This window comes from Salinimicrobium xinjiangense DSM 19287 (assembly GCF_000423585.1).
Taxonomy (GTDB): Bacteria; Bacteroidota; Bacteroidia; order Flavobacteriales; family Flavobacteriaceae; genus Salinimicrobium; species Salinimicrobium xinjiangense.
Genome location: NZ_AUIG01000020.1, coordinates 1 through 113,684 on the forward strand (window position 1 = coordinate 1; position 113,684 = coordinate 113,684).

Annotated in this window: 92 protein-coding genes; 23 read left to right on the top strand and 69 right to left on the bottom strand. The window is 42.7% G+C overall.

Annotation, left to right across the window (positions count from 1 at the left end; translation table 11 throughout):
- Positions 1 to 1,193 (top strand): IS110 family RNA-guided transposase (locus G564_RS18855; protein ID WP_051205360.1); only part of this gene is annotated, 1,193 nt, incomplete at its 5' end.
- Between the two features lie 258 nt (positions 1,194 to 1,451).
- On the opposite strand, the gene gldC is transcribed toward G564_RS18855, so the two are convergent.
- Positions 1,452 to 1,790 carry a gliding motility protein GldC gene (gene gldC / locus G564_RS0107920; RefSeq protein ID WP_029037192.1) on the bottom strand — a complete coding sequence of 113 codons (339 nt, stop codon included), beginning with the start codon at positions 1,788 to 1,790 and terminating at the stop codon, positions 1,452 to 1,454.
- Complete coding sequence (gldB, locus tag G564_RS0107925; RefSeq protein ID WP_029037193.1) at positions 1,790 to 2,752, bottom strand: gliding motility lipoprotein GldB; 963 nt, start codon at positions 2,750 to 2,752, stop codon at positions 1,790 to 1,792. Before gldB ends, gldC begins: the two co-directional genes overlap by 1 nt.
- Positions 2,753 to 2,857: 105 nt before the next feature.
- Between gldB and nadE the strand changes: the two genes are divergently transcribed.
- Both nadE and G564_RS0107935 read left to right on the top strand, forming a co-directional pair.
- Positions 2,858 to 3,646 carry an NAD(+) synthase gene (gene nadE, locus G564_RS0107930; RefSeq protein ID WP_029037194.1) on the top strand — a complete coding sequence of 263 codons (789 nt, stop codon included), beginning with the start codon at positions 2,858 to 2,860 and terminating at the stop codon, positions 3,644 to 3,646.
- Positions 3,647 to 3,786: 140 nt separating this feature from the next.
- On the top strand, positions 3,787 to 4,425 hold the full coding sequence (locus G564_RS0107935) for a response regulator transcription factor (protein WP_029037195.1): 639 nt from the start codon (positions 3,787 to 3,789) through the stop codon (positions 4,423 to 4,425).
- Here the strand turns inward: G564_RS0107935 and dnaG are convergent.
- From dnaG to G564_RS0107955, 4 genes are all read right to left on the bottom strand, one after another.
- The gene (gene dnaG, locus G564_RS0107940; RefSeq protein WP_029037196.1) at positions 4,418 to 6,370 is read right to left on the bottom strand and encodes a DNA primase; all 1,953 of its coding nucleotides are present in this window, start codon (positions 6,368 to 6,370) and stop codon (positions 4,418 to 4,420) included. The two genes, G564_RS0107935 and dnaG, sit on opposite strands and share 8 nt — an antisense overlap.
- Before the next feature lie 98 nt (positions 6,371 to 6,468).
- The gene (locus G564_RS0107945; RefSeq protein ID WP_029037197.1) at positions 6,469 to 7,497 is read right to left on the bottom strand and encodes a porin family protein; all 1,029 of its coding nucleotides are present in this window, start codon (positions 7,495 to 7,497) and stop codon (positions 6,469 to 6,471) included.
- 67 nt (positions 7,498 to 7,564) lie between these two features.
- A complete protein-coding gene (locus tag G564_RS0107950; RefSeq protein ID WP_029037198.1) occupies positions 7,565 to 8,275 on the bottom strand; it encodes a hypothetical protein in 711 nt (236 codons plus the stop codon).
- The gene (locus G564_RS0107955) at positions 8,256 to 8,825 is read right to left on the bottom strand and encodes an RNA polymerase sigma factor (RefSeq protein ID WP_029037199.1); all 570 of its coding nucleotides are present in this window, start codon (positions 8,823 to 8,825) and stop codon (positions 8,256 to 8,258) included. Before G564_RS0107955 ends, G564_RS0107950 begins: the two co-directional genes overlap by 20 nt.
- A gap of 208 nt (positions 8,826 to 9,033) precedes the next feature.
- On the opposite strand from G564_RS0107955, the gene G564_RS0107960 reads away from it, so the two are divergent.
- Genes G564_RS0107960 through G564_RS0107975 form a run of 4 tightly spaced genes read left to right on the top strand, consistent with a single transcriptional unit; the run spans position 9,034 to position 14,797 of the window.
- Complete coding sequence (locus G564_RS0107960; protein ID WP_029037200.1) at positions 9,034 to 9,933, top strand: alpha/beta hydrolase; 900 nt, start codon at positions 9,034 to 9,036, stop codon at positions 9,931 to 9,933.
- Between the two features lie 10 nt (positions 9,934 to 9,943).
- Entirely contained in the window at positions 9,944 to 11,143 is a 1,200-nt protein-coding gene (locus G564_RS0107965) for a CehA/McbA family metallohydrolase domain-containing protein (protein WP_029037201.1), read from the top strand.
- Between the two features lie 4 nt (positions 11,144 to 11,147).
- The gene (locus G564_RS0107970; RefSeq protein ID WP_029037202.1) at positions 11,148 to 13,736 is read left to right on the top strand and encodes a glycoside hydrolase family 2; all 2,589 of its coding nucleotides are present in this window, start codon (positions 11,148 to 11,150) and stop codon (positions 13,734 to 13,736) included.
- Positions 13,736 to 14,797, top strand: coding sequence for a formylglycine-generating enzyme family protein (locus G564_RS0107975; RefSeq protein WP_029037203.1), 1,062 nt, complete (start codon positions 13,736 to 13,738; stop codon positions 14,795 to 14,797). Before G564_RS0107970 ends, G564_RS0107975 begins: the two co-directional genes overlap by 1 nt.
- Positions 14,798 to 15,210: 413 nt before the next feature.
- Here the strand turns inward: G564_RS0107975 and G564_RS0107980 are convergent, their stop codons facing one another.
- From G564_RS0107980 to G564_RS0108110, 26 genes are all read right to left on the bottom strand, one after another.
- Positions 15,211 to 16,911, bottom strand: coding sequence for a sulfatase family protein (locus G564_RS0107980; RefSeq protein ID WP_029037204.1), 1,701 nt, complete (start codon positions 16,909 to 16,911; stop codon positions 15,211 to 15,213).
- 28 nt (positions 16,912 to 16,939) lie between these two features.
- Positions 16,940 to 18,745 carry a family 43 glycosylhydrolase gene (locus G564_RS0107985; RefSeq protein ID WP_029037205.1) on the bottom strand — a complete coding sequence of 602 codons (1,806 nt, stop codon included), beginning with the start codon at positions 18,743 to 18,745 and terminating at the stop codon, positions 16,940 to 16,942.
- A gap of 26 nt (positions 18,746 to 18,771) precedes the next feature.
- Positions 18,772 to 21,042 carry a beta-glucosidase BglX gene (gene bglX / locus G564_RS0107990; protein ID WP_029037206.1) on the bottom strand — a complete coding sequence of 757 codons (2,271 nt, stop codon included), beginning with the start codon at positions 21,040 to 21,042 and terminating at the stop codon, positions 18,772 to 18,774.
- Between the two features lie 41 nt (positions 21,043 to 21,083).
- Positions 21,084 to 22,883 carry a family 43 glycosylhydrolase gene (locus G564_RS0107995; protein WP_029037207.1) on the bottom strand — a complete coding sequence of 600 codons (1,800 nt, stop codon included), beginning with the start codon at positions 22,881 to 22,883 and terminating at the stop codon, positions 21,084 to 21,086.
- A 10-nt stretch (positions 22,884 to 22,893) separates the two neighbouring features.
- A complete protein-coding gene (locus tag G564_RS0108000; RefSeq protein WP_029037208.1) occupies positions 22,894 to 23,676 on the bottom strand; it encodes a carboxylesterase family protein in 783 nt (260 codons plus the stop codon).
- A complete protein-coding gene (locus tag G564_RS0108005; RefSeq protein ID WP_029037209.1) occupies positions 23,666 to 25,042 on the bottom strand; it encodes a glucoamylase family protein in 1,377 nt (458 codons plus the stop codon). Before G564_RS0108005 ends, G564_RS0108000 begins: the two co-directional genes overlap by 11 nt.
- Positions 25,043 to 25,055: 13 nt before the next feature.
- Positions 25,056 to 26,423: a glucoamylase family protein gene (locus G564_RS0108010; protein WP_029037210.1), complete on the bottom strand. Its 1,368-nt coding sequence runs from the start codon at positions 26,421 to 26,423 to the stop codon at positions 25,056 to 25,058.
- A 75-nt stretch (positions 26,424 to 26,498) separates the two neighbouring features.
- Positions 26,499 to 28,205 carry a LamG-like jellyroll fold domain-containing protein gene (locus G564_RS0108020; RefSeq protein ID WP_029037211.1) on the bottom strand — a complete coding sequence of 569 codons (1,707 nt, stop codon included), beginning with the start codon at positions 28,203 to 28,205 and terminating at the stop codon, positions 26,499 to 26,501.
- Positions 28,206 to 28,209: 4 nt separating this feature from the next.
- Positions 28,210 to 29,787 (bottom strand): RagB/SusD family nutrient uptake outer membrane protein, encoded by a 1,578-nt coding sequence (locus G564_RS18860; RefSeq protein WP_051205361.1) that lies wholly within the window; start codon positions 29,785 to 29,787, stop codon positions 28,210 to 28,212.
- A 12-nt stretch (positions 29,788 to 29,799) separates the two neighbouring features.
- On the bottom strand, positions 29,800 to 32,805 hold the full coding sequence (locus tag G564_RS0108030) for a SusC/RagA family TonB-linked outer membrane protein (RefSeq protein WP_029037212.1): 3,006 nt from the start codon (positions 32,803 to 32,805) through the stop codon (positions 29,800 to 29,802).
- 219 nt (positions 32,806 to 33,024) lie between these two features.
- Complete coding sequence (locus tag G564_RS0108035; RefSeq protein WP_029037213.1) at positions 33,025 to 35,769, bottom strand: helix-turn-helix and ligand-binding sensor domain-containing protein; 2,745 nt, start codon at positions 35,767 to 35,769, stop codon at positions 33,025 to 33,027.
- A 377-nt stretch (positions 35,770 to 36,146) separates the two neighbouring features.
- Positions 36,147 to 37,124, bottom strand: coding sequence for a polyprenyl synthetase family protein (locus G564_RS0108040; protein ID WP_029037214.1), 978 nt, complete (start codon positions 37,122 to 37,124; stop codon positions 36,147 to 36,149).
- Between the two features lie 66 nt (positions 37,125 to 37,190).
- Positions 37,191 to 38,246 (bottom strand): 23S rRNA (adenine(2503)-C(2))-methyltransferase RlmN, encoded by a 1,056-nt coding sequence (gene rlmN, locus G564_RS0108045; protein ID WP_029037215.1) that lies wholly within the window; start codon positions 38,244 to 38,246, stop codon positions 37,191 to 37,193.
- Between the two features lie 295 nt (positions 38,247 to 38,541).
- Positions 38,542 to 39,591 (bottom strand): tRNA preQ1(34) S-adenosylmethionine ribosyltransferase-isomerase QueA, encoded by a 1,050-nt coding sequence (gene queA, locus G564_RS0108050; protein WP_029037216.1) that lies wholly within the window; start codon positions 39,589 to 39,591, stop codon positions 38,542 to 38,544.
- 130 nt (positions 39,592 to 39,721) lie between these two features.
- Positions 39,722 to 40,954, bottom strand: coding sequence for a 3-phosphoshikimate 1-carboxyvinyltransferase (gene aroA / locus G564_RS0108055; protein ID WP_029037217.1), 1,233 nt, complete (start codon positions 40,952 to 40,954; stop codon positions 39,722 to 39,724).
- A complete protein-coding gene (locus G564_RS0108060; protein WP_029037218.1) occupies positions 40,944 to 41,216 on the bottom strand; it encodes a hypothetical protein in 273 nt (90 codons plus the stop codon). Before G564_RS0108060 ends, aroA begins: the two co-directional genes overlap by 11 nt.
- Position 41,217: 1 nt before the next feature.
- Positions 41,218 to 41,544, bottom strand: a complete 327-nt coding sequence (locus G564_RS0108065) for a nucleotide pyrophosphohydrolase (RefSeq protein WP_029037219.1) — start codon at positions 41,542 to 41,544, stop codon at positions 41,218 to 41,220.
- A complete protein-coding gene (locus G564_RS0108070; protein WP_084625607.1) occupies positions 41,544 to 43,523 on the bottom strand; it encodes a DUF3857 domain-containing protein in 1,980 nt (659 codons plus the stop codon). Before G564_RS0108070 ends, G564_RS0108065 begins: the two co-directional genes overlap by 1 nt.
- A 10-nt stretch (positions 43,524 to 43,533) precedes the next feature.
- On the bottom strand, positions 43,534 to 45,453 hold the full coding sequence (locus G564_RS18865; protein WP_037373705.1) for a DUF3857 domain-containing protein: 1,920 nt from the start codon (positions 45,451 to 45,453) through the stop codon (positions 43,534 to 43,536).
- A 335-nt stretch (positions 45,454 to 45,788) separates the two neighbouring features.
- A complete protein-coding gene (locus G564_RS18870; protein WP_084625608.1) occupies positions 45,789 to 46,190 on the bottom strand; it encodes a hypothetical protein in 402 nt (133 codons plus the stop codon).
- A 353-nt stretch (positions 46,191 to 46,543) separates the two neighbouring features.
- Positions 46,544 to 46,996 carry a D-aminoacyl-tRNA deacylase gene (dtd, locus tag G564_RS0108085; protein ID WP_029037221.1) on the bottom strand — a complete coding sequence of 151 codons (453 nt, stop codon included), beginning with the start codon at positions 46,994 to 46,996 and terminating at the stop codon, positions 46,544 to 46,546.
- Entirely contained in the window at positions 46,993 to 47,949 is a 957-nt protein-coding gene (gene rsgA / locus G564_RS0108090; protein WP_029037222.1) for a ribosome small subunit-dependent GTPase A, read from the bottom strand. Before rsgA ends, dtd begins: the two co-directional genes overlap by 4 nt.
- A 189-nt stretch (positions 47,950 to 48,138) precedes the next feature.
- Complete coding sequence (locus G564_RS0108095; protein WP_029037223.1) at positions 48,139 to 49,227, bottom strand: bifunctional 3-deoxy-7-phosphoheptulonate synthase/chorismate mutase type II; 1,089 nt, start codon at positions 49,225 to 49,227, stop codon at positions 48,139 to 48,141.
- Positions 49,228 to 49,232: 5 nt separating this feature from the next.
- Positions 49,233 to 50,081: a prephenate dehydrogenase gene (locus G564_RS0108100; protein WP_029037224.1), complete on the bottom strand. Its 849-nt coding sequence runs from the start codon at positions 50,079 to 50,081 to the stop codon at positions 49,233 to 49,235.
- Complete coding sequence (locus G564_RS0108105; protein ID WP_029037225.1) at positions 50,078 to 51,226, bottom strand: pyridoxal phosphate-dependent aminotransferase; 1,149 nt, start codon at positions 51,224 to 51,226, stop codon at positions 50,078 to 50,080. Before G564_RS0108105 ends, G564_RS0108100 begins: the two co-directional genes overlap by 4 nt.
- Positions 51,223 to 52,050 carry a prephenate dehydratase gene (locus tag G564_RS0108110; protein WP_029037226.1) on the bottom strand — a complete coding sequence of 276 codons (828 nt, stop codon included), beginning with the start codon at positions 52,048 to 52,050 and terminating at the stop codon, positions 51,223 to 51,225. The genes G564_RS0108105 and G564_RS0108110 overlap by 4 nt, the downstream gene beginning before the upstream one ends.
- 302 nt (positions 52,051 to 52,352) lie before the next feature.
- On the opposite strand from G564_RS0108110, the gene gldA reads away from it, so the two are divergent.
- The gene (gene gldA / locus G564_RS0108115; protein ID WP_029037227.1) at positions 52,353 to 53,252 is read left to right on the top strand and encodes a gliding motility-associated ABC transporter ATP-binding subunit GldA; all 900 of its coding nucleotides are present in this window, start codon (positions 52,353 to 52,355) and stop codon (positions 53,250 to 53,252) included.
- Between the two features lie 231 nt (positions 53,253 to 53,483).
- On the opposite strand, the gene G564_RS0108125 is transcribed toward gldA, so the two are convergent.
- The 6 genes from G564_RS0108125 to G564_RS0108150 all read right to left on the bottom strand — a co-directional run bounded on the left by G564_RS0108125 (position 53,484) and on the right by G564_RS0108150 (position 59,190).
- The gene (locus tag G564_RS0108125; protein ID WP_156879203.1) at positions 53,484 to 54,254 is read right to left on the bottom strand and encodes a head GIN domain-containing protein; all 771 of its coding nucleotides are present in this window, start codon (positions 54,252 to 54,254) and stop codon (positions 53,484 to 53,486) included.
- Positions 54,251 to 55,213, bottom strand: coding sequence for an acyloxyacyl hydrolase (locus tag G564_RS0108130; RefSeq protein WP_316928850.1), 963 nt, complete (start codon positions 55,211 to 55,213; stop codon positions 54,251 to 54,253). Before G564_RS0108130 ends, G564_RS0108125 begins: the two co-directional genes overlap by 4 nt.
- A 147-nt stretch (positions 55,214 to 55,360) precedes the next feature.
- Positions 55,361 to 55,786 (bottom strand): OsmC family protein, encoded by a 426-nt coding sequence (locus G564_RS0108135; protein WP_029037230.1) that lies wholly within the window; start codon positions 55,784 to 55,786, stop codon positions 55,361 to 55,363.
- The gene (locus G564_RS0108140) at positions 55,786 to 56,859 is read right to left on the bottom strand and encodes a homoserine dehydrogenase family protein (RefSeq protein ID WP_029037231.1); all 1,074 of its coding nucleotides are present in this window, start codon (positions 56,857 to 56,859) and stop codon (positions 55,786 to 55,788) included. The genes G564_RS0108135 and G564_RS0108140 overlap by 1 nt, the downstream gene beginning before the upstream one ends.
- Positions 56,822 to 57,832, bottom strand: a complete 1,011-nt coding sequence (locus tag G564_RS0108145; RefSeq protein WP_029037232.1) for an alpha/beta fold hydrolase — start codon at positions 57,830 to 57,832, stop codon at positions 56,822 to 56,824. Before G564_RS0108145 ends, G564_RS0108140 begins: the two co-directional genes overlap by 38 nt.
- 53 nt (positions 57,833 to 57,885) lie before the next feature.
- On the bottom strand, positions 57,886 to 59,190 hold the full coding sequence (locus G564_RS0108150) for an O-acetylhomoserine aminocarboxypropyltransferase/cysteine synthase family protein (protein ID WP_029037233.1): 1,305 nt from the start codon (positions 59,188 to 59,190) through the stop codon (positions 57,886 to 57,888).
- 1,082 nt (positions 59,191 to 60,272) lie between these two features.
- On the opposite strand from G564_RS0108150, the gene metK reads away from it, so the two are divergent.
- A complete protein-coding gene (gene metK / locus G564_RS0108160; protein ID WP_029037234.1) occupies positions 60,273 to 61,532 on the top strand; it encodes a methionine adenosyltransferase in 1,260 nt (419 codons plus the stop codon).
- Between the two features lie 142 nt (positions 61,533 to 61,674).
- Here metK and G564_RS19880 read toward each other — a convergent pair whose 3' ends face one another.
- Complete coding sequence (locus G564_RS19880) at positions 61,675 to 62,454, bottom strand: SRPBCC family protein (RefSeq protein WP_245583673.1); 780 nt, start codon at positions 62,452 to 62,454, stop codon at positions 61,675 to 61,677.
- A 226-nt stretch (positions 62,455 to 62,680) separates the two neighbouring features.
- Here G564_RS19880 and G564_RS0108170 point away from each other — a divergent pair, with 226 nt between their 5' ends.
- From G564_RS0108170 to G564_RS0108180, 3 genes are all read left to right on the top strand, one after another.
- Positions 62,681 to 64,045: an acyl-CoA dehydrogenase family protein gene (locus G564_RS0108170; protein WP_029037235.1), complete on the top strand. Its 1,365-nt coding sequence runs from the start codon at positions 62,681 to 62,683 to the stop codon at positions 64,043 to 64,045.
- Positions 64,046 to 64,214: 169 nt separating this feature from the next.
- Positions 64,215 to 65,135, top strand: coding sequence for a 2-hydroxyacid dehydrogenase (locus G564_RS0108175; RefSeq protein WP_029037236.1), 921 nt, complete (start codon positions 64,215 to 64,217; stop codon positions 65,133 to 65,135).
- Positions 65,136 to 65,243: 108 nt separating this feature from the next.
- Positions 65,244 to 65,690 carry a universal stress protein gene (locus G564_RS0108180; protein ID WP_029037237.1) on the top strand — a complete coding sequence of 149 codons (447 nt, stop codon included), beginning with the start codon at positions 65,244 to 65,246 and terminating at the stop codon, positions 65,688 to 65,690.
- On the opposite strand, the gene G564_RS18880 is transcribed toward G564_RS0108180, so the two are convergent.
- From G564_RS18880 to G564_RS0108205, 5 genes are all read right to left on the bottom strand, one after another.
- On the bottom strand, positions 65,671 to 66,030 hold the full coding sequence (locus G564_RS18880; protein ID WP_051205363.1) for a transposase: 360 nt from the start codon (positions 66,028 to 66,030) through the stop codon (positions 65,671 to 65,673). The two genes, G564_RS0108180 and G564_RS18880, sit on opposite strands and share 20 nt — an antisense overlap.
- A 157-nt stretch (positions 66,031 to 66,187) precedes the next feature.
- The gene (locus G564_RS0108190; protein ID WP_029037238.1) at positions 66,188 to 67,915 is read right to left on the bottom strand and encodes a tetratricopeptide repeat protein; all 1,728 of its coding nucleotides are present in this window, start codon (positions 67,913 to 67,915) and stop codon (positions 66,188 to 66,190) included.
- 132 nt (positions 67,916 to 68,047) lie between these two features.
- On the bottom strand, positions 68,048 to 68,539 hold the full coding sequence (locus G564_RS0108195; protein WP_211224623.1) for a transposase: 492 nt from the start codon (positions 68,537 to 68,539) through the stop codon (positions 68,048 to 68,050).
- A 140-nt stretch (positions 68,540 to 68,679) separates the two neighbouring features.
- A complete protein-coding gene (locus G564_RS0108200) occupies positions 68,680 to 71,127 on the bottom strand; it encodes a zinc-dependent metalloprotease (RefSeq protein WP_029037240.1) in 2,448 nt (815 codons plus the stop codon).
- A 141-nt stretch (positions 71,128 to 71,268) separates the two neighbouring features.
- Complete coding sequence (locus G564_RS0108205; RefSeq protein ID WP_029037241.1) at positions 71,269 to 71,583, bottom strand: response regulator transcription factor; 315 nt, start codon at positions 71,581 to 71,583, stop codon at positions 71,269 to 71,271.
- 130 nt (positions 71,584 to 71,713) lie between these two features.
- Here G564_RS0108205 and G564_RS0108210 point away from each other — a divergent pair, with 130 nt between their 5' ends.
- From G564_RS0108210 to G564_RS0108225, 4 genes are all read left to right on the top strand, one after another.
- Complete coding sequence (locus G564_RS0108210) at positions 71,714 to 72,790, top strand: sensor histidine kinase (protein ID WP_245583674.1); 1,077 nt, start codon at positions 71,714 to 71,716, stop codon at positions 72,788 to 72,790.
- On the top strand, positions 72,783 to 73,460 hold the full coding sequence (locus G564_RS0108215; protein ID WP_029037243.1) for a response regulator: 678 nt from the start codon (positions 72,783 to 72,785) through the stop codon (positions 73,458 to 73,460). Before G564_RS0108210 ends, G564_RS0108215 begins: the two co-directional genes overlap by 8 nt.
- A gap of 572 nt (positions 73,461 to 74,032) precedes the next feature.
- Positions 74,033 to 75,481: a TrkH family potassium uptake protein gene (locus tag G564_RS0108220; RefSeq protein WP_245583675.1), complete on the top strand. Its 1,449-nt coding sequence runs from the start codon at positions 74,033 to 74,035 to the stop codon at positions 75,479 to 75,481.
- Between the two features lie 4 nt (positions 75,482 to 75,485).
- Positions 75,486 to 76,178, top strand: coding sequence for a potassium channel family protein (locus tag G564_RS0108225; RefSeq protein WP_029037245.1), 693 nt, complete (start codon positions 75,486 to 75,488; stop codon positions 76,176 to 76,178).
- Between the two features lie 264 nt (positions 76,179 to 76,442).
- Here G564_RS0108225 and G564_RS0108230 read toward each other — a convergent pair whose 3' ends face one another.
- Complete coding sequence (locus tag G564_RS0108230) at positions 76,443 to 76,979, bottom strand: hypothetical protein (protein ID WP_029037246.1); 537 nt, start codon at positions 76,977 to 76,979, stop codon at positions 76,443 to 76,445.
- A 183-nt stretch (positions 76,980 to 77,162) separates the two neighbouring features.
- Here G564_RS0108230 and G564_RS0108235 point away from each other — a divergent pair, with 183 nt between their 5' ends.
- Positions 77,163 to 78,101, top strand: a complete 939-nt coding sequence (locus tag G564_RS0108235) for a pyridoxal-phosphate dependent enzyme (protein WP_037373708.1) — start codon at positions 77,163 to 77,165, stop codon at positions 78,099 to 78,101.
- A 311-nt stretch (positions 78,102 to 78,412) separates the two neighbouring features.
- On the opposite strand, the gene G564_RS0108240 is transcribed toward G564_RS0108235, so the two are convergent.
- The 5 genes from G564_RS0108240 to G564_RS18885 all read right to left on the bottom strand — a co-directional run bounded on the left by G564_RS0108240 (position 78,413) and on the right by G564_RS18885 (position 83,004).
- Positions 78,413 to 79,222 (bottom strand): alpha/beta hydrolase, encoded by an 810-nt coding sequence (locus G564_RS0108240; RefSeq protein WP_029037248.1) that lies wholly within the window; start codon positions 79,220 to 79,222, stop codon positions 78,413 to 78,415.
- 670 nt (positions 79,223 to 79,892) lie between these two features.
- Positions 79,893 to 80,600 carry a hypothetical protein gene (locus tag G564_RS0108245; protein ID WP_029037249.1) on the bottom strand — a complete coding sequence of 236 codons (708 nt, stop codon included), beginning with the start codon at positions 80,598 to 80,600 and terminating at the stop codon, positions 79,893 to 79,895.
- A gap of 126 nt (positions 80,601 to 80,726) precedes the next feature.
- Positions 80,727 to 81,701 (bottom strand): hypothetical protein, encoded by a 975-nt coding sequence (locus tag G564_RS0108250; protein WP_037373711.1) that lies wholly within the window; start codon positions 81,699 to 81,701, stop codon positions 80,727 to 80,729.
- Positions 81,702 to 81,802: 101 nt separating this feature from the next.
- Positions 81,803 to 82,042, bottom strand: a complete 240-nt coding sequence (locus G564_RS0108255) for a hypothetical protein (protein WP_029037251.1) — start codon at positions 82,040 to 82,042, stop codon at positions 81,803 to 81,805.
- 41 nt (positions 82,043 to 82,083) lie between these two features.
- Positions 82,084 to 83,004: an SDR family oxidoreductase gene (locus G564_RS18885; protein WP_084625609.1), complete on the bottom strand. Its 921-nt coding sequence runs from the start codon at positions 83,002 to 83,004 to the stop codon at positions 82,084 to 82,086.
- A 370-nt stretch (positions 83,005 to 83,374) separates the two neighbouring features.
- Here G564_RS18885 and G564_RS18890 point away from each other — a divergent pair, with 370 nt between their 5' ends.
- Entirely contained in the window at positions 83,375 to 84,001 is a 627-nt protein-coding gene (locus tag G564_RS18890) for a DUF6448 family protein (RefSeq protein WP_051205364.1), read from the top strand.
- A 142-nt stretch (positions 84,002 to 84,143) separates the two neighbouring features.
- On the opposite strand, the gene G564_RS20585 is transcribed toward G564_RS18890, so the two are convergent.
- From G564_RS20585 to G564_RS0108340, 10 genes are all read right to left on the bottom strand, one after another.
- Positions 84,144 to 84,284, bottom strand: coding sequence for a hypothetical protein (locus G564_RS20585; RefSeq protein WP_156879204.1), 141 nt, complete (start codon positions 84,282 to 84,284; stop codon positions 84,144 to 84,146).
- 448 nt (positions 84,285 to 84,732) lie between these two features.
- Positions 84,733 to 86,700 (bottom strand): OmpA family protein, encoded by a 1,968-nt coding sequence (locus G564_RS0108285; RefSeq protein WP_245583676.1) that lies wholly within the window; start codon positions 86,698 to 86,700, stop codon positions 84,733 to 84,735.
- Between the two features lie 80 nt (positions 86,701 to 86,780).
- Positions 86,781 to 88,910 (bottom strand): InlB B-repeat-containing protein, encoded by a 2,130-nt coding sequence (locus G564_RS19885; RefSeq protein WP_051205365.1) that lies wholly within the window; start codon positions 88,908 to 88,910, stop codon positions 86,781 to 86,783.
- Between the two features lie 233 nt (positions 88,911 to 89,143).
- On the bottom strand, positions 89,144 to 89,710 hold the full coding sequence (locus G564_RS0108295) for a helix-turn-helix domain-containing protein (RefSeq protein ID WP_029037254.1): 567 nt from the start codon (positions 89,708 to 89,710) through the stop codon (positions 89,144 to 89,146).
- 837 nt (positions 89,711 to 90,547) lie between these two features.
- Positions 90,548 to 91,501 (bottom strand): leucine-rich repeat domain-containing protein, encoded by a 954-nt coding sequence (locus G564_RS0108310; RefSeq protein ID WP_029037255.1) that lies wholly within the window; start codon positions 91,499 to 91,501, stop codon positions 90,548 to 90,550.
- 206 nt (positions 91,502 to 91,707) lie between these two features.
- On the bottom strand, positions 91,708 to 92,664 hold the full coding sequence (locus tag G564_RS0108315) for a leucine-rich repeat domain-containing protein (protein ID WP_037373713.1): 957 nt from the start codon (positions 92,662 to 92,664) through the stop codon (positions 91,708 to 91,710).
- A 280-nt stretch (positions 92,665 to 92,944) separates the two neighbouring features.
- The gene (locus G564_RS0108325; protein ID WP_029037257.1) at positions 92,945 to 93,739 is read right to left on the bottom strand and encodes an MBL fold metallo-hydrolase; all 795 of its coding nucleotides are present in this window, start codon (positions 93,737 to 93,739) and stop codon (positions 92,945 to 92,947) included.
- 82 nt (positions 93,740 to 93,821) lie between these two features.
- Positions 93,822 to 94,271 carry a nuclear transport factor 2 family protein gene (locus tag G564_RS0108330; RefSeq protein ID WP_051205366.1) on the bottom strand — a complete coding sequence of 150 codons (450 nt, stop codon included), beginning with the start codon at positions 94,269 to 94,271 and terminating at the stop codon, positions 93,822 to 93,824.
- A gap of 200 nt (positions 94,272 to 94,471) precedes the next feature.
- Positions 94,472 to 94,756, bottom strand: coding sequence for a hypothetical protein (locus tag G564_RS19890; RefSeq protein ID WP_029037259.1), 285 nt, complete (start codon positions 94,754 to 94,756; stop codon positions 94,472 to 94,474).
- Between the two features lie 10 nt (positions 94,757 to 94,766).
- The gene (locus tag G564_RS0108340) at positions 94,767 to 95,720 is read right to left on the bottom strand and encodes a hypothetical protein (protein WP_029037260.1); all 954 of its coding nucleotides are present in this window, start codon (positions 95,718 to 95,720) and stop codon (positions 94,767 to 94,769) included.
- 331 nt (positions 95,721 to 96,051) lie between these two features.
- On the opposite strand from G564_RS0108340, the gene G564_RS0108350 reads away from it, so the two are divergent.
- Complete coding sequence (locus tag G564_RS0108350) at positions 96,052 to 97,170, top strand: sensor histidine kinase (RefSeq protein WP_245583677.1); 1,119 nt, start codon at positions 96,052 to 96,054, stop codon at positions 97,168 to 97,170.
- A gap of 33 nt (positions 97,171 to 97,203) precedes the next feature.
- Here the strand turns inward: G564_RS0108350 and G564_RS0108355 are convergent, their stop codons facing one another.
- The 6 genes from G564_RS0108355 to G564_RS0108380 form a co-directional block, all read right to left on the bottom strand.
- Positions 97,204 to 97,659, bottom strand: a complete 456-nt coding sequence (locus tag G564_RS0108355; protein WP_037373715.1) for a COG2426 family protein — start codon at positions 97,657 to 97,659, stop codon at positions 97,204 to 97,206.
- Between the two features lie 117 nt (positions 97,660 to 97,776).
- Positions 97,777 to 98,337, bottom strand: a complete 561-nt coding sequence (locus G564_RS0108360) for a hypothetical protein (protein WP_029037263.1) — start codon at positions 98,335 to 98,337, stop codon at positions 97,777 to 97,779.
- Positions 98,338 to 98,506: 169 nt separating this feature from the next.
- Positions 98,507 to 99,061 (bottom strand): outer membrane beta-barrel protein, encoded by a 555-nt coding sequence (locus G564_RS0108365; protein ID WP_029037264.1) that lies wholly within the window; start codon positions 99,059 to 99,061, stop codon positions 98,507 to 98,509.
- A gap of 12 nt (positions 99,062 to 99,073) precedes the next feature.
- Positions 99,074 to 99,511, bottom strand: coding sequence for a hypothetical protein (locus G564_RS0108370; protein ID WP_156879205.1), 438 nt, complete (start codon positions 99,509 to 99,511; stop codon positions 99,074 to 99,076).
- Between the two features lie 43 nt (positions 99,512 to 99,554).
- Positions 99,555 to 99,995 carry a hypothetical protein gene (locus G564_RS0108375; RefSeq protein ID WP_029037266.1) on the bottom strand — a complete coding sequence of 147 codons (441 nt, stop codon included), beginning with the start codon at positions 99,993 to 99,995 and terminating at the stop codon, positions 99,555 to 99,557.
- A 273-nt stretch (positions 99,996 to 100,268) separates the two neighbouring features.
- Positions 100,269 to 101,192 carry a hypothetical protein gene (locus G564_RS0108380; RefSeq protein WP_029037267.1) on the bottom strand — a complete coding sequence of 308 codons (924 nt, stop codon included), beginning with the start codon at positions 101,190 to 101,192 and terminating at the stop codon, positions 100,269 to 100,271.
- 268 nt (positions 101,193 to 101,460) lie between these two features.
- Here G564_RS0108380 and G564_RS0108390 point away from each other — a divergent pair, with 268 nt between their 5' ends.
- The 4 genes from G564_RS0108390 to G564_RS0108405 all read left to right on the top strand — a co-directional run bounded on the left by G564_RS0108390 (position 101,461) and on the right by G564_RS0108405 (position 107,502).
- Positions 101,461 to 104,736 (top strand): amidohydrolase family protein, encoded by a 3,276-nt coding sequence (locus G564_RS0108390; RefSeq protein WP_029037268.1) that lies wholly within the window; start codon positions 101,461 to 101,463, stop codon positions 104,734 to 104,736.
- A gap of 306 nt (positions 104,737 to 105,042) precedes the next feature.
- The gene (locus G564_RS0108395; RefSeq protein WP_029037269.1) at positions 105,043 to 105,411 is read left to right on the top strand and encodes a DUF6122 family protein; all 369 of its coding nucleotides are present in this window, start codon (positions 105,043 to 105,045) and stop codon (positions 105,409 to 105,411) included.
- 278 nt (positions 105,412 to 105,689) lie between these two features.
- Positions 105,690 to 106,307: a deoxynucleoside kinase gene (locus G564_RS0108400; RefSeq protein ID WP_029037270.1), complete on the top strand. Its 618-nt coding sequence runs from the start codon at positions 105,690 to 105,692 to the stop codon at positions 106,305 to 106,307.
- Between the two features lie 496 nt (positions 106,308 to 106,803).
- Entirely contained in the window at positions 106,804 to 107,502 is a 699-nt protein-coding gene (locus G564_RS0108405) for a protein-L-isoaspartate(D-aspartate) O-methyltransferase (protein WP_029037271.1), read from the top strand.
- A gap of 582 nt (positions 107,503 to 108,084) precedes the next feature.
- Here the strand turns inward: G564_RS0108405 and G564_RS0108410 are convergent.
- The 3 genes from G564_RS0108410 to ltrA all read right to left on the bottom strand — a co-directional run bounded on the left by G564_RS0108410 (position 108,085) and on the right by ltrA (position 113,261).
- Positions 108,085 to 109,119, bottom strand: coding sequence for an App1 family protein (locus G564_RS0108410; RefSeq protein ID WP_037373716.1), 1,035 nt, complete (start codon positions 109,117 to 109,119; stop codon positions 108,085 to 108,087).
- Between the two features lie 112 nt (positions 109,120 to 109,231).
- A complete protein-coding gene (locus G564_RS18910) occupies positions 109,232 to 111,598 on the bottom strand; it encodes a sodium-translocating pyrophosphatase (RefSeq protein ID WP_051205367.1) in 2,367 nt (788 codons plus the stop codon).
- Positions 111,599 to 111,875: 277 nt separating this feature from the next.
- A complete protein-coding gene (gene ltrA, locus G564_RS0108420; protein ID WP_211224624.1) occupies positions 111,876 to 113,261 on the bottom strand; it encodes a group II intron reverse transcriptase/maturase in 1,386 nt (461 codons plus the stop codon).
- Positions 113,262 to 113,684 lie beyond the last annotated feature (423 nt).

Here is a 113,684-nt window from a genome sequence, read left to right on the forward strand (position 1 = left end):
GGAAACAGGCCATGTTGTTTGTATTCCGTATAAACACGAGGAAAGATAAAAGAAGATATTCCTTAAACTTTAAACATATTATGAGTAAACTAATTATTGGTATTGACATTTCGATGAATGACTTCTATGCCTGTATTAAAGTAAGAACAGAAGATAACAGTATTAAGATAAAAGGAACTCGTTCCTTTGAAAATACAGATCAGGGATTTGAAAATTTCTTATCCTGGTCTTTAAAACAAAAAAAAGATGATGAGTGGTCGGTAAGATTTGTAATGGAAGCAACAGGAGTATATTACGAAAACCTTGCTTACTATCTTCATTCTCAGAACCAGAAGGTGTCAGTGGTGTTAGCTAATAAAATAAAAAACTACATTAAAAGTCTGAATGTGAAAACCAAAACAGATAAGGTAGATGCAAAGACCATTGCCAGTTTTGGAATAGAAAGAGAATTGGAGAACTGGGAGCCTATGTCTCCAATGTATAAAACTTTGAGAGATTTGTGTAGAGAACTGCTAAGCCTAAAGAAAGAAAAACAGAGAGCTCAATCCCAATTACATGCTCTTGAAAAGGCTCACCAAAAATTGCACACTGTAATAAAGCTTAAGAGAGAACAAATAGCCTTTTTGGAGAAAGCTATTGATGTTATAAGAAAGGATATTAAAGCTACTGTAAAGAAGGATCCAATACTTGAGAATAGAATTAAAAAGCTTGAAACTATTCCTGGCCTTGGGTATGAAACAGTGGTTATTTTAGTATGCGAGACAAATGGTTTTACTTTATTCAAGAATATCCGACAGGTAGTAAGCTACGCAGGAATAGACATTACTCACAATGAATCTGGTATGTTTAAAGGTAAAACAAGAATATCTAAACGCGGAAACTCGAGAATAAGACAAGCTTTATATATGCCTTCACTGAGTGCTTGTAGGGCAAATGAACCTATTAAAGAACTATATGAACGAATCCATGATCGTAATCCGGACACAAAAAGAAAAGGGATTGTTGCAGGTATGCGTAAACTTTTAACCTTAAGTTATGTACTCTGGAAAAAAGACGAAGAATACAATAGTCACTACCAGTGGTCCAACTCCGCAACCCACAATTTATCCCAAAGAAAAGCGGAGCCCGAAAGCTCCGCACTAGATAGACATAAACCGATAAATCGATTTATACCTTCTTTAGTACAAAGTTAAAAAATCAAGAGGAAAAAATGAGGAACATTAGGATTTAATCATAGTATCTCTGGGGCTGGCAAAAGCAGAAAATTAAAATTTGTACTTCCAATGTCTAACTTCGTGAAAAGTCAAATTGCACGGTATTCTCGCTATTCAGCGGGGGAGATACTGACCACTGAACACTGAACACTTTTTCCCCTTGGAATTTGGTGCTTGGTGCTTGCTACTCGGAATTTTAAACTTCGTACTTCTAAAATCTACATTCTAACTTCCTGATCACTCTTTTTTCAATTCCATTTTTTCCGCAAAGAACTCACAGAAATCCTTCATGGTATCACGCATTTTTTCATCCTGGGTAGCACGATAGAAGGTATCACTCATGGTAACCAGCGTCTGGTGAAAAAACATTTTCATGTCATCAAGCGGCATATCCTTGGTCCACAAGTCGATCTTAAGCGTTTCTTTTTGAGCGGCATCCCACATGGAAAGCATCATTGCTTTTGCTTCCTGGTTTTCCACTCCCCCATCTTCGGCGCTCCAGTGCAATTCTTCGGGCACCCTGTTTTCATCCAGTGAAACTTTAATGTTAATGTTAGATTTTTTTGCTATTGCCATTACTTCTTCGGTTTATATTTTGATTTTTTAAAAATCGTTTCTGCATCTTCATTTATCATTTCTTCTACAGAAACATTGTTCTTTTCCATGTATTGTCTAACGATCTGCCAGCCAATATACTGCCCCAGTCTCGGCGGAGCCTCAGCATCAAGTTCAAGAAAGAATTTTGAAAAAGGTGCGGGATACAGAAATCGCGTTTGCAGCTGGGAATCGGAGGAGTACAAAAGCTCCCGCTCCACAAAATACCGCCATATCTGCTCTTCGTTAGCATTCGCCCATTCCAGTTCTTCCGGCAGGTATGTCATCTTTTCAGCATCACTCTTAAAAGGAATAAGCAGGTCTTTGAGATAAAGGATCTTTCCGTAGTAGATCATATGAGCGAGAAAGCTTCGGGAAGCAGGACCGGAAACAAATGTCCGGGCAAAAGCCTCACTAACGTCAACTACGATCTGTTCCTTGCGCATTTCCTTCTTAATATAATCCTGAACTCCCATATACAAGGGATGATCCATCCCCAGGTAAGTATCGAGTGCGACTAACAGCAGCGAATCGGCCCACACCACCTGGTTGCGATAATCAACATCTGATGTCAGCGTAACAACCTTCGGAATGGTTTCCTCGGGGAAGTAATATTTTATATGCTGAAAAAGCCTTTCCAGCTCCTCCTCAGTTTCCTCCAGATCTGGAAATTGGGAAGCGACAGCCTCATTCAATTCAAGCTGAATGCTGTCATTCATTTTCTCTACCCAAAGTATGTCGGGATACTGTCTTGGAAACAGAAATGAAAATTCTCTTTTTAGAGCCGGCAGACTGTCGGCCGTCGCATTTGCAAATCTCTGATCAAACCTTTCTACCTGCAAATCAATTCCAATCCTGGAGATCTCTTCCTCTCTTCTGTCATTATCTGCACAGGATAGAAGAAGAAGAAAAACAAAACAGCAGGCAAAGAGATACTTAAGCATATGTGAATTAAGAAGGGTTTAACGCGGGCTATTTTCTAAAAATTAGCTGAAGGATTATATTTGTTAACAAAGATATTATTTCCGACTCAAACTGACCAATATTATATGCAAACTAAAGAAGTTATTGATCACATCGTAAACTGGTTGAAAGATTATGCGGCGAATGCAAAAATGAATGGGTTTGTAGTTGGTATAAGCGGAGGAGTTGACTCTGCTGTAGTTTCCAGTCTTTGTGCAAAGACAGGATTGAGAACCTTGTGTGTGGAGCTTCCAATACACCAGTCTCAGGACCAGGTCACGAGAGCTCAGGAGCATATTAAAGGATTAAAGAAAAAATTTGCGAACGTCACCGATGTAGAGGTTGATCTTACCAAAACCTTTGACACTTTTATAAAAAGCGTACCAGACACAGAGGAAAGTCCCAAGGTCCATCTTTCCAGAGCCAACGTGAGAGCAAGACTGAGAATGACCACGCTCTATTATTTCGCCGGACTACATAACTACCTGGTGGCAGGAACCGGAAACAAAGTTGAAGACTTTGGAGTAGGTTTCTTTACCAAGTATGGTGATGGAGGAGTTGACCTTAGTCCTATTGCCGATCTCATGAAAAGTGAGGTCTATGAGATCGCAAAAGAACTTGATATAATCAACAGTATTGTAACTGCCGCTCCTACAGATGGGTTGTTTGGGGACAGCCGAAGTGATGAAGAGCAGATTGGAGCAAGTTACGACGAACTCGAACAGGCCATGAAACAGGCCGAAGAAGGAAAAAATGAAGAAGATCTTACAGGAAGAGAAAAACAGGTGTTCAGGATATATCAAAACCGCCACAGGGCCAATAAGCACAAAATGGTGCCAATTCCGGTTTGTGAGATCCCTGTTCATCTGAAATAAATGCTTTTAATCGAAAAAATTATTTTGCGAATAAATAAGGCATTATCTTTCATTCTCCCCCTGTATACACTATTAAAAACTAACAATCAGAATTTTACAAGGCCCTCACAAATGAAATTCTTTGTGCTAAAATTCAAACAATGACAAAAATTCTAATTGCAGACCATCATCCCATCACAAGAATGGGAATTTCTTCTCTCCTGGAGAAGGAAGGAGTGTATGAAGTAGTAGGAAAAGTGACAAATGGAAAAGACCTTTTCAGGTCCCTGAAAAGTAAGAATCCCGATGTGGTCATCCTGGAGATCGACCTTCCGGATATTAATGGAATCACTGCCCTTAGAACTATTAAAGCTGAAAATCCCGGCACCAAGATCTTAATCCTTAGCTGTCATCCCGAAGAGATGTATGCGTTGAATGCAATAAAGGCCGGTGCCGTAGCTTATCTTTCCAAAACTGCTTCTACTGAAATTCTTAGTGAAGCTGTGAAACAGGTAGCACGGGGAGGGATCTATCTCAACAAAGAGATCAGCGAAAAAATTAATACGGGTACTACAAGATCCAATAATCTGGTTTCCCGCTACAAGAAGCTCTCAACCAGAGAGATCGAAGTGTTGAATCTTCTTTCCACAGGAAAGAGAAACAAAGACATCGCCGAAGCTCTGGATATTAATGAAAAGACGGTAAGTACCTATAAGACCAGGTTACTTAAAAAATTACGTGTAGATAATCTGGCCGATTTGATCAACCAGTCAAGACTGCTGCAGATACGATCTACATAACCCGGTTTAGCTTATTGGAAAGCGTCTTTTTTAAAGAAATATAATCCATAATATCCTGAAGGATCACAGGAGATTCTTCGGGTGGAACTTCTTTTATTTCCCGGTTAAGTTCATGGATCTTCTGGTTCACAAGATATCTTCGTAAGGAAAGGATAGTTTCATTAACCAATCGCCCCACTCCTTCCTGTTTTCCTTTTACAAAGATCTCCATCCTTTCCCAGTCATGTAGCACATACTGCTCCTCATCCATTAAAATACCGGTAACTTCATTAGCATTTTCGGGAGGCAATTCATTGACAAAGGTCTCTAAGGAGAAATCATCTTCCTCGTTAAATTTATTAATCACCTGTTGATAGATGCGCTGAAAATGCTCATTGGTAAAGGCCACCTCATCTTCCTGCAAATCCAGAAAAATTTTTTCGTAAACTTTTGCCCGCACAATCTCCGGCTCCATTGTGATCTCTCCTTTCTCGTTCACCTTTACCACCAGGTCTTCAAAATCTTCCTCAACCATGCCGTAATGCAGGAGCAAACTAATAATAGTACGCTCAAGAATATAAAGCTCATCAACCTTCACCCTTGGGGCCGGTTCATTCCTTACCACCTCAAACTGCTGCGTCTTTTTGGGAGCGGTCTTTCCGCTTTGCTTTCCACTCAGCTGCGCCAGGGTAGTGAAGAGCACTTCTTCAGATATATCCATGATTCGGGAAGTCTCCTGCACATAAACTTCCTGCTGAATATGGTCCGGTATCTTGGAGATACTACTCACCATATCTCTAATGAGAGCAGCTTTTTTCACCGGATCGTTCTTGGCCTCCTCCATCAACAGAGAAGCTTTGTAGTTGATGAAATCCTTAGAATTTTCCTGCAGATAAAGCCCTATATCTTCTTCTGTATTTTTCTTGGCAAAACTATCAGGGTCCTCCCCTTCCGGAAAAGCACAAACCTTCACATTCATCCCCTGCTCGAGAATGAGATCGATTCCACGGATGGAAGCCCGCTCCCCTGCAGCATCACTATCGAAGAGAACGGTGATGTTTTTAGTTAACCTGTTGATCAGTCTTATCTGCTCGGGTGTTAAAGCAGTTCCCGAAGAGGAAACCACATTCTCTATCCCTGCTTGATTGAACTGGATCACATCTGTATATCCTTCAACCAGGTAACAGTTATCTTCTTTAGCTATAGCCTGTTTGGCGTGGTAAATCCCATAGAGGACTTTGCTCTTATGATAGATTTCGCTCTCAGGACTGTTAAGATATTTGGCTGCTTTTTTGTCATTAGTAAGTATCCTTCCGCCAAATCCAAGTACCCGGCCACTCATCGAATGAATAGGAAACATCACCCGACCTTTGAACCTGTCAAACTGCTTGTCTTCCTTAACTATGCTAAGACCGGTTTTTTCAAGATATTCCCGTTTATAGCCCTTTTTCAGAGCTTCATTAGTAAAAGCATTCCACTCATCAAGACAATATCCTAAACTGAATTTCTTTATCGTCTCATCTGTGAAACCGCGCTCTTTGAAATAGCTTAGCCCTATGGCTTTACCAAGATCTGTTTTGAGAAGAATATTCTGAAAATACTTCGCAGCAAACTCCGACACCAGAAACATACTTTCCCGTTCATCAGCCTGTTCCTTCTGCTCCTGACTCTGTTCTGTCTCCTCTACTTCAATGTTATATTTTTTTGCCAGATATTTTATGGCCTCAGGATAAGTGAAATGTTCGTGCTCCATTAAAAATGCCACTACATTCCCGCCTTTTCCACTGGAGAAATCCTTCCATATCTGTTTTACCGGAGAAACCATAAAACTCGGTGTACGCTCATCACTAAAAGGACTCAGCCCTTTAAAATTACTCCCCGATTTCTTTAAGGTTACAAAATCGCCAAGCACCTCCTCTACCCGGGAAGCTTCAAACACACGATCTATGGTATTTTTTGAGATCAAGATTTACTGCAGAAAATTTTTCAAATGTACGTTTTATAAAAAAGAGAGAGGATCCAAAAATTGGAATCCTCTCAAAAATATTAAAATAAAGGCTAATTCTAATTCGCATCAAATCTTAGTCCCACAGAAATATTATGCAGCGCAGGATTAGGATCTTTAAAGATCGGGTTCAGGTCATATTTGGCATAAAGAGAAGTACCTCCCCAGCCAATGTAGCCACTAAGACCGTAAATAAATTCATTGGTGTTGTAATCTCCCTTTAATTTCTGCTTTACACCCTCACCGTCTTCTTCGAACTTTAATTTTTGACGCTCCCCGAGGTTTACACCCGCGTACCCGCCGAGTCCGATCTTCAGCTTGTTATGTGTAGAAAACCAAACACTGCGGGGTGTTTCCACCTTTTTGGATGGACCGAATTCAAAATGTACCGGAAAAACCAGATTGTCCATTCTAAACTTTGATTTGTCCAAATCTATGGGAAATTCTTCAAGAGTAGTCAGATCCCCATCTCCTACAAAATACCTGTTATCTGTTGGTTTCAATCCGTTGAATTGAAATGAAAATCCATATCTAAATCTCATGAAGTTGGAGCGCTCAAACACTCTGGTCCTCCATGCAATTCCCAGTTCAAAGAACCGGCTGCCACCCACTTTGAAATCCGAGTCATTGATAGATTGACCTTCGGTGAGCGCATTATTAAATCCAACTGCCACCACCAGATGGGTAGAGGTCCTGCTGTAATGACTTTTACTAAACCAGTTGTCATTATCATGTTGTTCTTCTTCCTCCTCGTTCCAGGACCAGTCATCATTTGTATCTTCCTCCCGTAACAGCAAAGCTATTTGATTATCTATAATTGCCACCCGGTTCTGGATATTCATGGCATGTTTTTTAGCAGCCTCGCTCTTTAGCTTTTCCGCTTCTTCCCAATCAATTTCCTTTGCCTGTGCCCTCCTGTTAATTGACTCTACCTCTTTTTTAAGCGCCTCTTTTTCTTCGGCAATGATCTGCTCCTTTTGTTTTTCAAGTTGTTCAATCTTTTCACGATTGGTCTGTTCCTGAGCTGTTACAGGCTCGACCGATAATGAAGTAATGATAAGAAGCATTAGAAATGTAACTTTTTTCATGGTTTTCATGTTTTTTATTGGCTTCAAAAAGAAGTCCGTTAATTGATTGATTGATGATTGTTTGTGATTAAAAATCCCGGTTCGCCACCGCAGTTTTAGCTTTTGAAAAGCCTTCTTTCACCACCTCAAAAACTTTCTGCCGGAAAGACTGGTCCAGCTCATATTCCACCTGGTGCAGTAAATCCCCGGAATTGACGGTAAAATTCGAGTCAGGTTTTAACTCGGCAGTTGCCAGTAGCAAAAGAGCTTCTACTTCAAGATCGCTGTTATAGGCGCTATCCTGAGAGGCAAATTCCGGCTGATGTTCTGCTAAATGCAGGTTCTCCTCCGGCTCTTTGACAGCGGGTGCTTCGGAAAGAATTTGAGCAGCAATTTGTTCTTCTGCTTCTGAAGCTTCCGGAACAGGAGTCTCAAAAATGGCATTTTTGACACTTCTTTCTGCGGAAGGTTTTTTCTCTTCTTTCAGCTCCTCTTTCTCTTCGGAAGCAGCTATTTGAATAACTTCAGGCTCTGCATTTTTCTCCTCTAAAACAGGTTGTGCCGGCTCTTGTTCAACCAATTGTGGTTCTTCTGAAGCTATTGGAGCATCAAAGAAAGTTCCCAGCACAAAGAAAATTGCTGCAATGGCCGCAGCTGAAGCTATCCATGCGAAATACGGCCGCTTTTCCCTCTTCTTCTCAAGGCGCTGCTCCAGTTTGTTCCAGCCCGCGGCAGATGGCTGGATCTCCCTCTCCCGAAGTACCTTTTTTACGTTATTTTCAAATTTTTCCGGTTCCATATTCTGTCTTGTTTTCCTGTTCCAGCTTCTCCTGAAGCATTTTTCGGGCCTTAAAAAGCTGCGATTTAGAAGTTCCTTCTGTAATGTTTAGCATTTTTGCTATTTCCTGATGTTTGTAACCTTCAACGGCATACATTAAAAACACCATCCTGTAACCTTCGGGCAAACTGTCGATCAACTCCTGAATGTGCGCCGCATTAAAGTCGGATGTAAAGGAGTACGAAAAATTCTCATTTTCGGGCACCTCCTCTTCAGCAAACATAGAGCGTTTATCGGTTCGTAAGAAGGAGATCGCTTCCCTTATCATGATCCGCCGCACCCACCCTTCAAAGCTGCCTTCATCTCTAAAATCTTCCAGGTGAGTAAAAACTTTAAAGAATCCGTCGAGCATCACTTCTTCGGCATGTTGCAGGTCCTTCACGTACTGCCGGCAAACGCTGAGCATCTTTCCCGAATGTTTCTCATAGATCTTTCGCTGCGCCTGCCGGTTACCCGCGGCTGCACGTTTGATCAAAAGAGAATCATTTTTAAAGAGTTGAATTACTTTCACCTGCTTAGCTTTTCAAAGGCCTTCTATTAACATAGACGAAGGAAAGTTACAAAAGGTTGCCTGAGAGGGAGATTTTTTTTTCGAAATATCATTTCCTCCCAATTAATTGCCACTCAAAATTGGCAGTTTTACGACGGATTTACCCTGGCTAAAGGGGATGAAAATAGAGAAAAAACTTATCTTACAGCTTCTAAAATTCAGTAATAAAATGCGCTACTTTTTAAGCTTTGGCTTTCTCTTCCTTTCCTTTTTATCTCCCGCACAGGAACGTTTTATTAATGACATTTTTGAAGCAGAAGCGGCGGAGACTCAAACCTATGCAGTAAAAGACGGGCAAGAGCTTAAGCTGGATATTTACCGGCCAAAGAATGACACAGCCCGCTCCAGACCCCTGATCGTCTTTATGCATGGTGGCGGATTTTCAGGTGGCACCCGTACTAATGAAGGCGAAGTAAAATTTGCTCAGGCAGCGGCAAGAAAAGGTTATGTTGCGGCACAGATCTCTTACCGCCTTACCAGAAAAGGACAATCTTTCGGCTGCGATTATGAAGCCGAAGGAAAAATGGAGACTTTTCAACTGGCAGCGGAAGATTTTATGGATGCGGTAGATTTTATGCTGCGCTACAAAAAGAAATACGGCATTGATCCTTCAAAGGTCATAGTAGGCGGCAGCAGCGCAGGCGCAGAAGCAGTTTTAAATGCTGCTTACAACCGCGCGCTGATGTTTGAGAAACCTGCCAAATATAAGGATCTGCAATTCTCAGGTGTATTTTCCCTGGCCGGTGCAATAGTTGATGCCCGTTATATCACAGCAGAAAATGCCGTTCCCGGAATCTTCTTCCACGGCACAGAAGATAATTCAGTTCCCTATGCCTCCGCCCCGCATCATTTTTGCGACCCTGCAGAACCCGGTTATATCATGCTCGATGGTTCAAGAACAATTGCCAGCAAGCTAAGAGATCTGAACGCTTCCTATATGCTCTACAGCTTTGAAGGTGGCAGACACGAACATTCGGGAATGCCGTTTCAGTACTTTGAGGAAGTTTTCGGCTTTTTCAACAGCGTTTTTCTTAATAATGAAAAGCTCCAAATTGAAGTTTTAAAGTAATTCTATTCCCATGAAAACCTCCAGATCTTTATTTTTACTAATACTACTCCTCTTTTTCTATACTTCCGGGTTCGGCCAGGATAAATACTACAAAGGTAACCTCCACACCCATTCCTACTGGAGTGATGGGGATGAATTTCCGGAAATGATCATGGAGTGGTATAAGAATAAAGGCTATGACTTTGTAGCACTTTCAGACCACAATATTATTCCTGAAGGTGTAAAATGGAAGACCATTCCCAAAGATTCGTTGTATCAAAATGCTTTTCGGGATTACCTCAAGAAGTACGGGGAAGACTGGGTAGAATACAGGAAAGATTCCGCGGGAACTCATGTGCGGCTAAAGACTTTGGAAGAATTCCGGCCCTTATTGGAAGAAAATGAAAAGTTCATGATCTTCAAAGCAGAAGAAATTACTGCCTATCTCGACAAAAAAGCTGTGCACATGGGTGCGGTCAATGTTCAGGAGTTAATTCAGCCGCGGGAAGGAAATACCATTGTGGAGCTTATTCAGAATAATATTGATGCAATAAGAGAACAGAGTGAGCGCACGGGAGAACCTATCCTGCAGCACCTCAACCATCCTAATTTCACTTACGCGATCACTGCCGAAGATATCATCCAGGTTGACGGCGAGCGTTTTTTTGAAGTGTTCAACGGGCATCCTTATGTCAACAATTATGGAGATAGCATCCACAGCAGCACCGAAGAAATGTGGGATGAAGTTAACATGGCTTACATCCAGGCGGGCAAACCACTACTCTACGGATTGGCCACAGATGACAGTCATCACTATCATAAATTCGGAAGCAGGTACAGCAACGCCGGCCGCGGTTGGGTGATGGTAAATTCGGAAAAACTCGATCCGCGTTCCCTTATTAAGAGTATGGAAGCCGGAGATTTTTATGCTACCACCGGCGTTGAACTCGAAGCTATTTCTTTTGATAATAATGCCCTTTCTATTACTGTTAAACCTGAAACCGGAGTAGATTACGAGATACGTTTCATAGGTGCGCACCGCGATAGAATGGAATCTGAAATATTAAAAACTATGAAGGGTACAGCAGCCAAATATAAGCTTTCGGCCGATTATCTTTTCGTGCGGGCAAAGATCATTTCCAGCAAACTCAAAGAAAACCCTTATCAAGAAGGCGATGTGGAAGTAGCCTGGGTGCAACCGGTTATTCCAAATTCTTCAGCTAAAAACTAGTCCTATGAAAGCGTCAAAATTTCTTTTTATATCCTTACTTTTTCTCACCAGTCTCGTCCATTCTCAGCGACAAGTACAAAGCCTCAACTCTGCCTGGAAATTCTCTTCTGAAGTACATCCGCAACGAATTGTAAACATCCCTCATACCTGGAATGCCGAAGATCCTTTCAGGGATGGGAAGGAATATTTCCGCGGGAAAGGCACCTATACCAGAACATTATATGCTCCTCAAAAATGGCAAAATAAGCAGGTCTTTTTGAAGTTTGAAGGTAGCAATCAAATCACCACGCTGTATGTCAATGATCAGCTGATTGGCGAACATCGCGGCGGCTACACGGGATTTGTCTTTGATATCACCGAAGCTTTAAAACCCGAAGCAGAAAACGACATTAGGATCGTGGTTGATAACAGTCATAATGTAGATATTCCTCCTCTCGATGCGGACTTCAATTTCTACGGCGGAATCTATCGTGATCTGTGGCTGATAACCACTCCAAAATTGCATTTTGAGATAGCAAATGAAGCTGCCGGTAATTTCCTCATAAGAACTCCTGAAGTTTCTGCGGAAAAAGGTTCTCTTGAAATCGAAGCCCTGCTGGTGAATAAATCCGGTAAAAGAAGATCGGTTAGCGTCGAATCAGAAATTTTCGATCCGCAGGGGAAATCCATAAAAACTTTGAGAAACAAGATCAGGATCAATGCCGGAGAAACTGCAAAAGTTGATTTTGCAGAAAATATATTGAATCCACAGTTGTGGTCTCCTTCCTCCCCGAACCTTTACAAAGCCGAAATCAGGCTGGTTGCAGACGGCGAACTACAGGATGTATTGAGCTCCAACTTTGGCTTTCGCTGGTTTGAAGTTGATCCCGAAAAAGGCTTTTTCCTAAATGGGGAGCCCCTAAAGTTAATTGGCGCCAACCGGCACCAGGATTTTGAAGGTCTGGGAAATGCGTTGCCAGATGAACTGCACCGGCGGGATTATGAAATGATAAAGGAAATGGGTGCCAATTTCATCCGGACCGCTCACTACCCGCAGGATCCTAAAGTGTACAGGATCTGCGACGAACTTGGTCTCCTGGTGTGGAGTGAAGTGCCGGTGATCAATGATGTCACAGATTCTGAAGCTTACCACGACGTTTCCCTGAAAATGCAGCGGGAGCAAATTCTGCAATTTTTCAACCATCCTTCGGTGATCATGTGGGGACATATGAACGAGATCTTCATTCGGCTTGTATTCAATAACAAAATAACCGAACCCGAAAAGGAGGCAAAGATCAAAACCTCTGTAGCCTTGGCCGAAAAGCTTGAAAAGGAAACGAAAAGACTGGATCCCGACCGACTCACTGTAATGGCGTTACACGAGAATGAGTTGTACAATGAATCGGGCATAGCCGATATCGCAGATGTTACCGGCTGGAACCTTTATTTTGGCTGGTATTCTCCGGGTCTGGAAAATTTCGGGAGATTCATGGATGAGCAGCATGAGCGATATCCGAACCGGTCATTGTTTATTTCCGAATATGGTCCGGGCGCAGATGTAAGAATTCAAACAAATGATCCCCAACCCTGGGACTACAGTGAAGCTTATCAGTTAAAATTACACCGGAGTTACTTGAACCAGGTATTGGATCGAGATTATATCTTCGGAATGGCCGCCTGGAATTTTGCCGATTTTGGATCCTCCTTTCGGCAGGATGCAATGCCATACATCAATCAGAAAGGCCTGATCAATTTTGACCGCAGCAAAAAGGACATCTATTATTATTACCAGGCGAGGTTATTGGAGGAACCGATGATCTATGTTGCCGGCAAGAATTTCAAGGAGCGTTATGTGCAAAATGGAGACGACCCGGTACGGATTACCGTATTTTCAAATGCTCCGGAAGTTTCCCTCACTGCAGGCGACAAGAATTTGTCTTCAAAAACTGAAGACGGAATTGCCATTTTTAAGATCCCATTGCCCGAAGGTAAGAACAAGGTAACAGGTACTACCGGGGAGGTTTCTCATTCCCGGGAATTTGATGTGCATTACCGGGAAAAACTGGTTAAAAGAATCGACAAAAATGATATTACAGTAAATGTCGGTGCTCATGTGCAGTATAAAGATCCGGTAACCGGGGAGGTTTGGATCGCCGATCAGGAATATACTCCGGGCAGCTTCGGGTATGTTGGTGGAGAAGTTTTTCAAAGGGACAAAAATAAGATCCAGGGGACGGCTTCAGATATACAGGGAACGGAAAATGATCCGCTGTTCCAGACCATGAGAGAAGGAATAGAAGCTTATAAGTTTGATGTTGAAAAAGGTACTTATGTAGTCACGATCATGCTTGCTGAACCACAATTCAATGCTTCGGAAGCTCTTATCTACAACCTCTCCTCTTCCGAAGAAAAAGTTGAAGAAACGGTCCGCAGTTTTGACGTCAAAATTAACGACAAACTTGTTCAGCAAGATTTGAATCCGGCCAGGGATTACGGGAAAATCAGGGCGATCACGATCAGTTATGAAGTAAAATCGGAAGGCGGAATTACTGTACATTTTATAGAGAATTCCGGAAAAGCAATACTTTCAGCCATAAAATTAGAGAAGCTGTAATGAAATATTTATGGTGTTTTTCCCTGTTTGCCCTAATCATCTTTGGCTGCAAAGAACAAGAAGCTGAACCCTCGATCCTGGTAGAACAACCTGAAGGTATTATCACTCCCGAAGGAATGGTGTGGATCCCCGGCGGCAAGTTCATGCAGGGAGCTGTCAAAAATGATCCTATGGCTCTTGATCATGAAAAACCCGCCCATCCAGTTATTGTAGATGGTTTTTTCATGGATATTACTGAAGTCACCAATCGGCAATTTCAAAAATTCGTTAAGGAAACCGGATACGTGACTGTAGCAGAACGTGAACTGGACTGGGAGGAGCTAAAAAAACAACTTCCCCGGGGAACTCCGAAGCCTCACGATTCACTTCTGCAGCCGGGATCCCTTGTCTTTAAAAAACCCGGGCAAAAGCTGCCAAATCTATATGACTTCTCACAATGGTGGGAATGGAAAATCGGAGCTAACTGGAAACATCCCGGCGGACCCGGAACTTCTATTGAAGGAAAAGAAAATTATCCCGTGGTACATATTGCATTCGAAGATGCAGCAGCTTACGCCTCTTGGGCCGGACGAAGATTACCCACCGAAGCCGAATGGGAATATGCCGCCAAAGGAGGTGCCAAAAATGCTATTTTTGGATGGGGTGATGACGCTGAAGTTTTAGAAGAAAAAGCCAACACCTGGACCGGAGAATTTCCCACAGAAAATACTCTGGCAGACGGTTTCGAAAGACTGGCTCCCATAAAGAGTTTTCCCCCAAATACCTTCGGCCTTTATGAAATGGCCGGGAATGTATGGGAATATACTTCAGATTGGTATAACACCAATTATTACAAAGAGGCTGCGGAAAAAGGAATGCAGAAAAATCCGGAAGGAGCAAAAAATGCCTTTAATCCGCACAATCCACAGGTGCCCGAAAAAGTTATAAAAGGTGGCTCGTTTTTGTGTCACGTTTCCTATTGCGCCAGCTTCCGACCTTCTGCACGAATGCAGAATTCTCTGGATTCTTCGCATGAGCACCTTGGGTTCAGGACGGTGGCTACACCGGAAATGCTGAAATAGTGATCAGTGGTCAGTGGTCAGAAAAGTCATGTCATTCAGAACGAGCGGTAGCGAAGTGAAGAATCTTTTTGAAGTACGATATTAGAAGGACGAAGTTCAATTTCCAGTCATTCAGAACGAGCACTAGCGAAGTGAAGAATCTTTAACTACACAGATTTCTCGTCGCCTCTTCTTTCTATCAAAGAAAAGGCTCTGTAGAAATGACAAATTCCCCTTATTTATTGTTCAAATACTTATTTAACTTCCAGATCTCTTCGTGCTCTTCTTTTAATCTCTGAGTGCTTTGTGTGAAATTTTTCATTTTTCAAATCATCAAATTTTCAAATCTTCAAATCTTTTTGGAATTTGGAATTTGGTGCTTCAAATCCTTCAGTCTTGATTCTTGGCTCTTGGCTCTAGCAGCAAGGCGATCTCTATTTGACATTCTCCGGCACCTTCCCCGAACCATATTTCCTCACATATCCTTCGTAATTCCGAACATCATCGTCTGCGAGTCGGGCGAAATTGCGGTAGGCGCGTTCTACCCTTTCCGGCGGAGTTTGCTCAAACTCAGCGTCAGTCACCTGATACTGTTTTTGAAGTGATTTGAGATTTTCATGAAGCTCTTTTTGTACTTCAGCATAAGCGGGATCATCATAAATATTTCGCAATTCCCGTGGATCTTCCTGCAAGTCATACATCTCCCATTGATCAATATCATCATAGAAATACATGAGCTTATATCTATCGGTCCTAATTCCGTAGTGTCTTTTCACCATATGAAAAGCAGGGAAATCGTAATAATGATAATAAATAGCGTCTCTAAAATCTTTTCCGCTTTCACCGCTGGATAACAAACCTCTCATTGATTTTCCCTGCATTTCCTGAGGGATCTCTGCCTGTGCAAAGTCCAGGAAAGTAGGTGCAAAATCCAGATTCTGAGTAAGAGCATCTATCTCTATTCCTGCCGGAATTTCCTTTGGATATTGCATCAGCAAAGGCATGGCAAGAGATTCTTCATACATGAAACGCTTGTCAAAAAAGCCTTTTTCGCCAAGGTAAAAACCCTGATCTGTGGTGTAGACGATAATAGTATTTTCCATGAGACCATTCTGCTCGAGATAGTCAAGAATCTTCCCCACACCCTCATCCACAGAGGCTACTGTTGCGAGATAATCTCTCAAATAGCGCTGACCTTTCCATTCGGCCAGCTCTTTTCCTTTTAAATTCGCTTCGTGAAAAGCATCATTTTTTGGGCGGTAAGCCTGATCCCAAATTCTTCTTTGCTCTGCAGTCATTCGGGTGAAATCACTGGTCCATGGGTTGTGGGCCAGGGAATCGCTGCCTTTTGCCACGGTCATTTTTAAGTCATGACCTTCATACATGTCTTCGTAAATGGTTTGCAATTGTTCCTGTGAAGCAATGGAGCCCTCATGTTCTATAAAGTAGGTTTCGGGCAGCGGGAACTGTACGCTGTCGTACATGGTGAGGTGTCGCAGTGCAGGCATCCAGTTTCGGTGCGGAGCTTTGTGCTGTACCATCAACAGGAAAGGCTCCTCGCTACCGGAGTTCTTCTTAAGCCATTCCAATCCCATATCGGTGACAATGTCTGTTGCGTAACCTTCAATGCGGGTAGTATCTCCTTCTTTTATGAAATCGGGATTATAATAATTTCCCTGGTCCACCAGGATATTCCAGTCATCAAAACCCTCGGGCAAGCCGTGGAGATGCCATTTTCCGAACAGCGCGGTGCGATACCCTGCTTCTTTTAAGTACTTCGGAAGCGTGGGCTGGGAACCATCGAAGACATTTCCGTTCATCCTGAAGCCATTCACATGGCTATGCTTTCCGGTAAGGATCACTGCGCGGCTGGGGCCGCAGATGGAGTTGGTACAGAAATTTGTGTTGAACCTGGCCCCATTCTTTGCAATCCGGTCAATGTTAGGAGTCGGCGCCAGCTGACTCACAGGATGACCGTAGGCGCTGATTGCCTGGGTGGCATGATCATCGGTCATAATGAACACGATATTTGGCCTTTTTGGCTCCTCTTGCTTTTCTTTTTCCCGCCCTTCATTGCAGGAGACGGTTAAAATGACTAAAAAAATCAGCAGCTTTGATCGCAAATAAAACTTCATATTTTTCCTTTTTTTGGCACCTGTTAAGTTAATCTCTTTTAATGATATTACTTCTTTCTGAAATGCCATTCTCATTAAAAGCTTCTATCTGGAAATAATACTCCTGATCTGTATTTAAAGCCCTTAGTTCATAAGTGTCTTTACCATAGACCATGACAGAGTGATTCAGTTTATCTTCTTCTATTCCCCAGTAGATCACATGACCTGTGGAATTCTTGTCGCCTTTCCAGCTGATGCTGGCATTCCGCCAGTCTTCCTGTCTACTGACTTCAAAGTTTCGGGGTTTCCCCGGCGCTTTTCCATATCCCTTCCCAAAAATGCGAAATTCTGATATAGCTAAATATTCATTGGGAGTATCAATGTTTTTATACCGGATATGCCTGGTATCCGTCGGAGTTTCGAGTTCAACATAAGCATGTGGCTGATCCAGCAGGTTTTCAGAATAATCCACCAGAGTATTCCAGTTCTTTCCGTCGGGAGAATGTTCTATGATGAACTGATGTTTCAGTCCCGGCTTTCTTCCGAAGATATCTGCATTGAATTCCTGGAAATTCACCTGCAGCGCATGCACCTTCATTCTTTTCCCGAGATCAATGCTCACCTCCAAGCCTTCTTCATTGCCGTTGGCTACCCAATAAGTACTGATGTCCTCATCGACCATTTTTGATGCATCGTATTGGATATCACTGCCTCTTTTTACCCGTTTCATATCTGCACCAATCACTTCCTGCTGAATTCCCTCGTCTACCAGAGAATTTGCAGTGATCTTCTTGTTGTAGGATAAAAGCATCCAGCCGGTAAAGCGGTTCTTATGTTCTTCTACCTCAATATCGGGCAGAAAATGCGGATAATCTCCGTATGCGGTATTCACATACATTTGTCCGTCCTTTTCAAAGCCTGCAGGAAAAAGTCCGATGCGACGTTCAAATTTATAATTCACTGCAATTGGCATGGTGGCAAAATGCCAGTAATTTCGGTTGTTGTCCTCTACCGTACTTCCGTGACCGGCACCGGTAACAAATCCGCCCGGCTTGTATGAGATTGGGCTGTAGGGAGCGTACTCAAACGGCCCAAGCGGATTCTTACTGGTGTAGACGCCATCGGCATATACGTTAAATTCTGTTCCGGGGGCACCATATTGTAAATAGTAAGTGCCATTGTGTTTGGTCATCCAGGGACCTTCAAGGTAAGGCGCCATGTCTGAGGAATGATCCTGCCCAAAGCGTTCCCAACCATGTTTTTCGGGATGTAAACTGATGAGAGCCTGTTCTTCGCCAACAGGCAGATAGTTATTTTCAGGATCCAGTTCCACTCCGTATAAAGGATGCACATTCGAAGATTCTTCAAACAGGTAAACTTTTCCATCATCATCTACAAACAAAGCCGGATCCTGAATTGCAATAGGAAGAACGCTGTAATTGGTTTTCCAGTCACCAACTTCGGGTGTTTCAGTCTCAATAATAGCCATTCTACCCGACGGATCTCCGGCGACAATTACCTTATCCCCATGTACTGCGGCTGCAGGAGCATTGCTGCCATTAAAATACCAGTTCTGCGGTGTGATGAATTGCCAGTTGCTCATATCATCTGAAACCCAATATCCATAAGACCGGGTAACAAACATGTAATATTTCCCATTAAAGTTGATCACCGCAGGATCTGCTCCGGCACGATAGGAGACTCCTGTATAGGAATTGTGCGCCACATAGGTATAATCTATATCTATAGGATTGCAATAGGTCTTAAAATCCCTTTTTTGGAATCCATTCTGTGCCGGGCTCCATTGAGAGATAAGAAGTGAAAGACCTAAGAATATAATGCGGCTTTGTAACATATCAGAGTGTAATGCAGTTTGATTTTTTATTCAACAAGATTAAAGGTCCCCTGCATCTCACAGTCTGAAGTACCACCAACAAAGAATTCAAATTCTCCGGGTTCGGCGACATACTCGAGGTCAGTGTTATAAAATTTCAGGTCTTCTACAGTCACAGGAAACTCAATAGTTTTTGATTCACCCGGCTTCAGATCAATTTTTTCAAAAGCAATAAGTTGTTTTTTGGGCGGAGTAATGCTTCTCACCTTGTCATGAATGTAAAGCTGTACGACCTCTTTCCCTGCACGGTCACCAACGTTGGTGACAGTTACGCTGATATTAACCGTACTTCCGGGACGTAGCGTTTCACTAGTTGCTTTTATTTTAGAATATTCAAAAAGCGTATAGCTTAGTCCGTGACCAAACGGCAGGAGTGGAGAATTTTGAACGTCAAGATAATTTGATTTGAACTTTTGAAATTCTTCTGTGGCCTGTGGTCTTCCTGTAGTTCTTTCCCCATAATACACAGGGATCTGCCCCACATTTCTCGGCCAGCTCATAGTGAGCTTTCCTGAAGGATTCACATCACCAAATACCACATCGGCAACTGCGTTTCCGGCTTCAATTCCGGGATGCCAGGCTTGTAATATACTTACCGGCATGTCCATTTCTTCGGAAATGTCCAGCGGTCGGCCACTCATTAACACAAGTACCACCGGCTTTTTAGTAGCCACAAGTTCCCTGATCAATCTTTTCTGACTTTCAGGAATCTGAATGCTGGTACGGTTTGCAGATTCCCCGCTCATTTCACTGGCTTCTCCCACCACGGCTACAACAACATCTGAAGCTTGGGCAACTTTTAATGCCTCCTCCAGCAATTGATCGGGAGATTCATCTGAAATCTCAATCCTTGGTCCGAAAACATTTACTTTTTTAGCAAATGCTGTGTCATTGCTAATATTAGCTCCCTTTGCGTAGGTGATCTGAGCATTAGGCGCTACATTCCTGAAGCCTTCCAGCACCGGGATGGACAGATTTCGGTCCCCGGTTGGAGCCCAGGTTCCCAACATATTAAATTTGTCGTTTGCAAGAGGTCCGATAAGTGCGATTTTTGCTGTCTTACTGACCGGAAGATTATTATCGTTTCTTTTTAATAAAACAAAGGATTGGGTAGCCGCGTGTCGGGCGAGCTGCCTGTTCTCTTTTGTAAGAATATCCTTTTCGGGCCTGCTGGCATCAGAATATCGATAAGGATCATCAAGAAGCCCAAGCTTGTGTTTTGCCTCCAGAATCCTACGGGCTGCGGTGGTAATTTCTTCTTCGGTCACCTTTCCTTCTTCCACAGATTTCTTAAGCGTGGTGAGGAAACCTTCCCCTACCATGTCCATATCAAGACCTGCTTTTAAAGCCATGGCTGATACCGCCTGAAGGTCACCCATACCATGATCAACCATTTCATTAACCGAAGTGTAATCTGAAACTACAAATCCGTCAAAGCCCCAACGCTCCCGAAGTATATCGGTAAGCAACCATTTGTTTCCTGTAGCGGGAATTCCGTCAACATCATTAAAGGAGGTCATTACACTGCCTACTCCTGCGTCTACGGCAGCCTTATAGGGTGGGAAATATTCGTTAAACATCATATTGCGGCTCATATCCACGCGATTATAATCCCGGCCACCTTCAGCAGCACCGTATAATGCGAAATGTTTAACAGTCGCCATCATGGTATTTGGAGCCCTAAGGTCATCCTGTTGATAACCTTCCACCATGGCTATGGCCACCTGTGAGCCCAGATAGGCATCTTCCCCTGCGCCCTCTGCTACCCTTCCCCAGCGTGGATCTCTGGAAATATCGACCATGGGAGAGAAATTCCAGTTAATCCCATCGGCTGTGGCCTCTTTAGCCGCTACTTTAGCTGTCTCTTTTATGAGCTCCATATCCCAGCTGGACGAAAGCCCTAAAGGAATGGGTACAGTTGATTTGTATCCATGAATGACATCAGATCCTATTAGCAAGGGAATACCAAGCCTGGAATTTTTGACCGCCAATTCCTGGGCCTGTCTTACCCTGTCCGGACTGGAAACTCCGAAGATTCCTCCCACATCACCGGCTTTTATCTTCGCTTCCACATCTTCACTCACCACAGATCCTGTAGCTACTCCGCCACCGGGGGTGAGTAAGTTAAGCTGACCTATTTTTTCCTCTAAAGTCATTTTCTCCAGCAGGGCTTCTACCTGCGGAATCCGTTCCTGTGCCTGAAGACTTGAAAGTCCTATAAATAACAGCATTGCGACTGACAGATTAAAATTTTTCATTTTTATATTCTTTAAAAATTGATAATTGGCTTTTCTTTATTTCACTTCCTGAACCTTGTTCTTTCTGAAATTCCATTTTCATTAAATGCTTCAATACTGAAGTAATATTTGGTACCACGGTCGAGATTTCTCATGAAATGCTCGTTTTCACCATAGATCAACCATGATTGGTATAACTTGTCTGGTGCGATCCCCCATCGGATATTATAACCCTGGGCACTTTTCACCGGTTCCCATTTAAAGGCAGCATCTCTTGGGTCTTTCTGACGGGTTACGGTGAATCCTTTCACCTTTGCAGGTTTTTTACCCAGGCCTTTACCAAATACCCTTATCTCTGATAATGCAAGGTTATTCCCAGGAACTTCCACATTGTTGTAGCGTACATATTTTGCTCTCACAGGTTCATTTAGGGGGGTATAGGCATTAGGTGTATCTTCAAAACTATTGCTTCTATCTACCACCGTTTTCCACTGTTTGCCATCCTCAGAAACTTCCACAGAAAATCTATGACGCAGGCCTTCGACACGGGTATAAATTTCCGAATCCTGATCATGAAAATTAAGTTGAAAAGCATAGATATCTCCGGGGGCCAGCATTTCAATCTCTACCCATTGTTCATCGTCATTGGCTTCAGCAACCCAAAATGATTTAGGACTTTCATCGGTCAGCAACTTTGTAAGAATTTCTCCGTCGCTGTTTTTTTCCAGAGGCATTTCAGTAATATCAAATTCTCCATCGGTAGAGGTACTCTTTCTCACCTGCATTTGTGAGGAAGAAACAGTTGTAATTCCTTTATAGGAAAGCAACATCCAGCCGGTGTGCAGACCCGCCTTAGTGGGATGATCGGGACCGAACAAGGGGTAATCTCCATAGCTGGTAATGGTATACATCAAACCATCCTTATCAAAATAAGTCGGAAACATAGCCAGCCGACGTTCCCAGTGAGAATTGGAAGCAAGAGCCACAGTGGCAAAATGCCAGTACTGCCCATTCGTTTGTTGCACTGTAATACCATGACCGGCACCGGTGGCAAAACCACCCGGCTTAAAACTATAGGGATTGTTCTTCATGTACTCAAAAGGACCAAGGGGCGTTTCCCCTATGTAAGCCCCATCTGCATATACATTGAACTGGGTTCCAGGTGCTGCATACTGGAGATAGTATTTACCATTGTGCTTGGTCATCGAGGCACCTTCCATATATCCTTCCTTTAAGGTTGGATGGTAATTATTTTCCCCGAAACGTTCCCAACCGTGCTCTTCTTCAACCAGATTAAATAGTTCTTCTTGTACCCCCGTTTCAATAAACCGGTCATCTTTATCCAGCATCTTAACACGAAGGGGATGAACATTAGAGGAGCCCCAGTAGAGATAGGTTTTACCGTCATCATCAATAAATAATTCCGAATCCTGGATATTATTTGATATTGAAGCCGTTGGTGTCCATTCCCCTTTTTTGGGATCATCGGTGTATAAAATACTTCCGTAACCGGCGGGATCTCCGGCAAAGTACACCAGGGAATCCTTGTAATTAAAAGCGGTTGGGGCGTTGGAACCCTCAAAAAACCATTGTTTAGGTTTTATAAATTCCCAGTTGATAAGATCTTTAGAATGCCAGTATCCAAAGGAACGGGTAACAAACATGTAATACTCACCCCGATACTCGATTACGGCCGGATCTGCACCGGAACGGTAGGAAATATTTTTGGCTGAATTATAAACCATGTAGGCATAATCAATATCCAGTGGATTGGCATAGGTTTCCGGTACCACTTCCTGTGAATAAACAAGGAAGCTCAATAGTAAAGCCGTTGCTGTGGATATGTAATTAAAAGCTTTCATTAGTGTCTTTTCATTTTTTATTTGAGAATAACCATGGTAACAGATATGGCTCAGAAAAAGCTGAATCCCAGCTGTTATGATTGTCATTTGGATAAAGTGATAATTTGGCATTTCCACCATGAGTGTTGATCTCTCTGGCCATGGTTTTTGAAAATTCCGGTGGTACTACATCGTCCTTTTCTCCATGGAAGATCCAGATTGGAAATTCTTTTGGGTATTTTTGAGCTATGGCAGGATCTGCACCTCCGCAGATGGCAAAGGCAGCGGCAAAGAATTCCGGTTTTCTGTAAATGATCTCATAAGTCCCCATACCTCCCATGGATAATCCGCCCACGTAGATCCTGTCCTGATCTGTGTATCTTTCAGCAGCTAAAGCATCAGATAATTCCATTAAAAGCCGCATTGCTTTAGTAGGTTCTCCTGTATTTTTAAAATGGAACTGCAGCGGAAAAGTATCTCTTTCCACCTCTACCTGCGCCCAATAATCTTCAGCCTCGACCTGCGGAAAAACAACAATTGCCGGAAAGTTCTTCCGAATAATATCATTTAAAAAAAGACTGCTGCCATGCACCAATTGTGCTTCATTGTCATTGCCGCGCTCTCCGGCTCCGTGCAGAACAAAAATGAGGGGATACTGTTTAGTTTCGGTAAAGGCTTCAGGATAAAGAATGCGGTAACGTAGCGTATCTACTTCAGAAATAAATTCCCAACGCTCAAACAGCTCTTGGTCCTGAGCTTCCGCAGAAAACTGGAGTGTCAAAAAGGCCAATATGAACAGCAATTTATTTTTCATAGGTGAAGTCAAGTTTCTTTAATGCCTTATCAACTTCGGGAGCCTGCATGAAGAGATCCCAAATTAGTCCTGTTCGATGGTTTTCGATCATCACTACAATTGGCCCCTGATCTATAGCCAAATATTGATCTGCAACCCATGGCTCTCCTTCGAGACTAAATGCGTCATAGAAACCTGCCGGGCCCCATAAAAGATCATGTTGATCTTCAAAAAAATAGCGAATCGCTCTCATGGATTCTTCGGGAGTATAGGGTAGGGAACTCACGGCAGCTGTGGGAGATACTACTCCCCGATCGTTATCGGGTGCGTGTGCTGTGTACCCAATGCTTCCATCTTCACGACGGGTATAACTTGCCGTTAAACCCCAGGATTCTTTGCTGTAGGTTTCATAATTTTTAGGGTTTTCCACACAATACAGATAATTGATCATTGAATGATTCCTGTTGAGGTCCCAGTAATTGGCATATCGATCTTCAAGCCCCCGGGGGTCAAGACCCAGATAAGAATAGTGCGCCCAGAACAATGGGCCTCCTTTGTCTCCTCTTGTATTGTGTTTTAGGATAAGCGGGATATCATAAGATTCCACATCTGTAGTGATGTTTCCGCTCCTTGCCCAACCTTCATGGTAAACTTCCGGGTCGATCGAATGATCTGGCGAAGCAGCTGCAAGAAAATAGGTGATGAGGCACTCGTTATAACCTTCGATCATGAAGTCCATCTCCCACTGATAATCTGGTGACCAATGCCAGTAAAGACCATCTTTGTTATTAGTGTACCATTCCCATTCTATATCTTTCCATAGCTCATTATATTTTTGAGCCACTGCCTTTTCTTTTTCATTTCCATTTTTCAGATACTCTCTTACCACAAGAAAGCCTTGAGCGAGAAAGGAAGTCTCTACAAGGTCTCCGCCATTATCCTTTGCACTAAAGGCCTGAACTTCTCCTGTTTCACCATTGATCCAATGGGACCAGGCGCCACGAAATCGGGTGGTATTGCCAAGAAAATCGGCAATTTTGTCCAGGCGATCCACGACTGAATCTCTCGGAATAAAATTTCTTTCCATTCCAACTACCAAAGCCATAAGTCCGAAGCCGGAGCCACCGGTGGTCACCACATGCGCATCATTTCTGGGATAATTTCCGTCGGGATGAAACCGTTCCCGGGCCATACCCGAATTAGGTTCAGCATAGTCCCAGAAATATTTAAGCGTTTGCCGCTGCACAATGTCCAGAAGCTCCTCATCGCTGAGGGTATCTTTTGCGCCAGGCTCTAAAATGATATTTCCCGGAATTTCTTCAGTATTTTTACAACTACTAAAGAAAATCAGGATGGCTAATAAAAATGTTGAGGTTAATTGTTTCATAAATAGTGTTGACTCAATTTGAATTATAAGTGAATCCCAGTTTATCCAGGCCTGCCAATATTTCTTCATCTTTCATAAAAAGCTCCCAGAGCAATCCTGTTCTGTAGTTTTCGATCATTCCTATTATTGGCCCCTGGTCAATGGCAAGATATCCATTGGCCACCCAATTTCTCTCTTCAGAAAAAGCATCATAAAACCCATATGGTCCCCAAAGTTCATTTCCAAGTTCTTCATAGTAGTATCGAAGAGCCTGCATGGATTCTTCGGGTGTGTAGGGAAAGGAGGATAGTGCCGCCGTGGGAGCAATTACTCCCTTATCATTGGTAGGACTGTGCGCAGAATAGCCGTCATAACTATCACTGGCTGTTAAACCCCAGGCATTTTCTCCATAGCCCTCGAAGTTCTTTGGATTAACAAGAGCGTAATTGTAATGGATCATGGCATGTGCTGTATTTTGTTCCCAATAATTTGCGTATTGATCCTGAAGCCCATTGGGATCAAGTCCTAAAAAGGAATAATGTGCAAAGAAAAGCGGTCCGCCGTAAGAAGGTCCTAATGGCATCTGAATATTATAATGATTCCTGTTAGTCACTATATTCCCATTTGAGGCCCAACCTGCATCGTATACCTGCTCTTCAATTGGATAAGTAGGTGACGAGGCCGCCAGAACGTAAACAATCAGGGCTTCATTCCATCCCTTTATTGGCAGATTCATCTGGAAATCAAAATTGGGAGACCAGTGCCAGTAAAGCACATTTTGCCCATTGGTGTACCAGTCCCATTCTACAGCTTCCCAAAGAGCAGTTATACGTTCCCGGATAGAGGTTTCATCATCTCCTCCTCCTGAAAAATATTGTCTGTTGATCAACAAGCCCTGCATAAGCAAGGCGGTCTCTACAAGATCCCCGCCATCATCTAATGTACTAAAGGCAATGGTTTGTGCCGTCTCTCCATTATACCAATGAGAAAAGGCGCCGTGATAAGTAGGAACTGCTTCCAAAAAGTCCAGAATTTTTTCTATTCTTTGAATAGCCTCTGTCCTGCTTATCCATCCTCTCTCTACTGCTGCGGGAAAAGAAGCAAGGCCTAAACCGGAACCTCCGGTAGTCACCAATCTCGGACTAAGGCCGCCATAGGCATCATCCTGAGAGCGTTCCCGGGCTAAACCAGAATTGGATTCAGCGAAATCCCAGAAGTATTTCAAGGTTTGCTGCTGCACAAGATCCAGCAGCTCTTCATCGGACAATTGAGGTGCAGGTTCCTCTCCGTTGCCGGGATCAGGAACATAAGGCTCCTGGTATCCGGGACCGGAGTCATCTGAACAGGCCATGAAAAAAATGACAATATTCAGTAGGGAAAAGTATTTTAAGAGACTTTTCATGAGAAAAATTTTACCGCTTTTAGGAAGAACAATCCTCAAAAATGTCATTTTTGAGGATTGTTCTATTTTTCAATTCTAGTTTGCCATATCGGCTTCTATTTCCTCTTCAGTAAGGGCTTTATTGTAGAACTTAAGATCATCCATTAGGCTGTGATCGGCCAGGTGGTTCCATCCTGTAAATCGAGGTGCCCCAGACATGATGGACACAAGGTCTGTTCCTGTCCAGTCTATAGGTGCGGAAAGACTTCCGGTATTAGCAAGATCTCCATTAAGGTAAATCTTGGTCTCAGTTGTAGAAATTGTGAAAGCAACGTGCACCCATTCTCCTGCAACCGCATCAACTACTCCGCCGTCATTCCAGCTTTCGCCGCCACCGGTTCCTACGTTCAGTTTAATACGTTGTTCTGTTGCACTTCCTTCTCTGAAAAGTCTGAAACCACTGGTTCGTACATTCTGCGCATCTGGATTGGCAGCATCCTCGGGACCCACTACAATTATACCTGCCCTGTTTGGGTCTGCATTTACTTTGTACCAGAAGGTGGCACTGAATTCCGAACTTAACAATCCATCTGAGGGCGTGGTAAGGTAAGAACCGGCCGCACCTTCATAAGAGCTGTCACCTTGTTGACTATCATCAGAAAAATCCGGATTTCCTACCGTTGTAATGCTTCGGTTTGCAATTTGGTCTGTAAAATCACCTTCAAAGGTCATATGTAATGTTACAGAAGAAGCATTGATAAGATTCTGTATCTCTTCCTGAGTCATTGCCGAATCGAACAACCTCAATTCGTCCATAGCACTACTGTCGTAAAGGTGATCCCAATAGCTAAAGGTTTCACCTCCATGACCTATGGTAAGCTCTTCGACTCCGGTCCAGTCAATAGGTGAAGCCATGGCTCCAGTATTTACCGGCATTCCGTTAATATAAATTACTGTCTGTGTCGGAGATACAGTAAATGCTACGTGCACCCATTCTCCGGCGTTTACATCAATTACTCCGCCATCATTCCAGCTTTCTCCTGCACCTGTTCCAACGTTCAGCTTTATTCGCTGCTCATCGGCACTTCCTTCTCTAAAAAGTCGGAAACCCTGGGTTCGGTTTTGATCGGCACCGGCCACAAGTATACCTGCACGGTTTGGATCACCTGAAACCTTATACCAGAAAGCAGCAGTAAAGTCTTCACCAAGTGACTCTATGGGAATGGTTAAATATGAATCTGGTGCGCCTGCAAAGGCTCCACTACCTGCGAAAGCCTCATCTGCAAAACCTGGATTCCCTACCACTCCGGGGGACCTCAACCCAACGAGTTCCATAAAATCTCCGTCAAAAGGCATATAAAATACTTCATTCTCAAACCTTGGCGAATAAGGGGGTTCTTTACTGAAATTTACAGTCTGTGTAGTTTGATTACCATCCAGATCTGTAGCCCGCACAGTAACCGTGTGTTCCCCACTGGTCACATTGCTAAAGGTCACTTCCCTTTCCACAATTCTATAATCGGTAAATTCAGAAAAGGTTTCAATAACTTCTCCATTCACCAGAACTTCAATTTGAGCTATTTCAATGTCATCTGTAACATCAAAATTTATATCTATAGTAGATACCTCCTCTACTGTTTTAAGACTAGTTCCTTCCCGTGGAAAATTAATGTTCACTACGGGTGCACCCTGGTCCGGTCCCGGATCAACTTCTGTTATTGGATCTATTCCTTCCCGCTCGCAACCTGCCAGTATAAACAGAAAGGCGAGAAATCCTAAAAATTTTCTATTGTAATTTTTCATTTTTTTATCTGTTTAAGGTTGATAAAACAGCATTCATGGGAGTATTTCTATCTACTGCAGTCGCATTGAGAGGCAGTGCATCCACCTGTGCCTGCGGATATGGCAGATACTCATGTTCTGCAGTAAAATTTCTGCCCTCATAGCTCAGTTCATTATAATTGTCGACACGTATCATATCAAAGTACCTGATTCCCCACTCCATGGCCAACTCGGCAAACTTTTCATCAAGGACATCCTGGGTAGTCACTCCCGTCAACGGCAACATATCGGCTCTTTCCCTTACAAGGTTTACTGCTTCATCTGCAGACATAGCGGTGCCACTGGCTCCCCTTGTTAGTGCTTCGGCATACATAAGGAGGATCTCTGCATAACGTATGACAATAAAATTCTTTCCTGCACTATAATTATTACGCCCATCTGTAAGTTGCACCGAAGGCAAATAATGTTTCCCACTTGCAAAGTCCGCTCTTGGATAATTATTCAATACATCTCCCGAAGGGGTTTCATTGCTAACAAATCCGGGGATGGTATAGCCTTCCTGTCGTACTTCTTCAATACCGTCCGGAGTAAAAAGCACACTGGTCTCAAGACGCACGGTTTCGTTCCTGTGGATCATAAAGCCTATGAATTTTATACTTGGCTCATAGAATCCCCAACCGCCAGACGCATTTTCTCTCGCAGGATTCCAGTTTTGAGGTCCAAAAGGAGCATAGAGATGATAGAACGCTTCCCCTGTCTCATTTCCATAATCGGAGTATTGAATTTCAAATAAACTTTCGTTACTTAATTCCCCCGGCTTTTTGAAAAGCTGATAGAAATCGGGATAAAGTGAAAATTTTCCGGAATTGATTATTGCACCGGCAGCATCTGCCACACCCTGGTAATTCTGAAGCTCCTGTTGGGCGAGGGCTTTCATTGCATAGGCTGTATATCTTGTTACTCCTCCCTGAAGATCTGTACGTTCATTTGGTCTGAGATCGGGAAGGTTAGGAATTGCCTCATCCATTTGATCTGAAATAAACTGCATGATCTCTTCCTTAGTGGAAACTCCCTGTGCTAATTCTTCCTCGGGTTGATTTGAAGTAATAATAAAAACATCCTCCCACACCCTCGCGAGGTTAAAATGGAACCAGGCGCGTAACACCTTAATTTCGGCAATGTATTGCTCGCCACGTGCAAAATCTGCCTCATTGGCAAATTCCATAAACCTCTCAATTTGAAGTATAGCAGTATTGAGGTTAATGATATCATTGTAATGAACGTTCCAAAGGGAATTGTACATCCAATAATCCCGGTTATAGGTAAATCGATCTGTATCGGCCAATGGCTGCTGATCTCCCAGACCACCTGCATTCACATCATCTCCACGTACCCCCATCAGGATAGGCTCCTCCCATCCTCTGGTTCCCACTTCATAATACGCACCTATTAATGGATCAATCATTTGACTGGAGTCTGTATAATCTATATCTCCGGTATTAAGCTGCCCCTCCTGGGTGTCCAGTTTATCGGAACAGGAACTAATCACCAGTGCAAAAACCAGTGCGGAGAGACGGATAAAAATATTTTTTGAGGTTTTCATGTCGTCTGTCTATTAAAATTTCACATTAATTCCTATTGTATAAACAGATGGCACCGGATAAGTTTGTCTGTCTACACCATTTGGAACTTCGGGCGTAAACCCATTATAATTAAAGAAAGAAAATGGTCTTTCTGCAGTAAGATATACCCGTGTCATGGGGAAATCATCCCTTTCCATGGTATAACCAAACTGTATATTCTGAATCCTGAAGAAATCTCCATCTTCAATCCAGAAGTTACTCAGCCGCTGGTTCCATGCCTTACGCATTCCCGCAGAGGAAGGGTATACATTACTCGTGCCTTCTCCGTGCCACCTGTTGACAGCAAGATCTGCATCCATATTGGTGTCATTGGTAAATATGATCTCTCCTCTTCTCCGGTTCAGGATCTTGTTACCCGCCTGCCCGTAAACATTTATAGAAAAGTCAAAAGCTTTGTAATTCATGGAAATATTTCCACCATAAGTAAGATCGGGTAAAAATGATCCCAGAATCACCCGGTCTTCATCATTTATCACTCCGTCGTTGTTCTGATCTCTATAAATAAGATCTCCCGGCACCAGGTTATTGGCTACCGCAACAGGATCTGCGTCTATCTGTGCCTGGTTTTGATAAACTCCTACACGTTCATACCCATAGAAGGCAAAGAGAGGACCTCCTTCAATGGTTCTTTGCCTGAATTCGGCAGAACCGGCATCAAGATAACCTCTTTCATCTTCAATTTCTGTTGCTTCATTTTTAAGAGTTGTCAGGTTGGCACCTATGGAGAATTGGAAATCCTGACCAATATTTCCATTGTAAGTGGCGCTTAATTCCAGACCCTGATTTCTAATCACACCTGAATTCCTGTCAACGCTTCGGTTTACAATGGGAATATATACCGGTAAAATGGCATTTTCAGTGTCTCTTATATAGTAATCGGCTGTAATGGAGAGTCTGTTTTCAAGTAATTCAAGGTCTGCTCCAAAGTTCATTTCCTCGATGACTTCCCAGGTATTATTAGAAAATACACTGGTAGAGGTAATGCCGGTATATTGTTGATCCCCAAATGGCACAGTGATCACATTAATAGTATTAGATCCTGCACTGGCAGCAACATTATCATTACCCAGTTTACCCCATGCGGCTCTGAATTTCAAATAATCCAGCACACCTACGTTTTCCATAAAAGCTTCCTCGCTTAGAACCCATCCTAAGCCCACAGAAGGAAAGTAGCCCCATGGATCAAGAGTAAATTTAGAAGAACCATCTGCCCTAAAAGTTCCGTAAAGCAGATACCGGTCCATATAGTTATAGGACACCCTTCCAAAATATGACATCCCGTAGTATCTTCTTCCAATTTCGCTTACATTATTATTAAAGGATTCAGGATCGGCAAAATTGAGATACCGACTTGATTCCAGCCTAATGCCCGCAATATTTTGTCCGGTAGCCGAAAAGACATTTGAGGCTTCATCTCTAAAAGAAGTACCGGCCATTGCTGAAAATCTGTGATCCCCGATTTGATCCTGATATGTTAGTACGTTATCCCAGTACTGATTTGAAAAAGTATTGTTCGCACGGGTGATAGATGATCTTATCTCATAATTATTACCCAAAGTATAGGGAAGATTCACATATCGCTCTTCAAGAGCCGTCAAATTATGACTGTAGGTTGTTTTAAAATCCAGTTTATCTTCAATAATGTCGTATTGAAAATCTATAGTCGCCAAAAGCTTACGGCTCTTAATCCGGTTTTCATTGAATTCCATTATAGGAAAAGGGTTTTGCGGACTTCTGTATCCAAGGATTTGAGCATTGGCATATTGTACAGGAGCAGCTTCCGTATTCAGCGGGTCCATTACCGGCAGAATTGGAACGGCAAAGTAAGCATTGAACCAGGCTGCATTCTCGGGAGCAAATTTTGTAGCATTACTAAAAATCAAATTTATCCCTGTCTTAAACCTGTCGGAAATATCAACATCCATTTTTGAACGTATATTAAATCTCTCGTACTCGTTTTTCATATCCAGGATCCCCTCCTGTGAGAAGTAGTTGGTTCCAACCGAGTAGGTAACGTTCTCTCCCCCTCCGGAGACACCGATACTGTGACTTTGAATTATCCCGTCTCTTAAGATCTCCTCGTACCAATCGGTGTTAACATCGGGAATATTTGGGTTTACTCGACTACGTCCAAACCTTTGCATGGCATTCATCACAAACTGAATATCGGCCTGCGAACCAGACTCAAAGGCCATGGTTGTGAATTGTTCGGCGTTGGCCATCTTTACAATATCCTGGGCTCTCTGCACCCCGGTATAACCATCGTACTCAAACTGTGGCTTTTGATTAATACGACCAGATTTAGTTTCTATTATAATAACCCCATTGGCAGCTCTTACTCCATAAATAGCTGATGAAGATGCATCCTTGAGGACGTTTATGGATTTAATATCTTTTGTACTCAAGAAATCAATGTTGTTGTAAAGAGTACCATCAACCACATAAAGTACATTTGTACCACTCGTATAGGTTCCAAGACCTCGCACCCTTACGTTCGGCGAATCTCCGGGAGAACCTATGGCAGTGATCTGTACTCCAGCTACTTTACCCTGTAAAGACTGCATTACATTCGAAGTAGGGGTTTTTTCAATTTCTTCGGACTGGATCGTAACAATAGAACCCGTTAAGTCAGCTTTTCTCTGGGTACCATACCCTACAACAACTACCTCCTCGAGCGCAGCTGCGTCCTCCTCAAGAATGACTGCGTAATCATTGGCTTCCAAAACAGGTAACTCCTGCGGACTGAAACCAAGGTAGGTAATCCTAAAGGTATCACCTTCTACCACTCCTTCCAGAGTGAATTTTCCATCAAAGTCGGTAATATCGAATATATTCTTCCCGACCACCTTTACCTCTGCTCCGGGTAAAGGAATATTATCGGGTCCTACAACAGTACCCGTAATAGTTTTTGGTTGCTGTGCATATCCCATACCGTAGAACAGGAGTGCCAGAAAAGTCAGTAGTAATTTAATTTTCATAAGGTAAACTGTTTACAAAATTTCTAACTAAAAGTACAGTAAGACGCGCTTCAGCGAAAACGTTATAGTACACAACCGCTACATCAGCTGGATTTTCCTCATCAAGATACTGTTTTTTAGTGAGTTATATATATTTTGAAGTAATATTCACAGTTTTAAAAAACCTTCTGATGTAGTAATGACGTAGTGGTTTTCAAAGATTTTTAGCCACAGAATCCCTTAAAAATGGGAAATAAGCCAGTTGGTAAGATTCTCGGAATTATCTACTTCAATTTTTTTTCTGAGCCTGTATCGGTGTACCTCTACCCCCCGTACACTTATTCCCATCAATGGAGCAATCTCTTTTGACGTCAAATTCATCTTTAAATAAGCACATAATTTTAGATCCCTGTTACTCAGTTTAGGATATTTAGCAAGGAGATCTTTGAAAAAATCTTCATGAAGTTCATTAAAATTAGTTTCAAACACTTTCCATTCATCATCATTCTTGACTGCATTATTGATCTTATTCATTATATGTTTTAGCCGGTACTGATTGGAAAACTTATTTTTGTCTTTACTGAGCTCTCCCTGGATCTGCATAAGCACTTCATTCTTCTTTGCCGCCATCATTGTCGAATTGGCCAGTTCCTTTCTCTTGAGATTAATCTCATTTATTAGTTGTTCTTTCTCAAGCCGGTTCATTTGCTCCTCATGCTCTTTCTGGTATTTCAACCTCAAATACTGCCTATGTTTTTGCAGTTTCATTCTATTGACATAATAAATAAGAGCTATAGAAAGCAGGAGACTTAGCATATACAGGAATTTCATATAATCCTGAAGGTACCAGGGTGGATCCACTACAAATTTGAAGTTGCTAAAAACAGAAGCTTTATGCTGAGAGCCCACTGCTGTCAATTTGAGATCGTATTCATCATAAGGTAAATTCTGAAATTCAATTCTTCCATCCTTAACCCTGCCGCGAATGGGAGAGGATTTTTGTCCTGTTAATTCATAATGTAAAGCCACAGCATCAGAAACCGGTAAGCCGGCAAGAATTGTTACTTCCCTGGCCTGATTCCTGGGAATATGAGGCACCCGTGTAAGGTCATAGTAATTAGATGCATCCTGCAATTTTTGAACTATAGGGGTACTTACATATTCCCCTGCTCTGCGGACTTTTAACTCTGCCAGGTTAATTTTGGCAAAACCGTCGTGAAGGGTAATATAAAAGATGGAATCATTAAACTTTAGCAGGCGCTCATTATTCTTTACGGTCCTGTTGTTTAGCATACCAGCAGTAATGGAGATTCGGTCCCCTTTGAAATCGGTGATATCCAGTAGATTTTCTTCCGAATCAATAAACCAGTAATGTTTCCCGTCATAGCCCAGCAGTCTTTTATTTTCATATTCCTGCCACTCCGTTAGAAGTTCGAGATCTTCAGTGAAAGGATTGTATCTGTACCACTTGCCATTTGTAAAAAATACTATCTGATTATTTACATCATAAACTTCAGCATGATAATCTCCTCCCGCATTCCCTGAAGGCACCTTAGTGACAGCAGTAATACTATCTCCTTCTTTAGTAAGTCCAATCCTATAGATCCCTTCATAAGCATCTGTAGCCCAGAGGGTAGAAGAATTTTCAGAAAGCATACTTTTAACAGGAAAATTTACACCCAGAAGTCGCTTCACTTGTCCATCCTCAAGGTTGTAGTGATCTATTCCTGTATAATTCCCAATCAATAATTCATTCTCTTGAAGTTTAATTAACTCAAAACTTCCGGTGCGACGGTTTACAGGTACAAATTCATCATTCACAATTTGGTAAGTACCATTATTGTGATTGCTGTACATTAGCCCGTCATAAACCTGAAGACCCCAACTATGACCTTCAGCTCCTTCAAGTAATGTAATTTTTTCACCTGCAAGTTTAAATACACCTGTATTGCTCGCCATGTACAGGCTATTATCGTAAAACTCAATATCATAGACAGACCCTAATTCCCCGGTTTCATCTGTAAAGAATTTTACCGGAGAATGTATGTCCACTACGTCTATCCCATTGTCCAATCCCAGCCATACCTTTCCATTTGTTCCGGCCATGGAGAGAACGGTATTATTTTGTAATCCATCCCTCCGATTATATGATTGTATTTCTCCCGTTTCTTGATTATAATAGATAATTCCATTCTTCAAGGTGCCAACCAGAATTTCTGTAGCCGATAAAGATAAAACGTGATTGAGCTCGAAACGTTTAAGTTCTTCTTTTAACTTGTCATCAGTCAATTGCTTTGTTTCAAAACCGTCATAGAGAAAAATATTATCCCTTACACCTATCAGAAGTTGATCCTCATGCATAATTAATTCCCTAACAGTTTCCCCCTGTAACAAATCCTGTCCCGGTAGTGCCTCCAATTCCCCACTTTCTTTCAGGTAATGGATACCCGAGGTTGCAATACCTACCACCAGCCGGTCATTGAAAATTTCCATTTGATTAACATTGATCCTTTTGAGGGGAACTATCGAATCACCGTTGTATTTATAAATTGCTCCGAATGACCTGAAGTAAATTTCATCCTCATGGGAGATGATCTCCCAGAACTCTTCACTCTGTAATTCATAATTTCCTAATAAGGGCATTAAGGAGGTATAACACATATCTCCCATTTTATCTCTTTCCCAATAACCAAATTCGCGATATGCCCCGGTGTAAACCTTTCCTTTATGTGGATGGACCGCTCTTATGACGGAACCGCTTTCAAGTGAAAATAATTCCCATCGCTGCCCGTCGTAAGAAAGCAGGCCCTGGTTATTTGCAGCGTAAATTACACCGCGATCATCAATGGAAATATCCCAGTTCTGGCTGGCAGCCTGATAAGTTTGTGAAGAATAATTATGTATAGGTGGTGAAAGTTCCTGTGCTGTAGTAGAAAATATTATTAATGTATTAATTATCAGCAATTTGAGATAAAAATTTTCCATATTTATTAGTAGATTGAGCAGGTAATGAGCAAGTATTTTCCGTATTTAAAGGTAATCTTTTTTCCAGTTTTCAGATAAATTCAGTAAAAAAAAGAGGAATAGCCGGAAGTCAGAATAGGACAAAAACTCGTAGTGGGAAAAGAACCGGCAAGATGAAGTGGCCAGCAATTTCTAAACTCAATGAGGTAACCCGATCGTCAGGATAAGAAATTACTTTTGAAGAAAAAGTAGATGTTCAGAAAAGGTCAAAAACTAAAACCTGGAAAAATAGACGTAAGAGGAAACCTTTAGCTATTTACCAAAATCCATAATCTAACCCAACATAGAATACGAGAATACTTTGTTTAAAGAAATTGCAAACGAAGGAGAACCTGCAGTTATTTCTTTCGTTCAATCACGTAGTTGACCATAAGGACAAGTGAATCTTTATAAGAAGAGTCAGGATATTCATCCAGTAAAGTCAGGGCCTCCTGTTGAAATGATTTCATTTTGGCAACGGCGTAATCCAGGCCGCCATTATCTTTTACGAAATTGATTACCTCCCTTACGCGTTTGCTGTCTTTATTATGGTTCTTAACGGAGTTTATGAGCCAGGATTTCTCCTTAGCCGAAACATTGTTGAGCACATAGATAAGCGGCAGGGTCATTTTCTGCTCCTTAATATCGATTCCGGTAGGTTTCCCGATGCGTTCATTCCCATAATCAAAAAGGTCATCTTTTATTTGGAAAGCCATACCTATAAGTTCTCCAAAATGCCGCATTTTTTCAACTTCGGGAGAATCAGGTCGAACAGAGGCGGCTCCCAGACTGCAGCAGGCTGCAATTAAGGTAGCAGTTTTTTGCCTGATGATCTCGTAATAAATATCTTCGGTAATATCCAGTCGACGGGCCTTTTCTATTTGTAGTAACTCTCCCTCACTCATCTCCCTTACCGCAACTGAAATGATCTTGAGTAAATCAAAATCGTTGTTATCAATTGAGAGCAGGAGGCCTTTCGAAAGCAGATAATCCCCGACGAGAACGGCAATCTTATTCTTCCAGAGTGCATTAATAGAAAAGAAGCCGCGACGGCGGTTGGAATCGTCCACTACGTCATCGTGAACGAGGGTAGCAGTATGTATGAGTTCAATAACAGAAGCTCCCCGGTAAGTACGTTCATTCACTTTTCCTTCTGCCACCATCTTTGCCACAAGGAAAACGAACATGGGACGCATTTGCTTTCCCTTCCGGTTTACAATAAAATGGGTGATCCTGTTGAGAAGGGCTACCTTCGAAGACATCGACTGAGTGAACTTTTTTTCAAAAAGTTCCATCTCTTTTTCGACGGGCAGCTTTATTTTTGAGATAACCTTCATAAGGGCTGCTAAGATAGTTAAAAGATTAAATTTTTAACCCTCTCAAAAAATGGCTTTTTTGAAGATCTAAGCAGTAGCTTCTGTAGATTTATTTGCGAGTTGACCGCAGGCTGCATCTATGTCTTTTCCGCGGGACCGCCTTACTGTGCAAGTGATTCCATTGCGTTCCAGTTGATCTACATACATATCTGTAGTTTCTGAAGGTGCCTGCCGGAAAGTTTCATCCCCAATATCATTATACTCAATGAGATTTACCTTACAGGGAACGTACTTGCAGAATCTCACTAAAGCGTCAATATCCTTTTTTCTGTCATTAATGCCTTTCCAGACCACATATTCATAAGTAATACGGCTTTTGGTCCTGGCGTACCAGTATTCCAGAGCCTCCCGTAAGTCATCAAGCGGGAACGTAGCATTAAATGGCATTATAGAAGTACGTACCTCATCAATAGCCGAATGTAAAGAAACGGCAAGTTTAAACTTCACCTCTTCATCAGCCAGTTTTTTTATCATTTTTGGCACTCCGGAAGTTGAAACAGTAATTCGTTTAGGAGACATTCCCAGACCCTCGGGAGAAGTGATCTTTTCTATTGCCTTAAGTACGTTATTATAGTTCATGAGCGGTTCTCCCATGCCCATAAAAACAATGTTGGAAAGCGGCTTGTCAAAATACAGCCGACTTTCATTATCGATTGCCACTACCTGATCGTAGATCTCATCAGGATTCAGGTTGCGCATCCGTTTTAGCTTAGCGGTAGCACAGAATTTACAATCCAGGCTGCAGCCTACCTGTGAAGAAACACAGGCAGTAGTACGCTTGGGAGTCGGGATCAAAACTGATTCTACCGTAAGATCATCATGTAATTTTACTGCGTTTTTAATGGTGCCGTCGCTACTCCGCTGCATCTGGTCCACACGAATGTGGTTGATCACAAAGTTCTCACTCAGCATTCGACGTGTTTCCTTCGAGATATTGGTCATATCTTCAAAAGAATGAGCTCCTTTCCCCCACAACCACTCGTAAACCTGAGTTCCCCGGAAAGATTTATCCCCCTGGGAAACAAAGAATTGCTGCAGTTGTTCCTTGGTTAATGCCCGTATGTCTTTCTTGTCATTTTTCACGCCGCAAAAGTACGAAGTAATTCAGGATATAAAATTCAAAATTCAAGATCTTTCAAATCAGAATTACTAAAGTTATTTTTTTAAAGTACGAGCTTACAAGCAATTAATGGTCCAAAATCGGCAAATTAGAAGTACCAAATTCCAATACCCAAATTCCAATACCCAAATTCCAATTAAGATTTAATAAGGATCAAGAAAGTGCTGAAACACGTAAAAAAAAAACCTCACAGGTCTTTGAGAGCTGTGAGGATTGATGTTTATTTATACTGCCTACTAAAGACTGCGAACTGCTTACTTACAAAATAAGCATCGCGTCACCGTAGGTGTAGAAACGATATTTTTCTTTTACAGCTTCAGCATAAGCCTTCTTCATGAAGTCGTGACCTGCGAAAGCAGAAACCATCATCAATAATGTAGATTTTGGCGTATGGAAATTAGTGATCATACAATTTGCAATACTGAAGTCGTAAGGAGGAAAAATGAATTTATTGGTCCATCCACTGAATTCATTCAGCGTCCTGTTAGAGGAAACTGAACTTTCCAAAGAACGCATTACCGTAGTTCCTACCGCACAAACTTTTCGCTTTTCGGAGATAGCTTTGTTAATAGTATTTACAGCTGGTTTTTCAATAAAAGCTTCCTCGCTGTCCATTTTATGTTTGGATAGATCTTCCACCTCTACAGGGCTAAAAGTCCCTAAACCAACGTGTAAGGTAACTTCTGCAAAATCGACCCCTTTTATTTCGAGTCTTTTCAAAAGATGTTTGGAGAAGTGAAGTCCGGCTGTTGGTGCAGCTACAGCACCTTCAGATTTTGCGTATATGGTCTGATACCGCTCCTTATCTTCTGGCTGCACCTCTCTCTTAATATATTTTGGAAGCGGAGTTTCACCCAGCTCTGTCAATTTATCACGGAATTCTTCATAAGATCCGTCATAAAGGAAACGCAGGGTTCTTCCGCGGGAAGTAGTGTTGTCAATAACCTCGGCTACAAGACTTTCATCCTCTCCAAAATATAACTTGTTCCCAATCCTAATCTTTCTCGCCGGGTCAACCAGCACATCCCATAAGCGGGTTTCAGCATTTAATTCTCTCAACAAAAACACTTCAATACGGGCACCGGTCTTTTCTTTATTTCCGAATAAACGCGCAGGAAAAACCTTGGTGTTATTTAATACCATCACGTCATGCGGCTCAAAATAATCAATAAGATCCTTGAATTGCTTGTGCTCAATTGTTTGATTCTTTCTGTTCAAAACCATTAGACGAGCTTCATCCCTGTTTTCTGAAGGATACTCTGCCAAAAGTTCCGGCGGAAGATCAAAATTGAAGTGCGATAATTTCATTCCCATATAAGATACATTTTTAGAAGCTGCAAATATACAACCTCGGGATAGGGGTTGTCAAGTAAATGGAGGTTTATTTAAGAAATCTGTTAATTGATGCGGCTGTACAACGTGGTCTGTTGAAAATATTTTAACTAACAGCTGAATCTTCTACGGAAAATCCCAGCTGCTCCAAATTTTCCCAAAACTCCGGAAAGGATTTGCTCACCACTCCGGCATCTTTGATAATTATTGGCACTTTAAGAGCCAAAGGTGCGAAAGCCAGCGCCATGCGGTGATCGTTATATGTTTCAATAGAAACATTAGATCGAATTTCTTCGGAAGCTGAAAGCTGAAGGGAATCCTCGGTGATCTCCACTTTTCCCCCAAGCTTCTCCAGTTCGTTCTTCAACGCCTGAAGCCTGTCCGTTTCCTTGATCCGAAGCGTGTGTAAGCCGGTAATATAAAGTTCAACCCCAAGACCAAAGCAGCTAACCGCAATTGTCTGTGCAAGATCGGGACTGTTGGAGAGATCCAGTTCCAGTTTTTCCGGAAGCTCTGTCTGTATCTTTTCCAGCTTTATCTCACCTTCCAAAAAGGTGGTTTTTACTCCTAATTTCCGGTAGATCTCGGCTATACTTCTATCTCCCTGCAGGCTGTCCTCCCGATATGAAGTCAGAACAATTTCAGCCGATTCAGAAAGGGCTGCCATACCGTAGAAATAAGAAGCCGAACTCCAATCGGATTCCACGACCAATTCTTTTTCTTCAACAGATTGCACCGGTTGTATGGAGATACAATTGTTTCCAAACTTTCCGGAGATCCCGCATTGCTTCAGCAGTTGCAGGGTCATTTCTATATATGGAACCGAAGTCACTTTTCCTTCCAGATCAATATGAAGACCTTCAGGCAGAGAAGGTGCTAATAACATCAAGGCAGATATATACTGACTGCTGATATTCGCCTGTACTTTCACCTCATTCTTCAACAGCTTTCTGCCTTTTATTCGTAAAGGGGGAAAGCCTTGATTTTTCTCGTAGGTGATCTCTGCTCCTAATTTCCGAAGCGCATCCACAAGAATGGATATTGGCCGCTCCTGCATGCGCTCACTTCCGGTTAAGACTACCTCCCGACCTTCACAGCCGGAAAAATAGGCTGTTAGAAAGCGCATTGCTGTTCCCGCATGATGAATATCGATCACCTCTTTAGAAGAAGCCAGGGCACTTTGGAGCACCCTGGTATCGTCACTATTAGAAAGGTTTTTTATTTTTATTTCAGGATAATGAGCCTGCAGAATAAGCAGCCGGTTAGATTCACTTTTTGAACCGGTCACAGCTATTCTCCCGTTAATATTCGGATTGTCCTTGATAAGCTTAAGCTGCATCGTCCCTCCTCTTAAAGTTTTTACGCCTGCTGGTCATATACATGGCATAAACCAGGCTAATAGCTGCTTTAATAAGAAAATATTCCACCCATTTTCCATCTGCCCACTCATCTTCATAGATGGCAGCGAATTCCCCGGCCAGGATCTGCCTAAAGTGAGAAAGAATTAATGACAGCCCCACGAAGATCACAAAAAAGATAGTTCCTAATTGCAGTACCCTCATCCAGTATTCAGAACTTTTAACGTCTTCTAAGATGCGCATTTTACTGTAACTTTTCGTTGTTTTTATGTCTGTCTTTGTCCCGTTTGGTCTTGAGATTCAGCTTTTTATCAAAAGACTCCTGTAGATTGATCCCTGTCTGGTTCGCCAGGCATAGAACTACAAAAACCACATCGGCCAGTTCCTCTCCCAGGTCTTTCGATTTATCACTTTCTTTTTCACTTTGCTCACCATAGCGGCGGGCAATAATACGGGCTACTTCCCCTACTTCTTCGGTAAGCTGGGCCATGTTCGTGAGCTCATTAAAATACCTCACTCCATGTTCCTTAATCCAGGCATCTACAGCTTCCTGAGCATTTTCAATATTCATTAGATAGTTTTTTTCAAAACTATAGCTTCTGTTTGTTTCTCCACCATTTGAGCGTAAAATTCTTTCAGAATATTGTATTGGTCCGGAAGGAAAATAATCTTCTTAATGTCGAATTCCGACTCCAGCCTCAGGAATCTTCCGTTTTGACTTACCAGGAACTTAAATTCTCCTTCGCCATCGTTGATCCTGGTAATAATACTTTCGGGCATAGCCTCCACTTCGAAACCTTCAGGAATTAAAATATTCACTGTTGTATTTTTCAGCATTGGGAAATCAAAGAAAATCGGATACTTTCTCTCTTCTGCTTTAAAAGGATTTTCTGAAAGGCCTTTGAAAATAAAAGGTTTAAGATAAATTTTATCCTGAATTACATCCACTCCCTGAGATAATTCAAATCCATAGGTCTCTTTTACATCTGTACCTATTGCTTTAAGATTTTCCTGCTTCACCTCTGAGAGAATAATATTACCCTTTCCTTTTTCAATATTTACAATCAGACTTTGCTCTGTTAGTCCGCCAAAATTTTCACGATAGTTTCTTGCAAAGAGACCGTTGTGCAGATTTACAGATTTTCCTCTAAGCACCATGTCCTCCCCCAATTCATAGCTAAGAACAGACCTTTCCTGTGACTGAAGTTGCGGATTAAGGTTGACCCAGGCAGAAGTCCCATCCTCCCGGATGATCCTCCCCTGCCAGTTTCGTGCACGGGCGGGTAATTCTCCCATGGCAGCATGTGGATCTGTCGCATCCAGAAGAATCATTCCGTTGCCTGATTCAATGGCAGCAATTACATAATTAAAACCTTTTCGGGTAGGGTAGATAGGTATTCCATTACTTCGGGTACTCACCACAACCGGATTGACCTTGAGACCTGCATATTTTAACATTGCTGTAAGCAGGAGATTAATGTCACCAACATTTCCCTCGCCTTTATTAAAAGCAGTTTTACCCCCACTCTCGGCTGTAAACCCATAGTAACCGTTCCACTTTACCTTGTTTCTCAAAAAGTTAAAAACCAATTCTGCCCGCTCCATTTGTGGATTTACTCCTTCCAGCAATTTATCCAGATCCTTTTTGAAAAAACCGTCCCGGCTCACCTCCTTTTGAAATCCTCCGTCACTAAAGATGCTCTTAGCCACCCCTTCCCAGTCATGAGAGTAATTTTCTATCATGGAATTCGGGAATTTGGTATAAGTAAGCTCCCACTTAAGAAATGCCGCATAATTGTGTAAGTAATCTACATAATCCTCATTTTTAAGGGCAGGAACATTGTTGGTGTTGACTTCATAAACATTCTGATTGAACTCCAGCCTGCCACCGGAACGGGAGCCGGACATATGAACAAAGGGTTTTGAGCTTTCGTCGACAGGAATTATTAGAGGTGACTTGGTATTCGGATACTTTCTGAAGACGAGATATTCGGGAATAGAAATTTTTACTTCGAGCCGGTTTATGGGAATAGTGGATTGAAGAGGAGTATCATCTATGGAAGTGACAAATGGGGATCTCAAAGTATACTTGTATTCTATAACGCTGCCTTCCTGCACTGCAGGCATTGTTAGCTTTGTCGTAAGACGGTAATCACTAACTTCCTCCTGGAATATCCCGTTGTTCTTTAATTTTTCATCGATGAGTTTACCATCCTTCAAATTATAGGTATAAGCTTTAATGGAGGTTACTTTTTCTTTGTCTTTGGAATTCTGGTAATAAGAAATCTCCTTTGTTGCCCAATCAAAACCCTCTTTGGTATAGATCTTAATTCTCTCATGAATATCTGTTACCAATGTAAACCCGGTATGGTCGTTGTATTCGTAATATACGTTCTGACTCCGGTAAAGAATGGCTGCATCTGCCTCGTTGTCCTGTGGGTGAAATTCTTCCTCCACTTCTTCCGGGGAAACTTTTCCAAAGCGGAAGTCCTGGGCTCCTGCTCCAATACCAAGCAGCATCAATGCCGCGAGAAAATAAAATTTTTGCATGGTGGTTGATTTAATTGCTCCTTACAAGTACAGCTTTTTGATTGCTCAGAGCGTGAATAGAATACATGAAATCCCGAAATTCCCCCAAAGATTCTGCGGGCCAGGTTCCCTCGTTGAGCGTATAGGAGCGTTCAACCAGGATTATGTTTTTACCGTCTTTTTCAAGGAATTGAGGAGCTATATAAAAACTTCCAAATTCACTATTGATCGTTACCGCCTCGGGAAGAGCTTCAAGCTCAAAACCGTCGGGCAGACTGAACTCAAAAGTATCTGCTTCTGTTATGCCTCTGCCAATTTTAATTGGCAACTTCCTCCCTTCCCTGCCCGAGATGGAATAAGTGTCGATTTTAAGAAAGTTAAGAGGCAATAAAATTCTGCTGCCTGCCTTTGAAGTATATTTCTCTCCGGAAAATTTTAGTGTTTCAGTAAATTCATGTTCTTCGCGGTCATTTTGGAAAGCAGGCTTTTCAAGATTCAGATTTTTGAGGTGTCCCCAGTGCTTTTTATAAAATAGCACCTGATCTTTCTCTGGCACCGAAGTGATCCTGTAGATATTCCCGTACGGAATTCCCCTGCTCTTCCTGATTATTGAAGCTTCGAAGCTGCCATCCTCACCCAAATTAATGTGACAGTTACTTTCCTGCACATTTTCTTCCGGCGTATAGGTTTTTGTCTTTACAATCTCTCCACCTTCAGGTTTAACCAGGAGTACATGCCGGTCGTCTGTGAAATCCCCAATATAGTTGAACGGAATTGTTTGACTTGTACATTCAAGCCAGATGTCTTTGCCGTCATCCTGCGGAAGATTAAGTATCACGTGATTACCCTGGATCGAAACAAATTCCGGATCTATATCTTTTTTTTCTTCTCCGGAATATACCACCGCATAGTAAGATGTGATATTCTGAGAATCCAGCAGGGCTTTGGTATAATTAGTAAGTCCCTTACAATCCCCGTATTTTACCTGATCAACCTCGGCAGCGGGAATAGGCTCCCAACCTCCAATGCCTAACTGAACACTAATGTACCTTGAATTTTGCTGCACGTAATCATAGATGATCCTCGCCTTTTCTACATCATCTTTGGCATTCGCTGTAAGTTGGGAGATCTTGTTTATCGTAGTAGCGGGAAGCCGGTCCCGTCCTGCAAGCAAATTGTCATACTGCCATTTACCAAAATCCTTCCAGGTAGCTCCGCTTCCTTTTACTCCCACCAGGGAAAATTCATTTAGCGCCACCTGTAACTGAGGCGAAAATTCTTCCAGCAGCGGACTCAAGGGTTCAGACCTGTAAGCAGGAAAATTGGAAAGAGTATAAGTAAGCGCATTTAAAGATTGTTCTTTTTCTAATTCCAGATTTTCAAGGTTTCGTTCCTGCAATCTGTATTCAAGACTGGCGGGATTTAAAACCTTATAAGTAGATTTCTCCACGCTCACATAAAAGCCTCTTACAGGATTCCAGTCCGGTAAAAAAATCGTGCTGTTGGTCTCTACCTCGCTTTCATAAACAATGGTGTAGGGATATTCCCTTGGCGTGAATTCGGCATAACTTACCCGGGTATCACTGTATAAAGTACCGGAGGAAATAGCACTACGGTCATTAAATTGTTTGGCCCTGATCTTTTTGATTTCGGCTCCATTCTTATCATAAATAAAAAGACTCTGGTGCCTTATCTTGATATTATCACTGTAATAATCACCTGCAAAGGCATATCTGTCTCCTTTTTCATTGAGAATTGTCACCACTTTACGGTAATTTATCCTCATCTTATCTACAGCCTCAATAGAAATAGAACGGATTTCATCCCGGACTATCGCGTTAGCGTTTTCCTTTAATTTGGGATCAACAAGATTAGTGGAATAAGGAGAGCCTTGGGAGAAGAAAACTGTGGTGCTAACCAACAGGAACAGAAAGGTAAATAGACGTAACATTATCAGAACGGTAGGTTGGTTCTGCAATATAATAATTTAACTCTTTTTAACAATTTTTTTAAGGAAGTATTTCTTTCTCTCAGTCTTTTTCTAAAGAACAAAATTTGACTAATTTTTAGTGTGGTTGGTTTGAAGGAGTCATAATTTTTTATCAACCCTTTCAGGGTATAAAACCGCTGAAAGGCTTACTCAAGATATAAAACCGTTGCCTGAACTATTTTTCTACACAACCCTGTCAGTGGCTCCAGGCCCTGACAGTGGTTGATTTCCTATCTGTACGGCTTAACTTTAGTGTTCCCGACGAACCCTGTCAGGGTGTAAAACCGCTAACAGGGTTATTTTCGATTATGATAAGTAATGAAGTTTTCTCGATCACCAAACAATCCTATCACCTGTTCCTTGTCCAGATTTGACAGTTCCGGAGAAATTATAGTTTTATAGGACGACCAGGGATAATCTTCAATTTTCTCCACAACCCCATGAGCAACAGGATTATTATGAATGTAAAATACAATTTTACGAAGATAATCTTCGGAATCTATCTTCTTTCGTTCAAATGTTCGTTCAAAAAGCGAACCTGTCCGGTTGAATCTTCTATTAACAGCCTGTGTATAGGAATTAAAAAAGTGAGACAACTGCCGAGAAGGATCTTGAAATATTCCCGGTTTAATCTCCGCACCCTCTCTAAGTTCCTTTTCTTCTTTAAAATAGATCAAAAAATGAAAGTGATTCTGCATAAGGCATCACGCTAAAGTTGTAGCTACAGTATCCAGATACTTAGAGAACAATCGTAAGAAATGAAGATAATTCTCGTGCTCAAAAAACACGTCGGCACCATTATTACCCCGATTGTAAATGTGGTAATAATTTCCCCGTTCTATGCTTTCTATTTTCAAGAGATAAAAATTTATTTAATCTGTTATCAACCCTGTCAGTAGCTCAAAGCCCTGAGAGTGGTTGACTTTCTACCTGTACCGTTTAACCTTCATACTTTCGATCAAACCGCTGTCAGGGTGTAAAACCGCTGACAGGGTTACAGCACCGACAACCCTGTCAGTGGCTCTAAGCCCTGACAGGGGTTCGGAGAAAATTATTCCCTCTTCTTCGAATCTATTATGATGGTCACAGGCCCATCATTTAAAAGAGCCACTTTCATGTCGGCACCAAACTCTCCTGTACCTACTTTTTTTCCCAGCTGCCCTTCAAGTTCCCGTACAAATTTTTCGTACAAAGGAATAGCAACATCGGGCTTTGCGGCCTTGATATAACTGGGGCGGTTTCCTTTTTTGGTGCTGGCATGTAGTGTGAATTGACTTACCACTATGGCTTCCCCATTTACATCGAGTAGCGAATCGTTCATTACCCCGTTGCTGTCGTTGAAAATTCGCATGTTAGCGATCTTTTTGCACAGCCAGGTTATATCCTCAGTAGTATCTTCATTTTCAATTCCTACGAGGATCAATAAACCCAGCCCAATTTCTGCATTTTTGACACCCTCTATCGTTACAGAGGCTTCAGAAACTCTTTGAACTACTGTTCTCATTCCGGTTGATGATTGTCAAAGCGATAATGCTGTTCGTCTTCGCCTTTTAAAATTTGCAGATAACTTTTATAGCGGGACCAGGGAATTTCCCCGGCCTCCAGAGCCTCTTTTACAGCACATTTAGGCTCCTCCAGGTGCAGGCAATTGTAAAATTTACAGTCCTGTTTTCGTGCAAAGAATTCCGGAAAGTAATTTCCCAGTTCTTCTTTTTCAATATCTACCACTCCAAAACCCTTAATGCCGGGAGTATCAATGATCCTGGCACCAAAGTCAAGATCGAACATTTCAGCAAAAGTGGTAGTGTGCTGCCCCTGCCGGTGCTGCTCGGATATTTCCGTAGTTTTTAGATCAAGTTTTGGTTCGATAGCATTGACCAAAGTAGATTTTCCCGTACCGCTGTGTCCGGAGATCATACTGGTTTTATCTTTCATCAACTCCTTTACCTGCTCAATATTCTTACCCGTCTTTGCTGAAATCCCTATACATTGATATCCAATTTGGCGGTACATCGCCGCCAGGTATTTTACTTCGGCCAGCTCATCTTCGTTGTAGGTATCTACTTTATTGAAAAGCAGAATAGCTTTTATGTCATAAGCTTCCGCAGTGACAAGAAAACGATCTATAAAAGTGGTAAAGGTTGGCGGATTGTTGAGAGTGACCAGCAAAAAAGCCTGATCCACATTTGCAGCGATAATATGTGTCTGCTTGGACAGGTTGACAGATTTTCGAATTATATAATTTTCACGCTCCTTAATACCTGTAATTACTCCATTTTGCTCCTCTTCGGAATTTTCTTCAGGTTTAAACTCCACCCGGTCTCCCACGGCTACAGGATTTGTGCTCTTAATGCCCTTGATCCTGAATTTCCCTTTGATACGGCACTGAAAAAACCGACCGTCATCGGCTTTTACCTGATACCAGCTCCCGGTAGATTTGTAAACGGTTCCTGTCATAAATTACATTGAATAATTCAGGTTTCATCTTTCTGATAAGAAGGATGAACAACAAAAATTATATTTTCTTTTCTTTCCGCAAAATTACATCATAATTAATCAATACCTGTTATCTACATCTTTAGAAGCTGTAACAGCTGATTTATTAACACAAAAAACCCCATGTTTTTTGGATCATGGGGCTGCGCTTTACTTCATCGATCTCATAACCTTCTCCTGGTGGTCAATAGATTCCTGGTGAATGGCTTTGTAGATACGCATAATAAATTCCTCACTCAGGCCATTCTCTTCGCCTTCCCTGGTCATTTTTGTGAGGATCTCACTCCAGCGCTGGTTCTGTAAAACAGCTACGTTCTGTGCCTTTTTGGCTTTTCCAATCTCGTCACTGATCTTCATCCTTCTGGAAAGCACATCCAGGATCTGAGTATCTGCGATATCTATCATCGCTCTCAGGCTTTGCAGTTTCGTCTGGAATTCCTCACTTTCTGAAATTTCTTTTCTAATTTTCAGATCCTCCATGAACTGCACCAGGGTAGCCGGGGTGATCTGCTGTGCCGCATCGCTCCACGCATTATCTGGATCGTAATGAGTTTCCACCATAAGTCCGTCGTAATTTAGATCCAGTGCGGTCTGACAAAGGTCAAAGATGGATGTTCTGTTACCGGCTATGTGCGAAGGATCGAGGATCAAAGGCAGATCAGGAAATTTTGTCTGCAGGTCAATAGGGATCTGCCATTCAGGGTTATTTCTGTACCTGGTTTTCTCGTAGGTCGAAAATCCGCGGTGGATCACTCCCAGGTTTTTAATGTCACTGGTGTAGAATCTTTCTACAGCTCCCAGCCATAACGAAAGGTCTGGATTTACAGGGTTCTTCACCAGTACAACCTTATCGGTTCCTTTTAAAGCATCGGCGATCTCCTGAACAATAAAAGGAGAAACAGTAGTTCTTGCTCCTATCCACAGAATGTCGATATCGTGCTTAAGCGCCAAATCTACGTGATTTGGATTGGCAACTTCTGTAGTGGTAAGCATTCCCGTTTCTTCCTTGGCTTTTTGAAGCCATTTTAGACCAAGGGCACCTACACCTTCAAAATTCCCGGGGCGGGTTCTGGGTTTCCAGATACCGGCTCTGAGCACAGTTGCATCTGTATCTTTTAACTGGTGTGCAATTTTAAGCACCTGCTCCTCGGTTTCCGCACTGCAGGGGCCTGCGATCACAAGTGGATGCTCCAATCCAAAATTGTCCAACCAGGTTCTGAGTTCTTTCTTATTTTCCATTGTAATTAGTTTATTCCGTTCAAAATTGTTTTAATATGATTGGTTCTTTCCATTTCCAAAAATACCTCCTGAAAATCATCTTTTTCGATAAGATCTTTAAATCTCGAAAGATTATTTATGTACTCCTCTAACGTCTCTAAAATATTCTCTTTATTCTGCTGAAAAATGGGCGTCCACATAGCAGGTGAACTTTTTGCGAGCCGCACTGTGGAGGCAAATCCACTGCCTGCAAGATCAAATATGTCCTTTTCATTCTGTTCTTTCTGAAGCACGGTTTTTCCTAACATAAACGAACTAATGTGCGACAGGTGAGAAACATAGGCTATATGCCGGTCATGAGCTTTGGGATCCATATACCTGATGCGCATTCCCAGCTTCTGAAATATCTCCAGGGCTCTCTCCTGAAGCTTGAAAGCTGTCTTTTCCACTTCACAAATGATGTTGGTCTTATTGCGGAAGAGATCTTCTATTGCTGCCCCCGGCCCTGAGAATTCTGTTCCTGCAATAGGATGGGCCGCAAGGAAATTCCGCCGGTTTGGATGGTCGGCTACAGTTTCACACAATCCTGCCTTGGTCGATCCTGCATCAAAAACCAGGGTGTCGTTCACTACCTGATCCAAAACCTCAACGGCCACTTTTTTGGCCACATCAACAGGAACGGCAATGATCACCACATCTGCCTCCTTTACCTCCTCAAGATTGGCAGAGCGGTCAATGATTTTCAATTCTTCAGCTTCAAGAAGATGAGCCTCACTCGCGTCACTCCCGGAAATTTCCACACCCGGAAATGCCTTTCGCAACCCAAGGGCGAATGATCCGCCAATTAATCCTATACCTACAATGTGGACTTTCATGCTGTTATTCTGTTACAGGCTTTAATAATGTTTTCTTCCGGCGCACAAAGGGAAAACCGGATGTAACCTTCTCCCTGACTCCCAAAAATGAATCCCGGGGCCACAAAAATATGATACTGCTTTAGAAGATGATCTACAAAAGCTTCCGAAGTAATTCCTTTGGGCACTTTGCACCATAAGAACAAGCCTGTCTGATCTTCAGAAAAACTACATTCCAGGGCCGTAGCCAGTTTCAGGATCTCTTCTTTCCGTCGCAAATAGATCTTGTTCTGTTCATTGAACCATTCCTGCGGAAGCCTTAAAGCCATGGCTGCACCGGCCTGCAACGGGAAGAACATACCGCTGTCCATATTCGTCTTCACCTTTAGGACCGAATTGATGTGCTTTTCACTTCCGCAGAGCATCCCAATGCGCCAGCCGGACATATTAAAGCTTTTGCTAAGGGAATTCAGCTCCAGCACGCCATCTGCATCATCGGCATATTTCAGGATACTTTCGGGCTCCTCATTCAGTATAAAACTGTAAGGATTGTCGTTAACTATAAGAATGCGGTGCTTTTTTCCGAAGGCGATAAGCTGTTCGAAATTTGCCTTTTTTGCCACCGCACCTGTGGGCATGTTCGGGTAATTCACCCACATCAATTTCACTTTGCTTAAATCCCGCTTTTCCAGTTGCTCAAAGTTCGGAAACCAGCCGGTTTTTTCACTGAGATCGTACAGCACAGTGCTGGCCCCTACCAAACGACTTACAGCAGCATAGGTGGGATATCCCGGATTGGGTACCAGCACCTCATCTCCTTCATTTAAAAACGCCATGGAAATGTGGGTGATCCCTTCCTTGCTGCCCATTAGGGGTAGGATCTCGGTATCGGAATTTAGGGCTACCCCATAAAAATTCCGGTAGAATTCTGCTATGGCTCTGCGAAAGTCATTCGTGCCACGATACGGCTGATACTGGTGCGCATCTGGATTGAGCAGCGCCTGATGCAATGCAGTCATCACCTGCGGCGGCGGCGGCAGGTCGGGGCTTCCAACTCCCAGATTAATAATGGGCTTTCCGGAATCCTGTAGCGCCCTCACTTCCTTTAATTTGGTCGAGAAGTAGTATTCCTCAACATGGTCCAATCTGCTGGCTTGTGCAATCATAATAAGCCGTTTTTATAAATTCCTAAAATTTTTATTTCTTCAGTCAATTCTCCCAGAATTCCGAGCACCTTATGCAATTCCTCCTCTTCCTGGAAAAGCACGTCAATAAAGAAGGCATATTTCCACGGAACATCTACCACGGGTACACTCTGAATTTTCGTCATATCCAGGTCAAAATCCCGCAGAATATTCAGCACACTCACCAGGCTTCCTTTTTTATTTTCAAGAATGATCTTGAGAGAAGCCTTATTTGATCCGGTCACCACAGGCACGGAATTTTTAGACGAAAGCACCAGGAAACGCGTGGAATTGCTCTTCATATTCTGAATACCTTCATTCAGAATATCCAGATGATATATTTGGGCGGCAGTCTTACTGGCGAGAGCCGCCACTCCCTTCAGCTTTTCTTCGCTTATCCTCCTCGCAACATCTGCTGTGTCTGTATCTTCAATTAGTTCAATATGGGGATAGTCCTTGAAGAAATTATGGCATTGTAATAAGGCCATGGGGTGAGAACATACTTTTTTAATATCGCTGATCTTTTGCCCCGGAAGTACCATAAGGTTCATGAAAATGGGAATGTAGTGCTCGCCTTTTATCTGAAGATCATTATCATCGATCAAGGCGTAATTGGGAAGTATAGTGCCGGCAGTAGAATTCTCTATGGCCATCACTCCGCTAACAGACCTGTTGGTGAGCAAACTGTCAACGACATCTTTGAAGGTCCGGCATTCATCTACCTGCACATCCTGTCCAAAATATTCTCCGGCCACCTGGTGGTGGAAAGAACCTTTTATTCCCTGTATGGCTATTTTTTCTTCCATTTTATGGCAAAAAAAAATCCCGATGCTTACATCGGGATTTCTGTTATAACTATTAACTTAATTATACGGCACTCCCGATCCTATCTCTTGAATAGAAATAAAAATAATACCAGGCGTTCCAGATAAATAAGTTGTTCATTGTCCTTTTTCTGAAAAGCTAATGTAGCATATATTTTCAGAAAACGATATTTTTTCCTGAAAATTTCACGAGAACGATTTCGCTAAAAATGATGTCCCCGGAGTTCTACTCCCAAAATTTCCTTGTTTTGAAAAACTTAATTTACTTTTGGAAAAAAGCTGCTATGTCCATTCAGGTAAATAAGATCTCAAAATACTACGGCGAACAGAAAGCCCTTGATGAAGTCTCCTTCTCCATTCAAAAAGGTGAAATCGTGGGTTTTCTTGGCCCCAATGGTGCCGGAAAATCGACACTGATGAAGATCCTTACCGGTTATTTACAGCCTTCCTCGGGAGAAGCCACGGTCAACGGATACCCTCTTGCTGAAGACATGCTTTCAGCCCAAAGAAGCACGGGATATCTCCCGGAACATAATGCTCTCTATACCGAAATGTTTGTGAGGGAATACCTTGAGTTCAACGCACTCATTTATAAGGTGCCAAAAAAGCGAATTGAGGAGGTAATTCTTCAGACAGGACTTTTACCCGAAGCCAATAAGAAAATCGAGCAGCTCTCCAAAGGTTACCGGCAAAGAGTCGGCCTGGCAAATGCCCTTTTACACGATCCTGAAGTTTTGATCCTCGACGAACCCACCACCGGACTCGATCCTAATCAGTTGGTGGAGATAAGGGAGCTTATAAAAGGCATTGGAAAGGAGAAAACTATTTTATTCTCTACACACATCATGCGCGAGGTAGAAGCTTTGTGCGACCGGGTGATCATCATCAACAACGGTAAAATTGTAGCTGACAAGCATCTTGAAGAGCTACGGGATGAACAGGTACAGATCATTGAAGTTGAATTTGATTACCGTATTGAGGAAGTGGCGCTAAAACGACTCCCTCACCTACTGGACGTAAGGAACACCGGTGGATTTGTATACGAACTTTATTTTGACACTGAAAAAGACATGCGCCCCACGGTCTTCGATTTCGCCCATGATAACGGATTAAAAACCCTGCAGCTCAACCGGAAGAATAAGAACTTAGAGAATTTATTTTCTGAGTTGACGCTGAAGAAGTAGTAGTTTTTATTCAACCCTTTCAGGGTTTGGAACCCTGAAAGGGTTTTGTCATACCAGACCTGCAAGGTTTTTGAAACCTGGTAGGATTGAAATATCCTCGGCACGGATTACAAATCCGCGCCATCTTCCTGTTCGCCGGACGGTGATCCGTGCCAGGAAATTTAACTGCTCCCTTGGGTCGGACAAAGGTGCCGCTTAACCGCTGACAGGGTTAAAAACCGCTGTCAGGATTTACTCGAAAATCAACTTCCCGGAATAAAACGTCTCTACCTCCACCACAGGCGGCCGGTTGACAGAGATGACATCTCCCGTACTTCTTATCTCCCCTTTCAATACCTGCTGCGGATTCACAAATAATTTGTTCGTTCCACGATGCTGAATTTCCACGGTACCTGCTTCCAACTCCTGCGCTTCCACCCTTCCGTCGCCATTAGCGATGTACAGGTTAAGATAATCTGTGCTGCCGCGAAGGAAGAAATTGGAAAAATCATCCCCCGTTACCCGCACATAATCTGATACCAAATGCAGATCGAAATCCCCGACTGTATATACTCCTTTTAACCGTTCCTGGTTAAGGCTGCGCAGCCAGATGTTTGAAAAATGCAATTCTCCAACACTCTTTATTACCCTGTTTCCGGCATTTTGAAGCCATTGGAGGTCGGGAACGGTGACGTGGATGTCGGTAATATTGTAGTCACGCACAAAATTGCAGCCGTTGTCATTCCGCAAAATGAGCCTGCCGTCAACAACTTCAGCAGAGATCTCGCTCATCAGGTTTTCACCCGTCTTTACCCTTACCCGGTGTTCGGTTCCCTGTTCAATGAAAAGGTTGATCCCTTTGTAAACAATGAGCTCATCAAATTCATCCACCTGAAATTCTTCTTCGATCATGCTTCCGGCGGTTTGGAAACAATCGGGGGCATCTTCGGTATCACAGCTCACAAAAAACAGCAGTCCGAAAAAGGGCAAAATCGGCAGGTATTTTTTCAGCAGCTGTTTCATAATCGATATCCTATTGAGAATTCAACTGCTTCGGCATTGGCCCCATGTGAGCGCACGGTTACAGATCCAAAAATATCATCCCAAATCTCTCTTTGCAAACCTATCCTGTTGTAGATCCTGTCGACATACCTGTCATAGGGATAGTAAAGGTAATATCCAAGGTGTGTAATAAGGGAAAGCTTCCTAAAGGTAAGCTGATGCCCTGCAAAGACCCCCACCCGCTTCGCGTCTTCATCTCCCGTAGTGCCTACCAGCGGAAAAGCGACCGAATAATAATGAATATACTCCTCCATGGCCCGGGAAAGGAAAAACTCTGCTCCGGCCTGTAAAGTACTTTTGTGGTTCAACGCTTTATCTGCATAGGCCGAAAATGTTAGGAAAGGATAGGATTCTGAACCTATGACTCCCATAGTATTCACCCCGCCACGTAATACAAGGTTGTACCTAATGGGTGCCGAAAATGGCATTTTTGGATCCTTAGGAATATACGCTCTTTCCAGGTCATGGTTGAAATCGTAATTCAACCCGACGCTCCAGGCCAGGGAGTTGGTGGAACTGTTTGGCGATTTCCAGTCGGCATTTGAATAATGGATCAATGACAGACCTGTCTGGAATCCGAGGCCGCCAATGAGATTTTCAAACTGCAGGTTTCCGGTAAAAATTGTGGAGCTCAGCAGGCGTGAACCATAGGCATTGTTCCGGAAGTTTTCATCGGGATGATACGGGTTTGTGGTCACTGCCAGTCCCTGTCCGACTTTCAGCAAAAGATGCCGCTTTAGTAAATAGAATCCGAGGTGGGCATAGGCTCCGAAATTCTCTCCCAAATGCTCATTTTTGAGATCCTGGTAAGAGAGGGAGAATCCCACATTTGGATAATTATACCGCCTCTCCCAGGCCTGATCTCCATAGGTCTTCCGGTTGAAATGCAGCAGCATTCCGTAGGGAGGTTCCGTGATCAAATGAGAAATATTAGGGTTGTGCTCCCAAATGCTTCCGTAGAAATAATTCGCCTCTACAGAATAATGCTTCTCCTGTGAAAAAACAGAATAACTAAGGCAAATTAAAAAAAGGAGCAGCAGTTTTCGCATGGGGGAGGAGCGCCGGAATTATTTCTTTACCGGCGAACCGTTCAGGATGATCTCTGTGGTGATCTCGGCCGTTTTCTCCAGCATTTTAGCCACCGAACAATATTTTTCCAGGGAAAGATCTACTGCTCTTATGGCCTTATTTTCCGGAATATCGCCGTCAATATAGATCTTCAGGTGAATACCCGTAAAGACATTTGGCACCGCGCCATCCACTCTAAAGCCTTCCACATCCATCTCCAGATTTGTCATCTCCAGCTGCTGTTTTTTCAGGATCATGACGATGTCAATCCCGCTGCAACCGGCGATGCCCATAAGAAGCAATTCCATAGGGCTTGCCCCCTGCGGATTCGGTTCACTCTTGTTGTCGAGTTGAATTACGTTGCCGCGTTCGTTGACAGTTTCAAAATGATAATTGTCGTTCAGCCTTTTAAGATGGATCTTCATTAGGGTAATTTTTCCGCTAATTTAATTAAATCTGTAAGAACTCCGCGTGCCGTCACCGCAGCTCCTGCCCCTGCTCCTTTTATCACCAAAGGCTGCTCTCCATAGGACTCCGTGAAGATCTCAAAAGAGGAATCAGCGTTCTGAAGACTTCCAAGGGCCGAGGTTCTTTTCTCAGTCACCAGTTTTACGTCCAGTATTCCAGTTTGCAGGTCCAGCTCCCCCACATGTCTAATGACCTCATCCTGTTTCAGCTCTTTTTTTAGCTTTAGAAAAAGCGGATCAAGATCTTTTTTATTTTTCTGAAAATTCTTCAGGCTTGATTGCCCGTTGAGATGCGACGGCACGAGATCCTGAATGGTGATCTCCTCAAATTCCTTTTCCAGCCCCAGTTCCCTGCCAAGGATCAACAGCTTTCTGGCCACATCTTTTCCTGAAAGGTCCACCCGGGGATCGGGTTCGGTGAAACCTTTAATTCCGGCTTCGGAAAGTATTTCAGAAAAAGCCCTTTCTTCGGCACAATAGGTATTGAAAATATAACTGAGGGAGCCCGAAAACACCCCTCTTACCTTTGTCACCCGCTCGTTGGAACGATGGAAGTTTCGCAGTGTTTCCACTATGGGCAGTCCCGCGCCTACATTGGTCTCATAGAAGAAAAATTTATTGTGCTCCTGAAGCTTTTTCCGAAGCTCCAGATAGAATTGAGAGGAGCGGGTGTTGGCCACCTTGTTTGCTGCGACAATATGAAAGCCGGCTTCGATAAGGCTAAAATAATTATTCACAAAATCCTCACTGGCCGTGGCATCTACCGCAATGAGATTTTCGTATCCCTGTTGCTGAACATATTCGAGAACATCCCGGAGTTTGTAAGGAAATCCAAAATTCACCAGATCGGCTTCCCACGAAGGCTGCTGATTCTCCTTCTGGAAAAAGGCGGTGGTGGAATTCGCGATCACCGGGAGATTAAGCTCCACTCCTTCCCGTTTCCGAAGCTGTTCACGGGCCTGTAATAGCTGGTTTATAAGCTTGCTGCCTACATTACCGGTTCCAAAGAGTACTATATTGATCTTTTTCATTTTCGTTAGTTTCTAAATTAAAGATTGGCGCTAAAAATTTTGTTAGCTGCTCATATTCTATGAGAAAGGCGTCGTGCCCGTGAATCGATTTGACCTCATAATAATTCACATTTTGCTTTACTGCGGAAAGCTCCCGGTAAGTTTCCCTGATCTCCCCCGGAAGAAAGAACAGGTCGCTGTCAACTCCTATCAGGTGAATATTCCCGCTGACCTTTGCTGCAGCAACTGAAGCTTCTTCCTCCCCGCAGATATCTATGGTGGTGAGCAGGTGGTTCATCAACTTATAGGCTGCAAGTTCAAAGCGGCTTTCCAGCCTCCGGCCGTGATAGCTCAGCCAGTTCGCCACCTCAAACTGCAGGTTTGATTCATTCCTTTTTCTGCGGAACTTGGCTGAAAAGGATGCCGGGGTGCGATAAAAGGTCATGGCGTGCATTCGGGCGTCGTGCAGCGGATCTGATGAATTATTCAGGATCTGGTCCTGCACCTTGCACTGCCCCAGTACCCAATCGGTCGCCTTTAGATCGGTCGCGATAGGGATCAGGTTTTGGATAAGGTCAGGCTTTAGAGAAGCCAGATGCCATACCAAAGCTCCGCCTATAGATCCGCCGATAGCCGCAAAGAGACTGTTGATCTTCAATTCCTCCAATACAAGAGCAAAAATTCGGGCGATATCATCAAGGGTGAATTCGGAGTAGTTATGCAGCAGATGCTCCTTTTTTCCGCCGGCTCCATTTCCCGGAACGTTGATAGAAAGAATGGTAAATTTATCTGTGTCTATACATTTTTCCGGACCCACAAGTTCCTTCCACCAACCGTTTTCTCCTGTGACATCAGCATTTCCGGTAAGGGCGTGGTTCACCAGCACAACCGGAGCCGTTCCGGGTTCCCTCCCAAAAAACCGGAAAGAAACACGGAACTGCTGCAGGGTTCCGGCAGAATTTTTAAAATCGGGAATAATTATTTCCTGTAACATAAGTTGATCTTTAACCGGAACAGCAAATTGGTCTTCGCTGTTCCGGGTATAAATTAAGCTGTTTTAATTGCATTTTTGACAGGTATTTGTGCAAGTGCCTGCTCCAGGTCGGCTTTAAGATCTTCCACGTCTTCCAGTCCAACAGAAAGTCTCACAAGATCCTTGGTCACTCCGGTGGATTCCTGCTGCTCATCATTTAGTTGCTGATGTGTGGTACTTGCAGGGTGGATGATAAGGGATTTTGTATCTCCAATATTCGCGAGCAGGGAAAAAAGTTTTGTTTCATCTACTAAAACTTTTGCCGCTTCATAGCCTCCTTTCACACCAAAAGTGACCACTCCGCTTTGGCCTTTTGGAAGGTATCTTTGCGCCAGTTCATAATAAGGACTGCTCTCCAATCCCGGATAATTCACCCAGCTAACCTCTTCTTTCTGCTGCAGCCATTTCGCCAGGGCCAAAGCATTTTCACTGTGCTTTTTGATCCTTATCTCCAGCGTCTCCAGTCCCTGTAGGATCTGAAATGCGTTGAACGGACTAAGTGCCGCGCCAAGGTCGCGCAGACCTTCGATCCTGACCTTAGCAATAAAAGCTGCTTCCTTCAGGACGTCGTGGTAAACGAGCCCGTGGTAACCGGGAGAAGGTTCTGTGAATTCAGGGAATTTGCCGTTGCTCCAGTCGAATTTTCCGGCGTCGATGATTACTCCGCCGAGAGAAGTTCCGTTGCCGGCGATGTATTTGGTAAGGGAATGGATGACCAGGTCGGCCCCATGCTCAATAGGCTTCACCAAAGCAGAAGTCGCGACAGTATTGTCTACTATGAAAGGAACTTTGTGCTCTTTAGCCACTTTGGAAATAGCCTCCAGATCCAGCACATCCAGCTTTGGATTCCCCAGAGATTCCACGAAAATGGCGCGGGTGTTTTCCTTTACGGCAGCCGAGAAGTTCCCGGCGTTCTGCGGATCAACAAAGGTGGTGGTGATGCCGAGTCGAGGTAAAGTAACTCCGAGCAAATTGTAAGTTCCGCCGTAGAGGCTGCTGGAGGCGACAATGTGATCTCCGGATTTAAGCAGCGTGAGCAGCGTGGTGCTAATGGCCGCCGTTCCTGATGCTGTGACCACAGCCGCAATCCCTCCTTCAAGCGCAGCCAGCCTTTGCTCCAGCACATCGTTAGTCGGGTTGTTGAGTCGGGTATAAATAAATCCGGGTTCTGCAAGCGAAAAGAGGTTGGCAGCATGATCTGAATCTTTAAAGACGTAAGAGGTAGTCTGATAGATAGGAACTGCTCTGGTTCCTCCGTTTGCTGTTACGTCATGCCCAGCGTGAAGGGCGTTGGTCGAAAATTTTTGTTGTGTACTCATTTTTTTAATGTTTAAGGTTTAAGGAATAAGGAATAATGGTTATTTGTTAATTGTTAATTGTTCATTGTTGCGGGTTGCGGGTTGAAAAGGCCACGAATTCACGTATGTTTTTAGGTCTTTTCACTTTTCTAAAATTGGAATTTGGTGCTTGAAATTTGGTGCTTAATACTTTTTTTAATCATTGCTAATTGTTAATTGCTAATTGTTTAAAAAGAAAAAATCCCCCTGGCTGGCTTGCCAAAGGGATTTTAGAAATTGAATATATAACTAACTTAGATCCTCATTTTTTGGCAATAGCGGGGTGGGGCGCACATCATGCACATCATACAACACATCATCATTGCTACTGCCTTGTAATTTTTCATGTTTTTCAAATTTTGGCTTTCCGGCCTCTCGTTTTTATAAGGTCTTAAAAATATCATTTTTGGCACCTTATTTTTTTCCTGAATTTATTGAAACAAAAAAGCCGCTGCGGTGGCAGCGGCTTTTTGCTTTTTATCTTTTTCAGATTCATGCAATAGGACGCGCTGCGGACTTGCTCCACATCATACACATCATATTACAAATTACCTGATTCATTTCTCTTTTTGTATGAAGCAAAGTTAACGACAGAAAAATTTAAGGAACAAATAAATTTCAGATTAATTTTAATTTTTGAGCATTGGCAGGACTTAACAGCCCGTTTTGATTCCCAGTTCAAATTTCCGCTTTAAATTTCCTCGTCACGGATTGCAAATCCGCGCCAACGGCTGCTCATTGGTTATTGATCATTGTATATTGTTAATTGAAAGATGCGCTAAGGATTGAGCGGTTGTTGGAGCTCTCCCGAAGCCGGGAGGCTGAGGGAAGCGACCCGCGAAAGCCTGACGGCACGACCGGGAGGGAGTGCCGGAGCGCCCAAATTATTCTTAAAACTGAGATAAAGCGGCTGATTTAAAACTATTTTTATACATTTGCTCCTGATAAAATCACAGGGAAAAATTTGACTGATTGCAACCCTTATAAAATGCTAAAGCAGTGAAAACTCCTCTAGCGCTTCACGTCAAATTTCTTCTGAAATAATCATTAAAAAAAGACGAAGCATGCCATATTTATTTACTTCAGAAAGTGTTTCTGAAGGCCACCCCGATAAAGTTGCAGACCAGATTAGCGATACCCTTTTAGATAATTTCCTCGCCTTTGATCCCGAATCTAAAGTTGCCTGTGAAACTCTGGTAACTACCGGACAGGTGGTACTTGCCGGAGAGGTGAAAAGCGATACTTATCTCGATGTTCAAACCATCGCCAGAGATGTGATCAACGACATTGGTTACACTAAAGGGGCGTATAAATTTAGCGGGGATTCCTGCGGAGTGATCTCCCTGATCCACGAACAATCCCAGGACATAAACCAGGGCGTGGATCGCGGCAACAAGGAAGAACAGGGCGCCGGAGACCAGGGAATGATGTTTGGTTACGCGACCAAAGAGACCGAAAATTATATGCCGCTGGCTCTCGATATTTCTCACAAGATCCTTATTGAGCTGGCGAAACTGCGACGGGAGGATAATGAAATTAAATACCTGCGGCCGGATTCAAAAAGCCAGGTAACGATCGAATACAGCGATGACAATGTTCCGCAGCGTATCGATGCTATTGTTGTTTCTACTCAGCATGATGAATTTGATGAGGATGATAACCGCATGCTGGAAAAGATCAAAAAGGATATCATTGAGATCCTTATCCCACGGGTAAAGGCACAGCTTCCGGAGTATGTTCAAAAGCTGTTCAACGATCAAATCAAATACCACATCAACCCCACCGGAAAGTTCGTCATTGGCGGACCTCACGGGGACACCGGACTTACGGGTAGAAAGATCATTGTTGACACCTATGGCGGAAAAGGAGCTCACGGGGGAGGTGCATTTTCAGGAAAAGATCCTAGTAAAGTAGACAGATCTGCTGCCTATGCTGCAAGGCATATCGCCAAAAATCTTGTGGCTGCGGGAGTTGCCGACGAGGTGTTGATCCAGGTTTCCTATGCTATTGGAGTAGTAGAACCAACTTCCATCCTGATAGAAACATATGGTTCCAAAAAAGTGGATTTGAGCCACGGTGAGATTGCCAGAAAAATTCTGGAGATCTTCGATATGAGACCTGCTGCTATTGAACAAAGACTGGGTCTTAGAAGTCCGATCTATCGGGAAACTTCGGCGTATGGCCATTTTGGAAAGGAACCGCGTAAGGAAAGAAAAGTATTCGAGAGTCCGTATAACGGCAAAAAGTCTATTGAGGTTAATCTTTTTACCTGGGAAGAATTAGACTATGTGGATAAGGTAAAGAAGGCGTTTGATATTGAGTAGTTAGTAGTTAGTATTGAGTATTGAGTAGTGAGTATTGAGAGGTGAGATGTGAGAAAAATCACTTTCCTAGCTCCAAAAACACAAACCCGGAAAAAAATTTCCGGGTTTGTGTTTTTTAAATCATCTGGAAAATAAGCTTCTTCTAATAAAGCACATCTCCTTCTGGTTCACTTCTCCACTTCCTTTCCCCTCCTTTTTCCATGTATTTTTTAAACTGCTTCAGGTCATTTTTTACTATTTTTTCAAAAGCAGGATTTAGCAATTTGGCTGCATATTCTCCCACCTTCCCGGATGGAGGACGGTAAGATATGGTGGTTTCCACAATTGTCCCCTTACCTGAGGGAGCATCCTTAAATCGTACTTCTCCGGCGTTCTCAATGTCTGCATCTGCAATTGAGCTCCAGGAAATATATTCATTTTCGATATCCTGCTCAATCACAGCCTCCCATTCTATAGTCCCAATCCCTCCCGGAATCTCTGCAGTCCACTGGGATCTCATTTCATCAATTTCCCTGATATCTTTGATGTGGCTCATAAAATTGGGCAGATTCTCAAGATTTCTCCAGTAGGCATAAAGCTCCCGGCGGGAACGTTTGATAGTCTGTTTGGTCTGAAGCTCAATAGAACGGGCTTTTTTTGAAAAGGGCCATGTTCCCTTAGCTGCTCTAAAAAGTAGTGCTCCCCCTGCCAGCAGTCCTGCCGCTCCCAAAATACCTTTTAAGGAGGAGGTATTTCCGGACGGATCATTTGATCCTGCTTCTCTGTATGGTCGCCTGGTCTTCCGGACTTCTGCTTCTGAAAGGTTTGGGTCATGAGTTCCTGATGGATACCCTGTTTCCCTTTCTATTCGGTCCTGCCGTGCGTCGCCGGAAAGTCTTGTTCTTTTACTTTTGACATTCGTCTTCATCTGATCTTTTTCCATAATGCTTTTTTTTAGTCCCTTAAATTTACGACTGACAAAGCTGAAATCAGGATTATACATCCTAAATAATTGCTAATTCTAAATTTTATCGGGCTGATTTATAGTATTTTAACGATACATGGATTTTATCCCCGCATTTTCAGGAAAGCATTTTAGCCTTTCAGAAAGCTTTAACAGCCTTCCCTTTCTTTAATCCCTAATTTTAGAAAAACCAAAATCCTCTCCTATGGCGTTCTTCGGAAAAGTTAGAAATACCATCAACCTCTTAAAAAATATTGATCTTGACCAACTGACAAAGATCAACAAGCACATAGACCTTTCGGAAGCCATGCAAACCCTTGGGCAGCTTGATGAGAATCAGCTCAAGGGCCTCATGAAAATGCTGAAGACCAAACGCCGCAAAGGTCAGAGTGATCTTCCACCTATTGATGGTGATTTTTACAATCTCGATCTCAAGCTCAACGAAGAGCAACGTGAGTTACAGATAAGGGTGCGGAATTTCATGGAAGATGAAGTGCGTCCCCTGGTCAACGACCACTGGAACCGGGCGAAATTTCCATTTGAGATCATTGAGAAATTTAAGAAGCTAAATATTACCGGAGTACCTTATGAAGGTTATGGCTGCCCGAATTTGCCATTTTTGATGGAAGGTATAATTGCCCAGGAGATCGCCCGGGTAGATGTATCTATTTCCACCTTTTTTGGCGTTCATAGCGGGCTGGCAATGGGTTCGATATATCTCTGCGGAAGCGAAGAACAAAAACAGGAATGGCTGCCAAAAATGCAAAAACTTGAGACTATTGGCGCCTTTGGCCTTACCGAACCTAATGTAGGCAGCGGCGTGGCCGGCGGACTCGAAACTACCTGCAAATTCGATGGGGAGCACTGGGTACTCAACGGACAGAAAAAATGGATTGGAAATGCCACTTTTGCAGATGTCATAGTGATCTGGGCCAGGGATGAAGATTCCAATCAGGTGAAGGGATTTTTAGTCCGAAAGGAAAATCCCGGCTTTAAGGCCGAAAAAATGGAAGATAAGATGGCGCTGCGAATCGTTCAGAATGCTCTTATAACACTTACAGATTGCAAAGTTCCCGAAAGCGACCGACTCCAAAAAGCCGAATCCTTCAGAGACACTGCCAAGGTGTTAAGAATGACCCGGGCAGGTGTAGCCTGGCAGGCTGTGGGCTGTGCCCGAGGTGCTTATGAAAGCGCCCTAAAGTACACCAAGAAAAGAGAGCAGTTTGGAAGACCAATTGCTTCCTATCAGTTGATACAAAACCACCTGGTAGAGATGATCGCTAACCTCACTTCCATGCAAACCCTCTGCTTTAGATTATCAGAGCTGCAGGACCAGGATCTGCTCAAAGATGAGCACGCGTCCCTGGCTAAGGTGTATACCAGTATGAGGATGCGGGATGTAGTAAGTCGCGCGAGAGAAGTGATGGGCGGTAACGGAATCCTTCTTGAGTATGATGTCGCGCGGTTCGTCGCCGATGCCGAAGCTATTTACAGCTATGAAGGAACTAAAGAAATTAATTCTTTAATTGTGGGAAGAGCGATCACGGGTTACAGTGCGTTTGTGAATTAAAGAAAGTCTAGAGTCTAGATTCTGGAAACTAGACGAGTAGGCAGTACGCAGTATGAAGTAGGCAGATTAAGGAGTGGTCAGTGGTCAGAAAATTATATATAAGCAAATAAAAAAAGTCTAGGCTCTAGTCTCTAGTTTCTAGTCTCCTAACCATAACAGTGAATAAACCATGTCATTCCTCATCATCAGTTCTCAAAGAGACCCCAAAGGCTGGGTACAGGCATTAAAAGAAAAACAACCCGACCTTGATCTGGAGGTATATCCTGATGTAGCCGATCCTTCAAAAGTGGAATTCGCTCTTTCGTGGAAACATCCGCACGGGATCTTTAAGGACTATCCGAACCTGAAGGTAATCGCTTCTATGGGCGCGGGAATTGATCATATAATTGAAGACCCTGATATTCCGAAGAATATCAAGATCACCAGAGTGATAGATGAGCAGCTAACAAGAGATATGAGCGTCTTTGTGCTCGCCCTTATCATGGATTATATAAGGAATCTTTCTTTCCACTATTGCAGTAAGGAATGGAAACCAACAAAATACCTGCGTCCCGAAGAAATTCAGGTGGGTATCATGGGCATGGGCATTCTTGGGGTTGGCGTAGCCGAAAAGCTCATCAGGAACAAATTCCACGTCACCGGCTGGTCCCGAACCAAAAAAGAGATCCTGGGTGTTACTACATTTCATGGGGATAATGAGCTAAACAACTTCCTGTCAGAAACAAATGTCCTGGTTTGTCTCCTGCCGCTGACTTCTGAAACTGAAAACATTCTTAATAAACAACTTTTTGAGAAATTACCTGAAGGAGCTTATGTTATTAATGTTGCGCGGGGACCTCATCTTGTCGAGGAAGACCTGCTGGAAATGATCCAAAAAGGTCATTTGTCGGGTGCAGCATTGGACGTGTTCAGAAAGGAACCCTTACCCGAAGATCATCCTTTCTGGACCAATGACAAAATAAGGGTTACACCACATATCGCCAGTGTGACCAATCCGAAGACGGTAGTGCCGCAGATCCTTGATAATTACAGGAGAATGCAGGATGGAAAGGAACTGGAGAAGGTGGTTGACAGGGAGAAGGAGTATTAGTGATCAGTGATCAGTGATCAGGAAAGTAAAAATAGACACAACCGACAACCGACAACTGACAACAGACAACAGACAACTGACTTAACAAAGAATAAACAAACCAACACCATGAAAGAATTAAAGAACATACTAGTAGCGGTTGACTTTAATGATGCCGTCGGAGACCTGCTGGGATATGCAGAAGGAATTGCTGAAAAATTTGGCGCCAAAGTGTGGGTACTGCACGTGGCCGAACCCGATCCTGACTTTGTGGGTTATGAGCCTGGGCCACAGTACATAAGAGATTTTAAGGCAGAAGAATTCCGCGAGGAACATCGAAATCTTCAAATGTATTGCGATACTTTTCTTAGTGCCGAAATTGAAAAAGAAGCATTGCTTATCCAGGGCTCTACTGTGGAAGCAGTACTGGAAGAAGCAAAAAAGCTCAATTCAGACCTGCTTATCGTAGGTACCCATAAACATAGTTTCCTGCACAACCTGCTACAGGAGAGTGTTTCCCTGGAACTTTTGAAAAAGGCAGACATTCCACTACTGGCTATTCCAATTGAGGAATAGCAGATGAGTAGAATTCCTTCAATTGTCCCCGGTTTCCAATTTTCCTCTTTTTATCTACAACTGTGGAGACGCCCAAGTTGGGCGTCTCAACCGGTTTCCTAGAATTATTATTAATTACAATGATCCCATGAAAATGATTTGGCATTACCACAAATTCTCCTAATTCAACAAATGGAAAATGACCGGGAATTTCTTCCCAAAAATTATGGACAAGATTCCCTATTTCTGATTTTTCCATTTTTCCTTTCCCGACCTTCCCAAAATAATTTTTTCGGTCTTTGGTGCAGAGGGTGACAAAATAGGCTGCATTACTACTATAATCCCATCCTGGTTTTCTCATAGAGGGTGCGATATTTTCCACGGAATTTTTCAGGCATGGGTACAGATCTTTTATTTCTCAAGATATTAAAAAGCCCCGCAGATTGCCAGGCTTAATGATAAAGAGAGCTCGCTCACAACGAGGCCACCATTCATCTTGAAAATAACAGCTATAGCCTCTATTTTATCCTTGAGGTCGTGATCACAAGGTTTGCCGTAGCCCAGGATCTTGCCAGATCACCTTCCAGTTGATCCACCCTTTCCCGGTCACCCATATTTTTATATGCCAGCTTTAGACCGTGTTGGGCCCAGCCGTTTTTGGGCAGGATTTTAAGATCTTCCTCAAAAGTTTTAACTGCATCGGCATATTTACCTGCTTCTGTTTGTACGGCTCCAAGGTTATGGCGGACAGAAAAGAACCAATCCGGCGGCTCCTGGAAATTTAGTCCGTCTTCAAGGGCGACTGCCTCTTTCAGCACCCTGATACTCTGCTCATAATTCCCTTCGGAAGCAAGAATCTCTCCCTTGAGGACTTTTTTCGCAATGTCTACAATAGTTTCCATGGAATTTATTTCCCAGATCGTCATCTCCTTCAGGCGTTCATCCTTCGCCAGGATCTCGAGCTTTTGAAGTTCGGCTTTGGCATTGGGGATATCTTTTTTTCCGAGGTAAGCCATTCCGCGAGCGTAACGTGAGATAGCTTCAGGATACAATAGCGAATCTTCTACCTCTTTACCGAGAATCTTATCCCATTCCCCGAACTTTACCTCCACAAAATACGGGATCATATAGAAGTGCTGCAAAGTAGACCAACCCGGCTCCTTCATAATATCCGGATGAATCTTTTCGGCCAGCTTATCTGCTCCCATAAGGGCCCAATCTTTATTACCCTCAAGAGTTGCAGTTGCTGCCAAAAAATGGTAGTTGTGTGGATAATATACCAGCGGATACGCGCCCTGGGCATGACAGGTTGTTACATATGCGCTGTCAACTTTCACCGCTTTTATATTGGCAAGACTGCCTTTATGGTAATCTCCCGTTTGAATATAGGTGTGCGACGGCATATGAATAAGATGCCCCGCACCCGGCACCAGGCCGTCATCAAACTTTTTGGCACTCAGGATTGCCCTTTCCGGCTTGTTGGAGGCTTCAGTGGCATGAATGTAAAAGTGATGAGCGCCGGGATGATCGGGATATTCCTTCATCACCTTTTCCAGGAGTGTAATTACCGCCGGTGTCCATTCCCTGGGTTCTCCGTTCTTATCATACAGATTCCAGGGATACAGATCCATAACCGATTCTGCATAAAGAGCAGCAATTTCAGGATCCTCATCATACTTTTGATACAGTTCTTTCATGGCTGCGGAATAATTCAGGTCAAGATCCCGTCGATCTTCAACAGGTTCTGCTACATATCGCCTCACCAGGGCATTGATGAGATCCTTCTCTTTTTCCGTAACCTTCCCGGATAATTCTTTTGCTTTTTGCACCGCCGTAAAGGCTCTTTCATAATTATCCGGCTCCATTCCCGCGTTGTAATTAGGCCCCAACACATAAGCAAAACCCCAGTAGCACATGGCGCATTCAGGATCCAGTTTGGAAGCGTAATAGAAGGATCTCGCAGCCTCGGCATGATTGAAGCCGTAGGACAACACCAGCCCCTGATTAAAGTACTGCTGAACCTTCGGATTATCTGTGGTTATAGGATAATGCAGTACGTCAAGACCTTCAAGCAGGGGTGCAACGTTGTCTTCCTGATACCATTCAATATCCACAGTCTTTGGGGCACATCCGTAGTTTGCTCCGACCTTTTCCTGTGCTAATCCTTCCTCTTCCACCGGCTGTGAATTTTTACATGAAAACAAAACAAATGGCAACATCAACAAAATTAATTTCACATTTCTCATACCCTCTCATTTTAAACTACTAAAATTAATTTAATTAATTGATTATCAATTAATAAGCAACTATAGGTTTATCCCTACAGTCATAAGTTTCCGTTTAAGAAAATTTATATAAGAAAATAAATGAGTTCCCGGCTAGGAGCTACCTAGCTTTTCAGGGTTTTTCCGAATATACTCTGAGATCCTGTTGAAGGCTATATCATCTCTTATGATATGATCATAGTACCTGGATTGCCAGGAAAAGTTCGGATCGATCTTCCTCGCATGAATGGTACAGATCCTTTTAAATTGGTTGATCATTACACCAATTGTCCCCGGTTTCCTATTTTCCTCTTTTTTATCTACAACTGTGGAGACGCCCAAGTTGGGCGTCTCAACCGGTTTCCTAGAATTATTATTAATTACAATGATCCCATGAAAATGATCTGGCATTACCACAAATTCCCCTAATTCAACAAATGGAAAATGACCGGGAATTTCTGCCCAAAATTTTTGGACAAGATCCCCTATTTCTGATCTTTCCATTACTCCATTACCAACCTTCCCAAAAGATTTCTTCCGGTCTTTGGTGCAGATGGTTATAAAATAAGCCCCATCATTTCCGTAATCCCATTCAGGTTTCCTCATTGAGGTGGTTCGATATTTTCCTCGGAACTTTTCGGGCATGGGTACAGATCATTTTCATATTAAGATATAAAAAAATGCCCTGCAATAGCAGGGCATTTTTTATGATTAACAGCTGAGCCGCGCTATAGCGTGGCTACCCGTCATGCATTCACATCCAGGGCCTGATCTATCCTTGCAATAAGATCATTCCAATGGTAAACGCTCAACTGATCATTTGTTCTGTTTCTTCTTGATTTAAGATCTCTTCTTAGCTGCTCGAGATCTCCACGCATTAGCGCGATGATATCTGTCGAAGTAACTTTGTTGTTGCCTTCTTTCTTCAGGTTCTGAACATATTTCGCGGCGGCATCCACATAAGAACGCTGAATGTTTCTTCGGTATGCATCCACCTTCTGAGATTTGTAAAGCTCTTCAAAAATGCCTTTTCTAAGATCGTTCATCATCTCTACTGCAGTGTAGGCTTTGTTGCCATTCACCTGCTCATTAGTGATCATGCGCTGCAGGCGGTCATCATCCAGCAGATCATTAAGTGCACGGCTCTGCAGGCTTTGCACCCTTTCAATAGCACCTGTAGGCTCAATTCTTTGAAGCAGCTCCCGGTCCAGCAGCCAGGTTGGCGTAGAGAAAGCATGCTTATTCAAAAATGTCACTGCAGCCTTTTGTTTTTCTTCGGGCACATGGGTATAAACTGTTCCTTCCTGATCGGCAGTCTTTCGAGTTTCATACACGCCACCAACATTTGCTACCACATGAGAAACGTAACCTCTCCACATTCCGGTGAGTTCGCGATAGACTTCAGATAATTCCGAATAATCTGTATTATCTTTTGAAGTCCAGGCAATCAAATTCGGAACCACCTTTTTCAGGTTGGCCAGTCCATATTCACTGGCTTTAATTTGATCGTCACCAAGACTTTCTCTTTGCGACTGCGGATCAATTCCGCCATAACCACTTCCGAATTCATACCAGGGATCTCCTTCTTTTTCTTTGATCCACTGACTCAAAATGGGCTTTTCTTCTTCAGGACTATCGGCTTCAGGAATATACCTGTACCCCCAGTTGATCGCGTAAAGGTCATAAGGTCCCATCATCCTGATGTAGCGTACACCTTCGTCTCCCGGCTGAGCCACGTAATTGACCCGCGCGTAATCCATAATAGAAGGCGTCAGCCCGTATTGCCGCGTAAATTCCTTTGAACGAAGCGAATCTGTAGGATAAGCCGCACTGGCTTTCATATTGTGAGGCAAACCAAGGGCATGACCTACCTCGTGGGCGATCACCATGCGCATCATCTCCCCTATCTCTGCTTCGGGAGTATTAAGTGTACGGGCAGACTCAAGCTGCGCGCCTGCTTCGATCATGTAACGGTTTCTGTACGAGCGCAGGTGGTTGTGATACCAGATGATATCACTCTCGATGATCTCCCCGGTGCGTGGATCGGTCACCGAAGGTCCCATTGCATTCCGCGTAGTGCTGGCGACATAACGCACTACCGAATACCGAACATCTTCGGGGCTAAAATCGGGATCTTCCTCTTTAGTTGGAGGATCTTTGGCGATGACAGCATTTTTAAATCCGGCAGCCTCAAAAGCCACATTCCAGTCTTCAATTCCCTGCCTGAAGTAAGGTCTCCATTTTTCGGGCGTGGCAGGATCAATGTACCAGACTATAGGCTTTACCGGCTCTACCAGTTCTCCGCGTTTGTAGGCTTCAATGTCTTTTGGAACCAGTTTCCAGCGGTTGATGATCCTGTAGTCATCACTCTTGAGCTCATCGGAATCATAATTAAATTTTCTGGTGGTGAACCAACCTACGCGATGATCGGCCAGGCGCGACTGCATCTTCTCCTCCGGAAGAAGGATCATACTCTGGTTCATCATCATGGTAATGGTACCGGCCTGATCTCTTTCGGGCGGCTCTTCGGCTTCATAGGTCATCACATGCTTCACCTCGATATTTTCGGGAAAAGCATTGGCAGAAGTGATATAGGAGCGGGATTTATCCAGCTTCTTTACTTTATACCGCTTCCGTAGATCGGGCGAAACCCCATTAATAGCAGCTACTTCCTCCTTAAAAAGATCACTCACTTCAATTACTGCGGAAGTTTTATCCTCGTTATAAGCTGCAATTTTTGAACTGAATAGAATAGGAAAGAAATTATTCGCGGCGACCGATTGATAGATAGGTGAACCTTCCTCGCTTTCGTTCTCGAAGTTAATTACTCTCATATCAATGTGATTACCTCTTCTTGACCAACGCACTACCTGCTCATTGGCCTTTGAACCTGCATTGACATAACCGCCGCCATAACCCGCAGGCACTCCGGCGATCCTGCTTACTAGTAGCATGTCTTTTTCCAGCATATTGAGGGGAACTTCAAAATACAGCTTATCTCCCACAAAATGGGTCGTGAAAAGACCTTCATCACTCTTTGCTGAGGCAGGGATCACCTCGCGATAAGGCTTAATGTCATCCTGAGACTTCTTTTGAGCGGGGGCCTGACTTGTTTGTGCCGGTACTGCCTTATTGGTTTGGCAACTAACGCCAACCGCTAATAGCAGTCCGTACATCGGTAACTGTTTTATCATGGATAAAAGGGATTTTAGGGTGCGTAAGATAATAAAAGGCTTTTTAAATCCCGAAATGTTCTCATGGCTTTAGTGTTCGGATCAAAAAAACTCTCCTGAAACTTCAGGCATAGAACGCTCCTCTAGGACTAGTGCGAATTTCTAATCTGCGGAAAAGACATCTTCCTGAAACAGGACCTCCCGAAAAGAAACATCATCTGCTGCAAGAACCAATACCGTCGTAGGCAATGGGGCAATAAGTTGCTGCATATTTTTATAGTATTCCATAAAATTCTTACCTGGTGTAGCCAGCCCCAGTAAAACCAGATCGGCATCTTTTGAAGAACTTTGCAGCACCTCTTCAAATGATCGTCCAGCTGAAACTATCATTTCCAGGCCGGCTTCTATTCTTAATCTTTGAATAATCGCAGAAACATTCCACTTTGCATCTTTTGCTGAAATGGAACGTATAGTCAACGAGGTCTTTTTCGACTTTTGCTTAAATTGCACTACCTGTCGAAATTAAAGCTGATGCGCTGTAGGAGGATGGAGGAATTTCTTCATCTTTTTGTTTATTAGGTACTATTGCTATTAAAAAAGTCCTTACGTGAAATTAATTAAAAAGATCGAAAGCAATTTATGGCTGCAGTACTTTGTAGGAATTGGCAGTATTTTAATTATTTCCTTCATCTGCTTTCTTTTTAGTGATATAATAGGTTATCACGTTGTGGCCCTCGTTCTGCTTCTCGCTGTTTCCATCCTTGCTATGTTCCTCAACACTTTACCTATTGTTACTGTTGCAATACTGAGTGCTTTAATGTGGAATTTTATGTTCATTCAACCTAAGGCAACCTTCAATATTACTACTCCGCAGGATGCTCTACTTTTTTTGATGTACTTTGTGATCGCGGTGATTAATGCTGTCTTTACTTCCCGACTTAGAAAATTGGAAGCAGTGGCACGACAACGTAAAGAACGGGAAAATACACTCCACCTTTATAATACGCTGCTTAACTCCCTTTCGCACGAACTTAAAACTCCCATTTCCACGATCATAGGTGCTGTGGACACTTTAAAGATGAGCTCTGAAAATATTTTGGAAGTCAATAAAAAAGAATTGTACGACGAGTTAGAACTTGCAGGAAACCGTCTACACAGGCAGGTTAACAATCTGCTCAGCATGAGTCGTCTGGAATCTGATTTTCTTAAACTACAACTTGATTGGTACGACATACAAGAAATAATCCATACGGTTATTAAAAATAACAAGAGCTCCTCCCATCGGGTAATATTCTCTGCTTTAGAAGTCTTTCCTCTATTCAGAGTTGATGGAACCCTTCTTGAGCAGGCAATTAACAACATTCTTCACAATGCTCATGAATATACTCCGGAGGGTACCACAATAATCATAACTACAGGAATGACACAAGCCGGCTTTAGAATAGAAATAAAGGACACGGGTCCGGGTTTTCCTGAAGATAAAATAGATCAGGTTTTCGACAAATTTTACCGGCTGCCCAATTCGGTGACAGGAGGGACGGGGCTAGGCCTTTCAATATCAAAAGGTTTTGTTAAAGCCCATAATGGCACTATTAGTTTAAAAAATATACCTTCAGGTGGAGCGAAATTTTCTATTGAAATACCTGCAGAAAAGGCTACTTTAATTAATACAGAAGATGAATAAAGGAGAAATTCTCGTTATTGATGACGAACCGCAAATAAGGAAATTGCTCAAGATCGTCCTGGAGAGCAATGATTATAAGGTAGTTCAAGCTTCAAATGGAACCGAAGGAATTCATCTGGCAGCAAACTATACTCCGGAACTAATTATTCTCGATCTCCAACTTCCGGATATGAGCGGCCACAAGGTATTAGAGGAATTGCGCAACTGGTTCGAAAAATCAATAATCATCCTTTCGGTAATCGATTCTGAAGAAGACATTGTGAGAGCACTTGATAATGGTGCTACAGATTACCTTTCAAAACCTTTTAGAACCGGAGAACTTCTGGCGAGAATTCGCTCCTCGATACGCCTAAATCAAAGTGTGGAATTACAGCAAAAAATTCTTTCAGATGACATTGAGATCGATCTTACTTCCCGTACCGTGTATAGAGAGAGTGTAATTGTTAAGCTTACATCTACTGAATATAATCTTCTCGTTCTTCTAGCCCGGAATCAGGGAAGGGTTTTGACCCACCAGTACCTTCTTAAGAATATATGGGGTTTGAGCGCCCAATCAGAAACTCAATATTTAAGGGTCTTTATTGCACAGCTAAGGAAAAAATTGGAAAAAGATCCAAATCATCCTGCACATTTCATTACAGAAAGCGGAGTTGGCTACAGATTTTTATAATCTTTATAAAATCTTTATACCCTTAAATTTTTTTTTATACTCTGCTTATGTCTTCCCCGGTATCTTTGCGTATCTATTATTATGCCGAGAAAAAATAAAACAGACGGACAAAGAGGAGGTGATTTTTCCCATCTTAAAAGGCCTGCTATAATCATTGGTGTCTTAATTGTAGCATTGGTGATTTTACTTGATCATTGCTCCCGCACAGGCCAACTTTAATATTTAATCTGTTGAACATAGCCGATAAGAAAAAACGGGAAAGAATTAACAGGAGGCTACAAACCTTAAAGAATTTCTCATTTTGGCTGAGCCTCCTAACGGTATGTCTTATAGTGTTCGATCTGGGTTTCACTCACAGATCTGAAACAGAACTTTACCTAACCGATTTCTACCTGATTGCTTTGCTCACAGGAAGTATTACAATACTCGTGAGATATGTTGTATCCCGGAATAAATTTCCCCTGAAGGTTCGTTTTTTTGATGGTGCCATCTTTTTGTTAAATATTTTTCTCGTACTAATAAAACTAGATCTTCTTTTACAAACCTTCCCGTTTTTGAGCTTTTTGAATAATATGGGGTGGTTATATCTGGCTTTGTTAATTTACTTTATCCGTGAATTTTCTGCCCGCCGTTTGCATTATAACCGGGAGCTGCTCAATCCTGCACAACTGTTTATTGCAAGTTTTCTGGGGCTTATCGTGATGGGAACTCTCCTTTTGATGCTTCCCCGAGCCACTTATGAGGGAATTTCGGCCGTAGACGCTCTTTTTACGGCGACCAGTGCTGTATGTGTGACCGGGCTTATTGTAGTGGATACAGGAACATATTTTACCACGCTGGGCCAAACAGTTATTTTAATACTTATTCAATTGGGTGGTTTGGGAATAATGACCTTTGCCAGTTATTTCTCCTATTTCTTCCGCGGAAAAAGCTCCTATGAGCATCAAATTATGCTGAAGGATATGACAAATTCCGAAAAGATAGGAGAGGTATTTGATGTGCTAAAGAAGATCGTCCTTCTCACTTTTTCCATAGAGGCTGTAGGAGCAGTTTTTATTTTCCTGAGTTTAGAGGAAGGGACTGTGCAGGGTTTCATTGACCAGGTATTCTTTTCTGTTTTTCATAGTATATCAGGATTTTGTAATGCGGGTTTTTCTACTCTGGAAAACAGTCTTTACGAACCGGAATTTAAGTTCAATTACTCTCTTCAACTTATCATTCTTGCGTTATTTATACTGGGAGGGATTGGTTTTCCCATTCTCTTCAACCTGTACAAATATTTTGCGTATTACTTTAAGAACCAATATGCAAAGTTTCAACACCCTACCTATTCGGTTTATACTCCCTGGGTCATTAATTTAAATACCAGAATTGTTCTTGTGACAACCTCGATCCTGCTCCTGTCAGGAACAGTTCTATTCTATTTTTTTGAATATAATAACACTCTGGAGGAGCATTCCTGGTTTGGAAAAATAGTAGTTTCACTGTTTGGAGCAGCAACTCCAAGAACAGCCGGCTTCAACTCTATTGATACAAGTGCCTTAAATTTCTCAACCATTATGATCGTGTTCATACTTATGTGGATTGGGGCATCTCCGGGTTCTACGGGAGGTGGGATCAAAACCAGTACTTTTGCTTTGACAACTCTCAACTTTTTAAGCCTGGCACGTGGCAAGGATCGGGTAGAAATTTTTAGAAGGGAAATTTCAGATCTTTCCATAAGAAGGGCCTTTGCTTTTATGGCGCTGTCCCTAATGGTAATAGGCACTTCCATATTTTTGATCGCTTCTTTTGATGAGGAAAAGACCCTACTTAGTATAGCCTTTGAAAGTTTCTCTGCCTATAGCACAGTAGGTCTCAGCCTTGGAATAACAGCCGAGCTGAGTTCAGCTTCAAAAATAGTGATCATTGCCACTATGTTTATTGGTAGAGTAAGTATGCTAACCATATTAATTGCCCTTCTGAGAAGAGTGAAGTATCTAAACTATAAATATCCACAGGAAGAAATCCTAATGAATTAAGAGTATGAAATATATAATTATTGGTCTTGGAAATTTTGGAGCCTCTCTTTCGGAAAAGTTGACAAAGATGGGCAATGAGGTCATTGGTGTAGACATGAATATGAGCAAGGTCGAAGCTATAAAGGACAAAATCACACATGCTGTCAATCTTGATTCCACAGATATTACTGCCGTATCAAGTCTGCCCTTAAAGGATACTGATGTTGTTATTGTGGGAATAGGAGAAGACAAGGGGGCCAATATTATGTCCACGGCTCTAATGAAGCAGCTCAATGTGAAAAGGCTTATCAGTCGGGCGGTTTCACCCCTTCAGGAAATGGTATTGGAAGCAATGGGCGTGGATGAGATCATTCACCCCGAAGAGGAAACAGCAGAAAGATGGGCTAAGAAGCTAAACTTACACGGGGTAGTAGATTCTTTTGAGGTAAACCGGGATTACAGCATTATCGAAACTGAAGTTCCGGCCGAATTCGATGGCCGCACACTGGAAGATATAGGATTAAAGCGGAAGTATGATATCATTGTACTTACCACCATCAAGATCACAAGAGAAAAGAATGAAATTGGTACAGACCGGGATGTATCGACTGTACAGGGAGTAGCCTCTGCAAAAACTATACTTCATAAATTTGATATCATGGTCCTCTACGGACATAATAAAAACTTGAAAAGGCTTTTAAAAGACCAGGAAAGATAAGAACTAATACAGCAACTTTCAGTAGCTCATTTCTGACTTTTTTTTCTGCTGAGGAATAGAACTTTGGAACTCTGCATATCTTAATTTCCAACGGCACCCCCGTCTTCGATCCTAAATGAAGAACTGGATGCTGCACTTCTGGGTTTTTCGAGATTCCTAAAATAAATTGTTATCAGAATTTCCGGGGATTTACCCTTTAACAGAATTCATTTAAGGACCTTTAAAAAAGCCATTTTGGACACCTCTTTCTGTAGAATAAAAAAGTCAGAATAGCCTGTAGAAGATTTTCAATCCGGCGGAGGGCTGGAGGACGTCTGAACCTATGACATCAAGGTCGCCTGTAACTTCATCTGTTCTTGTTTTTTTCGCTTTATTTTGATCCATGAGCATGAGCATCAATCCCACTTCCAATGCCACTCCGAACTCAGAAGTAAGATTGAATTCCCTTCCCAACCTCGGGACGAGAAGGAGATTGGTTCGTTTTTCCCATTCACCTTCGCTGCTCAGAAAAGTCAGACCGGATTTTATGAACCAGGGTCTCAAAGAGGTATATCCCGAATTCCCGGCAAAATGATAATAGTAATCTGCGGAAATATTAAAATTTTGATTTTTATACGCCAGATTAGTTCCTATGCTTAGCCCGTATTGTTTTTGATCCACCCTCATTCTCAGTCCCAGATTGACCATTTCGGGAGTGCCATTTCCGCCGGTAAGATTGTAATCCTGCTGGGCAGTGGCTGTTCCTGCTGCAAGCATAAAGACCAGACTGGTGATCAGGTAGGTAAATAAACTGTTTTTCATATTCCGGGTTCTTGCCTGAAACAAAATATCTGTGATTTCAACAACTTTCTGGAGTAGCAGCAGAAACCTACAGCAATGTAAAATAAAAATTTGAAAATTGCCTTTTTTTGCTATTTCTCCGGCTCTCTTGCAAATGATCTGTAGGTTGTTTTATATTGTTATTCTTTAAATCCGAAGATTTTCATGATCACCAAACAAGAATTTTCTACTGTTCACGAACGTATTAAACCTTATATTCACCACACTCCTGTCATCACTTCCAGGCTTCTAAATGAATTATCTGGAGCTAATTTGTTCTTTAAATGCGAAAATTTTCAGCGCATGGGAGCTTTTAAAATGCGTGGAGCCACTAACGCGATATTAAATCTTACTAAAGAGCAACAGGAAAAAGGGGTGGTTACACATTCTTCGGGTAATTTTGCCCAGGCCCTCTCCTTATCGGCCAAAAGCATCGATGTGCCGGCTTATATTGTAATGCCATCAACTGCACCGCAGGTAAAGAAAGAGGCGGTAAAAGGTTACGGCGGAAAGATCACGGAATGTTCTCCCACTTTGGATGAAAGAGAGAAGGCGGCAGAAAAGATCATGAATGAAACAGGGTCAACATTCATACATCCCTCCAACGATATGGATGTAATCTACGGGCAGGGTACCGCAGCTATCGAGCTGCTGCAGGAACAGCCCGATCTCGAACTGATTGTCACTCCGGTTGGCGGCGGCGGACTCATTGCCGGGACTGCTCTTGCTGCACATCACTTCGGAAAGAACTGTAAAACTATAGGTGCCGAACCCTTCGAAGCCGATGATGCTTACCGTTCCCTGCAAAGCGGAAAGATTGAAGAAAATGAATCGGCCAATACCCTCGCCGACGGACTTAAAACTCAACTCGGTGACAAGAATTTTCCGATCATCCAGGAACTAGTCTCTGAAATTATCAGGGTGGAGGAAAAGGAAATCGTTGCTGCCCTAAAGCTCATATGGGAACGCATGAAGATCGTGGTGGAACCTTCCAGTGCCACGGCACTTGCTGCAGTGCTGAGAGAGAAAGAAAAATTTAAAGATAAAAAAGTGGGGATTATTATCTCCGGCGGAAATGTGGATCTGCAGAAATTACCTTTCTGAAGTACGATTTTAGAAGTACGAGGTTAGAAGTGCGAGATTGGAAGTACGATTTTAGAAGTACGAGCTTAGAAGTACGAAGTTAAAAATACGAAGTTAAAAATACGATTGATCTAATTGAGGTGGGTAGTTTTTTAATTCTTTGGAAATTTGGATAATATTCCAAGAAGGCATTTTTTCCAAATGCTTTCCAGGATTTTATATAGAAGTCTTGGCTCCAGGCTCTGAAAGCGGAGCGATCGAGATTCTTTTCCAGGAAAATAATTTATTAGAATTACCAATTTTAAAGTTCACGGTGGTGGGAAAAAGCCTTCTTAATACCTCCTCAAAATACTTTCTATCTCCTTTCTGTAAATTCCGGTATCCAAAAAATTATTATGCCCCAGCCCTTCGAGGGTGATCAAAGTATCCTGCGGTTTAAGATGTTCTTTAATTTTCAAGGAAGAGCCGTAGTAAACGATCTCATCCTCACTTCCATGGAGCACCACCACCGGTGCATCTGTTTGCTTTACGTATTTACCCGTTTCAAGTTTGTACCTGATAAGAAAGGAGGGAAAAAGATTCAGCGGAAACATCTTTTTTGCAAGGTCTGGCAACGAATAAGGCGGTGCCTGCAGGATCAATAGCTTTGGTTTATTCTCTGCAGCCAGCTTTGCAGCCGAACCCGAACCAATGGAATGCCCCAGCACTATGATCTCCTCTTCGGGATACTCATTTTTTAATTCATCATAAAGTGCCTGTATATCCTCATGTAGTTGAGCTTCACTTTCTATACTGCCCTCACTTTTACCATAGCCCCTGTAATCGGGAATAAATACATCATAGTTATGTGCTCTAAATGTTTCGGCGACACTTCCCCAGCCTTCAAGCGATCCGGCGTTTCCATGCAGATAAAACACAATCCCTTTGGGATCTTCTGCTTTGAATAACAGGGAGTGGAGTTTTTTTCCATCCTGCATTTCAATATAGCGTTCTTCGAAATTTCGGAAATTTTGGAACTCGAAATCCTCTGCCAGTGTCTGCGGATAAAAGATCATTTTTTCCTGGAAGAAGTACAGCAGAGTGCAGATAAGCAGGTACAGAATTAGAAGGATGGAGAAGAAAGTGATCAAATTAGATTTCATTTTTAAGCCAGGGATCTTAAAGAAAAGATACAAAATATTAAAGGAATAGCTCTTCCTTTATTTCCCGCAGATCCCGGAGATTTTCGCAGATCACACAGTGGAATTGGTTTATTGAAGATTGAAAAGGGCCACGAATTCACGAATTTTTCTCTAATCACTCAGACGTACACTCGCACTCTTATCTCTCCCTGATAATTGCTAATTGATCATTAGTTGAAGCCACAGATGCAGGGATATTTTTATATCCACTCAAATGAGCTCACTCGCACTCTAATCTCTCCTGATAATTGCTCATTGTTTATTGATCATTGTTTAAAGCCATGAATACACGAATGTTCTCTAATCACTCAGACCTATTCACTCGCACTCTTATCTCCCCTGATAATTGATAATTGTTTATTGATAGTTGTAATCAGGATGAGATTTCTCGTCGCATTCTCTTTTTACCAAAAGAAAATGCTCTGTCGAAATGACAACCCATTCATTTTTATTGTTCATCTTTAATTGGAATTTGGTGCTTGGAATTTGGCCCTCCTTCGCACAAGCTTCGGCGGGTAAATGCCTGGAATTTGGTGCTTGAACATTGGAATTTCTTTTTTCATCTTCAAATCTTCAAATTCTCAAATCCTCAAATCGTTTTGTTCATTGTTAATTGCTAATTGTTTATTGATCAATTGCGTTCCCGGTAAAGCTTCTCCCCTATTTTGCCTTCATCACCCAGCGCCCGACCTTTAATTAACCAGGCGGTTCCGAAGAAGAAAAGTGCAAGAGCTTCTAAAATCAGGGTGGAATATCTGAACAGTCTAAAATTTTCTGAGATCGGGATCAGGATGATAAGAACGAGAATTGCACTACCACAAAACCTGTAGATATTGTTTTCATTTAACCTGCTTGTCGGAATATCTTCAGCTTCATTTTGTCCGATGGTGAATACATTTATGGCTAAAAGTGCGAAAATTCCGAAGAGCAAAGCAGCAAAACCGTAATGAAGCCAGCCCAACCAGGAAATCTGATAAGGAATGAGCGTAAGTACATATCGGGACGCTCCTCCGGGAGTAACGGGAATTAAAGCCACCCCCACTGCCATGATTCCGGCTATGTTGGTAAGTAACTGATCGTTCTTTAGGATCGAAGGATTGTCATGACCTTTATAACTTATCATAAATAAACCCACAGCAGCCAAAGTGCCGGTGAAGATGTCCCGTAAATTGGTGTAGTAATAATCACTGATAGATGGCTGCACTGCAGTTTTAAAAAAGGGAATAAATGATAAACCTATCAGTAAAACCGGAAGAGCCAATCCAAGATAACCTATCGCTCTTCTAAGCCTCCTGTAGGTAAAAATGTAATTCTTATTTTTATTGAGAATAATTTTCAAATTTCGGAACTGGTAAAAGATTCCTACTAAGATAATCTTTCTCCGGACTTGGATTAATTGAAAGCATAACAATAAAAGCGCAAAGGTTTTTAGCCTTTGCGCCTTAAAATTCCAGGTTTTAAAAACCTATTCTGCCTTTAAAATCGTAAAAGCATCGGTTGAACCACCGGCAAGGAGGACATCAAGATGTGCAACCAGGACGTAAGGTGAATTCTTCCTCATCGTAATAGTGGTAGTAAACTCATTTGGAGTCAGGATTTCCTCCACTAAAGTCGCTGTCTCCCATTTATCTTTTGTTCTAAAGGTTTGAACTCTGGAATTTTCTCCACCAAAGTCATTGCTTACCACCAGAAGTTCATTCGGATTTTTTAGATACAATCCATCAGGAGAAAAAAGAGGTGCGTCAACATTTATCTGAGACCATGCATGGGGGTCATCTAAAGGCACTTTTATCAGAATATTCCCGTCTGCCTTTCCAACCAGGAGAAATCCACGGGGATCGTAGTCAATTCCGTTAAGTCCGAAAGCCCCGGGAGCAGGAGCAAGAGCAGGGTCTTCGAGAAAGATCTCTGCCTCTCCCTGCGGATTCAGCTTGTAGAGAATACCTGCATAGCTGTCGGTCACATAGGCGTTGCCTTTATGATCTACTGTAACATCGTTAGCGAAATGTCCGCCTGGTCTTAGAGGGTGGAGTTCTGTATAAAATATAAATTCTCCCGAAAGATCGTAAGCCGCAAGTGCCGCCAAACTTCCGTCAATGTTCGAATTGGTAATTAGCACTCTCTTCCCGCTTTGATCCACATGCAGACCAATAGTAGAGACAAAGTCTGGGTTAGTTACCCACACGGAATATTCACCATCTATCACCTGTCCCACATCACCTCTGGTAATGGAGGAGATAAGGAACCTGTTGTCTCTTTTGTCATAATCAAGTCCTTCGGGATATAGATCAGGTTCATAAATCACAATACCTGGTTCATTTACCACCTTCACTTTTAGATCCAATTGTAACAGATCTGGATTTTCGTGATTCTCTTTAGAACATGATAAGCCGCTTAATCCCAATACCATGCAGAGAACTGCTGTACAAATCTTCTTCATAATATTTATTTTAGTTTAATTAATAATCGATTTAAAAAGGGGAAAGAGATCGGAAACAGAGAGAGAATTAGCTGATGTTTGTTGACAGCTTTGGATTTCTACTACTCATCTTTCGGAAGCTTCTCAAACTCCCTTCTTCGGCCTTCAAACCAGGCATTCATCATTTCGGGAGAGGACATTCGGGATTGCAGGTCATTCATAGCCCGTATATGTGCTTCATCACCTTTTCTTATCATTTCCATCCCGTGTTCTTTACTTTGGGAAGCCATGTCTTCAAAAGTGCCGGCATGAAATTCTTCTTCACACGCACCACCCAATTGTCTGCAAGTCATTGTTTTCATTCTGATATTTTTTAAATGATTCCGGTCGTTTGTTTGCTCATTCAACTATTGCCCGTAGTTTCCTCTTTATGGATTTTTCTCTTTCGGGGTTTTACTTTCGAAACTTCAGGACGAGCGGTAAGGCCGAAAAGATTTTCTACTGCATCATACCAATCTTTATCCTTAGCTGCATTAAAGGAGATCCACTCCTCATCTGTCATGGATGCACGCCATTCCAGGAAAGGTGTGGCATCGGGACCTACCGGATAACGTAGCTGCCAGCTGTTGCTGTTCGCGATCTCAAGAATGTTTTCTGCTACTATAGAGGCTTCAGTAGGATTCCTTAGCGAAGCCGCAAAAAGTCCGCCGAAGCGGTTCACCTGTGGATAAAGAGAACCCCCTGACCTTATGATGTTGCGGGCCATTTTGGTATCAATAATTCCCGGTTCCACTATCGCTACCCGAATGTTATAGGGTTTTACTTCCTGGGCCAGGGCCTCGCTTATCGCTTCCAAAGCAAATTTGGTCGCATTGTAAGGTCCCAAAGGGGAATTGGCAATCCTGCCCGCTACTGAGGCTACATTAATGATACATCCACTACCCCTTTCGCGCATTTTTGGCAAGACAGCTTTAATACACCTTAAGCAGCCAAAGTAATTTGTTTCCATGACGACTTTGAATTTCCAGATATCGGTTTCCTCTACCGAACCATGAACTTCGATCCCGGCATTGTTAACCAGCACATCAATATGATCCAGCTCCCTCCAAATTTCGTCAAAGCCTTGCTGTACGGACTCATCTGAATCTACATCCATTCTGCAGATACTTATATCTAAAGCCTCCTTTTCAATTTGTTCTTTTAAAGCCTCTGCACAATCGGGCTCCCGCATAGTAGCGAAGACCCTATAACCTTCCCTGCCAAAGGCCAGAGCCGTTTCCAGGCCTATTCCCTTACTTGTGCCCGTAATAACAACCGTTTTCATATCTGTGGTTTTAAATAAGATTCGGTACTTCAGGGGGAAGGGGGGAATTCATTTCGGGGGAGAAAATGGAAAGCGGAATAATACCTGCTAAAAAGCTGAACCTCAAGCAGTCTCTTAAATATCGGTTTTTTTTCTGAAGGTTAAGATGAAAACAAAAAAAAATTAAATATCCCCCTGAAGCCTACTGACTTGAAAATCATTTGAGCAGAAAATTACCGGGGAGAAATGGAAGTTTTAGAAGGTAAACTGGAAGTGGTCTTTATTTTTAAATACGCCAGTCATTTAAAACAATAAATTTTCGGCTCCTGACATTTCTCATGGTTTTTAGTTTATATACTCACTAATTTTCAGATCTATAAAAAAGAAGATTATGAAAACTCTCAAAACATGTAAAGTAGGGCTTCTCTTTCAGGTAAAAAGGTTTTTCAGGTATTCTGTGATCATGGTTTTCCTGTTGTTATGGAATCCCAACCTGTTGGCCCACTGCGACAGGGAAAATGGACCGGTGGCAATAGCTGCTAAAGAAGCCCTGAAAACGGAAAATATCGACAGGATCCTGATTTGGGTAGGAGAAGAAGAGGAGCAGGAGCTCCGGGAAAAATTTCAGCAAAGCCTACAGGTTTTTAAGGAGGGAGGAGGTGCTGCGGAACTGGCTGAAAAATATTTTATGGAAACAGCTGTAAGACTGCACCGCGCGGCAGAAGGAATGCCTTTTGAAGGTCTTAAACCTGCAAGTCCCAATCCGCCGGATATAGAAGCGGCAGAGAAAGCCCTGGAAACAGGCAATTTTGAGCCGGTAAAAAATCTTTTGTGCAGCGCACTGGAGGAGGAAAGTTCAAAATGGTTTGAGAAAGCCAGAACTTCTGCAGAGAATAAAGAAAAGAGTGTTGCCGAAGGTCGGGAATGGGTGAATAATTATGTTAAGTACATTGTATATATACATAAGCTTTATCAGGCCATCCAGGCCGGACCTCCCCATGGAGTGGACGCGCATTAATTTCGAGGGGAGATAAATCTCGGCTACCTTTTGCACGCTATTTTTTTTCGGCAATAGGTTTAAACCTTCCGGAAAGTATTTTTTTGGTTGATCTCCTGCGGTCTGCCTTTCCTTTTTTGTAGATCCTTTTAGAGGAGCGTACTTACATAAGCCATGAGGAAAACAAAACCTGGTTCAACAAACCATAAGATACAATATCAACATCATCAATTTCCCGCGGTTTATTTCCGTCCAATACAATGATCCCATGAACATGGTTCGGCATTACCATAAATTCCCCCAAATTAACATTTTTGAATGGTTTTAATTTCAACCCGCAGAACATCTGCAATCACACCTGCCTGTGACAACTGCATCTTTCCATCCACAATTTTCCAAAATAATTTTCCCGGGCTTTGGTGCGAATAGTTATAAAATATGCCGATCTCATCCATAATCCCAGTTCTGGAGACGGAGAGATTCATTTCTGTATTTGTTCATAATTCCGGTAATAACTGCTGTAAGTTAGGCAATTAAGACCCTTCATAAAAAATCCTCCTGAACTCGCACTTCTCTTTCCTTCTGAATCTAAAGATCCAGCCATTCCTTAAAAGCTGAAGCTTTACTACTGCTAATTACCTGATTTAGATTTCATAAAAATATTGACATCTGCAGTTTACGGAAACAAAAAAAAGGACCTGATCTTTACATCAGGTCCTTTTTTTATTATCTGAGAATTTTATCTCTAAAAATTACAGCGATTTATTGCTTGCAAGTAGATCGATCACCACCGTACGGTTATACGCACGTTCTTCGGGAAGATCATTTCCAAAAGGAGACTTTACAGTATCTTCACCAAAACCATGAACCTCGAACACAACATCTTTTCTATTTGATTTAGCAAGTGCCACTTCAAGTATCTTTTTCACGTCATTGGCACGGGCTATAGATAATTCCTGATTTCTCTTTGTCTCTCCAATAACATCTGTATGTCCATGGATGACCACTTTTCCATTCTTCGGAATTTTTGCCGCTACGATCTCAGTAAGGTATTTTTCGTACATCGCGATCGCTTTTGAATTATCAAAGTCATAGATGATACTAAATCTCATACCTTCTTCCACTTCAGACGGAGACCATAGTACAACGTTTATTTTAGAATCTTCAGTTATGGTCTCACCATCTTTGGCAGTACCGATCATTTTCACTTTGAAGTCGCCTTTGGTATTGGTTCCTAAAATGGTCTTTCCGGGGATGCTCACTTCTTCGTCAGTATAAGGTCCGTAGTTTTTAACCGTTCCATTATCATCTGTAAGTTCAAGTCTCCATGTAGAGAATGCTTCTTTTGCTCCGGCATTCTTAAAGGTAACATTGCTGGAAGCAGGTGCTTCCTGAATACCTCTAAGTTGTACCGACTTCATGGCAGCATTAGGGCCGCTCTGGAATTCCATTAGCAAGGCGGGAGAAGTACTTTCAATAGTTACCCTTCTGTCCTCTTCACGTAAAAGATCCAACTCCAGTTTTCCTCCAGTTTTTTCTGAAGGAAGTTTTGGTTTGTTCTTTCCTTCAACAGCAATTCTTGATGCGTTGATCGCAAATACATCCACCAGGTAAGTTTTGACAGATCCTGCCATTAGTTTTCCGTCTTCGGGACCTTTTTCAGATGAACCAACAAGAGTTATTGTTGTGTTCGGATTCTTACCCATACGGTCGCCAAGAATATTCAAAACATGGTAGTAAACCGCCATTTCACGTTTAGAACGTCCGGAAAGATCTTTTGGTGACTTAACTGCAACCTGATCTTCCTTAAAATCTTTTACCTCATCCTTGTTCAATAACTTATATCTGTTAGGGATCTCTGTTGATCCTTTTTCAAAATATATGTAGTTGCTCAAAGGAAAAGTTTCGGAAACAAGGCGCTCTCCTGGTACATTTCGTGGCGAATCAACTGCAAATTTAAATTCCGGTCTTACCACTGCAACTTCTTCAACTACAGATTTACGTCCCACACCAAACTTAATGGCTGCACCGGCTCTTATCGTGGTAATATTCCATGATTCTACTGAGCGTGGATTCTGACCGAAGTAAGGATGGAAAGCTACAAAGGGAGAAAGAACAAATTGCGTTCTCTGCTTATTTGAAGAAAGAGGAATGTCAAATCCCGCTCCCACTTGCATAGAGATAAGCCTGTCCTCCACCTCACTAAAGTCGGCATTGACTTCAGGATCGGCTATTTGATCTGGATATGCAGGATTTGTTCCTTTCTGATAAGTAAAAGACTTATCCAGGTTGAACGCCAGTCTTGGACCGGTGAACACATAAAATGAGTTCTTGAAAGGCGCGATTCGCAGACTAGGTTCTATTGTGATATAGCTAAGATCTGAAGAAAGGTCCATAGGACAGTAACATGGTGACATCACCTGATCCCACTCGCCCTGGCGATTGTCATATCCTGCCTGCAGCATGATCCCCCAAACTGAATTTGGGAAACGATATTCTATAAGAGGTGCGGCAAAAAGACCAACTCCGGTCCCGTCATGAAAAGCTGTGGGCACCATTAGATCGGCATTTATGCGCTGAGTGGTTCCGCGATAGAAATTGAAGTTAGCACCGGCGGCTACACCAAACAACCAGGTTGGCTTTTCGTACCCGGTTTCCTGTGCCAGTGTAGGCATCTGGAAACCTAATGCGATTATTATAATAAAAAGTATTTTTTTCATATTTTGGTTATAAGAGGACTGTGCAGGGCACAGTCCCATTTTATAATTGATTTTAATTTTACCGATCCCTAAGCGGATCATTATTTTTTAGCTGTGTTAGAATCCAGGCTTACAGATCCCGTCCTCGCCAATGCTCTTCCATTAAGGACTGCACCGGTATTCAGGGTGATCGAGATATCAGCAAGTATATTTCCGTAGAAAACAGAAGTGGTTCCAAGAGTTGCAGAAGTACCTACTATCCAGTAAATATTTTCAGCTTTTGCACCACCCGAAAGAACAATACTTGTCCCCGGATCTGTGATCAAAGTTGATCCCATCTTAAAGATCCACACCGCATTTGCATCACCATGTAAGGTTAAGACTCCCTGTGGGCCTGTTCCTGAAATTCCGGTTGATGATGAATTAACATACAACCCCGGGGTAAGAGTAAGACCTCCAAGTTGTCCCGGTAACGAAATAGCATTTAAAGATCTGGACTGGCCATCATTATAGGCTGTGGTCAAATCCTTTTTGGCCTGGTCAACTATAGGATCAGCCGTGGTATAAAGCTTTCCAATTACATTGGTCTGGTCCAGACCGTTGATCGTGGCGGTTGGGAATGAACCCACATCACCTGTTAACCTGGTAGTAACACCAGTGTTTGTGATCCCTGCTCCTGCAAGCACAACAAAGTCTCCGGCAGATCTCATGTTGATACCCTGGATATTGGAATTGTTCACCTGAGTAAAGTTCGCTGTGATGTTCTTGTTAGCGTTCATAGTAACGCTGAGGGGATTGTTAGTTCCTGAAGCATCACCACTCCACGATGAAAATTCATAACCATTAGCCGGGGTGGCTGTAAGTCTTACTGTACTTCCGCTGTTGTAGGATTGCTGATTAGGATCCTTAGCGACAGTTCCATTCTGAGCTGTAACATTAAGGGTATAAGTGTTAGCAGGTATCAAAGTAAAGTTAGCAGTAATGTTCTTGTTAGCGTTCATTGTGATTGTTAACGGATTTGTAGATCCGCTGGCGTCACCGCTCCAGGAAGAGAACTGATATCCTGTGGCCGGGATGGCAGTAAGCTTTACCGTAGTTCCACTACTATAAGTCTGCTGATTTGGATTCTTAGCGACAGTTCCGTTTTGAGCAGTTACATTTAAGGTATAGGTGCTAATTGGTACCAAAGTAAAGTTCGCAGTGATATTCTTGTTAGCGTTCATCGTAACTGTAAGGGGATTTGTAGATCCGCTCGCGTCACCGCTCCATGAAGAGAATTGATATCCTACAGCCGGGCTAGCGGTAAGCTTTACCGTAGAGCCACTATTGTAAGTCTGCTGGTTTGGATCCTTAGCAATAGTTCCGTTTTGGGCAGTCAGGCTCAATGAAAACTGAATAGGAGTAAAGTTTGCAGTAATATTCTTATCAGCATCCATAGTAACAGTCAGGGGATTTGTAGATCCCGTGGCATCCCCGCTCCATGAAGAAAATTCATATCCTGCGGCTGGCGTAGCAGTAAGTTTTACTGTAGTGCCGGTGTCGTAAGTTTCCTGGTTTGGATCTTTTGCAACAGTTCCGTTTTCAGCAGTTAGGTTTAAAGTATAAGTTCTTACTACGAAATGTGCAACTAATGCAATGTTCCCATTCATTTTAAACTCGTAGTTTGCATTTGTCGAAACAATTTTGTCACCAACTGTCCAGTTTGAAAATGCAAAACCTTCGTTAGCCGTTGCTACAACACTAACGGTAGATCCTTCATTAAAATCTCCAGATCCTGTCACAGTTCCACTGGTCTCGGGAGCAGCAGTTGCTGTAACTTGAGGAATAGTTGTAAAGCTCCATACATAATTTTCCTGCAATGCATTACCCATAGGATCTTTAATCCCTGTGGTTACAGTTCCTGTGTAGATAACATTTGGCAGGAGATTGGCAGCCGGGGTAAAAAAGGCGGTAGATTCTGAATAGGTAACAGTTCCGGTTACTTTATTGGTTCCGGTTATAGTAAAAGTTTCTGAATTTACAGTCTCAGGATTAAGTTCTTCATTAAAGATCACAGAGATCACCTGGTCGAGAGGGACATCTACATCCCCGTCATCCGGGATGGTCGACAGTACAATAGGGCATACTCCCACGACCTCAACGACATCATCTTCGGAACATCCCGAAGTAAAAAGGGCAAGTGCAAATGCAAATGCAAAGGCAGGGGTTAATGATAATTTTTTAAAACGCATATATTTTTTTTGATAGTGTTATTGGCAAGGGGCCAGAGTGAAAATTTTCACGCTGCAAATGTGAGGGACAAGTCCTACTGAAATGTTATATAATTCACACTATTGGCTACAGTTTAACTATTGATGTTCAGGTGCCATTCCTGTTGGGCCGGAGTCATTTTTAGAAGCTGCTGACAGCTTCCTGGGAAGGTAAAAAAGGAGAAAAGGAAATTATTTTTCGAGAGGTAAAGCAATTATGCCTGTTGGAGTTCAGCCATATCTTCCCTTTTCTGCCTTATCAATTTATAACATGTGGGAGAGATGCCGGTAACCTTTTTAAACTGGCCGGATAAATGTGCCACGCTGCTGTAATGCAGGTTATAGGAGATCTGAGACAAGCTGATTCCGCCGGTGAAAAGCAGTTCTTTCACCCTCTCAATTTTGCCGGAAATGATATACTGATGTATGGAGAACCCATATACTTCTGAAAAGATGTTGGCCAGATAAGTGTAATCGTAACCCATTTTTGCGCTCAGGTGTTCAGAATAGCTGATTATAGGATGTCCGTCTGAATACTCGATCATTTCCAGGATGGCAGTCTTTATCTTTTCGACCAGAATGACTTTTTTAGCCTCGTGCAGTTTCAATCCCAGGGGTAGAAGATTGATCTTTAACTGGACCCGTTGCTTTGGCGTTAGCCCGTCAGGAAGCTCCACCACCCCAATATCAATAAGCCCAAAAGGGATCTTCAGCCTTTCGAGTTCTCCTTTTACCAGGGCTTTGCCGGGTAAACCGACCATGTTTTTTATGTATAATTTCATTGAAATTGGGGGTAAGGCGCAAATAAACTCTCGAATTGACCGGGATTTAAAACAACCTCTAACCGATAAAAGGGAAGCGTTGAACGCTACAACAATAGTACGCATTTAAAACACAGTAGGACTTGTATTACAGGTTTATTAAAAGTACGAAGTTGGAAGTACGATTTTAGAAGTGCGATTTTAAAAGTACGAAGTTAGAAGTTGGTTTCTAGAAGTCAGATGTTAGAAGATGCCTTATTGCCTTAAAATTTTACAAACCTTCATTTCTCCTGGAAACAATTGATCCTCTTTCCAGTTCACAGGATTCTTCTGAATGTATTCGGAAATTCTATAAAATGATTGTTGGTCCCGGATGATATGATCATAAAATCTGATTTGCCATGCAAATTTTAACCCCAATCTATTGGGGTGTTTTGTAACGGCCGATTTATAGGATCCTACAATAGATGAAATCGTATTTTTCCCCCGATTTTGAAATTGGCCGATGGTTTTTTCGGAATCCTGGCCGGGTTGGATTGGATTGCCCCGTTGATATTGTAGGGGCAAGGCATGCCTTACCCCTACAATACCAATATCAATATTATCAATTTTCCAATGTGTATTCCATCCAAGATAATAATTCCATGAATATGGTTCGGCATTACCACAAATTCCCCTAAATCAACTTTTTTTGAATGGTTTTTAATTTCATACCACAATGCCTCTGAAATTACCCCCGCCTGTGACAACTTCATTTCGTCATCCACTTATAAAATATGCCGCATCCCAACCATAATCCCATCGCTGCAGACGGATTGATCCATTCCTGTATTTATGCTGAAGTTTGGCAGGCATGACTCAAAAGCCACAATCTGTTACCACAACAGTATTCTCATCTCTCAAAGTGGCGATCTGCTCAAACTCCTCCGGGATATCATCAATACAGATTTGCTCTATATAAGGATAATTGGCAAATCCCTCTTCCCCATATCCTATATCTTCGGCAATCAAAGTATGCAAGACAGAAGAATTCTTCAGGATCAGCGTTTTGATCAGGTTCTCAGAAATATCCAGCCATTCCAGACTGGTTAAACAATGGAAGTCGAAAGTTTCGGGTTCGCCGCCATTAAGGTGGGACATTTTTAGTTCTTTAAGGGAAGGTATCTGGCAAAAATCAATATTCAAAAAGCTGTTACTTATATCCAGTTTCGTTAAGCTGTTCGTTCCTGCCAGGTTAACATCCAAAAAATTGACAGGAAGTTTTATATTTTCTTCTGTGTAGCCTAAATAGTAGGGTCTGTTGTTTATTAATTTCAGCTCTTTCAAATTAGTGAGGCCTGAAAGGTCCAGAGCTTTATAATGATTTGTTGTAAGGACGTTCACCTCCAGGTATTCGAGATTTTTCAAATCTGTGAGATCATAGCTAAGTAATTCTGTTTTAGGAGTTTGTTCTACCGAAAAAATACTTAGTCCACTTAATGTCAATCGTCTGAGATTTACAAAATTTTCAATACCTGTAAGATTTACAGATTCTTTGATCTCGGGATTAAAAAAATCGATGACCAGAGCTTCAATTAGTTCTGCTTCTGTACGCTGAATCTCACCATCATTGTTCAGGTCCACATTGCGATCTCCGATGTTATCATTATTCGTGTCATTGCAATATGTGCTTATGAGCACTTGTTTCAAATAATCATCGGTAATGTCAATTCCGCGGGGCGGCGGCTCCTGATGAGGATCCCCCAGGTTCTCCGGTTCACAGGAAATGATCAATAGCAATAGCAATAGCAGAGGCAGCAAACTTCTTTTCATAAGAACAGAATTGGTTACTTAATGAAAGGTCTGGTCGCGGAGGTAGGGATGCAAACTTGACCTGAAATGACGATCAAGATAATTATTTTATTGAAAATTAGCAAGTTACGCCTTATCCTCAATTATTTTAAATGGATATAGGAAAGTTCCTGCCCCACAACTCATTCCCGGAGAGGCTTTAAAAAATAAGATTTTAGAGTAGTAAACTAATAACTACAATCTGTCACCACCACCGTATTCTCATCTCTCAAAGTGGCGATCTGCTCAAACTCCTCCGGGATATCATCTATACAGATATGTTCCAGATAAGGGTAATTGGCGAATCCATCTTCCCCGTAACCAATATCTCTCGCAATTAAAGTATTCAAAACCGAAGAATTTTTAAGGATCAGCTTATCAATATGATTATCGGAGATATCAAGCCATTCCAGATTGGTTAAACAATGGAAATCAAAGATCTCCGGCTCCCCTCCTTCCAGGTAAGACATGTTAAGTCTTTTGAGGGATGGCACCTTACAGAAATCTATATTTAAAAAACTATTGGTAATATCCATAACCGTCAGGTTAGAAGCACCTTCTAGTTTAATATCCATAAAAGCTATAGGCTTGTTCCAATCTTCGAAGTCCAATCCATAGTCAGGCCTGCTATTGAGCAATATCAATTCTTTTAAATTCGAAAGGCCACGGAGATCTATAGCCTCGAAGGCGTTTGTGCCAAGATTGCTAAGCTGAACATATTCAAGCTTTTTTAGCCCGGAAAGATCATAGGTAATCAACTCTTCATTTTCGACCTTGTTATGCCTGTGATCACCGGACATTTTAAGGTGCCTGAGATTGAGAAAATTCTCGATTCCGCTGAGATCCACATATCTTTCGAACTCAATATAATTAAAATGAAGGATCAATCCTTCGATCAATTCCGCTTCACTGCGCTGGATCTCCCCGTCGTTATTTAGATCGATGTCGCTATCGCCTTCATTATCTCCATTTGTGTCTATGGAATTGGTGCTTACCAGCGCATGCTTAAAATGCTCATCGGGAATTTCTATGATCTCTTCAGCTACCGGTGGTTCGGGTTCTTTATCCCCCGAACCTTCGGGTTCGCAGGCAGTGGCAAGAAAAAGTGCAGAAAATAGCAACAGGGGTAGAAAATACCTTTTCATGAATGGTTGGATTCGTTAATTCACTACAATGCAATATGAACGGCCGGTCGCGGAAGTAGGAATGCAAACATTCACCCGATTCGCTGAACAAGTTAAATATTTTATTTGAAAATCAGGTTATTATGTACGGGCGGAGAAAAAAAACAAAAAATCAGTTTTGCTTCTGGATGTTTTCTGAAAAAAGTGTTCGCTTTGAAGAGGTTCCAAAAATGGCATTTTTGGCAGGTGTTTATGTTCAATTTTCTGTAAACGGCCTGGGTGTGAATCTTTAATAGAATTCCTACCCGCCCAGGTCAATAGCATCCCCTTCTTTCGGAATTATCAGCTTTTCAGAAAAGGCATTTTCTTTCGCAAATTTCCTCAGTTCACTTCGGCTAAGGCTACAGTGATTTAAAGCCTCCATATGAATAGTTATAATCGTGGCAGTCGGTAAAAGTTTGTGGATCCTTTCAACATCTTCTTTTCCGGTTAGTATAGCACCAAATCGCCCGTCCTCCATCCTGGCACGGCCGGCGTTGACCACCACCACATCGGGTTTCAGGTTTTTTATATTCTGCTCTATCTCATCGATCCAGATGGTATCTCCCAGGAAGTAAACAGATCTGTCCCCTTCCGCGGAAAAATAGAAGCCCGAGGATTCTCCCAGGAATTCAGCCATTTCGGGTACGGTATAGGCTGCATCGTTTCCATGTTGGCAGCGGGTTTTGGTGATCTGTAGTCCGTCAAAATTTGTCTGCTCAGGTAAGACCTCAACATCAGTAAAGCCCTGTGATTCTACTTTTTGAGCATCCCCGGTATTCTGAACCAGGATCTTTAAGTCTTTAGGCAGAATTTGCTGCGCCATGCGATCCCAGTGATCGGTGTGCAGATGTGTTAGCAGTACAGCATCTACATCAAACAAACTTTCAGGTTTTACAGGCAACTCAACCAGCGGATTCCTCACATCTGAATTCACTGTTCCGGGAAATCCGGGATAGGTATCCTTTTGAGCAAACATGGGATCCATTAAGATCCTCTTACCTCCGTAATTATAAACCAGAGTTGCATTCCTGATGAACTGAAGCTGTGAAGGCATAAACGGACTGTTTTATTAATGCGAAAATAGAGGTTGACTTGTATGGTTCATTGATCATTGCTAATTGTTTATTGTTAACTGATCATTGTTTTACAGTAGAATGCAGCATCTGCAGTTTCCATCCCTCGTCGGTTAAAATAGCAGTTGCGCTTTCTATCCAGTTCATCTCCCTTACGATCTCCTCCCCTTGCTTAAACTTTGCGTTGTTGTGGTAGGCTACCCAGGCCATCTTCCCTTCAATTTTAATCTCAATAAAATCAAAATAGTTCAGGCGTTTCACAGTAGATCTTCTTTCTCCCGATCTTTCCACATAGCTCCTCATCTTCTCCATATCCCACACCTCTCCTGTTTCCAGCAGTAGAAAATCTTCAGTGAGGCAGGTATCCAGCGCCTGCGGCTCATAATCTGAAAATATCTCCTGAAAAGTTTTTTCTATAAGTTCCTTGATCTGCTCTTCATCAGTTTTCTCTGAAGTCTGCCCGAAGGTTGTCATGCTCATAAAAATAATGGCAAACTGAAAAGTTGTTTTCATAATAAGTGATTCCGTTGAAGTACGATTTTAGAAATACGAAGTTAGAAGTTTTGGCCTGCCTTCGCTAAAGCTTCGGCAGGTAAAAATTTGGGATTTGGAATTTGGTGCTTGGAATTTTCGCAAAGAGGTGTCAAAAATGACATTTTTAAATAGATTTTAGAAGTACGAAGTTAGAAGTGGAATTGTTGTTCGTTTAACTATCATACCTCCGGAAATAATGAATCCTCTTTCCAATTCTGAGGATTCTTTTGAATGTATTCTGATATTCTTGCAAAGTATTGCTGATCCCTGATTATGTGGTCGTAAAAACGGGATTGCCATGCAAACTCAAGATTTGATCTATTGGCATTTTTCGTCACAGCTGATTTATAAGAACCTACAATTTTATCACCTTTAATTTCAAAAGCTTTATTATCATAAAAATGACTTTCATCCCGATTCGATATATCAATAATTTCAGATTTGCTAATTAATCTTTCTCTCATATCGGTGTTACTAGTTTTTATTTAAATTATTTTCAGCCATTTCCGTCCCTTCCTTCCGCTCCATCAAAACCTCCAAATTCCGAACAAACTTTTCCCTAATACGTGGATTGGCATATTTTTCGGCCATTGCGATTTTTTCAGTACTGGGTTCGTAGTAGTACAGGTTCTTTCCGTTCTGCTTGTTCATCTGGTGAGAAATATACCATTCGGTCAGCTTGTACAATTCTATGCTGTTGGGATTCCAGTTTCGGTTGTTATAGGCCTCCAGGATCTGCTCCAGTTGCTCCTCTTCCATAGGATTTGGATTCTCTCTATAATTCCAGGCCAGGAATTCATTTATTGCACCTAATTCAATTTCGGTCCTCAGGTAGTTTTCGAAACTTTTATTTCTAAGATCTTGTGCGAAATTCAATTTGGTGAGAATGCTGTCCCGGTGAGCACTCACCTGTCCCCAAACTTTTTCGGGATCTTGTTGCCCGGAAGCAGATTGCTCATCCACAAACTTTCTGAAATTTATACTTTTATAGTAGTCTCTTAGTACGTTGTGCCGGTCATCGCCATAGGTTACCTCATCCTTTTTTTCATTCCAGTGGGCAATATTGTAGTTCTTCCCTTGCTCCACATAGAACAGAGGATCAAATCCGAAGAATTTTTCACAGAATGAGTAGTAATAATGATCGGGCCTGTCCCTCAAAACCATATATGTACCCGGAGGTCTTTGTCTATTATCAATGGTTACAAGTGCCGGCTCCGTATTCAGTAGACTAAAGGCGAAATTTCCCTCGGAATCTACCACAGTGGAATCGAGCATGTATTCCTCCATGTAATCGAGATGGCTGTATTTCTTCAGGTAAATGGTTTGCCCGGCTAAGGTTTTACTGTTTCCGGCAATAGTTGTTTTAAAAGGATCGTCGCTACAGCTCCAAAAGAGAATAGCAGCAAAAAGAAATGACAGATTTTTCATTTGGATTCTTTATGTTTCTGCCGGAAGTAATACATCCAAAAAAGATGATGCAAAGCCGGGAATTGAAAAAGCTGTAGGGATGTTAAAAATAATATAAAATCTTACAAGACCGAAGATTTCAGAAGAAACTTTTAGATCTAATCCTCCAGAGAATTTCTCTTCTTCCGTTTAGACATTTAAACAAAAAACCAGACCGACTGACGCTTATGATCATCGGTGTCATTATTTTTATATTTTGCACCTCCCCAAAACTCTGAGTCAACCTGATATAATACTGGTATTATGTGCTTTCCCCCGCAATTTTTGCCGTTATTTGCAAATTGCATGTATAATGAATGCACCCTACATTATGCCTAAAACTCCCCGCAATAACGCCCGTCAATTACGAAAGCTCGATTTTGATCTGGCTAATTATTTTTCCAATACGATCATTCCGCAGCTATTAGTAGATGCGGACCTTATTCTAAGGATCTTCACCCCGCCGGCGATGAAACAGTTCTCTTTATCCTATGATCACGTGGGCAGCAGCATTCATGATATAAAGGACAATATTCGCTACCCTACCTTTGTTGAAAATATTGAGGAAGTGATCGCGACCGGTGAAAACCTCGAGAAGGAGATACAAACTACAGATGGTCTATGGTACCAAATGAATATAGTGCCCTATATTGAACATGAGGAGGAAATTACCAACGGGGTCATCATTACTTTTATAGATATTACCAAACGGCTCAACGCGATCAAGGAGCTGGAGAAGCTGAATGCTCAACATGAAACGCTAATGTTCGCACTGTCTCACGACATAAGGCAACCTATTTCGGCCATTACCTTACTGGCAGAAACCCTGACTCAGGCCTACAAAAATCACGATCTGCAGCAATTCGATAAGTGGATAAAGAACCTCAGGCAGTTTTCTAAAGGCCTCGCATCTCTGGTAGATGATTTCATTACAGATAACGGAAATATGTCAAAAGAAGAGCCCCGGGAGCTAAGACTGAATATTCAGGAAATATGCGCCGATGTGCTTACTGCTCTAAAATATGAAATTAAGCTCCACAGGATAGAGGTTATAAAGAATTTTCAGACTTCAGAGATCATTTTTCCGAAGAACAGCCTTAGAAGCGTGGTTTACAACCTGGTGCACAATGCTATTAAATACAGAGACCCTGATAAAACGGCAAGGATTGAGATCTCAACTGAGAAAGTGGAGCGTTTTGTGGTCCTGTGCGTACAGGATAACGGACCCGGTATAGCAGAGAAAGATCAGGCCCGGATCTTCGAAAAGTCTTTAAGAATAAGAGAGGATGTACAGGGAACCGGCATGGGACTTTATGTAGCCAAAAGGATGATCGAAGCTCATGGCGGCAGGATCACTTTGGAAAGTAAGCCAGGTGAAGGCACTACTTTTAAGGTGTTCTTCAAAAGTGAGTTCTCTCCTAAAAAACATTAGCAGCACATCCCGAAAAGAAAATTTAAATTTGTTTTAAGCTCCTCCCTCTACAGCCAGCACTGTAGCTGTCCAGACTATTACACAGGAGAAATAGATCCCAATCGTGTTAGCGGCAAAAGCTCTTTTTGGTTCGAGTCCGAAAAGGAAGGCAGCGATAGTACCCGCGTAGACTCCGGTGCCAGGGATTGGCATCATCACAAATAAAAGCAGGCCCCAAAAGCCGTATTTCTGTACGTTCTTGCCTGCCCCTGTCTTAGCACGCCTGGCCACGAAAATTGCGGACTTCTTGTAAAATCTCCACCGCAGAAAATGACGATTGATAAAGTGCAGGAAAAACTGCATCAGCGGGAAAACCAGAACGTTGGCGGCAAAGCATACTACAAAAGCGATGTAATAATTCACCCCGTTCAGGATCGCATATGGCAGTCCCACTTTGGCTTCTCCAAATGGCGAAATACTCCATAGCGCAGCATAGAAAGTCTCCAGCACAACAATTTTTTTTGCGAAAATAATTGTTACTTCTGTTAACTCCGGATATTCTTTAATTGTATTTCAAAATTTAACTACTATTGGGAAAAGGACTTTTTTCCCATTCAGAAGATGGAACTAGTAAATGGGAAACGAAAGACCAACGGCAGCAGCTCCTACAAACTGCTCCAGGTCATTATGGAAATACCCCGTGAGTTTGATATCTACATTGGTGAAGGCCTCCAACACTAAGCCAAGAGAGACAGGAATATGCAGGAAGACGCCGCTCTCCTCTATACTTTTGGCAGGCATGAAGGTTTCAAAGGAACCAATGGATGCTCCAATTCCAATTTCAAAAAAAGGTGCTACAAAGGGTATGGGTGCAGTGAGCCTCGTTTTCCCGCCAAACAAAAGAGCGTTGGCCGATGACCTGTACCTTGCCTTTACCTCATCGGACGAGTTTTCCTTAAATTTCGTCAGGATCAATCCGGCATAAGGTCTAATGTCGATCCAGCTCGCCGGACTCAATACATATTCTCCCTGTGCAAACACCCCCGGATCCTGGAGCAGATCCATTTGCTCATATGGCGCACTCAAACCGGGCCCTAAAGAAATATAACTGGCCCTTTCTTCGAAAAATTGAGCCTCAACCTGAGCTGAAGTTAAAATTGCAATAATTATTAAGAGTACTTTTCCCATTCAGCGCATAAATATAGCAGAAAGCTTCTATTTACAAGGGCTTGCTAAAAAAAATTCGGTATGAGTTTTCAAAAAAGCAGTTTTGGGTGCAGTCTTTATTTTCCGGAGATTTACAGCTTATTTTAGAGAATCTTTATTTCTGTCGCAAAACCAAACCATAAAATTAGTCTCACCTCAACGGAATCGCCACTCCAATCGCAGCAGCCCCTGCCACTTGTTTCATGCTCTCATGGAAGTAATAGGTGAATTCGACGTTCACGTTATGTTTGGGCCCGAGTTCTACTCCCAGAGAGAAAGGAATATGCACAAAGACTCCGCTGTCATCCAGGTTCGTGTCGAGCGTAACGGTTTCAAAAGAGCCGGCAGACCCACCCACTCCCAATTCCACATAAGGGGCGACCCAGGGAATAGGTATGGTGAAGCGGGCTTTTGCGCCAAAAAGAAATGCGTTTGCAGTGGAAGTGTGATCTTCGGGATTAACACCGGGCTCTCTTTCTCCCATTTTTGTAAGGATCAAACCGGCATATGGCCGCAGGTCAATCCAGTTGTTCAAGCTAAATACATATTCTCCCTGTGCATAAAACCCGGAACCGTAATATTCCACCTCATCATAAGGCGCACTTATCCCCAGCCCTATAGAAAGATCAATGGCTTTCTCCCCGACAAACTGTGCCTTTACATGTGTTGAGACCAGGAGAATAAGGACTAATAATATTTTTTTCATAAAGGATGCAGATTAATATTCTCCCGGTAACATCACGATGTCTGTCACAAAACTGTGGTCTTTATCAAAGTACTTGTAAACGAGCGTGGTATTTGTTTTCCGAAGATCTTCAGCTTCAGGCATTGCTTTTAGCTGAGTGGTGATCTCAGGTTTTAAAATGTTCTGAAAAGCTTCTACATCAATATTGTCACGATGTTCCAGAAGTAAGGTATAATTGTTCTGAAGTATGTCTTCCCCGGGCGCGGTGACACTGTCCAGCCGCGTATTTTCATCAATTACAAAAGGACAATCCCTGTTCATGATCTCAGCTCTTTCCTTAAGGCTGTATTTTGAACCTATTAAATTATTCGCTTCAGAGTTGAAGATCCTGGGTACCAGGTTCACGGCAAATACAAGAACAGCAACCATTACGGCTGTTCTTATAAGTTTGATTTTTTTATTCTGTTCCATTTTCAATTTGAGAGTTTTTTAATTGATCCTGATAATCAAAGAGCTAGTTGTTCTGGTCCTTATAGAGGTCTGGCGTTACAGAGATCTCTGCAATAAACTCCCGGTTCCTGTCATAATAATTATAGTCTAATGTGATATTGTTATCCCGGAAGACCTTGAGATCGGGGTGATATTTTACGTTTTCAATGACGCCCGGTCTAAGATATTTGTTGATGGTATCAACATTCACTTCAGATTTCTCAGTGCCGGTGAGCGTATAGTAATAAATAAGATTGGTTTTTCCCCTGGATGCAGCACTATCCAGTCTTGTAAATTCATCGATCTGCACCGGCGATTGCCTGTTCAATTCCACGGCCACTTCCTTCAATTCCGATTCCAGGTCGGGCTTAAAAAGTTGCTGAGCGCCGTAGAAGAAAAGTGCAAAAAATATCGCTCCCACTCCGAAGCCTACAAGGGTCCCTTTTTTCGATTCTTTTTTATTCATCTTTTAAGTATTGTTAGAATTCTTCGGAAGGACAATAACAGCTTTTACTCCTGAAAAAATTCTATTTCAGAAGCTAAGAACACCAACAGGCGCAGCTATTAAGATCATTGCGAAAACGGTTGTTACTTAGCAGCTCAACCGACTTTTTGTAGGGCAGAAGGGGGTGTGCAGCGTAGGAACGAAATTATAAAATTTTCTTAAATTATTGAGAAAAATTACTGAAAAACAGGAAAATATTCAGCCGGGAAAAGAAAGCTTTTTAAACCGGCTTGCTCATAATTTTCCGAGGCTTATTCCCAGGAGATCTTTAAGTCCAAAATGTTTGCGATGCAACAGCCAGGATACAATCATTCCAAATATAAAGGTTGAGGTGGCGGTTTCGATCATATGACTCAGTCGTACACTGGCCAGGGGTATTAAAGGATTGGCAATGATGTGACTTAAATGAGGAACAGCCAGAAGCAGTCCCACCAGTAATGCTGTTGACCAGGGATTTACCAGCGATCCCCGGATTATTGGCATCGCTACCACTGCAAAAAGAATACCTCGTAAGAGTTGCAGGATCACCAATCCCGGAGAGTTTACAAATGTGGTAAGGGTATGCTCCCAAAACGGCGTTATCTCTCCCGGGCTTCCGTAGAATTCCCTGAGTTCGGGATTCTGCCAGGCAATAAAATAACCCGCGCACCAGTAAATCATTAGATAGATCACAGCAATTACTGCTAGTTTTGTAATTAACTGTCTGCCGGGCATGACAAGATTTAGATTTTCATCATTTCTTTTTTCAGCCTTCCATTTTCCGCAAATCAGAACAGCAAGGGGAATGAAGCCAAAGGATACCGGCAGGCCCATCAAAAAGAGTCCTGGAAGCAGGGCGGCTGGCACCGTTAGTTCTGTTAGGAAATACCAGGTCTCTACCTGTGTAATAAAAGTTGAGGCCCCGTAATGAGCTAAACCTAATAGCAGTACAAGCCGCCACCCTCTCCAGCGCGAGGAATAAATGAGCCCCATTATCAAGGCGGAGTTCAAAAGGCTTAAAATCAGTAACCCGGTTAATTCCCCCACAAGCCCAGGTTCAGAGGGTGTATCAGGAAATTGGGCTGCTACTGCCAGACTACCAAAGATCCAGGCAAAAAAATAAAGTACTGTGAGAACGCTCAATCTTAATACAAAAGCAACAACAGTTTTGTTTTTCATGATGATAATTTATCGTATTGAAGCAATATGCAGTGGGTTCTTAACCAAGAGATCACCGGCAGGACAATTACTTTGATCAGGAGCAAACAGCGCATAATAAAAAGTAAAGAGACTCTTTAAATTTAAGATTATTCACGTTTAAATTTTTGAAATCTCTCAATAAAAATTCTGATCTGTGTAATTATTTCTTCAGAAAAATCGAGCTGGTTTCTTCCTTTCAAATTTCCTTATATTTAGCGCTTTAAAAATTTTAACTCAATTAAGATTTATGATCTCTAAACACCTACTGGCGTTAGTATTCCTAATGACCACTTCTGTATTGTTCGCGCAGGAGAAAGAAAAAGACAAGAAATGGGATGTCAATGACCCCTATACCTCCGACTGGAACATCAAAGAAGTTGCCCTCGATACCGATGAAGGTACCTGGATGAACCTGGATGTGAGTCCCGATGGAAAGCAGATCGTTTTTGACCTTTTAGGGGATATTTACATTATGCCCATCACCGGCGGAAAAGCTACCGCACTTACCAGCGGAATGGCTTATGACGTGCAGCCGCGTTTTAGCCCCGACGGAAGAAGGATCTCCTACACCAGCGATGCCGGCGGCGGAGACAACATCTGGATCATGAATGCAGATGGGAAAGATGCGAAACAATTGACTAAAGAGAACTTCAGGCTGCTAAATAATTCGGCCTGGATGCCGGATGGCAATGCCATTGTTGCCCGTAAACACTTTACCTCGGGGCGCTCTCTTGGAGCCGGGGAAATGTGGTTATATCATTTGGGTGCCGGCGACGCGGGAATTCAGCTGGTAGAAAAGAGAAATGACCAACAGGACATCAACGAGCCCAGCATTTCGCCCGATGGCCGTTACCTGTACTACAGTCAGGACATGTATCCGGGCGGCGCTTTTCAGTATAACAAGGATCCTAACAGCCAGATCTACGTGATCAACCGCTACGACTTCCAGACGGGAGAGATCGATCGCGTTACCGGCGGACCAGGTGGTGCTGCGAGACCGCAGGTATCTCCTGACGGAACCAAGCTGGCTTTTGTAAAGCGCGTTAGAACCAAATCTGTGCTTTTCATTCACGACCTGCAAACAGGAGAAGAGTGGCCTGTGCATGACCAGTTGAGTAAAGATCAACAGGAAGCATGGGCGATCTTTGGGGTGTATCCCGGTTTCGACTGGCTGCCAAACAATAAAGAGCTTGTTTTCTGGGCAGAAGGAAAGATCAGGAAAGTAGATATTGAAAATACCAATGTTACTGAAATCCCTTTCGAGGTAAACACCAACATCAAGATCGCTGAAACACATCAGTCTCAACACCAGGTTTTTTCCGAAGAATTTAATCCGAAGGTGATTCGCCACGCCGTGACTTCGCCTGACGGAAAAACCCTTGTCTTCAATGCCGTGGGTTATCTGTGGAAGAAAAGCCTTCCTAACGGAACTCCGGAAAGGATCACCAAAGCTGAAGAATTCGAGTTTGAACCCAGTTTTTCTCCCGACGGAAAAACCATTGTTTATGTGACCTGGAGCGACGACAATATGGGCGCTGTAAGAACAGTAGGCCTTAACGGAAGGAACGCCAAAAAATTAACTGCTGAAAAAGGCATTTTCAGGAATCCTTCTTTTTCGGGCGACGGCCGCATGATCGTCTTCAACAAGGAAGGCGGCAATTCTGACCTCGGAAGAACATTTACCAAGAATCCCGGAATCTACCTGATGAATGCTTCCGGAGAGAACGTAAGAAAGATCACAGATGGAGGAGAATTTGCCATGTTTAATTCGAACAATGACCGTATTCTGTATCAAACGGGAGGATATTTGTTCGGAAATCTTACCAAATCCCTTAAAAGTGTCGATCTCAACGGAAAAGATGAGCGTACGCACATTGAATCAAAATATGGCGGCCGCCTGGTGCCAAGTCCCGACAATAAATGGGTAGCTTTCAGCAACCTTCATAAAGCTTATGTTGCGCCACTGGTGATGACCGGTAAGACTGTAGAAATTGGACCTAACAGCAAAACTATTCCGGTGAGTATGCTGGCGAAAGATGCAGGAATCAACCTGCATTGGTCGAACAACAGCCAGAATGTACACTGGACTTTGGGCGATGAATATTTCATCAATAAAATTACTGAGCGTTTTACCTTTTTAGAGAACTCAGTAGATTCAATTCCGCCGGTAACCGAGCAGGGAACAAAGATCGGATTGAAAGTAAAGACAGACGTGCCTTCGGGACAGGTGGCTTTTACCAACGCCCGTATCATCACTATGAACGGCGAACAGGTGATCGAGAACGGAACAATTGTAGTGGAAGGAAACAAGATCGTGCAGCTTGGAAATGCTTCCGAAGTAAATGTGCCGCGTAACGCCAAAGTTTATGATGTAAAAGGCAAGACCATCATGCCCGGAATGGTTGATGCGCATGCTCACATTGGCGCTTTTAGATATGGATTAACTCCGCAGCAGCACTGGCCTGCTTTTGCCAACCTCGCCTACGGAGTTACTACTGCGCACGATCCTTCTGCCCTTAGTGAAACTGTTTTCGGAATGGCCGAACTGATCAAAAGCGGAGAAATGGTTGGACCGAGATTGTTCTCTACCGGAATCATCCTTTACGGGGCCGAAGGAGATTTTAAAGCGGAGATCAACAGCCTTGACGATGCGAGATCTGCCTTGAGAAGGACTAAGGCTTTTGGCGCGACTTCGGTAAAAAGTTATAATCAGCCACGCCGTGAGCAGCGCCAGCAGGTGATGCAGGCTGCGAAGGAACTGGGTATGAACGTAGTTCCTGAAGGCGGAAGTACTTTCTTCCACAACATGAACATGATCGTAGACGGGCATACCGGGATCGAACACAATATTCCTGTAGCACCCGTTTATAAAGACATCAAAACCCTGTGGGGCAACAGCAATACCGGCTACACTCCGACTCTGATCGTGAACTATGGCGGAATCAACGGGGAATATTACTTCTACGACAAGACCAACGTGTGGGAAAACGAAAAACTGCTGAATTTCACTCCGCGCTCAGTCATCGATTCCCGTTCGAGACACCGCACCAAGCTGCCGGAAGAAGAATATGAGCAGGGACCAATCCTTGTTTCGGAGACTGCAAAGGCACTTTCTGATGAAGGTGTAAAAGTGAACATGGGTGCCCACGGACAATTACAGGGTCTTGGTGCACATTGGGAGCTATGGCTAATTCAAATGGGCGGCATGAGCAATATGGAAGCCCTTAAAACTGCTACCATCAATGCCGCGGAATATATTGGAATGGGTGAAGAGATCGGTTCTTTAGAAGTCGGAAAACTCGCAGACCTACTCGTACTTGAGGAGAATCCGCTGGAGGATATTCAGAACACAAACACCATCATCTACACCATGGTCAACGGCCGACTTTATGACGCTGAGACTATGAACGAAATTGGAAACCATCCGAAGGAAAGAGGACAGTTCTACTGGGAAAACAACCGGTACAATGAAAGCTTTGGCTGGCATGAAGAAGGGCATGCGCATGGGTGTATGGCGCATTAGACCGCTGGCGCTATTAGATGTTAGATCGCTGCGCTGTTAGATTTTAGACTTTATTGATATAAAAAAGCCGGAATCCCAAAGGATTCCGGCTTTTTCTTTGGGCTAAAACCCAAGGCTATTATCATTTTGATCCCCCACCTGAAGGTGGGGGCAATTAATTTCTTTAAATATGAATTGCCTCCGGCTTTAGCCGGAGGATTAAAAGTTACAAGAACAAAGGGCTTTAGCCCAACCTTCTTTCTTTGTATTATTTTCTACTTATCTTGCACCGCTTTAAAGTCTTGGTTCTAGCAGCGCAGCGGTCTTATGATTCAAATTCTTATACATTACTTCCTCCACTTCATTTTCATTGGTGCCATTGCATACTGGTATGACAAAGACAACTGGAAAAAATACTGGCTGATCCTCCTCGCGACGATGCTGGTGGACGTGGATCACCTGTTCGCAGATCCCATGTTTCATCCCAACCGTTGCAGCATCGGATTTCATTACCTGCATTCGGAATATATTATTCCGTTATATTTTCTGGGGGCTATTTTCATTAAGCACAAGATCATACGGCTGGTGATGATCGGGCTGACCTTTCACATGATCACAGACTTCCTTGACTGTCTGTGGATGTATTGGAAATGTGAGGAGTGTTCGGCTACGGAGGTATTTGAAGCAGTGTTTTAATCTTTCAGAGTCTAGAGACTAGAATCTAGAAACTAGATTTTAGACTCTGGTATCTAACCAAACTAATTAACCATTCTCCAATTAACCATTCTCCAATTAACCATTCTCCAATTAACCATTCTCCAATTAACCATTCTCCAATTAACTAATCACCGATTAACCAATCACCATTAACTAATAACCAATTACATTTTAACTTTTATTAAAAAATCTAAATCCATTATATTTACCAGCGGAGTTTTCACTGCTCCGCCAACAACAGCCAAAAATCTCTGAACATGCACGTAGCCATTGCGGGAAACATTGGGGCGGGAAAAACCACCCTTACTAAATTATTAGCGAAACATTTTAACTGGGAAGCACAATATGAGGATGTACTCGAGAATCCGTATCTCGAAGACTTCTACAACAAAATGGAGCGCTGGTCTTTTAACCTGCAGATCTACTTTTTAAATTCCCGTTTCCGCCAGATCCTTGAACTCAGGGAAAGTGGAAAAGCCGTTATTCAGGATCGCACCATCTACGAAGATGCTCATATCTTTGCGCCCAACCTTCACGCCATGGGACTTATGACCAACAGGGACTACGAAAATTACAAATCGTTGTTCGATCTTATGGAAAGCGTGGTAAAAGGGCCCGATCTTTTAATTTACCTGCGCAGCAGCATCCCCAACCTGGTTTCCCAGATCCACAAGCGCGGGCGGGATTATGAAAATTCAATATCCATCGAATACCTCAGCCGACTCAATGAGCGCTATGAAGCCTGGGTACATAACTACAACAAAGGAAACCTGCTCATCATCGACGTAGACAACATCAACTTCGTTGACAACCCTGAAGACCTCGGGAACATCATTACCAGAGTGGATGGAGAACTTCATGGACTTTTTAAGTAGTAGTGAGTAGTTAGTACTGAGTAGTGAGATTTTAGACGGGAGACGGGAGACGTGAGATTTGGAACGGGGAACCTCGATTGACAAGCACCAAATCCCGAATTTTAAATTCCAACTAGAATGGCTTTTGAAGATTAAAGTCTTGGCTCTTGGTTCTTGATTCTTTTTCACAGTCCGCAACCCCCTTTTTACCCCCGGCCCCGTAAAGGGGGGGGGAAGGGCATTCTGCAATGAAGTTAGAAGTACGACGCTTAAAATTTCAAGCACCAAGCACTAAATTCCAAACAGAGTAATTTAATCCAACAATAGTCTTGTTTCTTGGTTCTTGACTCTTGGTTCTTTTTAAACCCGAAACGCGCGACCCGCAACTCGTATCGGGAAACAACCGGCAACAGGTAACAAGTACCCCGTGATCTGCTTATTGGTCATTGTTAATTGTTTATTGATCATTGTGAATTGATTATTGCCTTGATTTTCATTATCTTAAACAGAAAAAATCATGAAAACATTCATATTTTTCTGCAGTTTCCTTCTGCTCTTTTTTCTTCCCTTTACCGAGCAGGATAGATATCAGCAACAGCGTGAGAAAATGGTGAAGCAACATCTCGCTTCCCGCGGCATTGATAATCAGCATGTTTTAAAAGCCATGCGTAACGTGGAACGGCATAAGCTGGTGCCACCAAATATGGAACGATTTGCATATGAAGACCGGCCGCTGCCCATTGGCAAAGGACAAACAATTTCGCAGCCTTTTATAGTAGCCTATATGACGCAGACTATAGATCCAAGACCGGGAATGAAGGTACTGGAAATTGGTACCGGTTCAGGCTACCAGGCGGCAGTACTGGCCGAGATAGTCGATGAAGTTTACACTATTGAAACGGTGGAATCCCTGGCGGAGACTGCCAAAAAGAATCTGACTCAGATGGGGTACGACAACATTCACTTCAGGGTAGGTGACGGCTTCTATGGCTGGGAAGAACATGCGCCTTTTGACGCGATAATTGTTACCGCAGCACCTAAAGAGATCCCTCCCCGATTGGCCGAACAATTGAAGGTCGGCGGAAAGATGGTAATACCAGTCGGCCCCACTTCCGCTACTCAGGAACTCCGGCTGGTGGAAAAGCAAAAGAACGGGGAATTAAAGGTCAAAAATCTGATGCCGGTGAGGTTTGTGCCGTTTACGAGGAGGAATTAGTATTTAGTGATCAGTGGTCAGTGGTCGGTGGTCAGTAATCGGTAGCTTCGGGTTTTAACCCGGAGGCTAGAATTTTTTATTCCGTATTTGAAACAGCCCACCTCACCCTGCGGGCACCCCTGCCTACCGGCAGGCAGGCCTCCGGAGGAGGGGATGAATTGTCATGGAGCATCCGTTTTCACGATCATTGAGATTGCTTCAGTCGCCTAAATCTTTCCTGCATTGGGCAGGCAGGTTCGCAATGACGTTTCACATACCTCAAGCATAAAATGTTGGACGTTGACCCGAGAAGGGCATTCTGTAATGGAAATAAGAAGTACGACGTTTAAAATTCCAAGCACCAAGCACCAAGCACCAAGCACCAAATTCCAAATTCCAAATTCCAAAAAGAGAAATTTACTCAGACAAAAGTCTTGTTTCCTGGTTCTTGGCTCTTGTCTCTTTTTTAAACCGGCAACCCGCTTTTTCAGTAAGCAGTTCCCAGTAAAAAGTAGGCAGTAAAAATTGAGCGGTAACAGACAACTTGGAACATGCAACCTGCAACTTTCTTCAAACTATTACTCCTTATTCCTTACCCCTTATTCATTTAATAAAACCCATTTCCCTCGCGTGTTCCTCTGCCTGTTTTGAAGTTTCGACCATAAGCACAGGAACGGTTTCGAAATTATCTACTATACTATGTACTCTTTTCATTTGTCGGCGGTGGTTTACGCTGCGGAGATAAATTGCCAGAATACGGTCAGGATATTGGGCAGCGATATCGGTGTAAATCGCAGGATCATGTTCCCCACTGTCTCCTATGAGGATGAAATTGAGATGCGGATAGGTCTTTAAAATGTTAATGATCTCCTTTTGCTTATGAGGCTTTTCGGGCCGGAGAGTTTTATCAAACGGCGTCCTGAAATGCCGAAGCAAAATTGGCCCCTTAGGGAATCCATTGATTTTTAAAAAAAGGCAGAGGTACTGATATAAATTCCACGGACTATTACTCAAATAGATCATGGGATTTTTTTCATCCCCTGTTTTCCCGTCATGAAGATCACGATAAAATTTTGGAGAACCTTCAAGCGAGATCCTATGATGAGCGTTCTTAAAAAGTGAATTTTTGATGAGTCTCCATTTCAGAAAAGAAGTAACCCCCGTATGAAGGATGGTATCATCAATATCACTGATAACCCCAAAGCTGGCTTTTTTTGGCGGAATAAGCAATTCGGCTTCAAAATTGTTCCCGTTGGTAATAATACTGTTGGGAACTTCACCGGCGAAAGAGACATGCAGCTTAACCCAGCCTTCGTCATCGGCATAATCGCGTAAATTCAGAGAAATTGTTTTATCAAAAAGGAAATAACCTGCAGCATTTGTTTCTGTCTTGAGCACCTCTCCATTTGGAAGTAGCAAGGCAACCTCTGCACCCGGGATCTCATAGCTGTCAAACTGCTTATAGGTATTGGCAAGCGTCCTTAAAAATGACTGGTCTTTATGCATTTGGAGCTTATCGTCGTCTATTGCCCGCCCAAGTAAATAGAGATGGCTGGCGGTACCGTAACTGTGGTAGGTTGCCAGTTTGACTTCAGGTTTTGCAGTGAGATGATCTTTAAGCCTGGAAAGGATCCGCATAAAAAGGTTTTAAAAATGACATTTTTAACAGGTCTTTCAAGTTACATTTAAAAAGAAAAAATCCCCTGCAATGCAGAGGATTTTAAAAATTATTTAGGAAAATTCTTTCAGATCACTCTATTTCAGGAGTTACTTCTGAAGTTTGTTCTGCCGGAATTTCTTCGGAAGAATTTACAGCACCGGCTATCTTTTCCGCAGCAATTAACGTCTCCGACTTGTCTGTAGAAAATTGAGCCACAGGTTCAACTTCTGCCTCTTCCTGAAGAATAGTTACCTCATCCACCTCAGGAGTATTGGCAACTTCCATATCATGACCAAGGATTGGAGCAATAACAAGCCCAATCAAACAGGTAAGTTTTATAAGAATGTTCATTGAAGGACCGGAAGTATCCTTAAAAGGATCTCCTACAGTGTCACCGGTAACGGCAGCTTTATGAGCTTCAGAGCCTTTATAGGTCATCTCACCGTTGATCATCACTCCGGCCTCAAAAGATTTCTTGGCATTATCCCATGCACCTCCGGCATTGTTCTGGAAGATCGCCCAAAGCACACCACTTACGGTCACCCCGGCCATATAACCTCCAAGCATCTCTGCGATAAGGCGGTTCTCATATCCAATTGCCATTGGAAGAAGTACAATAAGAATGGGAAAACCAATGGTTAGTAAGCCCGGAAGCAACATTTCACGAAGAGCTGCTTTAGTGGAGATCTCCACACATTTGTCGTACTGCGGCTTTCCTGTTCCTTCCATAATTCCGGGAATTTCACGGAACTGGCGGCGAACTTCATTCACCATTTCCATAGCTGCCTTTCCTACCGATTGCATTGCAAGGGCAGAGAAAACCACGGGAATCATCCCTCCAATGAAAAGCATGGCAAGTACAGGGGCTTTAAAGATATTGATCCCGTCAATTCCTGTAAAGGTTACATAGGCGGCAAAAAGGGCCAGCGAAGTAAGTGCCGCAGAAGCGATCGCAAATCCTTTTCCGGTTGCAGCGGTAGTATTCCCAACGGAATCAAGTATATCTGTTCTTTCTCTAACTTCGGGTGGAAGTTCACTCATTTCGGCAATTCCCCCGGCATTATCGGCAATAGGTCCAAAAGCATCAATTGCAAGCTGCATTGCAGTTGTAGCCATCATGGCCGAAGCCGCTAGTGCTACCCCATAGAAACCTGCAAAGGCATAAGAAGCCCAAATGGCAATAGCGAAAAGAAGCACTGAATAGAAAGTTGAGATCATTCCGGTAGCAAGACCGGCAATAATATTTGTTCCGGCACCGGTGCTGGAATTCTGAACGATAGAAAGAACAGGCTTTTTACCAAGTCCTGTATAATATTCTGTAACGGCAGAGATCACTCCTCCCACGACAAGACCAACAAGGGTCGCATAGAATACGCGAAGGGAAGAAACTACCTGAACTCCTTCTCCAAAAAAGACCATTTTCATACTGGAAGGTAACATCCAGGTTACAAGGAAATAAGAAGAAATGGCAACAAGTATGATCGAAAACCAGTTTCCTTTGTTAAGCGCAGATTGTACCTGTGCTTCCTTAGCAGAATTGCTGCTGATCTTTACCAGCAGGGTACCAAGTATAGAGAAAATGATTCCGAAGCCGGCGATCATCATTGGTAAAAGAATAGGGCCGATTCCGCTGAAACCTTCTCCTACAATATTACCGCCCATATCGTTGATCACATAATTACCTAAAACCATGGCAGCAAGAACTGTAGCTACATAACTTCCAAAAAGGTCGGCTCCCATCCCGGCGACGTCTCCCACGTTATCACCTACGTTATCGGCAATGGTTGCAGGGTTACGCGGATCATCTTCAGGAATTCCGGCTTCTACTTTACCAACCAGGTCGGCACCAACATCGGCAGCTTTGGTGTAGATACCACCCCCCACACGGGCGAACAGCGCTATAGATTCGGCTCCAAGAGAGAATCCGGCAAGAGTTTCAAGCACAATGGTCATTTGATGAACATTAGTCCATTCTCCGCCCATGAAAACATGGAAAAATATGATAAAGAAAGTAGTAAGACCAAGAACGGCAAGTCCGGCAACACCGAGACCCATAACAGTACCACCACCAAAAGACACTTTTAGCGCCTGTGGCAGGCTGGTTCTTGCAGCCTGAGTGGTACGGACATTAGATTGAGTGGCGATTCGCATTCCGATATTTCCGGCGAAAGCCGAAAAAATAGCCCCAAAAATAAAGGCTACAACAATAAGGATATGTGTGGTAGGAACTATAAAGGAAATTCCCGCCAGCAGAATACTGGCCACGATAACAAAAATAGTAAGGATCTTGTACTCTGCATTAAGAAAAGCGAGTGCTCCTTCGTAAATATGAGAGGAAATATCTTTCATTTTTCCGTCTCCTGCATCCTGCTTCAATACCCAGGTGCGTTTTGCCCACATAAAAATGAGCCCAATGATTGCCAGAATAGCCGGCAACCAAATCATCAGTGATTCCATAATTTTTTGTTAAAATTAATTAGCGCGCTAAAGTTAGCAAAAGAGGGGAAATTACAGCTTACTAAATATGATCTTTATCAAAATCGACTAAAAACATTTGCAAATTCGCAACTATAGCAATGGGGCACCCTGTAAAAAAGGAATTTACTTATAGTAATAAAATGAATCTTCGGAATCTGAACTAAAAGGCAGAATCGAGTAGGAAGATAGGGATTAGTTCCCTATCTGTCCTCTCACACCACCGTACATACCGTTCGGTATACGGCGGTTCCTTAATTTATGTTCTTACTTTTAGATAATAATCCAGCAGGAACGGATAACCAGCCTTTTTAAGTCTCTGGGTGGTAATTACCCTTGTAAGGATAAAACTGTTAGCTGTATGCCAGTAGCTTTTCCTCGTGTTGGCATATTGCCACGCTTTGTACTTATTCAGGCCGAGCTTCATCAACATCTTTCCCTTTGTACGGATGCGCTTCCATTGTTTCCAGATGCACATACGAAGACGTCTCCGATACCAAAAATCTATATCTCTCAACACACTTTTGATGTCTGCCAATTTGAAGTAATTCACCCAACCTCTAACAAATTTGTTAAGTGCTTCCTTTCTTCTGGCATTTCCCCATCCATCGCTCCTGGATGTCAGCTCTTTTAAATGCTGTTTCATCTTCTGGATGCTTGATGGATGAGACCGGAGCCTTCCTTTTCGCTTATATCGGTAAAAGGTATATCCAAGGAATCTAGTTCTGTTGATATAAGATACTTGTGTTTTCTCCTTATTCACTTTCAGGAATAGCTTACTCTCTATGTAAGGAATAATATTCCCAAGCGTTCTCTCTGCACTTCGCTTGCTTTTGCAAAGGATTAGCAGATCATCCGCATAGCGGACGAACTTATGTCCTCTTCTTTGAAGTTCCTTATCTAACTCATGGAGCATAATATTGCCCAAAAGCGGACTTAATGGTCCTCCCTGAGGCACCCCCAGCTTCGTTTCTTCAAACCTATTTCCGGTGACTACTCCGGCACGAAGATATTTGTGGATGAGCGAGATCACCCGCCCGTCCTTTACCGTTCTTGACAACACCTCCACAAGTTTACTGTGGTTTACCGTGTCGAAGAACTGTTGCAGGTCCATATCAGCGGCATAAATATAGCCGTCGGTGATATAATCCCTGCATTTCTTCAGTGCCTGATGAGCGTTCTTGCCGGGTCTGAAACCGTAGCTGTGTGATAAGAACTGCTGTTCGTAAATAGGAGAAAGTACCTGAGTAATGGCTTGTTGAACCACCCGGTCTACCACTGTGGGTATTCCAAGTAGTCGTTTCTTTCCATTCTCTTTGGGTATCTCTACCCGTCTAACTGGATTGGGACGGTACTTTCCGTCCCGGATGGATTGTAGTAGCTCATCCTTGTTTTCCACAAGATAGTCCTTTAAGGCATCGACTTCCATCTTGTCCACTCCTCCCTTTCCTTTGTTGCTCCGTACTCGTTTATAGGCACGGTTCAGGTTTAAAGGAGACAGGATCTGTTCTAGTAATCCATCTTCTAAAGTAGTAACATCTGTAAGGTTGTTTTCAGTTATCCTCATGTAGGTCTGCCCTGCCGCATAGCTTTCGGATTCCGTCCTATCCTTTTGCAGCCAGGTACCTTTCGATATTTTCTGCATTCTTCCCTTCATAAGGTAACAGTCATTGACTACTTACTTCTTAAGGTTCACCCCTTCCCGGTGTAGTCGATTCTTCCGGTACTATGGGCTCGGCTGACTTCTCACAGTAAATCTTATTTCAACCACAGCTTCATACTCTGTTTCAGTCTGTGTCTGTGAGACCTCCCGCGATAAGACGTATCACTTTCATTCCATGTGCCTGCATCATCTACACCCCGATCTCTGTATAGCTTTAGGACTTCGCTTTGTATTGCAAGCTCATCCAGATCGGATATGCCTTATATGATGTTCGTGTTCCTCGGGCCGGAACTTTGCCGCCGGCTTCCTTCAGATTCCACCTCGCGATGGACACCCTTACCCTTGGCTAATGATAGGTAGCTATAAACCCTCATAGCGGACTTGCACCGCCTAGTGATACGCCAT

Bases quoted from the DNA above. Each gene is read 5' to 3' on its own strand.
- gldC (WP_029037192.1), bottom strand. From the start codon at position 1,790: ATGGCAATAGCAAAAAAATCTAACATTAACATTAAAGTTTCACTGGAT.
- gldB (WP_029037193.1), bottom strand. From the start codon at position 2,752: ATGCTTAAGTATCTCTTTGCCTGCTGTTTTGTTTTTCTTCTTCTTCTA.
- nadE (WP_029037194.1), top strand. From the start codon at position 2,858: ATGCAAACTAAAGAAGTTATTGATCACATCGTAAACTGGTTGAAAGAT.
- G564_RS0107935 (WP_029037195.1), top strand. From the start codon at position 3,787: ATGACAAAAATTCTAATTGCAGACCATCATCCCATCACAAGAATGGGA.
- G564_RS0107945 (WP_029037197.1), bottom strand. From the start codon at position 7,497: ATGAAAAAAGTTACATTTCTAATGCTTCTTATCATTACTTCATTATCG.
- G564_RS0107950 (WP_029037198.1), bottom strand. From the start codon at position 8,275: ATGGAACCGGAAAAATTTGAAAATAACGTAAAAAAGGTACTTCGGGAG.
- G564_RS0107960 (WP_029037200.1), top strand. From the start codon at position 9,034: ATGCGCTACTTTTTAAGCTTTGGCTTTCTCTTCCTTTCCTTTTTATCT.
- G564_RS0107965 (WP_029037201.1), top strand. From the start codon at position 9,944: ATGAAAACCTCCAGATCTTTATTTTTACTAATACTACTCCTCTTTTTC.
- G564_RS0107970 (WP_029037202.1), top strand. From the start codon at position 11,148: ATGAAAGCGTCAAAATTTCTTTTTATATCCTTACTTTTTCTCACCAGT.
- G564_RS0107975 (WP_029037203.1), top strand. From the start codon at position 13,736: ATGAAATATTTATGGTGTTTTTCCCTGTTTGCCCTAATCATCTTTGGC.
- G564_RS0107980 (WP_029037204.1), bottom strand. From the start codon at position 16,911: ATGAAGTTTTATTTGCGATCAAAGCTGCTGATTTTTTTAGTCATTTTA.
- G564_RS0107985 (WP_029037205.1), bottom strand. From the start codon at position 18,745: ATGTTACAAAGCCGCATTATATTCTTAGGTCTTTCACTTCTTATCTCT.
- bglX (WP_029037206.1), bottom strand. From the start codon at position 21,042: ATGAAAAATTTTAATCTGTCAGTCGCAATGCTGTTATTTATAGGACTT.
- G564_RS0107995 (WP_029037207.1), bottom strand. From the start codon at position 22,883: ATGAAAGCTTTTAATTACATATCCACAGCAACGGCTTTACTATTGAGC.
- G564_RS0108000 (WP_029037208.1), bottom strand. From the start codon at position 23,676: ATGAAAAATAAATTGCTGTTCATATTGGCCTTTTTGACACTCCAGTTT.
- G564_RS0108005 (WP_029037209.1), bottom strand. From the start codon at position 25,042: ATGAAACAATTAACCTCAACATTTTTATTAGCCATCCTGATTTTCTTT.
- G564_RS0108010 (WP_029037210.1), bottom strand. From the start codon at position 26,423: ATGAAAAGTCTCTTAAAATACTTTTCCCTACTGAATATTGTCATTTTT.
- G564_RS0108020 (WP_029037211.1), bottom strand. From the start codon at position 28,205: ATGAAAAATTACAATAGAAAATTTTTAGGATTTCTCGCCTTTCTGTTT.
- G564_RS18860 (WP_051205361.1), bottom strand. From the start codon at position 29,787: ATGAAAACCTCAAAAAATATTTTTATCCGTCTCTCCGCACTGGTTTTT.
- G564_RS0108030 (WP_029037212.1), bottom strand. From the start codon at position 32,805: ATGAAAATTAAATTACTACTGACTTTTCTGGCACTCCTGTTCTACGGT.
- G564_RS0108035 (WP_029037213.1), bottom strand. From the start codon at position 35,769: ATGGAAAATTTTTATCTCAAATTGCTGATAATTAATACATTAATAATA.
- G564_RS0108040 (WP_029037214.1), bottom strand. From the start codon at position 37,124: ATGAAGGTTATCTCAAAAATAAAGCTGCCCGTCGAAAAAGAGATGGAA.
- queA (WP_029037216.1), bottom strand. From the start codon at position 39,591: ATGAAATTATCGCACTTCAATTTTGATCTTCCGCCGGAACTTTTGGCA.
- aroA (WP_029037217.1), bottom strand. From the start codon at position 40,954: ATGCAGCTTAAGCTTATCAAGGACAATCCGAATATTAACGGGAGAATA.
- G564_RS0108060 (WP_029037218.1), bottom strand. From the start codon at position 41,216: ATGCGCATCTTAGAAGACGTTAAAAGTTCTGAATACTGGATGAGGGTA.
- G564_RS0108065 (WP_029037219.1), bottom strand. From the start codon at position 41,544: ATGAATATTGAAAATGCTCAGGAAGCTGTAGATGCCTGGATTAAGGAA.
- G564_RS0108070 (WP_084625607.1), bottom strand. From the start codon at position 43,523: ATGCAAAAATTTTATTTTCTCGCGGCATTGATGCTGCTTGGTATTGGA.
- G564_RS18865 (WP_037373705.1), bottom strand. From the start codon at position 45,453: ATGTTACGTCTATTTACCTTTCTGTTCCTGTTGGTTAGCACCACAGTT.
- G564_RS18870 (WP_084625608.1), bottom strand. From the start codon at position 46,190: ATGCAGAATCACTTTCATTTTTTGATCTATTTTAAAGAAGAAAAGGAA.
- dtd (WP_029037221.1), bottom strand. From the start codon at position 46,996: ATGAGAACAGTAGTTCAAAGAGTTTCTGAAGCCTCTGTAACGATAGAG.
- rsgA (WP_029037222.1), bottom strand. From the start codon at position 47,949: ATGACAGGAACCGTTTACAAATCTACCGGGAGCTGGTATCAGGTAAAA.
- G564_RS0108095 (WP_029037223.1), bottom strand. From the start codon at position 49,227: ATGGAAAATAAGAAAGAACTCAGAACCTGGTTGGACAATTTTGGATTG.
- G564_RS0108100 (WP_029037224.1), bottom strand. From the start codon at position 50,081: ATGAAAGTCCACATTGTAGGTATAGGATTAATTGGCGGATCATTCGCC.
- G564_RS0108105 (WP_029037225.1), bottom strand. From the start codon at position 51,226: ATGATTGCACAAGCCAGCAGATTGGACCATGTTGAGGAATACTACTTC.
- G564_RS0108110 (WP_029037226.1), bottom strand. From the start codon at position 52,050: ATGGAAGAAAAAATAGCCATACAGGGAATAAAAGGTTCTTTCCACCAC.
- gldA (WP_029037227.1), top strand. From the start codon at position 52,353: ATGTCCATTCAGGTAAATAAGATCTCAAAATACTACGGCGAACAGAAA.
- G564_RS0108125 (WP_156879203.1), bottom strand. From the start codon at position 54,254: ATGAAACAGCTGCTGAAAAAATACCTGCCGATTTTGCCCTTTTTCGGA.
- G564_RS0108135 (WP_029037230.1), bottom strand. From the start codon at position 55,786: ATGAAGATCCATCTTAAAAGGCTGAACGACAATTATCATTTTGAAACT.
- G564_RS0108140 (WP_029037231.1), bottom strand. From the start codon at position 56,859: ATGAAAAAGATCAATATAGTACTCTTTGGAACCGGTAATGTAGGCAGC.
- G564_RS0108145 (WP_029037232.1), bottom strand. From the start codon at position 57,832: ATGTTACAGGAAATAATTATTCCCGATTTTAAAAATTCTGCCGGAACC.
- G564_RS0108150 (WP_029037233.1), bottom strand. From the start codon at position 59,190: ATGAGTACACAACAAAAATTTTCGACCAACGCCCTTCACGCTGGGCAT.
- metK (WP_029037234.1), top strand. From the start codon at position 60,273: ATGCCATATTTATTTACTTCAGAAAGTGTTTCTGAAGGCCACCCCGAT.
- G564_RS19880 (WP_245583673.1), bottom strand. From the start codon at position 62,454: ATGGAAAAAGATCAGATGAAGACGAATGTCAAAAGTAAAAGAACAAGA.
- G564_RS0108170 (WP_029037235.1), top strand. From the start codon at position 62,681: ATGGCGTTCTTCGGAAAAGTTAGAAATACCATCAACCTCTTAAAAAAT.
- G564_RS0108175 (WP_029037236.1), top strand. From the start codon at position 64,215: ATGTCATTCCTCATCATCAGTTCTCAAAGAGACCCCAAAGGCTGGGTA.
- G564_RS0108180 (WP_029037237.1), top strand. From the start codon at position 65,244: ATGAAAGAATTAAAGAACATACTAGTAGCGGTTGACTTTAATGATGCC.
- G564_RS18880 (WP_051205363.1), bottom strand. From the start codon at position 66,030: ATGAGAAAACCAGGATGGGATTATAGTAGTAATGCAGCCTATTTTGTC.
- G564_RS0108190 (WP_029037238.1), bottom strand. From the start codon at position 67,915: ATGAGAAATGTGAAATTAATTTTGTTGATGTTGCCATTTGTTTTGTTT.
- G564_RS0108195 (WP_211224623.1), bottom strand. From the start codon at position 68,539: ATGAGGAAACCTGAATGGGATTACGGAAATGATGGGGCTTATTTTATA.
- G564_RS0108200 (WP_029037240.1), bottom strand. From the start codon at position 71,127: ATGATAAAACAGTTACCGATGTACGGACTGCTATTAGCGGTTGGCGTT.
- G564_RS0108215 (WP_029037243.1), top strand. From the start codon at position 72,783: ATGAATAAAGGAGAAATTCTCGTTATTGATGACGAACCGCAAATAAGG.
- G564_RS0108220 (WP_245583675.1), top strand. From the start codon at position 74,033: ATGGGGTGGTTATATCTGGCTTTGTTAATTTACTTTATCCGTGAATTT.
- G564_RS0108225 (WP_029037245.1), top strand. From the start codon at position 75,486: ATGAAATATATAATTATTGGTCTTGGAAATTTTGGAGCCTCTCTTTCG.
- G564_RS0108230 (WP_029037246.1), bottom strand. From the start codon at position 76,979: ATGAAAAACAGTTTATTTACCTACCTGATCACCAGTCTGGTCTTTATG.
- G564_RS0108235 (WP_037373708.1), top strand. From the start codon at position 77,163: ATGATCACCAAACAAGAATTTTCTACTGTTCACGAACGTATTAAACCT.
- G564_RS0108240 (WP_029037248.1), bottom strand. From the start codon at position 79,222: ATGAAATCTAATTTGATCACTTTCTTCTCCATCCTTCTAATTCTGTAC.
- G564_RS0108250 (WP_037373711.1), bottom strand. From the start codon at position 81,701: ATGAAGAAGATTTGTACAGCAGTTCTCTGCATGGTATTGGGATTAAGC.
- G564_RS0108255 (WP_029037251.1), bottom strand. From the start codon at position 82,042: ATGAAAACAATGACTTGCAGACAATTGGGTGGTGCGTGTGAAGAAGAA.
- G564_RS18885 (WP_084625609.1), bottom strand. From the start codon at position 83,004: ATGAAAACGGTTGTTATTACGGGCACAAGTAAGGGAATAGGCCTGGAA.
- G564_RS18890 (WP_051205364.1), top strand. From the start codon at position 83,375: ATGAAAACTCTCAAAACATGTAAAGTAGGGCTTCTCTTTCAGGTAAAA.
- G564_RS0108285 (WP_245583676.1), bottom strand. From the start codon at position 86,700: ATGAAAAAAATACTTTTTATTATAATAATCGCATTAGGTTTCCAGATG.
- G564_RS19885 (WP_051205365.1), bottom strand. From the start codon at position 88,910: ATGCGTTTTAAAAAATTATCATTAACCCCTGCCTTTGCATTTGCATTT.
- G564_RS0108295 (WP_029037254.1), bottom strand. From the start codon at position 89,710: ATGAAATTATACATAAAAAACATGGTCGGTTTACCCGGCAAAGCCCTG.
- G564_RS0108310 (WP_029037255.1), bottom strand. From the start codon at position 91,501: ATGAAAAGAAGTTTGCTGCCTCTGCTATTGCTATTGCTATTGATCATT.
- G564_RS0108315 (WP_037373713.1), bottom strand. From the start codon at position 92,664: ATGAAAAGGTATTTTCTACCCCTGTTGCTATTTTCTGCACTTTTTCTT.
- G564_RS0108325 (WP_029037257.1), bottom strand. From the start codon at position 93,739: ATGCCTTCACAGCTTCAGTTCATCAGGAATGCAACTCTGGTTTATAAT.
- G564_RS0108330 (WP_051205366.1), bottom strand. From the start codon at position 94,271: ATGAAAACAACTTTTCAGTTTGCCATTATTTTTATGAGCATGACAACC.
- G564_RS19890 (WP_029037259.1), bottom strand. From the start codon at position 94,756: ATGAGAGAAAGATTAATTAGCAAATCTGAAATTATTGATATATCGAAT.
- G564_RS0108340 (WP_029037260.1), bottom strand. From the start codon at position 95,720: ATGAAAAATCTGTCATTTCTTTTTGCTGCTATTCTCTTTTGGAGCTGT.
- G564_RS0108350 (WP_245583677.1), top strand. From the start codon at position 96,052: ATGAATGCACCCTACATTATGCCTAAAACTCCCCGCAATAACGCCCGT.
- G564_RS0108360 (WP_029037263.1), bottom strand. From the start codon at position 98,337: ATGGGAAAAGTACTCTTAATAATTATTGCAATTTTAACTTCAGCTCAG.
- G564_RS0108365 (WP_029037264.1), bottom strand. From the start codon at position 99,061: ATGAAAAAAATATTATTAGTCCTTATTCTCCTGGTCTCAACACATGTA.
- G564_RS0108370 (WP_156879205.1), bottom strand. From the start codon at position 99,511: ATGGAACAGAATAAAAAAATCAAACTTATAAGAACAGCCGTAATGGTT.
- G564_RS0108375 (WP_029037266.1), bottom strand. From the start codon at position 99,995: ATGAATAAAAAAGAATCGAAAAAAGGGACCCTTGTAGGCTTCGGAGTG.
- G564_RS0108380 (WP_029037267.1), bottom strand. From the start codon at position 101,192: ATGAAAAACAAAACTGTTGTTGCTTTTGTATTAAGATTGAGCGTTCTC.
- G564_RS0108390 (WP_029037268.1), top strand. From the start codon at position 101,461: ATGATCTCTAAACACCTACTGGCGTTAGTATTCCTAATGACCACTTCT.
- G564_RS0108395 (WP_029037269.1), top strand. From the start codon at position 105,043: ATGATTCAAATTCTTATACATTACTTCCTCCACTTCATTTTCATTGGT.
- G564_RS0108400 (WP_029037270.1), top strand. From the start codon at position 105,690: ATGCACGTAGCCATTGCGGGAAACATTGGGGCGGGAAAAACCACCCTT.
- G564_RS0108405 (WP_029037271.1), top strand. From the start codon at position 106,804: ATGAAAACATTCATATTTTTCTGCAGTTTCCTTCTGCTCTTTTTTCTT.
- G564_RS0108410 (WP_037373716.1), bottom strand. From the start codon at position 109,119: ATGCGGATCCTTTCCAGGCTTAAAGATCATCTCACTGCAAAACCTGAA.
- G564_RS18910 (WP_051205367.1), bottom strand. From the start codon at position 111,598: ATGGAATCACTGATGATTTGGTTGCCGGCTATTCTGGCAATCATTGGG.
- ltrA (WP_211224624.1), bottom strand. From the start codon at position 113,261: ATGCAGAAAATATCGAAAGGTACCTGGCTGCAAAAGGATAGGACGGAA.